Source organism: Streptomyces sp. NBC_01525, from assembly GCF_045040405.1.
Lineage (GTDB): Bacteria > Actinomycetota > Actinomycetes > Streptomycetales > Streptomycetaceae > Streptomyces > Streptomyces benahoarensis.
Genome location: NZ_CP109397.1, coordinates 4083385 through 4197555, shown reverse-complemented (window position 1 = coordinate 4197555; position 114171 = coordinate 4083385). Strand labels below are relative to the sequence as shown.

The 114171-nt window shown below is 72.4% G+C and carries 102 protein-coding genes, 1 tRNA gene, 1 pseudogene and 1 riboswitch (2 of these 105 cut by a window edge); of the genes and pseudogenes, 49 read left to right on the top strand and 55 right to left on the bottom strand.

Annotated elements, in window-relative coordinates; translation table 11 throughout:
- Positions 1-370, top strand: partial view of a DNA repair helicase XPB gene (locus OG422_RS18940; protein ID WP_405743820.1) — the 3' end only. 1283 nt of this gene lie to the left of the window's left edge; only the last 370 of its 1653 coding nucleotides appear in the window; its start codon lies beyond the left edge, outside the window; the stop codon is at positions 368-370.
- 10 nt (positions 371-380) lie between these two features.
- On the opposite strand, the gene OG422_RS18935 is transcribed toward OG422_RS18940, so the two are convergent.
- Together OG422_RS18935 and OG422_RS18930 are read right to left on the bottom strand one after the other, a co-directional pair.
- Positions 381-1718 carry a glycosyltransferase 87 family protein gene (locus OG422_RS18935; RefSeq protein ID WP_405743819.1) on the bottom strand — a complete coding sequence of 446 codons (1338 nt, stop codon included), beginning with the start codon at positions 1716-1718 and terminating at the stop codon, positions 381-383.
- 181 nt (positions 1719-1899) lie between these two features.
- Positions 1900-2136: a hypothetical protein gene (locus tag OG422_RS18930; protein WP_143944215.1), complete on the bottom strand. Its 237-nt coding sequence runs from the start codon at positions 2134-2136 to the stop codon at positions 1900-1902.
- A gap of 556 nt (positions 2137-2692) precedes the next feature.
- Between OG422_RS18930 and OG422_RS18925 the strand changes: the two genes are divergently transcribed.
- The gene (locus OG422_RS18925) at positions 2693-4837 is read left to right on the top strand and encodes a HelD family protein (RefSeq protein WP_405743818.1); all 2145 of its coding nucleotides are present in this window, start codon (positions 2693-2695) and stop codon (positions 4835-4837) included.
- A 48-nt stretch (positions 4838-4885) separates the two neighbouring features.
- On the opposite strand, the gene OG422_RS18920 is transcribed toward OG422_RS18925, so the two are convergent.
- Entirely contained in the window at positions 4886-5623 is a 738-nt protein-coding gene (locus OG422_RS18920) for a copper homeostasis protein CutC (RefSeq protein ID WP_405743817.1), read from the bottom strand.
- A gap of 415 nt (positions 5624-6038) precedes the next feature.
- Between OG422_RS18920 and OG422_RS18915 the strand changes: the two genes are divergently transcribed.
- The 8 genes from OG422_RS18915 to OG422_RS18880 all read left to right on the top strand — a co-directional run bounded on the left by OG422_RS18915 (position 6039) and on the right by OG422_RS18880 (position 14450).
- The gene (locus OG422_RS18915; RefSeq protein WP_143942323.1) at positions 6039-6806 is read left to right on the top strand and encodes an STAS/SEC14 domain-containing protein; all 768 of its coding nucleotides are present in this window, start codon (positions 6039-6041) and stop codon (positions 6804-6806) included.
- Positions 6751-7983, top strand: a complete 1233-nt coding sequence (locus tag OG422_RS18910) for a 1-phosphofructokinase family hexose kinase (protein WP_405743816.1) — start codon at positions 6751-6753, stop codon at positions 7981-7983. The genes OG422_RS18915 and OG422_RS18910 overlap by 56 nt, the downstream gene beginning before the upstream one ends.
- Positions 7984-8125: 142 nt before the next feature.
- On the top strand, positions 8126-8587 hold the full coding sequence (locus OG422_RS18905; protein WP_405743815.1) for a hypothetical protein: 462 nt from the start codon (positions 8126-8128) through the stop codon (positions 8585-8587).
- A gap of 50 nt (positions 8588-8637) precedes the next feature.
- Positions 8638-9588: a hypothetical protein gene (locus OG422_RS18900; protein WP_405743814.1), complete on the top strand. Its 951-nt coding sequence runs from the start codon at positions 8638-8640 to the stop codon at positions 9586-9588.
- 90 nt (positions 9589-9678) lie between these two features.
- Positions 9679-10554, top strand: a complete 876-nt coding sequence (locus OG422_RS18895; protein ID WP_405743813.1) for a transporter substrate-binding domain-containing protein — start codon at positions 9679-9681, stop codon at positions 10552-10554.
- Between the two features lie 45 nt (positions 10555-10599).
- Positions 10600-11268 (top strand): hypothetical protein, encoded by a 669-nt coding sequence (locus tag OG422_RS18890; protein WP_405743812.1) that lies wholly within the window; start codon positions 10600-10602, stop codon positions 11266-11268.
- A gap of 218 nt (positions 11269-11486) precedes the next feature.
- Positions 11487-13073 carry a DUF4157 domain-containing protein gene (locus OG422_RS18885; protein WP_405743811.1) on the top strand — a complete coding sequence of 529 codons (1587 nt, stop codon included), beginning with the start codon at positions 11487-11489 and terminating at the stop codon, positions 13071-13073.
- Between the two features lie 120 nt (positions 13074-13193).
- Complete coding sequence (locus OG422_RS18880) at positions 13194-14450, top strand: Cmx/CmrA family chloramphenicol efflux MFS transporter (protein WP_405747887.1); 1257 nt, start codon at positions 13194-13196, stop codon at positions 14448-14450.
- An 86-nt stretch (positions 14451-14536) separates the two neighbouring features.
- Here OG422_RS18880 and OG422_RS18875 read toward each other — a convergent pair whose 3' ends face one another.
- Together OG422_RS18875 and OG422_RS18870 are read right to left on the bottom strand one after the other, a co-directional pair.
- On the bottom strand, positions 14537-14881 hold the full coding sequence (locus OG422_RS18875) for a DUF4031 domain-containing protein (RefSeq protein WP_405743810.1): 345 nt from the start codon (positions 14879-14881) through the stop codon (positions 14537-14539).
- A gap of 1 nt (position 14882) precedes the next feature.
- Positions 14883-15245 (bottom strand): hypothetical protein, encoded by a 363-nt coding sequence (locus OG422_RS18870; RefSeq protein WP_405743809.1) that lies wholly within the window; start codon positions 15243-15245, stop codon positions 14883-14885.
- Between the two features lie 132 nt (positions 15246-15377).
- Here OG422_RS18870 and OG422_RS18865 point away from each other — a divergent pair, with 132 nt between their 5' ends.
- From OG422_RS18865 to OG422_RS18845, 5 genes are all read left to right on the top strand, one after another.
- Positions 15378-16322 (top strand): MurR/RpiR family transcriptional regulator, encoded by a 945-nt coding sequence (locus OG422_RS18865; protein ID WP_143942333.1) that lies wholly within the window; start codon positions 15378-15380, stop codon positions 16320-16322.
- Positions 16323-16506: 184 nt separating this feature from the next.
- Positions 16507-17445: an N-acetylmuramic acid 6-phosphate etherase gene (gene murQ / locus OG422_RS18860; protein ID WP_405743808.1), complete on the top strand. Its 939-nt coding sequence runs from the start codon at positions 16507-16509 to the stop codon at positions 17443-17445.
- Positions 17446-17592: 147 nt separating this feature from the next.
- Positions 17593-19356 carry a PTS transporter subunit EIIC gene (locus OG422_RS18855; protein ID WP_405743807.1) on the top strand — a complete coding sequence of 588 codons (1764 nt, stop codon included), beginning with the start codon at positions 17593-17595 and terminating at the stop codon, positions 19354-19356.
- Between the two features lie 183 nt (positions 19357-19539).
- A complete protein-coding gene (locus tag OG422_RS18850) occupies positions 19540-20424 on the top strand; it encodes a hypothetical protein (RefSeq protein WP_405743806.1) in 885 nt (294 codons plus the stop codon).
- The gene (locus OG422_RS18845) at positions 20421-21713 is read left to right on the top strand and encodes a hypothetical protein (protein WP_405743805.1); all 1293 of its coding nucleotides are present in this window, start codon (positions 20421-20423) and stop codon (positions 21711-21713) included. Before OG422_RS18850 ends, OG422_RS18845 begins: the two co-directional genes overlap by 4 nt.
- Here the strand turns inward: OG422_RS18845 and OG422_RS18840 are convergent.
- Together OG422_RS18840 and OG422_RS18835 are read right to left on the bottom strand one after the other, a co-directional pair.
- Positions 21692-21955 carry a hypothetical protein gene (locus OG422_RS18840; protein ID WP_143941158.1) on the bottom strand — a complete coding sequence of 88 codons (264 nt, stop codon included), beginning with the start codon at positions 21953-21955 and terminating at the stop codon, positions 21692-21694. The genes OG422_RS18845 and OG422_RS18840 overlap by 22 nt on opposite strands.
- The gene (locus OG422_RS18835) at positions 21952-22182 is read right to left on the bottom strand and encodes a hypothetical protein (RefSeq protein WP_405743804.1); all 231 of its coding nucleotides are present in this window, start codon (positions 22180-22182) and stop codon (positions 21952-21954) included. Before OG422_RS18835 ends, OG422_RS18840 begins: the two co-directional genes overlap by 4 nt.
- A gap of 114 nt (positions 22183-22296) precedes the next feature.
- On the opposite strand from OG422_RS18835, the gene OG422_RS18830 reads away from it, so the two are divergent.
- Entirely contained in the window at positions 22297-23136 is an 840-nt protein-coding gene (locus tag OG422_RS18830) for a helix-turn-helix domain-containing protein (protein ID WP_405743803.1), read from the top strand.
- Complete coding sequence (locus OG422_RS18825) at positions 23120-23419, top strand: DUF397 domain-containing protein (protein ID WP_405743802.1); 300 nt, start codon at positions 23120-23122, stop codon at positions 23417-23419. The genes OG422_RS18830 and OG422_RS18825 overlap by 17 nt, the downstream gene beginning before the upstream one ends.
- Before the next feature lie 107 nt (positions 23420-23526).
- Here OG422_RS18825 and OG422_RS18820 read toward each other — a convergent pair whose 3' ends face one another.
- The 5 genes and pseudogenes from OG422_RS18820 to OG422_RS18800 all read right to left on the bottom strand — a co-directional run.
- Positions 23527-23970 (bottom strand): ester cyclase, encoded by a 444-nt coding sequence (locus OG422_RS18820; protein WP_143941162.1) that lies wholly within the window; start codon positions 23968-23970, stop codon positions 23527-23529.
- Positions 23971-24010: 40 nt separating this feature from the next.
- Positions 24011-25597 carry a long-chain-fatty-acid--CoA ligase gene (locus OG422_RS18815; RefSeq protein ID WP_405743801.1) on the bottom strand — a complete coding sequence of 529 codons (1587 nt, stop codon included), beginning with the start codon at positions 25595-25597 and terminating at the stop codon, positions 24011-24013.
- 3 nt (positions 25598-25600) lie between these two features.
- Positions 25601-27478, bottom strand: a complete 1878-nt coding sequence (locus OG422_RS18810; protein WP_405743800.1) for a type I polyketide synthase — start codon at positions 27476-27478, stop codon at positions 25601-25603.
- A gap of 69 nt (positions 27479-27547) precedes the next feature.
- Positions 27548-33025 carry a type I polyketide synthase gene (locus OG422_RS18805; RefSeq protein WP_405747885.1) on the bottom strand — a complete coding sequence of 1826 codons (5478 nt, stop codon included), beginning with the start codon at positions 33023-33025 and terminating at the stop codon, positions 27548-27550.
- Between the two features lie 80 nt (positions 33026-33105).
- Positions 33106-38931: pseudogene (locus OG422_RS18800) on the bottom strand (type I polyketide synthase); the annotation flags it as partial.
- A 501-nt stretch (positions 38932-39432) separates the two neighbouring features.
- Here OG422_RS18800 and OG422_RS18795 point away from each other — a divergent pair.
- The 6 genes from OG422_RS18795 to OG422_RS18770 all read left to right on the top strand — a co-directional run bounded on the left by OG422_RS18795 (position 39433) and on the right by OG422_RS18770 (position 43657).
- Positions 39433-40521, top strand: coding sequence for a beta-ketoacyl-ACP synthase III (locus tag OG422_RS18795; RefSeq protein ID WP_405743799.1), 1089 nt, complete (start codon positions 39433-39435; stop codon positions 40519-40521).
- Positions 40518-40796, top strand: coding sequence for an acyl carrier protein (locus tag OG422_RS18790; RefSeq protein WP_143941168.1), 279 nt, complete (start codon positions 40518-40520; stop codon positions 40794-40796). Before OG422_RS18795 ends, OG422_RS18790 begins: the two co-directional genes overlap by 4 nt.
- An 80-nt stretch (positions 40797-40876) precedes the next feature.
- Entirely contained in the window at positions 40877-41761 is an 885-nt protein-coding gene (locus OG422_RS18785) for a TauD/TfdA family dioxygenase (RefSeq protein WP_185994030.1), read from the top strand.
- A 2-nt stretch (positions 41762-41763) separates the two neighbouring features.
- On the top strand, positions 41764-42318 hold the full coding sequence (locus OG422_RS18780; RefSeq protein ID WP_251076547.1) for an FcoT family thioesterase: 555 nt from the start codon (positions 41764-41766) through the stop codon (positions 42316-42318).
- Positions 42319-42445: 127 nt separating this feature from the next.
- On the top strand, positions 42446-43279 hold the full coding sequence (locus tag OG422_RS18775; protein ID WP_405743798.1) for a thioesterase II family protein: 834 nt from the start codon (positions 42446-42448) through the stop codon (positions 43277-43279).
- 117 nt (positions 43280-43396) lie between these two features.
- Complete coding sequence (locus OG422_RS18770) at positions 43397-43657, top strand: WXG100 family type VII secretion target (RefSeq protein WP_143941170.1); 261 nt, start codon at positions 43397-43399, stop codon at positions 43655-43657.
- A 27-nt stretch (positions 43658-43684) separates the two neighbouring features.
- On the opposite strand, the gene OG422_RS18765 is transcribed toward OG422_RS18770, so the two are convergent.
- The 4 genes from OG422_RS18765 to OG422_RS18750 all read right to left on the bottom strand — a co-directional run bounded on the left by OG422_RS18765 (position 43685) and on the right by OG422_RS18750 (position 51562).
- Positions 43685-48271: an FtsK/SpoIIIE domain-containing protein gene (locus OG422_RS18765; protein WP_405747882.1), complete on the bottom strand. Its 4587-nt coding sequence runs from the start codon at positions 48269-48271 to the stop codon at positions 43685-43687.
- A 103-nt stretch (positions 48272-48374) separates the two neighbouring features.
- Complete coding sequence (locus OG422_RS18760) at positions 48375-48791, bottom strand: hypothetical protein (protein ID WP_405743797.1); 417 nt, start codon at positions 48789-48791, stop codon at positions 48375-48377.
- A gap of 35 nt (positions 48792-48826) precedes the next feature.
- Positions 48827-50707 carry an alpha/beta hydrolase gene (locus tag OG422_RS18755; protein WP_405743796.1) on the bottom strand — a complete coding sequence of 627 codons (1881 nt, stop codon included), beginning with the start codon at positions 50705-50707 and terminating at the stop codon, positions 48827-48829.
- A 351-nt stretch (positions 50708-51058) separates the two neighbouring features.
- Positions 51059-51562, bottom strand: a complete 504-nt coding sequence (locus OG422_RS18750; RefSeq protein ID WP_405743795.1) for a hypothetical protein — start codon at positions 51560-51562, stop codon at positions 51059-51061.
- A 412-nt stretch (positions 51563-51974) separates the two neighbouring features.
- Between OG422_RS18750 and OG422_RS18745 the strand changes: the two genes are divergently transcribed.
- Positions 51975-52721: a prepilin peptidase gene (locus OG422_RS18745; protein WP_405743794.1), complete on the top strand. Its 747-nt coding sequence runs from the start codon at positions 51975-51977 to the stop codon at positions 52719-52721.
- A gap of 31 nt (positions 52722-52752) precedes the next feature.
- On the opposite strand, the gene OG422_RS18740 is transcribed toward OG422_RS18745, so the two are convergent.
- The 10 genes from OG422_RS18740 to OG422_RS18695 all read right to left on the bottom strand — a co-directional run bounded on the left by OG422_RS18740 (position 52753) and on the right by OG422_RS18695 (position 62104).
- A complete protein-coding gene (locus tag OG422_RS18740; RefSeq protein ID WP_405743793.1) occupies positions 52753-55668 on the bottom strand; it encodes a BTAD domain-containing putative transcriptional regulator in 2916 nt (971 codons plus the stop codon).
- A 44-nt stretch (positions 55669-55712) separates the two neighbouring features.
- Complete coding sequence (locus tag OG422_RS18735; RefSeq protein ID WP_405743792.1) at positions 55713-56165, bottom strand: pilus assembly protein TadG-related protein; 453 nt, start codon at positions 56163-56165, stop codon at positions 55713-55715.
- Complete coding sequence (locus tag OG422_RS18730; RefSeq protein WP_405747880.1) at positions 56162-56539, bottom strand: TadE/TadG family type IV pilus assembly protein; 378 nt, start codon at positions 56537-56539, stop codon at positions 56162-56164. The genes OG422_RS18735 and OG422_RS18730 overlap by 4 nt, the downstream gene beginning before the upstream one ends.
- Before the next feature lie 62 nt (positions 56540-56601).
- Positions 56602-57057: a TadE family protein gene (locus OG422_RS18725; RefSeq protein ID WP_143941190.1), complete on the bottom strand. Its 456-nt coding sequence runs from the start codon at positions 57055-57057 to the stop codon at positions 56602-56604.
- Positions 57058-57068: 11 nt separating this feature from the next.
- The gene (locus OG422_RS18720) at positions 57069-57314 is read right to left on the bottom strand and encodes a hypothetical protein (protein WP_143941189.1); all 246 of its coding nucleotides are present in this window, start codon (positions 57312-57314) and stop codon (positions 57069-57071) included.
- Between the two features lie 37 nt (positions 57315-57351).
- Entirely contained in the window at positions 57352-58269 is a 918-nt protein-coding gene (locus OG422_RS18715; protein ID WP_405743791.1) for a type II secretion system F family protein, read from the bottom strand.
- Positions 58266-59234 (bottom strand): type II secretion system F family protein, encoded by a 969-nt coding sequence (locus OG422_RS18710; protein WP_405743790.1) that lies wholly within the window; start codon positions 59232-59234, stop codon positions 58266-58268. Before OG422_RS18710 ends, OG422_RS18715 begins: the two co-directional genes overlap by 4 nt.
- Positions 59235-59241: 7 nt before the next feature.
- Positions 59242-60549 (bottom strand): CpaF family protein, encoded by a 1308-nt coding sequence (locus OG422_RS18705; protein WP_405743789.1) that lies wholly within the window; start codon positions 60547-60549, stop codon positions 59242-59244.
- Positions 60546-61373, bottom strand: coding sequence for a hypothetical protein (locus OG422_RS18700; protein WP_405743788.1), 828 nt, complete (start codon positions 61371-61373; stop codon positions 60546-60548). The genes OG422_RS18705 and OG422_RS18700 overlap by 4 nt, the downstream gene beginning before the upstream one ends.
- A gap of 11 nt (positions 61374-61384) precedes the next feature.
- Positions 61385-62104 carry a hypothetical protein gene (locus OG422_RS18695; RefSeq protein ID WP_405743787.1) on the bottom strand — a complete coding sequence of 240 codons (720 nt, stop codon included), beginning with the start codon at positions 62102-62104 and terminating at the stop codon, positions 61385-61387.
- 919 nt (positions 62105-63023) lie between these two features.
- Here OG422_RS18695 and OG422_RS18690 point away from each other — a divergent pair.
- A complete protein-coding gene (locus OG422_RS18690) occupies positions 63024-63488 on the top strand; it encodes a hypothetical protein (protein WP_405743786.1) in 465 nt (154 codons plus the stop codon).
- Complete coding sequence (locus tag OG422_RS18685; protein WP_405743785.1) at positions 63485-64543, top strand: hypothetical protein; 1059 nt, start codon at positions 63485-63487, stop codon at positions 64541-64543. The genes OG422_RS18690 and OG422_RS18685 overlap by 4 nt, the downstream gene beginning before the upstream one ends.
- Before the next feature lie 119 nt (positions 64544-64662).
- Here the strand turns inward: OG422_RS18685 and OG422_RS18680 are convergent, their stop codons facing one another.
- Both OG422_RS18680 and OG422_RS18675 read right to left on the bottom strand, forming a co-directional pair.
- Positions 64663-65235 carry a hypothetical protein gene (locus OG422_RS18680; RefSeq protein WP_405743784.1) on the bottom strand — a complete coding sequence of 191 codons (573 nt, stop codon included), beginning with the start codon at positions 65233-65235 and terminating at the stop codon, positions 64663-64665.
- 79 nt (positions 65236-65314) lie between these two features.
- Complete coding sequence (locus OG422_RS18675) at positions 65315-66259, bottom strand: MerR family transcriptional regulator (protein WP_405743783.1); 945 nt, start codon at positions 66257-66259, stop codon at positions 65315-65317.
- A gap of 195 nt (positions 66260-66454) precedes the next feature.
- On the opposite strand from OG422_RS18675, the gene OG422_RS18670 reads away from it, so the two are divergent.
- Positions 66455-68116 (top strand): alpha/beta hydrolase, encoded by a 1662-nt coding sequence (locus tag OG422_RS18670; protein ID WP_405747878.1) that lies wholly within the window; start codon positions 66455-66457, stop codon positions 68114-68116.
- A 53-nt stretch (positions 68117-68169) separates the two neighbouring features.
- Here OG422_RS18670 and OG422_RS18665 read toward each other — a convergent pair whose 3' ends face one another.
- From OG422_RS18665 to thrC, 5 genes are all read right to left on the bottom strand, one after another.
- Positions 68170-68760: a hypothetical protein gene (locus tag OG422_RS18665; RefSeq protein ID WP_405743782.1), complete on the bottom strand. Its 591-nt coding sequence runs from the start codon at positions 68758-68760 to the stop codon at positions 68170-68172.
- A gap of 190 nt (positions 68761-68950) precedes the next feature.
- Positions 68951-70576 (bottom strand): chaperonin GroEL, encoded by a 1626-nt coding sequence (gene groL / locus OG422_RS18660; RefSeq protein ID WP_143941178.1) that lies wholly within the window; start codon positions 70574-70576, stop codon positions 68951-68953.
- A 440-nt stretch (positions 70577-71016) separates the two neighbouring features.
- Positions 71017-71223: a cold-shock protein gene (locus tag OG422_RS18655; RefSeq protein WP_008743607.1), complete on the bottom strand. Its 207-nt coding sequence runs from the start codon at positions 71221-71223 to the stop codon at positions 71017-71019.
- A 490-nt stretch (positions 71224-71713) separates the two neighbouring features.
- Positions 71714-71992 carry a MoaD/ThiS family protein gene (locus OG422_RS18650; RefSeq protein ID WP_405743781.1) on the bottom strand — a complete coding sequence of 93 codons (279 nt, stop codon included), beginning with the start codon at positions 71990-71992 and terminating at the stop codon, positions 71714-71716.
- A 116-nt stretch (positions 71993-72108) separates the two neighbouring features.
- The gene (thrC, locus tag OG422_RS18645) at positions 72109-73401 is read right to left on the bottom strand and encodes a threonine synthase (protein WP_143941176.1); all 1293 of its coding nucleotides are present in this window, start codon (positions 73399-73401) and stop codon (positions 72109-72111) included.
- 17 nt (positions 73402-73418) lie between these two features.
- A riboswitch (SAM riboswitch) is annotated at positions 73419-73567 on the bottom strand.
- A gap of 170 nt (positions 73568-73737) precedes the next feature.
- Here thrC and OG422_RS18640 point away from each other — a divergent pair.
- The 3 genes from OG422_RS18640 (at position 73738) to OG422_RS18630 (ending at position 77056) form a co-directional block, all read left to right on the top strand.
- Positions 73738-74703 carry a glucosyl-3-phosphoglycerate synthase gene (locus OG422_RS18640; RefSeq protein ID WP_143941175.1) on the top strand — a complete coding sequence of 322 codons (966 nt, stop codon included), beginning with the start codon at positions 73738-73740 and terminating at the stop codon, positions 74701-74703.
- A 129-nt stretch (positions 74704-74832) separates the two neighbouring features.
- A complete protein-coding gene (locus tag OG422_RS18635; RefSeq protein ID WP_405743780.1) occupies positions 74833-76362 on the top strand; it encodes a trehalose-6-phosphate synthase in 1530 nt (509 codons plus the stop codon).
- 88 nt (positions 76363-76450) lie between these two features.
- Complete coding sequence (locus OG422_RS18630; RefSeq protein ID WP_405743779.1) at positions 76451-77056, top strand: chloramphenicol phosphotransferase CPT family protein; 606 nt, start codon at positions 76451-76453, stop codon at positions 77054-77056.
- A 47-nt stretch (positions 77057-77103) separates the two neighbouring features.
- On the opposite strand, the gene otsB is transcribed toward OG422_RS18630, so the two are convergent.
- From otsB to OG422_RS18615, 3 genes are all read right to left on the bottom strand, one after another.
- Positions 77104-78084, bottom strand: coding sequence for a trehalose-phosphatase (otsB, locus tag OG422_RS18625; RefSeq protein ID WP_405743778.1), 981 nt, complete (start codon positions 78082-78084; stop codon positions 77104-77106).
- A 138-nt stretch (positions 78085-78222) separates the two neighbouring features.
- Positions 78223-78489 carry a DUF3263 domain-containing protein gene (locus tag OG422_RS18620; RefSeq protein ID WP_405747876.1) on the bottom strand — a complete coding sequence of 89 codons (267 nt, stop codon included), beginning with the start codon at positions 78487-78489 and terminating at the stop codon, positions 78223-78225.
- Between the two features lie 294 nt (positions 78490-78783).
- Complete coding sequence (locus OG422_RS18615) at positions 78784-80049, bottom strand: extracellular solute-binding protein (protein ID WP_405743777.1); 1266 nt, start codon at positions 80047-80049, stop codon at positions 78784-78786.
- Positions 80050-80360: 311 nt separating this feature from the next.
- Here OG422_RS18615 and OG422_RS18610 point away from each other — a divergent pair, with 311 nt between their 5' ends.
- The 3 genes from OG422_RS18610 (at position 80361) to pfkB (ending at position 83629) form a co-directional block, all read left to right on the top strand.
- Positions 80361-81254, top strand: coding sequence for an ROK family protein (locus OG422_RS18610; RefSeq protein ID WP_405747874.1), 894 nt, complete (start codon positions 80361-80363; stop codon positions 81252-81254).
- Entirely contained in the window at positions 81254-82465 is a 1212-nt protein-coding gene (gene nagA / locus OG422_RS18605; RefSeq protein WP_405743776.1) for an N-acetylglucosamine-6-phosphate deacetylase, read from the top strand. The genes OG422_RS18610 and nagA overlap by 1 nt, the downstream gene beginning before the upstream one ends.
- A 222-nt stretch (positions 82466-82687) precedes the next feature.
- Positions 82688-83629, top strand: a complete 942-nt coding sequence (gene pfkB / locus OG422_RS18600) for a 1-phosphofructokinase (RefSeq protein ID WP_143942812.1) — start codon at positions 82688-82690, stop codon at positions 83627-83629.
- Positions 83630-83657: 28 nt separating this feature from the next.
- Here pfkB and OG422_RS18595 read toward each other — a convergent pair whose 3' ends face one another.
- Together OG422_RS18595 and cdgB are read right to left on the bottom strand one after the other, a co-directional pair.
- Complete coding sequence (locus OG422_RS18595) at positions 83658-84557, bottom strand: carbohydrate-binding protein (RefSeq protein WP_405743775.1); 900 nt, start codon at positions 84555-84557, stop codon at positions 83658-83660.
- Positions 84558-84840: 283 nt separating this feature from the next.
- Entirely contained in the window at positions 84841-86520 is a 1680-nt protein-coding gene (gene cdgB / locus OG422_RS18590) for a diguanylate cyclase CdgB (protein WP_143942814.1), read from the bottom strand.
- 311 nt (positions 86521-86831) lie between these two features.
- Here cdgB and OG422_RS18585 point away from each other — a divergent pair, with 311 nt between their 5' ends.
- The gene (locus OG422_RS18585; RefSeq protein WP_405743774.1) at positions 86832-87449 is read left to right on the top strand and encodes a flavin reductase family protein; all 618 of its coding nucleotides are present in this window, start codon (positions 86832-86834) and stop codon (positions 87447-87449) included.
- A 37-nt stretch (positions 87450-87486) separates the two neighbouring features.
- Here the strand turns inward: OG422_RS18585 and arfB are convergent, their stop codons facing one another.
- The gene (gene arfB / locus OG422_RS18580) at positions 87487-87915 is read right to left on the bottom strand and encodes an alternative ribosome rescue aminoacyl-tRNA hydrolase ArfB (protein WP_143942816.1); all 429 of its coding nucleotides are present in this window, start codon (positions 87913-87915) and stop codon (positions 87487-87489) included.
- A gap of 256 nt (positions 87916-88171) precedes the next feature.
- On the opposite strand from arfB, the gene OG422_RS18575 reads away from it, so the two are divergent.
- Both OG422_RS18575 and OG422_RS18570 read left to right on the top strand, forming a co-directional pair.
- Positions 88172-88747 carry a TerD family protein gene (locus OG422_RS18575; RefSeq protein ID WP_405743773.1) on the top strand — a complete coding sequence of 192 codons (576 nt, stop codon included), beginning with the start codon at positions 88172-88174 and terminating at the stop codon, positions 88745-88747.
- Between the two features lie 127 nt (positions 88748-88874).
- Positions 88875-89408, top strand: a complete 534-nt coding sequence (locus tag OG422_RS18570) for a GNAT family N-acetyltransferase (protein ID WP_405743772.1) — start codon at positions 88875-88877, stop codon at positions 89406-89408.
- A gap of 30 nt (positions 89409-89438) precedes the next feature.
- Here the strand turns inward: OG422_RS18570 and OG422_RS18565 are convergent, their stop codons facing one another.
- Positions 89439-89795, bottom strand: coding sequence for a helix-turn-helix domain-containing protein (locus OG422_RS18565; RefSeq protein ID WP_405743771.1), 357 nt, complete (start codon positions 89793-89795; stop codon positions 89439-89441).
- A gap of 260 nt (positions 89796-90055) precedes the next feature.
- Here OG422_RS18565 and map point away from each other — a divergent pair, with 260 nt between their 5' ends.
- Both map and OG422_RS18555 read left to right on the top strand, forming a co-directional pair.
- A complete protein-coding gene (gene map / locus OG422_RS18560) occupies positions 90056-90823 on the top strand; it encodes a type I methionyl aminopeptidase (RefSeq protein WP_405743770.1) in 768 nt (255 codons plus the stop codon).
- Positions 90824-90883: 60 nt separating this feature from the next.
- On the top strand, positions 90884-91381 hold the full coding sequence (locus OG422_RS18555; RefSeq protein ID WP_143942821.1) for a hypothetical protein: 498 nt from the start codon (positions 90884-90886) through the stop codon (positions 91379-91381).
- 272 nt (positions 91382-91653) lie between these two features.
- Here OG422_RS18555 and OG422_RS18550 read toward each other — a convergent pair whose 3' ends face one another.
- The 4 genes from OG422_RS18550 to OG422_RS18535 all read right to left on the bottom strand — a co-directional run bounded on the left by OG422_RS18550 (position 91654) and on the right by OG422_RS18535 (position 94878).
- Positions 91654-92322 (bottom strand): pentapeptide repeat-containing protein, encoded by a 669-nt coding sequence (locus tag OG422_RS18550; protein WP_143945226.1) that lies wholly within the window; start codon positions 92320-92322, stop codon positions 91654-91656.
- Positions 92323-92733: 411 nt separating this feature from the next.
- Positions 92734-93849 (bottom strand): aminopeptidase P family protein, encoded by a 1116-nt coding sequence (locus OG422_RS18545; protein WP_405743769.1) that lies wholly within the window; start codon positions 93847-93849, stop codon positions 92734-92736.
- Positions 93850-94031: 182 nt separating this feature from the next.
- The gene (locus OG422_RS18540) at positions 94032-94442 is read right to left on the bottom strand and encodes a VOC family protein (RefSeq protein ID WP_405743768.1); all 411 of its coding nucleotides are present in this window, start codon (positions 94440-94442) and stop codon (positions 94032-94034) included.
- 97 nt (positions 94443-94539) lie between these two features.
- Positions 94540-94878 (bottom strand): helix-turn-helix domain-containing protein, encoded by a 339-nt coding sequence (locus tag OG422_RS18535; RefSeq protein WP_405747872.1) that lies wholly within the window; start codon positions 94876-94878, stop codon positions 94540-94542.
- Positions 94879-95046: 168 nt separating this feature from the next.
- Here OG422_RS18535 and OG422_RS18530 point away from each other — a divergent pair, with 168 nt between their 5' ends.
- Together OG422_RS18530 and OG422_RS18525 are read left to right on the top strand one after the other, a co-directional pair.
- Positions 95047-95886, top strand: a complete 840-nt coding sequence (locus OG422_RS18530) for a hypothetical protein (RefSeq protein WP_405743767.1) — start codon at positions 95047-95049, stop codon at positions 95884-95886.
- A gap of 129 nt (positions 95887-96015) precedes the next feature.
- Complete coding sequence (locus OG422_RS18525; RefSeq protein ID WP_405743766.1) at positions 96016-96906, top strand: hypothetical protein; 891 nt, start codon at positions 96016-96018, stop codon at positions 96904-96906.
- Between the two features lie 26 nt (positions 96907-96932).
- On the opposite strand, the gene OG422_RS18520 is transcribed toward OG422_RS18525, so the two are convergent.
- The 3 genes from OG422_RS18520 to OG422_RS18510 all read right to left on the bottom strand — a co-directional run bounded on the left by OG422_RS18520 (position 96933) and on the right by OG422_RS18510 (position 99739).
- Positions 96933-98321: an ATP-binding protein gene (locus tag OG422_RS18520; RefSeq protein WP_405743765.1), complete on the bottom strand. Its 1389-nt coding sequence runs from the start codon at positions 98319-98321 to the stop codon at positions 96933-96935.
- Entirely contained in the window at positions 98318-98983 is a 666-nt protein-coding gene (locus OG422_RS18515; protein WP_405743764.1) for a response regulator transcription factor, read from the bottom strand. Before OG422_RS18515 ends, OG422_RS18520 begins: the two co-directional genes overlap by 4 nt.
- A gap of 168 nt (positions 98984-99151) precedes the next feature.
- On the bottom strand, positions 99152-99739 hold the full coding sequence (locus tag OG422_RS18510) for a rhodanese-like domain-containing protein (protein WP_405743763.1): 588 nt from the start codon (positions 99737-99739) through the stop codon (positions 99152-99154).
- 116 nt (positions 99740-99855) lie between these two features.
- Here OG422_RS18510 and OG422_RS18505 point away from each other — a divergent pair, with 116 nt between their 5' ends.
- Positions 99856-100143 carry a metal-sensitive transcriptional regulator gene (locus tag OG422_RS18505; protein ID WP_405743762.1) on the top strand — a complete coding sequence of 96 codons (288 nt, stop codon included), beginning with the start codon at positions 99856-99858 and terminating at the stop codon, positions 100141-100143.
- A 165-nt stretch (positions 100144-100308) separates the two neighbouring features.
- On the opposite strand, the gene OG422_RS18500 is transcribed toward OG422_RS18505, so the two are convergent.
- The 3 genes from OG422_RS18500 to OG422_RS18490 form a co-directional block, all read right to left on the bottom strand.
- Positions 100309-101055, bottom strand: coding sequence for a sulfite exporter TauE/SafE family protein (locus tag OG422_RS18500; RefSeq protein WP_405743761.1), 747 nt, complete (start codon positions 101053-101055; stop codon positions 100309-100311).
- Between the two features lie 227 nt (positions 101056-101282).
- Positions 101283-102647 (bottom strand): rhodanese-like domain-containing protein, encoded by a 1365-nt coding sequence (locus OG422_RS18495; RefSeq protein WP_405743760.1) that lies wholly within the window; start codon positions 102645-102647, stop codon positions 101283-101285.
- Between the two features lie 548 nt (positions 102648-103195).
- Positions 103196-103744, bottom strand: a complete 549-nt coding sequence (locus tag OG422_RS18490) for a GNAT family N-acetyltransferase (RefSeq protein WP_405743759.1) — start codon at positions 103742-103744, stop codon at positions 103196-103198.
- 236 nt (positions 103745-103980) lie between these two features.
- Between OG422_RS18490 and OG422_RS18485 the strand changes: the two genes are divergently transcribed.
- Positions 103981-104598: an AAA family ATPase gene (locus tag OG422_RS18485; RefSeq protein WP_405743758.1), complete on the top strand. Its 618-nt coding sequence runs from the start codon at positions 103981-103983 to the stop codon at positions 104596-104598.
- A gap of 305 nt (positions 104599-104903) precedes the next feature.
- Positions 104904-105797, top strand: a complete 894-nt coding sequence (locus tag OG422_RS18480) for a hypothetical protein (RefSeq protein ID WP_405743757.1) — start codon at positions 104904-104906, stop codon at positions 105795-105797.
- A 46-nt stretch (positions 105798-105843) separates the two neighbouring features.
- Here the strand turns inward: OG422_RS18480 and OG422_RS18475 are convergent, their stop codons facing one another.
- Positions 105844-105972, bottom strand: coding sequence for a hypothetical protein (locus tag OG422_RS18475; protein ID WP_285229378.1), 129 nt, complete (start codon positions 105970-105972; stop codon positions 105844-105846).
- Positions 105973-106089: 117 nt separating this feature from the next.
- On the opposite strand from OG422_RS18475, the gene OG422_RS18470 reads away from it, so the two are divergent.
- Together OG422_RS18470 and OG422_RS18465 are read left to right on the top strand one after the other, a co-directional pair.
- Positions 106090-106224, top strand: coding sequence for a hypothetical protein (locus OG422_RS18470; RefSeq protein WP_285229379.1), 135 nt, complete (start codon positions 106090-106092; stop codon positions 106222-106224).
- Positions 106221-106538, top strand: coding sequence for a hypothetical protein (locus OG422_RS18465; protein WP_143940587.1), 318 nt, complete (start codon positions 106221-106223; stop codon positions 106536-106538). Before OG422_RS18470 ends, OG422_RS18465 begins: the two co-directional genes overlap by 4 nt.
- A gap of 439 nt (positions 106539-106977) precedes the next feature.
- On the opposite strand, the gene OG422_RS18460 is transcribed toward OG422_RS18465, so the two are convergent.
- Positions 106978-107051, bottom strand: a tRNA-Thr gene (locus tag OG422_RS18460).
- 172 nt (positions 107052-107223) lie between these two features.
- On the opposite strand from OG422_RS18460, the gene OG422_RS18455 reads away from it, so the two are divergent.
- The 4 genes from OG422_RS18455 (at position 107224) to OG422_RS18440 (ending at position 110870) form a co-directional block, all read left to right on the top strand.
- On the top strand, positions 107224-108360 hold the full coding sequence (locus tag OG422_RS18455; RefSeq protein ID WP_405743756.1) for an ABC transporter ATP-binding protein: 1137 nt from the start codon (positions 107224-107226) through the stop codon (positions 108358-108360).
- Positions 108361-108614: 254 nt separating this feature from the next.
- The gene (locus OG422_RS18450) at positions 108615-109031 is read left to right on the top strand and encodes a hypothetical protein (protein WP_405743755.1); all 417 of its coding nucleotides are present in this window, start codon (positions 108615-108617) and stop codon (positions 109029-109031) included.
- Between the two features lie 30 nt (positions 109032-109061).
- Positions 109062-109790, top strand: coding sequence for an NDP-sugar synthase (locus OG422_RS18445; RefSeq protein ID WP_405743754.1), 729 nt, complete (start codon positions 109062-109064; stop codon positions 109788-109790).
- A gap of 90 nt (positions 109791-109880) precedes the next feature.
- Positions 109881-110870 carry an alpha/beta fold hydrolase gene (locus OG422_RS18440; RefSeq protein ID WP_405743753.1) on the top strand — a complete coding sequence of 330 codons (990 nt, stop codon included), beginning with the start codon at positions 109881-109883 and terminating at the stop codon, positions 110868-110870.
- 271 nt (positions 110871-111141) lie between these two features.
- Here OG422_RS18440 and OG422_RS18435 read toward each other — a convergent pair whose 3' ends face one another.
- The 3 genes from OG422_RS18435 to cysS all read right to left on the bottom strand — a co-directional run.
- A complete protein-coding gene (locus tag OG422_RS18435) occupies positions 111142-112740 on the bottom strand; it encodes a DoxX family membrane protein (RefSeq protein WP_405743752.1) in 1599 nt (532 codons plus the stop codon).
- Between the two features lie 201 nt (positions 112741-112941).
- On the bottom strand, positions 112942-113898 hold the full coding sequence (rlmB, locus tag OG422_RS18430; RefSeq protein ID WP_143940593.1) for a 23S rRNA (guanosine(2251)-2'-O)-methyltransferase RlmB: 957 nt from the start codon (positions 113896-113898) through the stop codon (positions 112942-112944).
- A 184-nt stretch (positions 113899-114082) separates the two neighbouring features.
- Positions 114083-114171, bottom strand: the 3' end of a protein-coding gene (gene cysS, locus OG422_RS18425; protein WP_143940594.1) for a cysteine--tRNA ligase. It continues 1306 nt past the right edge of the window; 89 of the gene's 1395 nt are visible here — the last part of the coding sequence; its start codon lies off the right edge, out of view; it ends in the stop codon at positions 114083-114085.

Here is a 114171-nt window from a genome sequence, read left to right as displayed (position 1 = left end):
GGACGCTCCGGTGATCAAGGGCGAGACGACGAACGCGCAGCGCGAGAAGCTCTTCGACGCCTTCCGGGAGGGCGAGATCTCGGTGCTGGTCGTCTCGAAGGTGGCGAACTTCTCGATCGACCTGCCGGAGGCGACGGTCGCGATCCAGGTCTCCGGGACGTTCGGCTCCCGCCAGGAGGAGGCCCAGCGGCTGGGCCGGGTGCTGCGTCCGAAGGCGGACGGGCACGAGGCGCGGTTCTACTCCGTCGTCGCCCGCGACACCGTCGACCAGGACTTCGCCGCCCACCGCCAGCGCTTCCTCGCCGAGCAGGGCTACGCGTACCGCATCGTGGACGCGACCGAGCTGCTGTCGGCGGAGGAGGACGCCTGAGCCCTGGGGCTCAGCTCGCGCCCTTCGCCGCTTCCCTGCCGCCGTCCGGTACGGCCGCCGCCGGGGCCGGTATTCGGACCGCCCCGGCGGCGACGGTCCGGGGACGGGGGACGGCGCTGCCGGAGGCCGCGCCCGGCACTTCGGGGGCGGTGCGGGTGTACCGGACCACCGCGGCGAGGAGGGCCAGGCCGAGCAGGGGGTACGGCGAGGTCAGGGGCTGTTCCCACCAGGTGAAGTGCAGATCACGGTCGCCGGCGTGCGGGACGATCCACAGGGTGCGGGCGGTGAACGCGACGGTGACCGCGGCGAGCAGCGCGCGGCGCCAGGGGACGCGGTGGGTGTGCGCGGCGAGCGCGATGAGCAGCGGGACGCACCAGACCCAGTGGTGGGACCAGCTGATCGGCGAGACGAGCAGCGCGGTGACGGCGGTGCACAGCACGCCCCAGAGGTCCGATCCGCGGCGCCGGTGGACGCGGTGGGCGGCCCAGAGCCCGCCGATCGCGGTGAGCAGCGCGGCGCCCGCCCAGACGGCGCCGGGCTCGGGGGTGTGCAGGACGCGGGCCAGCAGGCCCTGAAGTGCTTGGTTGTCGACGATCCAGACCTTGCCGACCCGGTCCGTCTCGAACATCCGCCGGGTCCAGAAGTCGATGCTGGCGTCCGGCAGCACCAGCAGGCCGAGCAGGACCGACCCGGCGAACCCGGCGAGCGCGGTGCAGGCGGCCTTTCCCCGGCCGGTGAGGAGGAGGTAGACCGCGAAGATCGCCGGCGTCAGCTTCACCCCGGCGGCGATGCCGACGCCGAGCCCCTTGAAGCGGGCGCCGTCGGGCCGGGCCAGATCCCAGAGGACGAGGCAGGTGAGGGCGAGGTTGACCTGGCCGAAGATCAGGGTCTGGAAGACCGGCTCCAGCCAGATGCCGAGCGCCGTGGCGCCGAGGACGGTGGGCGCGGTGTAGGCGGAGCGCCGTACCCCGGCGGCCTTGCAGGAGAGCTGGATCAGTGCGGCGAGCAGTCCGGCGTTGGCGACGAAGCAGACGATCTTGAGGGTGGCGAGGGAGACCCAGGTGGTGGGGATGAAGAGCAGGGCCGCGAACGGCGGGTAGGTGGCCGGGAGGTTCCATTTGGTGGTCGTGAAGCCGTAGAGATCACTGCCGGAGGCGGCGGCCTGTCCCTCGGCGCGGTAGACCTCTATGTCGGGCATCGCCAGCGGGTGGACGGTGTACAGCACGCCCAGTCCGATGAGGGATGCCGCGAGCAGTGCTCCGGCGATGACCGTGCGGTGCGGGTGCGCGACGCTCTGCGCCCACGTACGCCGCCATGTCCACGTCCGCGTCCCGTCGGCGGCAGACACTCGTTCCCCTCCCCATCGCCCTGCACGCTCTCAGCGGCGACGCTAGCCGATCCGGGCCGACGGCCCGTAACCGTTTCCGGTCAACCAGATGTCCGGTGGTGGACGCGCCCGGACGCGCGGTGGCAGACGCGGGCGGCTGCCCGGTGCCGGATGCCGGAGGTCCCGTCGGGGACGCGTCCGGTCAGGCGCGTATCCGGTCGGTGGCGCGGGGGCGGGGTACGCGGCGGTCGGCTCTCTCCTCTCCGTACTCGCCGAGGAGGACGACGCTGAAGGCGGCCGTAGCGAAGACCTTCACGGCGCGCAGGGCGCTGCCGACCGGATGGCCGCCGCTGTGGGCGGGGCCGAGGGCCGTGGCGCCCTTCATCGGGTGCAGGGATGCCGGGTGTCCGGCTGCTGGGGTGATCGTTGCGCTGCTCATGACTCCATGATGGTTTTCCCGCGAATGCCGCACATCGGCCCATGGACCCATTCCCGGACCGATGGACCTCTGACTGCGGTATCACCCGTGCCCCCTACCGGAGGTGTACGTACCCCCTACGGGAGAGGGACGACCCGGCCGCGGGCGCAGGTGGGCGGGTGGTACCGCCGCGGCGTGCGACGGCGGCCGCCGACGAGTGGCGTGCGACGGTGGCAGCGGACGGGCCGGGCCACCACCGCGGACGGGCCGCCCTGTCACCGTCCCCGCCCACCACCACGACCGGCCCCGGCCACGTCCCCGCTCGCCCCCTCAAAAAACGCGTTGGCGCCCCGCCCGACCGCTGACTAGAATCGCGCGTCTCCCTGCCTCCCGTCGGGTTCCGTCGAGGAGCGCCGCCGACCGGACGGAAACCGGCCGGTCCTTCGCACCACGCCGATGACCGCCCCACGTCCCACGACGCGCGGGCCCATTCGGCGTCCGCACCGAACGACGGCCCGCCGTGCCCGCCCGCCGTGGCGCGTGCCCGCCGCAGTGAGATCCCCCGGAGGCAACGCCCGTGCCCGCGCACGCCCAGCACCCCGTACCCGACCCGCACGCCCCGGCCGCCGGTGAGGGCGCCGATCCGCTCCGCAACGAGCGGGATCATCTCGCCGCCTCCCGGGCCGCGCTGCGCGCGATGCGCGCCGACGCCGAGGCGCTGAACATCGCCGACGTCACCGCGAACTGGGTCAACGCCAAGGTCCTTCAGGGCGAGATCGACGCCCGGATCAAGGCGCTCGCCGACCTCGCCCACACCCCGCTGTTCTTCGGCCGCCTCGACTACCTGCACGCCCCGGGCCTCGACCCGTCCGAGGGCGGCGCGGGTGCCGACGGCGGCCACGGGGACGAGAACTTCTACATCGGGCGGCGCCATGTCCACGACGCGCACGGCGACCCGATGGTCATCGACTGGCGCGCGCCGGTCTCCCAGCCGTTCTACCGGGCGTCCAAGAAGGACCCGATGGACCTCCGGATGCGCCGCCGGTTCGGCTACACCGGTGGGGAGCTGACCGCGTACGAGGACGAGCATCTGAGCGATCCGGCGGAGCTGGAGCGGACCAGTCAGCTGCTCCAGGCGGAGATCGAGCGGCCGCGCGTCGGCCCGATGCGGGACATCGTCGCGACGATCCAGCCGGAGCAGGACGAGATCGTGCGCGCCGGGATCGGCGGTTCGGTGTGCGTCCAGGGGGCGCCCGGCACGGGGAAGACGGCCGTGGGTCTGCACCGTGTCGCGTATCTGCTGTACGCGCACCGGGAGCGGCTGGCCCGGTCCGGCACCCTCGTCATCGGGCCGAACGACTCGTTCCTGCGCTACATCGAGCAGGTCCTCCCGGCCCTGGGCGAGCTGGAGGTCAAGCAGGCCACCGTCGATTCCCTGGTGGGCCATGTGGAGGTGCGCGCCCGGGACGATGCGGCGGCCGCGTCGGTCAAGGGGGACGCGCGGATGGCGGAGGTGCTGCGGCGGGCGGTGCGGTCGCACATCACGCCGCCCGAGGAGGCGTGCATGGTGGTGCGCGGCTCGCGGCGCTGGCGCGTCCCGGTGTACGAACTCCAGGAGATCGTCGAGGAGTTGCGGGAGCGGGACATCCGCTACGGTGCGGCGCGCGAGGCGCTGCCGCAGCGGATCGCGCACGCCGTGCTGGTGCGGATGGAGCAGGCGGGCGAGGCGCCGGACGACCGGGTGCAGGACGCGGTGGCGCGCAATGCCGCGGTGAAGGCGGCGGTCAAGGCGGTCTGGCCGCCGGTGGATCCGGCGAAGCTGGTGCTGCGGCTGCTGGGCGACGCGGAGTTCCTGGCCGCGCACGCCGAGGGCCTGCTGACGCCCGAGGAGCAGAAGGCAGTCCTGTGGGCGAAGCCGGCGCGGAGCGTGAAGAGCGCCAAGTGGTCGTCGGCGGACGCGGTGCTGATCGACGAGGCGATGGACCTGGTGGCGCGGACGCCGTCGCTGGGCCATGTGGTGCTGGACGAGGCGCAGGACCTGTCGCCGATGCAGTACCGCGCGGTGGGCCGCCGCTGTACGACGGGTTCGGTGACGGTCCTCGGCGACATCGCCCAGGGGACGACGCCGTGGGCGACCGACACCTGGGAGGAGGCGCTGGGGCATATGGGGAAGCCCGGTTCGGTGGTCGAGGAGCTGACGCAGGGGTTCCGGGTGCCGCGCGAGGTCATCGCGTACGCCTCGCGGCTGCTCCCGGCGATCGCGCCGGATCTGCGGGAGGCCACCTCGATCCGTGAGTCGGCGGGCGACTTCGAGATCCGTACGGTGCGCCCGGAGGCGCTGGACGCGTCCGTGCTGGCGGCGTGCCATGACGCCCTGGGCAAGGAGGGGTCGGTCGGCCTGATCGTGGCGGACGCCCGGGTGCCAGGGCTGCGCGCCGCCCTGGAGGAGGACGGGCTGCGCTGCCTCGCACCCGGTGAGGAGACGTCCGCGGAGGCGCGGCTGACGCTGGTCCCGGCGACGCTCGCCAAGGGCCTGGAGTACGACTACGTGGTACTGGACGAGCCCGCCGCGATCGTCGACGGCGAGCCGGACGAACGCACCGGTCTGCGCCGTCTCTACGTCTGCCTGACGCGCCCGGTGTCGGGGCTGACCGTCATTCATGCGGCGGATCTGCCGGAGCAGTTGGCGGGCCAGGGGGACGCGGCGGCGCGGGCCTGCTGAGGTCGCACGCCCGGGGCGCGGGCGGCTGCGGCGCGCGCCCCGGGTCCGTCACTCCTCCGTGGCGTCCAGGGCCGTGCGCCAGCGCCGTACGGCCGCCGCGTCGGCGGGGGCGGACCAGCCGGACGGGCGGGCGGCGCCGCCGATGTGGAAGGCGTCGAGACCGGCCGCGCGCAGGGTGGGCAGATGCTCCAGGGTGAGGCCGCCGCCCACCAGGACGCGCGGGGCGTAACCGGGCGCCCCGGCCCTGGTGCGGGCATGTTCGGCGAGGAGGGTGGGCAGGCCGTCGGCGACACCGGTGGCCGCTCCGGCGGTGAGGAAGGTGTCCGGGCCGCCGGGTAGCGCGGCGAGTTCGGTGCGCAGCGCGTCGCGGTCGGCGGCGTGATCGAGGGCGCGGTGGAAGGTCCAGCGGCAGCCGCCGATCACCTCGGTGAGCGCCCGTAGGGCGGCGAGGTCGGGACGGCCGTCGGGGGTGAGGAAGCCCAGGACGAACTCGTCGGCGCCCGCCGCCCGCAGCGCGGCGGCGTCCGCGCACAGGGCGTCGATGTCACCGGCGGCGAAGCCGTCGCGGTGGCGCAGCATCACCCGGAGGGGAATGTCGACGGCGGCGCGGATCGCGGCGAAGACGGCGCGGGGCGGGGTGAGCCCGTCGGCGGCGATGTCGGTGACGAGTTCGAGGCGGTCGGCCCCGCCGGTCTGCGCCGCGACCGCGTCCTGCGGGTCGAGCGCGATCACCTCCAGCAGTGCGCGGTGACGCCGAGGGTGTGTGCCCCCAAGGTCGTTACTCATGGGACCCCAATCGGTGGTGGCGATGACGGTGTGGCGGGCGGGCGTCGTGCGGGTGGCGACGCCCGGGGAGCCGCCGCGATAGGTCTAGTCCAATCATGGCCCAGCGTAAACGGTGCCCACCGCTCCACGACTTTTTTACGGAACGGACACGGCCGGAAACGTTCCGTGGCGACCCCGGGGGCGCCGGCCGGGTGTCCGTCACCGTGCTCGCATGCGCGGGCGAGTGTCGCGGTGCGGACGGTCAATGGTCTCGGTAACGTCGGACTCAGGCGCGCCGGTCGCGTGTCGGCCCTTCCTCGCCGCAGGCGAGCAGCGTCCGCTCTTCCCCGTTTGCACGCGTGAGGGTTCACCGGTGCACGCCACATCAGCAGGGCAGCACCTCTGGATGGCACCACGGTACAAAGAGAGGAACGGAATGCTGGAGAGACTGACCGACGTGCCTGCCGGCGTTGACGCGGTGAAGGCGGTCGGAACCGTGTCGAAGAACGACTATGAGACGGTGATCGAGCCGCTGGTCGACGACGCGCGCAGCGAAGGTCGCCGCATCCGGATCCTGTGCGAGCTCGGCCCCGAGTTCCACTCGTTCACGCCAGGGGCTGCCTGGGAGGACCTGAAGGTCGGGCTGAGCTCCCTGCGGCTGTTCGAGGGCTGCGCGATCGTCACGGACATCGCTTGGATCCGCGAGTCGACGCGGCTCACGGGGTTTTTCCTGCCGTGTCCGGTGCATGTCTACGGCAACCAGGAGCGCGAAGAGGCCCTTCGCTGGCTGGCCTCGCTTCCTGCGGGTCCCGGGGTTTCCCACCGGCTCCTCCCCGATTCCCACGTACTCGTGGTCGAGGTCGAGCACCCGCTGCGTGCGCAGGACTTCGATGCTCTGGCGCTCACCGTCGACACCTGGCTCGAAACACACGACGAGTTGACCGGCGCCGTGGTCCATGCGCGCGAGTTTCCCGGCTGGGAGAACGTCGGAAGCCTGCTGCGCCACGCGCGTTTCGTGCGTGATCACCACCGGCAGGTCAGGAGGGTCGCGCTGGCGGCTGACAGCAGGCTCGCGGGCCTGGCGCCTCATCTGGCGAACCACTTCGTCCAGGCCGACGTACGGCGCTTCGGATACGACGAACTCGACGATGCCGTCGCGTGGGCGGCAAACCCCGCAGGCCGCCCCCCGGCCGCGACGGGCTGATCGACCGGCCGTCGGCAGCGGCCGCCTCTGCCGTGGTCACGGAGGCTGCGGACGGGCGCCGAGGCGCGCCGGATGCCGGGTGCGCGAGGGCGCGGGTCGGCGTCGAGGTGACCGGCATGCAGGTGACGTCGGACTGTTCCAGCATGGAAGAGACCGGAAGTGTCCCTGTACATGTCCCTGTATACGGAGTGGTGCGATGACTCCTCCCGGGCCATCGGTTCTCACCCTGACGATGAATCCTGCCGTCGATCTCTGCTGGGAGGTCGCAAGCCTGGAGGACGTCGGCAAGAATCGTGCCCGGGTCAGATCGGTGGCCGCCGGAGGCGGAGGGATCAACGTCGCCCGTGATGTGGTGCGGCTCGGGGGCCGGGCCACCGCCGTCCACACCGCCGGAGGCGCGATCGGCCGGCGCCTGAACCGGCTGCTGGACGACGAGGGCATCAACCACATCAGCGTCGGGATCGACGAGGAGACCCGCGAAGCGCTCGTGCTGTACGTGGCCGAGTCGCGCCGCAGCTATCACCTCGTACCGCCTGGACCACGGCTCCACGTCCGCGAGGGTCGGCGCTGCCTGGACGTACTGGCACAGGCCATCGGCGGGTGCCGGTATGTCGTGGCCAGCGGCAGTCTGCCCGACGGTCTCCCCGGGGATTTCTACGCGGCCGTCGCCCGCCGTGTGAAAGAAACCGGGGCCCGGCTGGTTCTGGACACTTCCGGACCGGCGCTGCGCGGAGCGCTCGCGGAGGGGGTGTTTCTGCTCAGGTGCAACCAGAAAGAGGCCGCCGACCTGACCGGCCGGGAGGTCTGCGACTTCGACGACGCCCGCGCCGTCAACGAACACCTCCTCACCACAGGAGCCGCCGAGATCGCCGTCACCGCCCTCGGGGCACTGGGCGCGCTGTGCTCGACCGGACAGGGCCATACCGAGCTGTACGCGCCACCGCTGCCCGGCGAGCCGCTGAGCGACGCCGGGGCGGGGGACAGCATGGTGGCCGCCCTCACCACACGGCTGGCCGACGGAGACGACCCCGTCAGCGCCTGCGCGCTGGGGGTGGCCGCGGCCGCCGCGTCGATGCTCACCCCCAGCACGGAGCCTTTCGACCGGGAGACGGTCCAGTCCCTCCGCCCCGGGGTGAGGGCCAGGTTCCAGGCAGATGCACCACGCCGGAGCTGTTGACCTGCCCCCGAGGCGCCCCCTTCCGTACCCTGCGGACCCGCTTGAGAAGAAGGTGTGAAACCCGGCAGATATGGGTAACACGCCTTCCCGGTAAGGGCATTGCGGCATGGTGCACGCGGCCCGCCGACGGGGGGAGACGCACATGTCAGAACTGGCGACGGTGTCCGCCGAGATCGCTCCGTATCTCGCGATGGCGGCGAGCAGCCTCGGTACGTCCGTGCTCACCGCGGCCCAGCAGCGGATCACGGAGCGCACGGTCGACGCCGGGGAAGGCTTCTTCCGGCGGCTGCTGGGACGCGACGGCGACCGCCTCGGGGGCGGCGCGGCGCCCGTGCTCGACGTGGGCCGCGCCACCTCGCTGGACGCCCGTCTGGCCCGGCTGGACGACACCGAACGGCGGGCGCTGGCGGAGGCCATGGCCGACTGGCTGGCCGGTCCCGTCACCGCGCGGGACGCCGCCGGATTCCTGTCCCATATGGCCCCGCACCTCTCCGGCACCACGATCAACTCCCCCACCACGTACGGGGATCACTCCGCCGCGATCGGCGTGGTGAACGGCACCGTCCATCTGGGCGGCGGCACGGACACCGGGCGCGCCTCATGAGGCGCGGGAGACCGCCGCGTCCCTCGCGGGGTGCGAGACGGCCCGGGGGCGTGGGGGCCGCGAAGCCGCTGCCCGACCGGGGCCGGGACCGGCCCGACGGCAACGACGCAGGTCAACGGCCCACCGGCACCGGAAAGGCGGGGCGCGCCGGGGTCGGACCCGGCGCCGGAAAGCCGCGCACGGCGGAGGCCGCCGCGCCCTCCGCCAAGAGACCGGCGCCCTCCCCGGGAAAGGAACGCCGCACGGCCGACACCGGGCCCGACCCCGCCCCCGAGGTCCACGCCCACCACGTCCAGCACAACAACCCCGTCACCACCGGCCCGCACTCCATCGCCGCCAATGACATCAAGAACGTGATCATCCGCTGGGTGATGCACCCCAGCGCCCGCTGGCTACCGCTGCTGCTGGCCTGCGCCGCCCTGGTGATCGCCCAGACGACCGATCCGCACGGCCCGGCCGGGCAGTACGCGCTGAGCATCACGCTGGCCGTCCTCGCGGTCGCCGCGGGGGCCGTGCGGGTCCTGATACGGAAGACGCCGAGCGTGGCGGCAGTGGGTGCGCTGTCGCTGGTCTCGGTGCTGGCGACGGTCGGCGGCTGGCTCTCGTTCCAGTACGCCGCCGCGCACGCCGATGTCGATGTGACGGGCCAGGTGCGGCGCGCGGGCACCCTGCCGCTGACGGGCCGGGACCACACCGTCACCTTCACCCTCGGGCCCGCCGGGCTCCGCGAGCACCGCGACCGGCTGCGGCTGACCCTGGCCGTGTCGGACTACGATCCGAGTGCCCCGGCCTGCTCCTACCGCACCACGGCGACCGCGTATCTGATGGACGGCGGCGCCCCCGCCCAGGAGGCGCGGGTCCGCTCCGGCCGCCCCCTGGATTTCGTCCTGAACTCCGGCACCACCTCCGTACAGATCCAGGTGACGCTGACGGAGCAGGATCCCGGGCAGAACTGCCGGACGGACATCCGGGCCACCGGAGCCGTGCTGCACGACGCCTGACCCGGGCCGCTCCGGTGGCCGCGCCCGGACCCGCCCACCGCATACGCCCACCGTGTACGCCCTTCACACCACGCACAACGGGGAGATTCCATGACGTCAGCCTTGCCCCGGCGCCGCGCCCTCGTCGGTGCCGCGCTGCTCACCCTGACCGCCCTGACCGCGTCCGCCTGCGCGGACGACCGGCCGCCGACACTCTTCGACCAGCGGTCGGTGTCGGTCGGGGTGAAGAACGACCAGCCGGGCACCGGCGAGGAGGCCACCTACAAGTTCGCCGGGTTCGACATCACCGTGGCCCGGCATCTGCTCGAAGGGGTCGGCGCCAAGCCGCACTTCAACAGTGTGCCGTCGGAGAACCGCGGTCAGGCAATCGTCGACGACCAGGAGGATCTGGTCGCCGCGACGTTCTCGATCACCCCGTCGCGGATGAAGGACGTCGATTTCATCGGCCCGTACGCGACGACGTCGCAGGGCGTCATGATCCGGGACAAGGACGCCGGGCGCATCAAGAAGCTGGAGGATCTCAAGGGCCGGGCCGTCTGCACCTGGAAGGGCACCACCTCGTTCGAGGAGCTCAACAAGAAGGCGTACGGCGACATCAGCGTCTATCAGGTGGCCGACGCCTCCCGCTGCATCGCCGACCTCCGGGCGGGCCGGGCCACGGCGGTCTCCACCGACCAGATGATCCTTTACGGCTTCACCCAGAAGTACACCGGGCTCCAGGTGGTGCCCGGCATCGTCGTCGGCTCCCCCAACGACTACGGCATCGCCATCGCGAAGAAGTACCGCGCGGACTGCCGCAAGCTCAGCGACAAGCTGCGCGACTACCTCAACGGCACCGACTGGGAACGGGACTTCGACCTCTCGCTGCCGTCCATCACCAAGCGCGTGCAGAACTGGCAGACGGAGTTCAAGCCGTCCGCCGACTCGGTGGGCCAGCTGTCGTGCCGGGACGCGCCCGCCTCCTGACCGCCCCCGGGGCCGCCGTCCGGCCCGGCGCGCCACAATGGCGGCATGACTTCCGACTCCCCAGCGGAGCCCGGCGGCCCGGCGGTGGAGCTGCGCCGCCGCTGGGCGGCGACCGTGGCCCGCACCCGAGGCGCGGCGGGCCCCGATCCGGCCCCGTACGCGGAGAACCTGCTGGCCCGTTGGGCGGAGCCGCAGCGCCGCTACCATACGGTCGCGCATCTGGCGGCTGTCCTGGAGCGGGTCGACGAACTCGCCTCGTACGCCGCCGATCCGGGCATCGTCGAGCTGGCGGCGTGGTTCCACGACGCCGTCTACCGCCCGGACCGTTCGGAGAACGAGGAGCGCAGCGCGGCGCTCGCCGAACGCGCCCTGCCGGAGCTGGGCCTCGACGCCGACCGTACGGCGCAGGTCGCGCGGCTGGTCCGGCTCACCGTCACGCATGATCCGGAGCCCGGCGACCGCGACGGCGAGGTGCTGTGCGACGCCGATCTGGCGGTGCTCGCCGGGACGCCGGACGCGTACGCGGCGTATGCGGCGGCCGTCCGCGAGGAGTACGCGTTCGTGCCCGATCCGGACTTCATCGCGGGCCGTGCGGCGGTGCTGCGCCAACTCCTCGGCCTGCCCCGGCTGTTCCGTACCCCGCTCGGGCGGGAGCGCTGGGAGGGCGTCGCCCGGCACAACCTGGCGACGGAGCTGACGCTGCTGAGCGGCTGACCTGCGACGACGGGCCGGTCCGGGCGCCGGACGGCCGGGGTGCCGGGCACTGGGGGCGGCCGGGGTGCCGGGCCGCCCGCGTCCGCCGCCCGGCCGATGTCCGGGCGGCGGCCCCGTACTGCCCTCGGGGACGGCCGACGCTGCCCTTACGCCTCTGCCCCCGGCGCCGCGGAGCCGGTAGGCAGGGACACGTCGCGTTTTCTGCGGGAAGAGGACCCATGCGTGCCCAGGACGAAGCCGGACGACCGGAAGCCGCGAAGAGCCGCCGTGCACCGGCGCCGCGCCCCGCGACCGGACCGGTCGCGGGCACCGGTACGCCGTCGCACCCCCTCCTCGCCCTGCAGAACAGCGCGGGCAACGCCGCCGTCGTCCAACTGCTCCGGCAGGCGGGGCACCCGGGCGAGGAGCACCGGCACGGCGCCGGGTGCGGCCATGGGCAGGGCGGTGGCCCCCAGGTGCAGCGGTCCCTCGTCCCCGAGGTGCTGCGCTCCTCCGGGCGCCCGCTGGACGAGGCGACCCGCGGCGACATGGAGGCGCGGCTCGGCGCCGACTTCTCCGACGTGCACGTCCACGACGACGGCGCGGCCAAGGCGTCGGCGGCGGAGGTCGGCGCCCGCGCCTACACCTCCGGCAGCCATGTCGTCCTGGGGGCGGGCGGCGGCGATCCGCACACCCTCGCCCACGAGTTGACCCATGTGATCCAGCAGCGCCAGGGTCCGGTCGCGGGCACGGACAACGGGGACGGGCTGGCGGTCTCCGATCCGTCCGACCGGTTCGAGCGGGAGGCGGAGGCGAACGCCACGCGGGTGATGCGGGGCCCGGCGCCGGACGGCCCGGTGGCCGCGCAGCGGTCCGTGGCGGCGCCCGCGGAACCGTCCGCGCTCCAGCGGCGGGAGGACAATCCGCACGCCAAATCCGCCGACCACAACGGATGGACCACGACGGCGCACCACATCGTGGCCCACTCCACGCTGAAGGAGTCCCTGGGACGGCTGGACGATGCCGAACAGCTCGATGTGCTCACCGCCGCGATTCCCCGGGACATCACCAAGGAGATGCTGGCCAACCTCAAGGTCGGCATTCCGGAGGACAAGAACACCCCGGAATACCGCAGGACGCTGCGGAAGCGGCTGGCCGATAAATCCGTCCCGAACTCCGAGAATGAATACGGCATTCCCTTCAAGGACATCCGGCATTCCTTCTTCGAATGGCAGGCGGGGAACCAGTTCATCGGCCCCAACACCAGTATCCGCGCGGAGCCGACAGAGAACGGTGACGACATCGACACCGACGGCAAGTACCTCTCCCCGCTGGGCGGCAAGAAATTCAGGAACCTCACCGATCTGGGCGAGAAGCTGAAGCATCCCGGCATCGAGAACGGCGAGACCGTCAAGACGCTCAAGAAGATGCTGGACCTCACCAAGGACGTGAAGGTCGCCGACTTCGACCCCTCACAGTGGAGCGAGATCACCGACTGGAAGGAGGTGGAAAAGCAGGCCGGGGATCTGGGCCGCGCGCATCTGGAGAAGTACACGTATTTCAGGTTCTCCGCCGAAGAGCTCACCACGAACGGGTACCTCAAGCCCGCGGATACCGGCGGCGGTTACGAGTACTACGGCGCCCCGGTGAAGGGCGCCGCCGCCCTGGGCGGATTCGTCTACATCCCGTACACGACGCATATGGTTCCGCCCCCGAAGGAGGGCAGGACGGCCGGTGCGCGCCAGCCGCTCGCCGCATTCTGCAAGGCCAGGGCAACCACCTCCACCTTCCTCCCGAAGGGGCTGCCCAGGGTGAGGAGGCAGTAGGCGCCACACCCCGACCAGGCGATGTATCGGGGCATATCGGACGGCGCAGGCGTGGCGGGAATGCGGCGGGGGTGAGGGCTGTTGGTGGCGGACATGCCTGTCCCCTCCGAACGCTCCCGTATGCCCGCCGCTGTCTACGTTTTGGGCCTGTCTGTATTTGCTCTTGGCACGAGCGAATTCATGTTGTCCGGCATTCTCCAACCGCTCGCCCATGACCTGGGCGTCTCCATTCCGCAAGCGGGCCTGCTGGTCTCCGCGTTCGCGATCGGGATGGTGGTGGGCGCGCCGGTTCTCGCCGCCGCGACGCTGCGACTGCCGCGGCGCACCACGCTGATAGCCCTGCTCGCCGTCTTCGGTCTGGGACAGGTCGCGGGCGCGATGGCGCCGACGTATGGCGTGCTCTTCGTCTCGCGGGTGGTGAGCGCGCTGGCGTGCGCCGGATTCTGGGCGGTCGGCGCCGCCGTCGCGGTGTCGCTGGTGCCGGTCACCGCGCGGGCCAAGGCGATGGCGATCATGGTCGGCGGGCTGAGCATCGCCAATATCGCGGGCGTACCGGCCGGTGCCCTGCTGGGTCAGCACGCGGGCTGGCGCTCGGCGTTCTGGGCCGTGGCCGTGCTGGCGGTGATCGGCCTGGTGGGCGTGGTCATCGCGGTGCCCCGTACGGAGGTGCCGACGGGCGCGGAACGGCCGCGGCTCCGCCGTGAGCTGGCCATCTACAAGGACAAGCAGGTCTGGCTGGCGCTGACCGCCACGGCGCTGAACGCCGCCGCTGTCTTCTCGCTCTTCTCGTACCTCTCGCCGCTGCTCACCAAGACCGCCGGGCTGGCGGAGAGCTGGGTGCCGACGGTGCTCGCGCTGTTCGGCCTCGGCGCGCTGATCGGCACGTTCATCGGCGGCCGGGTCGCCGACGCGCACCTCTTCCCGACGCTGTTCGCCGGGATCTCCGCGTCGACGCTGGTGCTGGCGGCGCTGGCACTGACGGCGCACAGCCCGTTCGCCGCCGTCGCACTCTCGCTGATGCTGGGCGTCACGGCGTTCACCACCGCTCCGGCGCTGAACGCCCGGATGTTCAACGTCGCGAACGCCGCGCCGACCCTGGCCGGGGCGACGACCACCGCGGCGTTCAACATCGGCAACACCCTCGGCCCCTGGCTCGGCGGCCTGGCCATCAGCGCGAAGTGGGGGTACGAGTCCACGGCGTGGCTGGGCGCGGCGCTGGCCGCCGTGGCGGTCGCCGTCACCTTCGTCGCCTTCCGCCTGCACCGGGCGCCGCACCGCTCCCGGGTGGTCGCCGCGTCGGCGCCGGGCGTCGAGCCGGGGGCGGAGCGCAGCGTGGAGCTGGCCAAGGAGGGCGCGGCGACGGCCACGCACCACTGACGCCCGGCCGCACACCGCTGACCTCCGGCCGCGCGCCGCTGACACCTCTCGCACCGCCCGGGCCCCGGCCCCCACGTCTGCCCTACCTACCGGGCCGGACCGGGGCCGGGGCCCGGTCCCGGTCCCGGTCCGGGCCAGGCTTCCGAACCGTCCGCCGGCCAGGTGTCCGGCGGGCGGTGCTTGGGGCGGCGGAGACCGGCGGCGGTCAGGCGGCGCAGCAACTCCTTGCTGCCGACCTCGACCGCCCCGGCGCGCACCGCGTCGTCGTAGCGCTCCCGGGGCAGGTCGTAGTGGTCACGCTCGAACGCCTTCGGGGGGACGCCGATTCCGGAGGCGAAGCGGTGCAGCTCCTCGAACGACACGTCGCTGACGAGGTGCGACCACATGCAGCCGTGCCCGGGCCAGATGGGCGGGTCGATGTAGAGCGTCACCTCAGTGCTCCGCGGGCGCGCCGAGCCTGCCGACACGGGCCACCGCGACCGCGGTCTTGGGGCAGACCCAGTGCGGGTCGGGCCCCAACTCCGGCTCCACGTCGAGCGCGTGCGGGTCGCCGGACTCCGTGCACACCGGGCACAGCGGCCAGCGGCCGTACCGCTCCAGCAGGGCGTCCTGGACGTCCTGGGCTATCAGTCCGGCGACGAACTCCACTCCGGCCGGCCACTGCTCCACCCACCAGCGGCGGTGGGCGACCGCGTCCTCGACGAGGGAGACGATGTCGGCGTCGGCGACGTCGTTCGCCACCAGGTCGGCGAGGACCAGCGCCCGCGCGGCGTGCAATGCCTGTTCCAGCTCCATGTCGTCCATTGTCGCGCGGACCGGTGACAGTCCGCTCCGCCGTCCACAGCACCGCGGCGGGCCCTGCCGCGGTTGTCCACAGGCCGTTGCGGAGGTGTTGACGCGCCCTGGCGTTGAAATTACTTTTCAGTCGTGAGCAGCAGCGTGAAGGAAACTTTCAGCGAGGTGGCCGTCGCGTCCCGACCGGCCCCGACCCCGCCCGCCCCCGCGGCGCTGGCGGCCAAGGTCCGCACTCTCGGTCCGTCGATGACCCGCTCCATGCAGCGGGTCGCCGAGGCCGTCGCGGGCGATCCGGCCGGCTGCGCCGCCCTCACCGTCACCGGCCTGGCCGAGCGCACCCGCACCAGTGAGGCGACGGTCGTGCGGACCTCCCGGCTGCTGGGCTATCCCGGCTACCGCGATCTGCGGCTGGCGCTCGCCGCGCTCGCCGCACAGCAGGCCGCGGGCGGCGCCCCCGCCGTCACCGCCGACATAGCGGTCGACGATTCCCTCATCGACGTCGTCGCGAAGCTGGCGCAGGAGGAGCAGCAGTGTCTGGCCGACACCGCCGCCGGGCTGGACGTCACCCAGTTGGAGGCGGCCGTCTCCGCGCTGGCCTCGGCCCGCCGTATCGATGTGTACGGCATCGGGGCGTCCAGCCTGGTCGGCCAGGATCTGGTGCAGAAGCTGCTGCGGATCGGTCTGATCGCGCACGCCCACGCCGATCCGCATCTCGCGGTGACCAACGCGGTGCAGATGCGGACGGGTGACGTCGCCCTCGCCATCACCCATTCGGGGCGGACGACGGATGTCATAGAGCCGCTGCGGGTCGCCTTCGATCACGGCGCGACGACCATCGCGATCACCGGCCGCCCGGACGGCGAGATCGCCTCCTACGCCGATCACATCCTGACCACCTCCACGGCCCGCGAAAGCGAGCTGCGGCCCGCCGCGATGTCGTCGCGGACCAGTCAACTCCTCGTCGTGGACTGCCTGTTCATAGGCGTGGCGCAGCGCACGTACGACACCGCGGCGCCCGCACTGTCCGCCTCCTACGAAGCGCTCGCCCACCGCCACTCCCCCCGTCCGCACCGCTGATCCCAGCGCCGACCGCGCCGTGCGCCGCCCGCCCGGCGGCGCCCCACCGACCGTCACCGATCCGCCGGCGCCGTCCCGGCACGCCGCACCGCTCCACGCCCCACCCGCCGACCTCACCCGCACCCGAACCCGCACCACAGCACGTCGTACAGATCCGTCCGTACGAGCCGGAAAGAGCCGCCACATGACTTCGACAGCCGACCACGCAGATCTGCGGGCCCAGTTGGACACGCTCACGACCGAGGCGTTCCGCCCCGAGCTGGCCGAGATCGACCGGCGTTCCACCCTGGAGATCGCCCGGACGATGAACGACGAGGACGCGAGGGTCCCCGGCGCGGTCGCCACGCAGCTGCCGCGGGTCGCCGCGGCCATCGACGCGCTCACCGCCCGGATGGCCGAGGGCGGCCGGTTGATCTACGCCGGTGCCGGGACGGCCGGGCGGCTGGGGGTGCTGGACGCCAGTGAGTGCCCGCCGACGTTCAACACCGACCCGTCCGAGGTGCTGGGGCTGATAGCCGGTGGCCCGGCGGCGATGGTCACGGCGGTGGAGGGCGCGGAGGACAGCAAGGCGCTGGCCGCCGAGGACCTGGCGGCGCTGGGGCTGACCGAGCGGGACACCGTCGTCGGGATATCCGCCTCGGGCCGCACCCCGTACGCGGTCGGCGCGGTGGAGCACGCCCGGAGCGTCGGGGCGCTGACCGTCGGGCTGTCCTGCAACGCCGGTTCCGCGCTGGCCGCGGCGGCGGAGCACGGCATCGAGGTCGTCGTCGGTCCGGAGCTGCTGACGGGCTCGACGCGCCTCAAGGCGGGTACGGCGCAGAAGCTGGTGCTCAACATGCTCTCGACGATCACGATGATCCGGCTCGGCAAGACCTACGGGAATCTGATGGTCGACGTCCGGGCGTCCAACGACAAGCTCCAGGCCCGTTCACGGCGGATCGTGGCGCTCGCCACCGGCGCCTCCGACGCGGAGATAGAGACCGCCCTCGCGGCGGCGGACGGTGAGGTGAAGAACGCGATCCTGATCGTGCTCGGCGAGGTCGACGCCCCGTCGGCCGCCCGCCTCCTCGACGCCTCCCGCGGGCATCTGCGCGAGGCCCTGGAAGCGGCCCGCACCGCCTGACCCCGACCCGGCGCCCCGGGCGGTCCCACACCGTCGCGGCTCCGCACCGTCGCGGCTCCGCACCGTCGCGACCTTCGTCCACCCGATTGATCCTGATACGACCCTCTTCTCCCCTCCCCTCGTTGTCCGCACAGCAAGGCTCCGCTCATGCCCGAAGACAAGAACCGCGCCACCGCCGCCGCGATCCTCCCCCTCGTCGGCGGCGCCCGGAACATCACCTCCCTCGCGCACTGCATGACCCGGCTACGGCTGGGGATCCGGGACCGTTCGCTGGTCCGGGACGACGCGCTCAAGGCGCTGCCCGCGGTCATGGGCGTCGTGGAGGACGACACGTACCAGATCGTGCTGGGCCCGGGGGCGGTCGCCCGCGTCACCCCGGAGTTCGAGCGGCTGGTGGACGAGGAACGCGCCGCCGGGCCGGAGGCGACGCCGGTGCCGGTGCCGGAGGCGGCTGCTGACAGTGCCGATGCCTCGGCCGCGTCCGGCGCCCCCGACGCCCCGGCCACGTCCGGCACCGCCGCGCCCCCAAAGGCGGCGGAAACAGCGGGCGCCCCGCCCTCGGCCGCCCCCACCGCCACCGACCTCGCCGCCCAGGGCGCCGCGCTCAAGGCGCGGCAGAAGGCGCGGAACGCCACGCCGGTCAAGCTGTTCCTGCGCCGGGTCGCGAACATCTTCGTGCCGTTGATCCCCGCGCTGATCGGCTGCGGCATCGTCGCCGGGATCAACGGGCTGCTGACCAACCTCGGCTGGCTGCCGTCCGTCGTACCGGCACTGGCGGCGGTCGCCTCCGGCTTCATGTCGTTGATCGCCGTGTTCGTCGGTTACAACACCGCGAAGGAGTTCGGGGGGACGCCGGTCCTGGGCGGGGCGGTGGCCGCGGTCATCGTGTTCCCCGGCATAGCGAACATCACGGCGTTCGGGCAGAAGCTCTCCCCCGGGCAGGGTGGTGTCCTCGGCGCGCTCGCCGCCGCGCTGCTCGCCGTCCAGGTGGAGAAGTGGTGCCGCCGCCGCGTCCCGGAGGCGCTGGACGTTCTCCTCACGCCGACGCTCACGGTGCTGCTCACGGGCCTGGTGACGATCTACGGCCTGATGTTCGTCGCGGGCGAGGTGTCCCACGGCATCGGCACGGTCGCCACCTGGCTGCTGGCGCACGGCGGGGCGCTCGCCGGTTTCGTCCTCGGCGGGCTCTTCCTGCCGCTGGTCATGCTCGGGCTGCACCAGGCGCTCATCCCGATCCACACCACCCTGATCGAGCAGCAGGGGTACACCGTTCTGCTGCCGATCCTCGCGATGGCCGGTGCGGGTCAGGTCGGCGCCGCCCTCGCCGTCTACCTCCGGCTGCCCCGGAACACCTCGGTCCGCCGCACCATCAAGTCCGCTCTCCCGGCCGGTTTCCTGGGCGTGGGCGAGCCGTTGATCTACGGCGTCTCGCTGCCGCTGGGCCGCCCGTTCATCACGGCGTGCGTCGGCGGGGCGTTCGGCGGCGGCTTCATCGGCCTGTGCAACCAGCTCGGTGACGCGGTCGGCTCCACCGCCATCGGCCCGTCCGGCTGGGCCCTGTTCCCGCTGGTCAAGGGCGTCACCGGCATCGGCACGACGCTCGCGATCTACGGCATCGGGCTCGTCGTCGGCTATGTCACCGGCTTCCTGGCCACGTACTTCTTCGGCTTCAGCCGCCAGATGCTCACGGAGCTGAACGCCGCGCCGGAAGCCCCGGAAGGCGCGGAAGCCCTGGAGAGCGGGTCGTCTCCGGAAGCCGCCGGGAGCGGTCCGTCCCCCGATGCCGCGCCGGAAGAGGACCAGGTGGCGACGCTCAACTCATCGGACCGCGATCGACTCCTGTGGAGCCCGTCGACGGTTTGCCCTCCCAGCGGTGGAGGTTCGTGCGCGTCGGCGAGTAGCGACGGCTGACGGCTTCCCGCGCGCGTGTCCGGGCCCGGCGGTTCCGGTTCCGGGCACGCGCCCCCGGCAGCGGACCGCCCACGCAGCGAACCGCCCACACGCCCCGGCCACCCGCGAACCCCCGTGCCGCGCACGCCCCCGACCAGTACCCTTCCCCGCGAAGCATCCTCACAGGACGGGGAGTTGGGGGACATGACGCGCGACACCTTCCGCACACCACCGGACCAGGTCCCCCCGGACCGCCCCACCCCGGAGCCGAACCAGGCCCCGGCCCCAACTCCGGCTCCCACCCCGGACCCGAGCCCATCCCCAAGCCCGACCCCGGACGCACCCCCCGGCCGCCTCCGCCGCCTCCACCGCTGGTTCACCGGGCTCACCACCGACCGGAAGATCGCGGTGGTGGGTCTCGTCCTCGCCGCCGTGCCGCTCGCCACGCCGTTGGTCTCCGCCGGGTACGACGCCGTCTTCAGCGACCCGGCGCTCGTCCTCTCGGCTGCCCAGAACGACGACACCTGTTCCACGGCTTGGCGCGTCGCCCCAGGTCAGGACGGTCTTCGCGCGGCGCTGCCCAACGCCGACGTGCATGCGCTCACCCGCTGGGAGCGCGACCGGAAGATCACCCACCTGGGGACCGTCGAGTCCTCCGTGAGCATCCGTGGCAACCTCGGCAAGGCCGTTCAGCTCCGCGACCTCTCCATCACCGTGCTGAAGCGCGGCGCCGCGCTCCCGGGCACCAACCAGCCCACCGTCGACTGCGGCGGCGACGGACCGCCCGAGCTGTTCTACGTGGATCTCGACACCCTGCCCGTCAACCACCCGGTTTCCGCAAGCTACTTGATGACCAGCCCGCACCAGGCGGCGGCCCGTAAGGCGGCCGCGCAGTACACCCGGAAGCCGATGCGGCTGCCCGTGACCGTTTCCACCTCCAGCGTCTACGACCTGAAGCTCATCGGCCGCAGCCAGTCCCACTACGTCGAGTGGCGGGCCACCCTGACCTGGTGGGACGGCGAGGAGACGCACACCACGACGCTCGACAACGACGGTCAGCCGTTCCGTGTCACCGCGGAACGCCGATGAGCGCCCCGAAGCCCGGCCCTGCGCGGAACAGCCGCCTCCCCCGCTCCCCGTTCGCCTACGCCGCCCTCGCCGTCGCGCTCGTCCACCTCACCGGCGCGCTCCCCTTCCAGATCGACTGGGCGGGCCGCACCGGCGCAGACGCCGCCCCCGAGAGCGCCCTCGACGCGCTCCGCCTCCTCACCGTCTCGCCGGTCCGCCGCTTCAGCACCGCGACGGGCCCGGCCGCCCTCGGCCTGGAAGCGCTCTGGACCGTCTGCTTCCTCTTCCTGCTGACCGCCGCGACCCGCGCCCTCGCCGCCCGTACGACGCTCCCGCCCCGCGACCCGGAATCGGCCGTGACCAGGGCGTACGCGCATATCGCCGCCTGGCCGGTACTCGCCCCGGCCGCGCACCTGCCGGCCCTCGCCCTCACTCGCCTGCCCGAGCTGTCCTTCGACCCGACGCTCCGCGGGAACACGGCGTACACCCTGTTCCTCGATGTCCGCGCCGGGCTCGGGCACACCGTCCTGCTCGGCCTGATCGGCGGTTTCGCCGCCGCGACGGCGCTGCTCGCCTTCGACCCCGACATCGCGGAGAACGCCCCGCCGACGGGCCCGCGCGACCAACTGCGCCGCTTCCGTGGCCCGCTGTCCACTCTCTGGCCCCGCATCGGCGCCACGCTGCTCGCCACCGCCGCCGGGGCGCTGGTCCTGGACCTCGTCGCGAACGGCCTTCCGGGTCACGTCCTGGACCCGGTGGCCCGCTTCTGGTGCGCGCCCTCCGAGATCGCCCAGGTCTGCGGGGACGATCTCGTCCGTCTCTCCGGCCTGGACCTCCCGGAGTTCCCCGGCGGCGAACCGCTCCTCGTCCGCTTCTCCCGGCTCTACGCCTGGCAGGCGTTCGTGCTGCTCTTCGCCGTCACGCACTTCGCCGTCGCGTCGCTCACCCACGCCCTGCCGCGCCCCGCCCGCGCGGCCCTCGCCGCGTGGTGCGGCTACACGGCGGGCGCGATCGGCTTCGGCGCCGTGGCGCGCGCGGTCTCCGCCCTCTGGGAATCGCCCACCCGCAGCCTGACGCTCGACCAGATCCTCGGCCTGCTCCTCCCGCCCACGGGCCTCAACCACGCGCTCTACACCGCCCCGTTCGCCGCCCTCCTCTGCGCCGCCCTCACCCGCGTACGGTTCCGACGACGCAAGGAACCCGAGGCCGCCGACGAAGCCCCGGCCGAAACGGACGCCGCCCGAGAACTCGAAGCCGCCGCGTCCGAAGCCGACGCGGCGGCCCCCGCTCACGGCAACCGGCTCGCCTGATTCAGCTCCGCGACCCGCGCCCACAGCTCCTCCCGCAGCACCGTCTCGCGGAGCTGTTCCGGCGGGCAGTCCCACTCCCGGCCGCCGCCCGGCGGCCTGAGCTGCACATACGGGCCCTCCTGGCCCATGATCCGCCCGAGACGCCCGTCCCGTACGTCGACGGCGTACCCACCGGCCCGCAGCCACAGCGGCTCACCGAGCCGTACCCCGGTCGGCCCCTCCGGCCGTCGCGCGGCGCTCACTTGCCGCACCGGGCCAGCAGGTCCACGAGCTGCCGCGCCGTGGCGAGGTTGCACCGGCCCAGCTCCACGAGCGGCTGCGGGTCGACCCTCGCGCACGACACCGGATCGACGCCCAGCGACGGCAGTTTGATGCCGTGGGCCCGCAGCCCCTCGTCCAGCGCCCGCACGGCGTCGTCCGCCTCCCCGAGCGCGGTGCCCGTCGGCCGCCGCCGTTCACTCATCGCCATCGTTCTCCACCTTCCACACTGTGTATGACGTTCGACACACAGCGTGGCCGGACTCGGCTAGCCTGGAAAAGGGGCGCAGACCCAACAACATCCCCTGTACGACCTGGAGTTCCCATGCCCGGACCCAAGCGTCTCGATCCATCCTCCTCACCCCGCGCAATGCTCGGCGCGGAGCTACGGCACCAACGGGAGAAGGCCGGTCTCTCCCAGGACGAGCTGGGCGCGCTGCTCTTCGTCAGCGGCTCGTTCATCGGCCAACTGGAAGCCGGTACGCGCCGGATGCTGCCGGAGTACGCCCAGAAGATAGACGACATCCTCAACACGGGCGGCTACTTCATGCGGAACTGCGCTGCCGCCATGAAGTCGAAGTACCCGGATCACTTCGCGGAGGCCGCTGAGGCGGAAGCTCAGGCGTCGTCGATCAAGGAGTACTCGCCCCAGCTCATCCCTGGACTGCTCCAGACCGAGGCGTACGCGCGGGCCGTCTTCCGCGCGTACCAGCCGACGGCGCAAGAGTCGGTTATCGACGAACTGGTCGCCGCGCGGCTGGAACGAGCCCGGATTCTCGACGACGCAACAATTCCGCTGTTGTGGGTGGTTCTGGACGAGGCGGTACTGCGCCGGGCCACCGGCGGACGGAAGGTGATGGCCGAGGCGCTGCGCCACATCGCCGCACTCGTCCGCCGCCACCGCATCATCGTGCAGGTGCTTCCGTTCGACGCAGGGGCGCACGCCTCGTTGGAGGGAACGCTGAATCTGATGCGGTTCTCGGATGCCCCGCCGTTGGCGTACTTGCAGGGCCCCGGCACAGGTCAGTTGGTGGACGATCCGGCTAGGGTCGCCCAGTACGAACTGTCCTACGATCTCCTCGCGGCCAGCGCATTGTCACCGGAAAAGTCGTTGGCCCTGATCGAGTCGACGGCGGAGGCTTTCGTCCATGAGGAACCAGAGTGAGTACGACTTGAGCGCCGCGACCTGGCACAAGTCCAGCTACAGCGGCGGGAGCGGGGGCAGCTGCGTGGAGGTCGCACGGGACTTCCCCGGCGCGGCCCGCTGGCGGAAGTCCAGCTACAGCGGCGCCAGCGGCGGCGACTGCCTCGAAGTCGCCGACGGCGTCCCCGGGATCGTCCCCGTACGGGATTCCAAGCGGCCCGAGGGTCCGGCGCTGACGTTCCGGGCCGCGTCGTGGGCGCGGTTCGTGGGCGGGCTCAACGCCGGGTCGTTCGGCGACGCCTGAGCGGTACGCGCGAACGCGTCGGCCCCGGTTCCCCTAGGGAGAGCCGGGGCCGACGTGTGCGTGCGAGGGAAAGGGGCCGACGCTGTGCGCCGGCCCCGTCCCGGGCGTCAGCCGACGTTCTCGTCCGAGGCGGCCGGCTTGAGCTGGTTGACGACGCCGAGCAAGTCGAAGGAGAACCAGATCTCGTCCATGGTCTTCTTCTCCTCATCCCAGTACGCCATCGTCAGGCCCGTGACGAACATCTGCTTCCCGGCCGGTTCGATGCCCATGAACTCCGTGCCGTCATGCGTCGCTTCCTGGTCCCACCGGACGATGGTGCGGTTCCCGGAGACGACGAAGTCCCGCGCCTCCATGGTCTGCTTCGGGAAGATCGCCAGGTACGCCTTGAAGAAGTCCTTGACCGCCGCTCGTCCGTGAACATCGCCGAGCGGCGTGTGCGCCACGATGTTCTCGCCCATCACCTCGTCGATCACGCCGTAGTTCGGGGCATTCTCCGGATACCAGATTTCGTCGACGAACCGACGGTGGTTCACCTCAAGAGGCGATGTCATCTGTTCTTCCAATCTCGAAGGTGATGCGGTGAGAACCGGGTCAGTTGACGGCCCGGTCGTGCTCGGCCCAGAAACGGTCGCGCAGGACACGGCGAAGGATCTTGCCGCTGGGGTTGCGCGGGACCTCGTCAATGAACTCGTACTTGGTGGGGATCTTGAAAGCGGCGAGCCGGTCGCCGAGGAACGCCCTGAGCTGGTGGGGCGCGACGGAGGCGTCCGGGTGCCGTACGACGAAGGCGTGCACCGCCTCGCCCCAGCGGTCGTCCGGGACGCCGATGACGGCCACATCCAGGACCTCCGAGTGAGCGCTGATCGCGTTCTCCACCTCGGCCGGGTAGATGTTCTCCCCGGCCCGGATGATCATTTCCTTGATGCGGTCCTGAATAAACAGGTATCCGGACTCGTCCCTGTACCCGGCGTCGCCGGTGTGGATCCAGCCGTCGACGAGGGTCTTACCGGTGGCCTCCGGCAGGTTCCAGTACTCCAGCATCCGGGCGGGGGTCTTCAGGCACACCTCCCCCACCTCCCCGGGCGGCAGCGGCAGCCCGTCCGCATCGATGATCTTGAGTTCGATGCCAGGGTAGGGCCGCCCGGCCGCCCGCAGCCGGGGGCTTCCCAGCACGTGGTCGGCGGGCGGCAGGCACACCGCGGTGTTCCCGGTCTCGGTCAGACCGTAAATCTGCGCGAGGTCACACTTCATGACCTCCATGCACCGCTGGAGCAGCGTCTCGGAGATCGGCGATCCGCCGTAGATGGTCTTGCGCAGGGTGACGAAGTCGGCACTGGAGGCGCCCGGTTCGGACAGCAGCATCAGCAGCATCGCCGGAACCATGAACGCCGTGGTGATACCGGACGTCCGGATCAGTTCCAGTACGTCCTTGGCGCCGAAGGACCGTACGGCGATGTTGGTGACGCCCGCGTTGAACCCCTGGGTGGCCCACCACAGCCCGCCGATGTGCGAGCCGGAGATCCCGATGAGGCTCTTGTCGTCCGGCCGCCAGTCGATCCAGTCCAGCCCCTGCGCGGCCAGCAGGCCGCGGACCGCGAAGAAACTGCGGTGGGCCAGGACCACGCCCTTGGGGAATCCCGTCGTGCCGCTGGTGTACATCTGGGCCAGCGGGTCGTCGGTGTGGGACTGCGCCGGTACGGCCTCGCCCGCCCCGGCAAGCTGCCACTCCGGGAACGCCGTCCCGTCCGTCCCCGCGCAGTCCAGAAGCACCAATTCCCGCACATCCGTGAGCTGCGAACGCAACTGACGCACCGTCGGAAGGAACTCCTCCTCCACGAAGAGCAGTTCGGCAACCGAGTCGCGCAGGATGTACGCCACTTCCTCGGGCGCGAGCCGCCAGTTCACGGGTACGAGCACCACGCCGGTCATGGCGCAGGCGAAGAGGAGTTCGTAGAACCGCACCGACTCCTTGCCCAGGTAGGCAATCCGGGTCCCTCTGCCCGCACCCGACGCCAGCAGCGCGGCAGCACTCGCGGTGCTCTCCCCGCGCAGCTCCCCGTAACTGAGCTGGGCGCCCTCGCAGCAGATGGCGGCGCGGTCCGGCTGCTGCTCGGCGTGGAAGGCGAGCGTGGCGTCAAGCGTCCGCAGGTCCGGCGGAGGTGCGATGTGAGCGGTCATGGTTCACCCATTCCTCTGGAATCGTGTGGCCCGGAGCCAGTAGCGCCGACGCTGGAAGGCGTACGTGGGCAGGTCCACGAGGCGGGCGCCGGAACCGGAGAAGAGGTCGCCCCAGTCCACGGACTCGCCCTGGCAGTGGGCCTCGACCTGGGCGCGAAGGTCGGCCGTGGCGGATGCGCCGATGACTCCGGGCTCCGCGCGTCCCTCGGCAAGCGCGGCCAGGCCCTCCAGGAAGCCGTCGCGGTCGGCCGCCAGCACCGCAGCGCGGTGCTTGAGACCGGCACGGCTCGCAGCCAGCGAACGGGCCACGTCCCGGTCCTCCAGCTCGGGGTGTTCGGCCAGGTGGGCGTGGAGGCGGGCGGCCTGCGCGCGCAGCGCCGGCACGGACGCGGCGGACAGCAACCACGGCACGGGCGACCGCAGGGCGGGGTCGGTGACCGCAGTCCGGTCGGGAGAGTCCGCAGGCGGCGACTGGTCGAGCGGGCCGGGCGGCGGTGCCTGCTCGATGATGGCGTGGACGTTGGTGCCGCTGACTCCGTAGGAGGAGATGCCCGCGCGGCGCGGACGATCCCGCTCCGGCCACGGCACCGGCTCGGCCAGCAGCCGGACCGTACCCGCGGACCAGTCCACCATCGGCGTCGGCTGCTCGGCGTGCAGCGACCTCGGCAGCAGGCCGTTCCGCATGGCCATCACCAACTTGATGATGCCGCCGATGCCGCCCGCCGCCTGCGTGTGCCCGATGTTCGACTTCAGGGTCCCCAGCCACAGGGGCTGCCCCGCCGGGCGCTCGGCACCGTAGGTGTCCATCAGCGCCTGCACCTCGATCGAGTCACCCAAAGGTGTGCCCGTACCGTGCGCCTCCACCGCGTCGATGTCCGCGGGTCCCAGCCGGGCGGCGTCGAGCGCCTCGCGGATCATCCGCCGGTGCGCCTGCCCGTTGGGCGCGGTGAGCCAATGGGACACACCGTCTTGGACGACGGCGGAACCCCGCACCACCGCGAGGATCGTACGGCCGTTGCGCCGGGCGTCCGACAGCCGTTCCAGGGCGAGCATCCCGGCTCCCTCGGACATCCCCATACCGTCCATTGCGGCGGAGAAGGACTTGCAGCGTCCGTCCGGGGCCAGCGCACGCGACCGGCTGAAGGTCACCAGCGGGCTCGGGGTCGCCATCACCGTGGCCCCGCCCACCAGCGCCAGCGAGGACTCTCCGCTACGCAGCGACTGGATCGCCAGATGCAGCGACACGAGCGCCGAGGAACACGCCGTGTCCACCGTCACGGCCGGTCCATGGAGCCCGAACGCGTACGCGATCCGGCCCGAGGCCACACTCCCCAGGCTGCCTACCGCCAGGTCGCCCTCGAACCCCTCGGGCGGCCGGGGCACGTTTCCGCCGTAATCGTTGTAGATGACGCCGGCGAACACACCGGTCCGGCTCTCCCGCAAGGACGTGGGGTCGATACCCGCCCGCTCCAGCGCCTCCCAGGCCGTCTCCAGAAGCAGCCGCTGCTGCGGATCGACGGCCAGTGCCTCATTCTCGGAGATCCGGAAGGGATCCGGGTCGAAGTCCGCGGCATCGTGCAGGAAGCCGCCCTCCCGGGTGTAACAGGTGCCCGGCCGGTCAGGGTCGGGATCGTAGAGGTCCTCGTCCCAGTCCCGGTCGGACGGGAACTTCGAGATGGCGTCCTCGCCGTTCTCCAGCAGCCGCCACAGGTCCTCCGGGGTCTGCACACCGCCCGGGAACCGGCAGGCCATGCCGACGATGGCCACCGGCTCGCTCTGCCGCTCCGCCGCCTCGGAGAGGTCCGCCAATTCCCTCTTGGCACGACGGAGATCGAGCGTCACACGTTTGAGGTAGTCCCGCAGCTGGGTCTCGTTTGCCATGAGCGAGGGGAGCCTTCCCTTGAGGTCGGTCGAGGTCCGGGTCGGGCGGATCGGCGGATGAGATTCCGCTCACCGGTCGGCGGCGCCGAGTTCTTCGTCGATCAGCTGCAAGAGCTGCTCGTCGGTGGCATCCGCGATGTCGGCATCGTCGACCGCGTCGGCATCGGAGGCGGCTGCGGGCGATGCGGGCGATGCCTCTTCGGACGGGGCAGTCGCCGTCGTGCCGAAGAGCCGGGCGCCGATGTAGCGCGCCAACGCGGCCGGCGTGGGGTGGTCGAAGACGAGCGTGGCGGGCAGCCGCAGGCCGGTGGCCTCGTCGAGGACGTTTCGGAGCTGGGTCGCGGTGAGCGAGTCGAAGCCCAAATCGGCCAGGTAGTGCTCGGGCGGGATGCCGCCGGCCTCGGAGTACCTCAGCACACCGGCGATCCGGGCCCGTACCAGGTCCAGCACCTCAGCCGCCCGCTCCGGCTCCGGCAGCCCGGCCAGCCTCGTCCGCAGACCGTCCGTGTCGGCAGATCCGGTACGCAGCGCACCGTCCTGCGGCCCGGCGGGGACCAAGGCACTCAGGAGCGGCGGCACCGGTGCGCCCGAAGCGCGCAGTGCGGTCATGTCCAGCCGCGCCATCATCAGCACCGGCGCTTCGGTGTTCGCCACCGAGTCGAAGAGGGCGAGGCCCTCTTCGGGATCCAAAGGCAGCACCCCGGTGCGGCGGAGCTGCGCGGCCAGACCGTCCCGGTCCAGCTCGCCAGCCATCCCGCTGTCCGTGTCCCAGTAGCTCCACGCCAGCGCGGTGCCCGGAAGCCCGGCGGCCCCGCGGTGCCATGCCAACGCCTCCAACAGCGCGTTCGCGGCCGCGTAGTTGGCCTGCCCTGGCGCGCCGAGCGTCGCCGCCGCCGAGGAGAAGAGCACGAACCTTTGCAGATTCAGGCCCAGTTCGTCGGCCAGTTCGTGGAGGTGGAGCGCGGCGTCGGCCTTCGGCCGGAACGCCCTGGCGATCCGGTCGGGCCCGAGCGAGCCGATCACCCCGTCGTCGAGCGCGCCGGCCGCGTGCACGACCGCGGTCAGCGGACGTTCCGGCGACACGGTTGCCAGCAACCGCGCCAGCGCACCGCGGTCCCCGGCGTCGCACGCGGTGACGGACACCGTTGCCGCGCCCAGCTCGTACAGCTCGCGCTCCAGGTCCGACGCGCCCGGCGCCTGCGGACCCTGACGGCCTATCAGCAGCAGGTGCCGTACGCCGTGCCCGGTCACCAGGCGGCGGGCGACCAGGCCGCCCAGCGCCCCGGTGCCACCGGTGATCAGCACCGTACCGTCGGGGTCCCCGAAGGTCGCGCGGTCCGGGTCGCCGGGCGTGGCCGGGTCTCCTTCCGGGACATCGGCACGCACCAGGCGCGGCGCCAGGGCCTGTCCCGCCCGCACCGCCAGCTGGGGCTCGCGGGTGGCCACCGCGCCGGGAATCGCGCGGAGTGACGCACTGTCATCGTCGGTGTCCAGCAGCACGAACCGGTCCGGGTTCTCGCTCTGCGCCGAGCGCACCAGCCCCCACGACGCGGCGTGCGCCAGATCCGGCACACGCTCGTCCGCGCCCACGGCGACCGCGCCCCGCGTCACCAGCACCAGTCGGCTCTGGACCAGCCGCTCCTGCCCCTGCCATTCCTGCAGAAGCGCCAACGCTCGGCAGGTCGCCTCGCGGGCCCGGTCGGCGAGCGCGCCCTCGCGTGTGTCCTGGGCCTCCGCCGCGAAGTGGGGTACGAGCAGCACATCCGGTGCGGAGGCGCCCCCGTCCAACGCCGCCAGCAGCGCGGAGAGATCGTCGTAACGCTCGGCACCGGGCACGTTCAGGCCGTCCCCGAGCACCGCCCACGATCCGCCGGCACCGGCCGGCGGCACCGGCTGCCACTCGGTGCGGAAAGGCGCGTCGCGGCGGCTGTCCCTGGCCGCGGTGATCTGTTCCAGATCCACCGCAAGAAGCGTGAGCGCCTCCACCGCAGCCACCGGCCGGCCGTCGGTACCGCTCACCGTCAACGACACGGAATCGGGGCCGCCGGGCACCAGGTGGACCCGCAGTTCGGATACGCCCGCGGCCTCCCGGGTCACCTTCCGCCAGGCGGAGGGCAGCCGCAGCTCGGTCGCGTCCAGACCGAGCGGGTGCAGGGCCGCGTCGAGCAGCGCGGGGTGCACGAGGAACGCACCGGGCTTCCAGGTCGACGCCGACGGGCCGTCCATGGGGAGCTGCGGCAGGCGCACCTCGGCGAACAGTTCCTCGCCGCGCCGCCACACCGCGTTCAGTCCCCGGAACGCCGGTCCGCACTCCGCGCCGAGGGACGTGAGCCGCCCGTACAGCCCCTCGACGGGCACCGGCTCGGCTCCCGGCGGCGGCCAGACGCCGGGGCCCTCGGGCGCCCGGACGTCGCCGATGGCGAGCGCCCCCCTGGCATGGCAGGTCCAGGGCTGTCCCGGTGGCGTGTCCTCCGTACGGGAGTACACGGACACCGGCCGGTGACCGGAGTCGTCCGGCTCGCCGACCGTCACCTGCACGCGGACATTGCCCTGTTCCGGCAGCACGAGCGGGGCCTCCAGCACCAACTCGGCCAGCTCAGCACACCCCACCTCCTCACCGGCGCGCAGCGCCATCTCCACGAACGCCGTGCCCGGCAGCAGCACCGACCCCGCCACGGCGTAATCGGCCAGCCAGGAATGCGACTCCAGGGACAGGCGTCCCGTCAGCAGTACCTCGCCGGTCTCCGCCGACTCCACCGCCGCGCCCAGCAGCGGATGACCGGCAGCCGCCAGCCCGAGCCCCGCCGCATCACCGGCGGCGGGCGCCACGGATGCGGGCCAGAACCGCTCCTGCTGGAACGCGTACGTCGGCAGTGCCACTCCGGCCGGGCCGGTCCCAAGAACCGCTTCCCAGTCCAGCCCGACCCCCCGCACATACGCCTGTCCCAGCGCGGTGACGAACTGCTCCAGCTCCCCCTGGTCCCGACGCAGCGACCCCAGCGCCGCCCCCTCGTGCGGCGATGCCTCCAGCACCTGCTCCACCGCGGCCGTCAGCACCGGATGCGCACTGGCCTCCACGAACACCCGGTGGCCCGCGGTCAGCAGCGCCTCCACACCCCGCTGGAACTCCACCGGCTCCCGCAGGTTCCGATACCAGTACCCGGCATCCAGGCCAGCGGTGTCGATCACCTCACCCGCCAGCGTGGAGCAGAAGACGACATCGGATACCGACCGCGGCTCGATGTCCGCCAGCAGTTCCCTCAGACGCTCCTCGACCACCTCGACATGCGCCGAATGGGACGCGTAGTCGACCGGGACGCGGCGGGCCCAGATGCCCTCGGCTGCCAGGCCGTCCAGCAGCTGGTCCATCGAGTCGGCATCACCCGACACCACCGTGGACGCGGGCGAGTTGACCACAGCGACGGACAACCTGCCGTCCCAGGCGGCCAGGCGCTCCTCGACCGCGGCCCGGCCCAGCATGACCGAGGCCATGCCGCCCTTCCCGGCCAGCTCCTTCAGCAGCTGGCTGCGCAGCGCCACGATCCGCGCGGCGTCCTCCAACGACAACGCACCGGCCACATAGGCCGCCGCGATCTCGCCCTGGGAGTGGCCCACCACCGCCGCCGGCGTCACGCCGTAGTGACGCCACAGCTCGGCCAGTCCCGTCATCACGGTGAACAGGGCGGGCTGCACGACCTCGGCGACCTGATCCAGCGCGTCCGTGCCCTCCTCACCTCGCAACACCGCACGCAACGACCAGTCCAGATACGGCGCGAAGACCCGCTCGCACCGGTCCACCCACTCCGCGAACACCGGGGACGAATCCAGGAGCGCCCGGCCCATGCCCACCCACTGCGACCCCTGACCGGGGAAGACCAGCACCACTCCCGGGCCTTCCGTGTCCCGGCCCGTGGCCACGTCCGGGACGGACACCCCGGCCGCCAGCGCTTCCAGCCCGGCGATCGCCGCCGTGCGGTCCTGCGCAACGACCGCGCCGCGATGCTCGAAGGCCGTACGGTGCCGGGCCAGTGCCACCGCCATCCCGGCGTCCGCGACCTCGGGTTCCGTCGTCGTACGCAGGAAGTCCGCCAGCCGTCCCGCCTGCTCCCGCAGCGCCGCCTCCGACCGGCCGGAAACCGGCCACAGCACCCCTCCCGCGGCCGAGCCCGGCGCGACAGCTTCCGCCTGCGATTCCTCCTGCTCCTGAGGCGCCTCCTCCAAGATGAGGTGGGCGTTGGTCCCGCTGATGCCGAACGAGGAGATCCCGGCCCTGCGAGCCCGACCGGTCTCGGGCCACGGCACCTGCTCCGTCACCAACTCCACCGCACCGGACGACCAGTCCACGTGCGGCGAGGGCGCATCCACATGCAGCGTCGCCGGCACCACACCGTGCTGCAGCGCCAGCACCGACTTGATCACACCCGCGACACCCGCCGCCGCCTGCGTATGGCCGACGTTCGACTTCATCGACCCCAGCAACAGCGGAGCGGCCTTCGCATCGCGCTGACCGTACGTCGCCAGCAACGCCTGCGCCTCGATCGGATCGCCCAGCGACGTCCCCGTCCCGTGCGCCTCCACCACATCCACATCGCCCACCGACAGATCCGCCGCGGCCAACGCCTGCCGGATCACCCGCTGCTGCGACGGACCATTCGGAGCCGTCAGACCATTCGACGCACCGTCCTGGTTCACCGCACTGCCGCGCACCACCGCCAGCACCCGGTGCCCGTTGCGGCGCGCATCCGACAGCCGCTCCAGCACCACCATCCCCACACCCTCGCTCATAGCGGTGCCGTCGGCGGCCGCGGCGAAGGGCTTGCAGCGGCCCTCGGGCGACAGCGCCCGCTGCCGGCAGAACTCGATGTAGACGGTGGGCGTGGGAATCGCCGTCACACCGCCCGCCAGCGCCATCGAGCACTCGCCCTGGCGCAGCGCCTGCGCCGCCAGGTGCATCGTCACCAGCGACGACGAGCACGCCGTGTCGACCGCGACCGCGGGGCCTTCGGCGCCCAGCACGTACGCCACCCGGCCCGCGGCGACACTGGTCGTGGTGCCCAGGTCGAAGTACCCCTCGACCTGGTCGAAGATCGGCTGGAGGAGCAGCGAGTAGTTCGACGGGAAGGCCCCGGTGAACACACCCGTGCGGCTGCCCCTGACCGAGGACGGGTCGATGCCGGCCTGCTCCAGCGCCTCCCACGACGTCTCCAGCAGCAGCCGCTGCTGCGGATCCATCGCCAGCGCCTCCCGCGGCGAGATACCGAAGAACGCCGCGTCGAACTCCACGGTCTGCCTGAGGAATCCGCCGTCCCGTACGTAACTCGTCCCCTGTCCCTCGGGGTCCGGGTCGTACAGCGCCTCAAGATCCCAGCCCCGGTCGTCAGGGAACGGGCCGAGCCCCTCCCCGCCGGAGGACAGCATCTCCCACAGGTCCTCGGGGGACTCCACACCGCCGGGGAAGCGACACGCCATCCCCACGATCGCGATCGGCTCCGATGCCGTGTCGCGCAGCTTCTGATTCTCCGCCCGCAGCTGCTGGACCTCGGTCAGCGATGCCCGCAGGGCGCTGACGACCTTCTCGTTGGGTGCGTCCATCTCGAACTCGAACCTCGCTCTTCGGTGCTTTGTGGTCAGGAGTTGTGATCGTCAAGCGCCAGCCGGACCAGTTCGTCCACGTCCATCGCGGCGATGGCATCCGCCTCGGCGGTACGAGACGGCTCCTCGTTCCCGGGTCCGGCCGTCGCGGCCGTTTCGGGGAGCAGCCGCTCACGCAGGTAGCGGGCGAGCTCGGCGGGGGTGGGATAGTCGAACACCAGCGTGGCGGGCAGCCGCTGCCCGGTTGCCCGGGAAAGTCGGTTGCGCAGCTCGACGGTGGTGAGCGAGTCGAATCCGAGGTCGATGAAGCGGTGTTCCGGCCGCACGCCTTCGGGGCTCACGGAACCGAGTACCGCGGCCACCTCGGCCTGTACGAGGCCGCGCAGCATCCGGTCCTGCTCGGTCTCCGTGTCGGCGGCCAGCAGACTCTGGACGAGTCCGGAGGCTGCGGTCTCCGGTCCGCTCGCCGCCGCACGGCGACGCCGGGGCATGCGGACCAGCCCCCGCAGCAGCGGCGTCTCGGTGGCCGCGCCGGACCGCAGTGCGGCGGTGTCAAGACGGGTGGTCACCAGGACGGGTTCCGCGGTGACCGTCCCCCTGGCCGTCGCGGTGTCGAAGAGGGTGAGGCCCTGTTCGGTCTCCAGCGGCAGCACACCGATCCGGCGGAGCCGTGCTACCAGGCTGTTCCGGTCGAGGTGCTGAGTCAACCCGGTGGCCTGGTCCCAGTAACCCCAGGCCAGTGAGGTGGCGGCAAGGCCCTGTGCCCTGCGGTGTGTGGCCAGGCCGTCCAGGAAGGCGTTCGCCGCGGCGTAGTTCGCCTGCCCGGCGGTGCCGAGAATGCCGGCGACGGAGGAGAACAGCGCGAACATGGACAGGTCGTGGCCGCGGGTGAGTTCATGAAGGTTCCAGGCCGCCTGTACCTTCGGGGCCATGACGCGGGCGAGCTGCTCGGTGGTCAGCGAGGGTATGACGCCGTCGTCCAGGATGCCCGCCGCGTGGACCACAGCCGTCAGCGGATGGTCGCCGGGAATGGCGTCCAGGAGTCCGGTCAGTGCCGCTCGGTCGGCGGCGTCGCACGCCGCGATGGTCACCTTGGTGCCCAGCGCCGCCAGCTCCGCTTCCAGTTCCGCCGTACCGGGGGCCTGCCGGCCGCTGCGGCTGGTCAGCACCACGTGCGCGAAGCGGTGCGTACGGACCAGGTGCCGCGCGACCAGGCCGCCCAGGGTGCCGGTGCCGCCGGTCACGAGCAGGGTGCCGGGCCGGTCCGGTACGTCCGGTACGAGCGCGGGCGTGTCCTGGCCGTGGGGCGCCAGCCGGGGCACGAGCGCCCGCCCGCCGCGCAGCGCGATCTGAGACTCTTCAGCCGCGATCGCCGCCGTGAGTGCGGCGGGCAACGCCGCCCAGGACGACGGGTCGTCATCCATGTCCACGAGCAGGAACCGGCCGGGGTTCTCCGTCTCCGCCGAGCGCACCAGCCCCCATACCGGGGCGCAGGCCAGGCCGGTGACATCCGCGCCGGGCTCGGTAGCCACCGCGCTGCTGGTGAGCACAGCCAGCCGAGAGCCGGCCCAGCGGTCGTCGGCGAGCCATTGCTGTACGAGCCCCAGCACGTCCGCCGTGACCGCCTCCGCCGACTGCGGCACGTCCACACCGGCGGCCACGCCCGAATACGGCGCCAGTACCACGCCGGGCGTGCGGTCTCGGAGGGCAGTCAGGTCCGGATAGATCTCGGCTCGCACGGCCGTTCCGGCACGGGCGGCGACGTCCCGCGCGCCCAGGTCCGCACCGGCATCGATGACCGCGTAGGTGTCCGTGGCCGCGACAGCCTTCGCCTCGGGCAGCGGCTGCCAGGCCAGACGGAAGAGCGCCTGCCCTGCGCCGTCACGGGCCTGGCGCAACTGCTCGGCCGAGACCGGCCGGGTCACCAGCTCACGCGCCGACGCCACCGGCCGGCCCGTAAGATCGGCCAGCTCGACGGCCACTGTGCCGGTGCCCCGGGGCAGCAACCGGACCCGCAGCCCATCGGCGCCCGTGGCGTGCAGCCGGACGGCGTTCCAGGAGAACGGGAGCCAAGGCCCCTCGCCGGAGTCGTCGAGACCGCCGTTGAGCAGCATCGGGTGGAGAGCGGTGTCCAGCAGGGCAGGGTGCAGGCCGAATGCACCAGCAGCCGGACCGCCCCCGCGCGGTGCGCCGGTGGAGGTCTGCGGCAGGCGCACCTCGGCGAACAGTTCCTCGCCGCGCCGCCACACCGCGCGCAGTCCCCGGAACACCGGGCCGTAGTCGTAACCGCGCCGCGCCGTCCGTGCGTAGAAGTCCTCGACCGCCACCGGCTGTGCGCCGGCCGGCGGCCACGACGCGTCGGCATCCCGTACATCATCCGAAACCGCATCGCCGGAACCGGGCGTCACGGCCTCGGCGACCAGACCGCCCGCATGCCGGGTCCACGGGTCTCCAGGGCCCGCCGACTCGTCCCGGGAGTACACGGACACCGGCCGGTGACCGGAGTCGTCCGGCTCGCCGACGGTCACCTGCACGCGGATGTTGCCCTGTTCCGGCAGCACGAGCGGAGCCTCCAGCACCAGCTCGGCCAGCTCGTCGCACCCCACCTCCTCACCGGCACGCAGCGCCATCTCCACGAACGCCGTGCCCGGCAGCAGCACCGACCCGGCCACCGCATGATCGGCCAGCCAGGAATGCGACTCCAGGGACAGACGCCCCGTCAGCAGTACCTCGCCGGTCTCCGCCGACTCCACCGCCGCGCCCAGCAGCGGATGACCGGCCGCCGCCAGCCCGAGCCCCGCCACATCACCGGCGGCGGGCGCCACGGATGTGGACCAGAACCGCTCCCGCTGGAACGCGTACGTCGGCAGTGCCACTCCAGCCGGGCCGGTACCCAAAACCGCTTCCCAGTCCAGCCCGACCCCCCGCACATGCGCCTGTCCCAGCGCGGTGACGAACTGCTCCAGCTCCCCCTGGTCCCGTCGCAGCGACTCCAGCGCCGCGCCCTCGTACGGCGACGCCTCCAGCACCTGCTCCACCGCGGCCGTCAGCACCGGATGCGCACTGGCCTCCACAAACACCCGGTGACCGGCCGCCAGCAGCGCCTCCACCGCCCGCTGGAACTCCACCGGCTCCCGCAGATTCCGATACCAGTACCCCGCGTCCAGACCAACGGTGTCGATCACTTCGCCGGTCACCGTGGAGCAGAAAACGGCATCGGATGCCGACCGCGGCTCGATGTCCGCCAGCAGTTCCCTCAGGCGCTCCTCGACCACCTCGACGTGCGCCGAGTGGGACGCGTAGTCGATGGGGACGCGGCGGGCCCAGATGCCCTCGGCTGCCAGGCGCTCCAGCAGCTCGTCGATCGCGTCGGCATCACCCGACACCACCGTGGACGCGGGCGAGTTGGCCACAGCGACCAACAACCTGCCGTCCCAGGCGGCCAGGCGCTCCTCGACCGCGGCCCGGCCCAGCATGACCGAGGCCAGCCCGCCCTTCCCGGCCAGCTCCTTCAGCAACTGGCTGCGCAGTGCCACGATCCGTGCGGCGTCCTCCAACGACAACGCACCTGCCACATAGGCCGCCGCGATCTCACCCTGGGAGTGGCCCACCACCGCCGCCGGCGTCACGCCGTAGTGACGCCACAACTCGGCCAGTCCCGTCATCACGGTGAACAGGGCGGGCTGCACGACCTCGTCGCCCTGATCCAGCGAGGCCGTGCCTTCCTCTCCTCGCAACACCGCGCGCAACGACCAGTCCAGGTACGGGGCGAAGGCCCGCTCGCACCGGTCGACCCACTCCGCGAACACCGAAGAGGCATCCAGGAGCGCCCGGCCCATGCCCACCCACTGCGACCCCTGGCCAGGGAAAACCAGCACCACTCCCTGGCCCGACGGCACCACGCGATCGGTCACCACCCCGGCGGACTCCGTCCCGCCCGCGAGTGCTTCCAAGCCCGCCACGGCCTCGGACCGGTCCCGTGCCACCACCACGCCGCGATACTCGAAGGCCGTACGGTGCCGGGCCAACGCCACCGCGATGCCCGCGTCCGTCACTTCGGGGCCCGCGTCGTCGGATCCCACGCCGCTCGGTCCCGTACGCAGGAAGTCCGCCAGCCGTCCCGCCTGCTCCCGCAGCGCCGCCTCCGACCGGCCGGAAACCGGCCACAACACGCCTCCTGCGGCCAGGCCCGCCTCGCCCGGCGTGACCACTTCCGCCTGCGACTCTTCCTGCTCCTGCGGCGCCTGCTCCAAGATGACGTGGGCGTTGGTCCCGCTGATGCCGAACGAGGAGATCCCGGCCCTGCGAGCCCGACCGGTCTCGGGCCACGGCACCGACTCCGTCGCCAACTCCACCGCGCCCGCCGACCAGTCCACGTGCGGCGAGGGCGCATCCACGTGCAGCGTCGCGGGCACCACACCGTGCTGCAGTGCCAGCACCGACTTGATCACACCCGCAACACCCGCCGCCGCCTGCGTATGGCCGATGTTCGACTTCATCGACCCCAGCAACAGCGGAGCGGCCTTCGGATCGCGCTGACCGTACGTCGCCAGCAACGCCTGCGCCTCGATCGGATCACCCAGCGCCGTCCCCGTGCCGTGCGCCTCCACCACATCCACATCGCCCACCGACAAGTCCGCCGCGGCCAACGCCTGCCGGATCACCCGCTGCTGCGACGGACCATTCGGAGCCGTCAGGCCGTTGCTCGCACCGTCCTGGTTCACCGCACTGCCGCGCACCACCGCCAGCACCCGGTGCCCGTTGCGGCGCGCGTCCGACAGCCGCTCCAGCACCACCATCCCCACACCCTCGGCAGGTCCGAAGCCGTCCGCACTCGCGGCGAAGGAGCGGCAGCGCCCGTCGGGCGACAGCGCGCGCTGCCGGCAGAAGCCCAGGTAGACGCTGGGGCCGGAGAGCACGGTCGCCCCGCCGGCCAGTGCCAGGGAGCACTCGCCCTGGCGCAGCGCCTGCGCCGCCAGGTGGATCGTCACCAGCGACGACGAGCACGCCGTGTCGACGGTCAGCGCGGCACCTTCCAGGCCCAGGGCGTAGGCCACCCGGCCGGAGGCCACGCTGCTGTGGGTGCCGGTCGTGTAGTACATGTCGCTCTCGGGCACGGACTTGGCGATCAGCGGGTAGTCGAAGTTGGCCACACCTGCGTACACCGCGGTCTGTGATCCCCTCAGTGACGCGGGGTCGATGCCGACCTGCTCCAGCGCCTCCCACGACGTCTCCAGCAGCAGCCGCTGCTGCGGATCCATCGCCAGCGCCTCCCGCGGCGAGATACCGAAGAACGCCGCGTCGAACTCCAGGGCATGGTCGAGGAATCCGCCCTCGCGCACGTAACTCGTCCCCTGCCGATCGGGGTCCGGGTCGTACAGCGCCTCAAGATCCCAGCCCCGATCGTCAGGGAACGGGCCGTGTCCCTCCGCGCCGGAGGAGACCAGCTCCCACAGGTCCTCCGGGGACTCCACACCGCCCGGGAAGCGGCAGGCCATCGCGACGATCGCGATCGGCTCATCGCTCACCCTCGTGGCCGTCGGCTCGGGTTCCGCAGACGCCACCGGCTCGGATTCGCCGGCGAGTTGAGTGTCGAGGAACTCGGCCAGCAGCGTCGGCGTCGGGTGGTCGAAGACCATGGTGGACGGCAGGCTCGCGCCACTGAGACCGTCGAGCCGGTCGCGCAGTTCGACCGCGATGAGCGAGTCCACGCCCAGGTCCAGGAACGTCACATCGGCCGCTATGTCCTCCGGGCCGGGGTATCCCAACAACTCGGCCACCTGGCCGCGTACCACCTGGAGCAGGACATGAGTCCGTTCGCCGCCCGAGAGGCCGACGAGTCGCTGGGCGAGCACCGAAGCAGAATTCATGAGATCGCACCTTCAAAATTCGCGCAAGGGAGCGCCCACGCCACTGGGCGGCGGGGAGAACCAACGAATCACAGGGAAATCCGGGCGGAATTTCCGTTGCCAACCAACAATGCTGGCCCGCAGGCCGGGGTTGATACTCGTCGCGCACCGTCCCGGCCACAAGCCTCACACGTTCTCACGAAGCCTGCCGAACCGCCCCTCCGCAGCCGGTACGGCACCGCCGGAACCGCGGTTCCGAGCACATAACCGCAGCTCACAGACGCTTCCCAAAGAGAAGTCCGGCGAAGTCGCCACCCGGACACAAAGCCGCAGCCGACTTTAGAACAGCCTTAGACCCACTTCAGGGATCCCGTCCATTATTGACATCGCGGTCTTTGTGCCTTTTCGTTGAAGGCGCCTCTACCGCTGACAGCGCATGGACAAGATGCTGTATGCGTGTCCTGCGGATGGCATTCCCCCTCAAGCGCTTTCCCTGTCTCCAGAGGTGTCGCCATGAGCGATTTCGGAAGACCACCCGATTCCCCCGATTTCGAGCCGTCCATACCCGCCGATCCGTTCGGCGCGCCAGCCGGGCGGGCCGCGGTGCTGTGCGGTGTCGGTGGCTGGGTCCCGCCGCGGGTCGTCACCAACGAAGAGCTCGCGAGCCGCCTGGACACCACAGACGAGTGGATCACCACCCGGACGGGAATCAAGCGGCGTCATGCCGTCGAGCCCGGGCAGGCCACCTCCGATCTCGCCGTGGAAGCCGGCCGCCGGGCGCTGCGCTCGGCCGGCGGCCCGGCCCCGGACACCGTCCTGCTCGCCACCACGACACCCGACCGCCCGTGCCCGGCCACCGCTCCCCTGATCGCCACCCGGCTCGGGCTGCAGGAGGCCGCCGCCTTCGACGTCTCGGCGGTCTGCACGGGGCTCATCTACGCCTTGGCGACCGCGGCCGGTCTGATCGCCACCGGGGTCTCCCGGCGGGTCCTGGTGATCGGCGCCGATGTGTACTCCTCCATCGTCGACCCGGACGACCGCACCAACGCCATCATCTTCGGCGATGGTGCGGGCGCCGTGGTCCTGCGCGCCGGAAACCCGGACGAACCAGGCGCACTTGACCACTTCGACCTGGGCAGCGACGGCGCGTCGGAAGAGCTGATCATGGTGGCGGCCGGGGGCTCCCGGCAGTGGGCCGAATCCCGCCCACCGACCCGCGGCGAACAGCACTTCGCGATGCGCGGCAAAGAGGTGTACCGGCACGCCGTCACGCGCATAGCGGCCTCGGCCCGGGCCACGCTCGCCGCCGCGGGCTGGAAGCCGGGCGACGTGGACTACTTCGTCCCGCACCAGGCCAATGTGCGCATCCTGCACTCCGTGGCCGACGACCTCGGGATCGAACGGTCCCGCTGCGCCAGCCATCTCGTCGACGTGGGCAACACCGGTGCCGCGTCGATTCCGCTGGCGCTGGCCCACGCCCACACCGAGGGCGCGCTCAAGCCCGGCCATCGGGTAGTGCTCACCGGCTTCGGCGGGGGCCTGACCTGGGGCTCCTGCGTACTGCGATGGCCCGACATCGGCCAAGGAGAGGACCCACGATGAGTAACCCCACGCACGAGCAGTTGTACGACCGACTGGTCGCTGTCCTGCAATATCTGCACGACGCACCAGCCGAGCAGCTGACGCCGGACGCGACGTACGCCGGCCTCGGTGTCGACTCGCTCACGATGGTCGAGATATCGCTTCGGCTGGAACGCGAGTTGGGCGTCGAGGTCACCGACACCGAGCTGTCCCAGGATCTCTCCCTCGCGGAGACCGTGCGGCTGATCGAGTCCAAGCTCTCCGCCGACGGGCCGCTGCACCAGACCACCGCGTAACACCATCAACCGGCAAACCGACCAAAAGATCCGGCCGGTGAATCGTCCGGGACATCCGACCGGGAAAGAGGACTGACACGATGCAGATCACACCGCAGACCGACGGGCACATGGGCGTGGCGGTGGCGGACTTCGACCACACCGCCGCGTCGGACGCGGACATCGAAGCGCTCAAGCAGGCCGTCTACAAGCACAAGATCGCGGTACTGAAGGACCAGGACCTCACGCCGACGGCCTTCCACGACCTCGGGAAGCGGCTGGGACGCCCCGAGGGGTACTACGAGCCGATGTACCGCCACCCGGACCACCCCGAGGTCTTCGTCTCCTCCAACGTCCCGGAGAACGGCAAGCAGATCGGCGTACCGAAGACCGGCAAGTTCTGGCACGCGGACTACCAGTTCATGCCGGACCCGTTCGGGATCACCCTGATCTACCCGCAGGTCATCCCCGAGCGGAATCGCGGGACGTGCTTCATCGACATGGGCGAGGCATACCGCAAGCTGCCCGAGGAGCTGAAGGAGGCGGTGGCGGGGACGTCCTGCCGGCACAGCGTCCGCAAGTACTTCAAGATCCGTCCGCAGGACGTCTACCGGCCGATCTCGGAGATCCTCAAGGAGGTCGAGACGAAGACGCCGCCGGTGGTCCACCCCACGGTCTTCGTCCACCCGATGACCGGCGAGAAGGTGCTGTACATCAGTGAGGGGTTCACCGTCGGCATCGAGGATGCCGACGGCAACGCGCTGGACGAGGAGCTGCTCAAGCGCCTCTTCGAGGCCACCGGCCAGCTCGACGAGGACCAGACCCACGAGAACATCCATCTGCAGGAGTTCGAGAAGGGTGACCTGCTCGTCTGGGACAACCGCAGCCTGATCCACCGGGCCCGGCACACCACCACGCCCGAGCCCACCGTCTCCTACCGGGTCACCGTGCACGACACCCGGAAGCTGTACGAGACCGGGGCGTAGCCGTGACAGGCGCACACGCCACGGGCGCGCACAGCATCCACGAGCACGCCACTGACGAGCAGCTCCTGGCGCGCGTACTCCAGCCGTACAAGGAGCACTGCAAGTATCTGAAGTCGGCACGAGTCACCGCAGAGGGCACCGGAGGCACGGGCGTCACCGCGCACTGCACGTTCGAGATCCCCGAGTCGTGCTACATCGACGACACCGGACATCTCAACGCGGTCGAAATCACCATCTGTTACAACCAGATGATGTACTACACCGTCGCCGCTTCGGTCCAGTGGGGAATCCTGGAAGCGTTTGCAGACTGGACGATGGACGACTTCTGGAAGCGTCAGCTCCCGGACATCCTCATCGCCCGGTTCGACAGCAAGTTCCGGCGGCCTGTCACTCCTCGCTCCTTCTCCGGCGCCATCGAGTTCCGGTCGGTGCAGCACAGATCGCCAGGCGGCGCCGCGCCCCTGCTGATCGCCGACACGGCGTACCGCTATCACGATGCCGAGGGCGGCCGGTGCGACGGTGCGGCGACACTCGCCTTCACCGGCCTGCCAGGATGACCCGGCCGCGTGCGTCGGCTCCGGTTCCGCTTTCGTGCGGAGCCGGAGCCGGCGCATGCGGCGACCGCCCCGCCGACGGCAGGAAGGAACCCAGCATGTGCATCGCCCAGGCATGCGAGAAACCCCGATGACCGCACACCCGAACGCGTCTTCCGATGTGAGCAACCCATGGATCCGGCGGTTCGCGCCGTACGGCGATCCGTCGCCGAGTCGGGCGCGGCTGGTGTGTTTTCCACACGCCGGAGGGGCCGCGAGCTACTACTTCCCGCTGTCCCGGCAGCTCGCGCCCACGGTGGAGACCTGGGCCATCCAGTATCCGGGGCGTCAGGACCGGCGCAAGGAGCCGTTGCTCACCAGCCTTTCCGACATGGCGGACGCCGCCTTCGAGGCGCTGCGGCCCCACATGAGGCCCCCGTACTCCTTCTTCGGGCACAGCATGGGCGCCCTTCTGGCGTTCGAGGTGGCCCACCGGTTCGAACGTCTCGGCCAGGACGGTCCGGTCCAGGTCTTCGTCTCCGGCCGCCGCGCGCCCTCAGCCGGCGGCCGCGAGCGCGTGCCTCCGCGGACCGACGCCGAAGTGCTGGCGAACATCAAGAAGTTGGGCGGCACCGCGCCGAGCGCGCTGGACGACGAGGGGCTGCGCGCCCTGATCCTCCCCGTCATCCGGGCGGACTACCGGGCTGTCGAGACGTACGTGTGCGAGGCGGGGCGAACGCTGCGCTGCCCGCTGACCGTGCTCGTCGGCGACAACGATCCGATGGTGACGGTCGCCGAGGCGGCTCAGTGGCGAGACCACTCGACGGGCGCCTTCGCCCTGTCGGTGTACCCCGGTAGCCACTTCTACCTGGCCGACCAACTCACCGATGTGGCCCGGGGCATCAGCGCCTCTCTCGCCGCCGCGGTCCCTGCGAGGAGTTCGGCACGGGCCGCCGAGGCCGCCCCGCCGCCGGCCGCCTCCTGACGCGCGCGGTGGGTGGCCCGCGATGTTCCGGCCCTCTGTCGGGCGGATGGGGCCTGCGATAGCGTCCGAAACACAGACGGGGCGCCCGTTTGTCTCTGCCGCACGGGGAGGAGCGTCATGGAACGCGGTGCAGATCTGGAGAAGCTCAGGGACCTCTCGAAGGAGTTCCACAAGAAGTCCGCCGAGCTGCACGCGCTCGTGAAGTACCTGGACGCCAGGACCAAGTCCAGCGAGAGCTTCTGGAAGGGCCCGAAAGCCAACCAGTTCCGGCAGGAATGGGACTCGGTCCGGCCCACGTTCGACACGTTCGCCGAGACGCTGGAGAGCGCGAGCAGGTCCGCGCGGACCAACGCGGACAACATCGAACGCGCCACCTGAGCACGGCGCGCACGGCGGCCGGCCCCCTCAGCTCGGCGGGGTGCCGGCCGCCGCCTCGTCCGGGTCCGGTCCGTCCACGACGCACTGGACGGGCCGGAAGGCCCCGCCGGAGACGTACAGCCCGCTGCCGACCGGGCCCGCACCGGCGTTCGCCGGGAGCCGCACATGGAACAGTTCGCCGTCCTGCGCGCTGCGCGGGGCGAGCAGCAGTCCCTGCTGAGCGGAGCGGGCGCTCACCACGAACCCGCGGTACTGCGAGGACAGCCCGTCCGTCGCACCGGCGGCGACGAGCCCGTGCCCGCCGTCCATGCCGCTGCGGACGAGCTGCTCCAACGCCTCGTCCAGCAAGGACTCGTGGAGGAGTTCCGCGTCATCGACCAGGGCGACGTAAGGACGCCCGTCCGCCTTCTCCACCAGCTCCGTCAGCTCATCCTCCGTGGCGTCGGTGCCCCGCAGCAGCCCCAGCACACCCGGCGCGCCCGCCAGCGCGCGCAGCGGTGACCGGCGCGGCGTGACCAGCACGACCGGGGTCTTGGCCCGCAGCAGGGAACGCGCCGCGGTCACCAGCGCGGTGGACCGGCCGGACTTCGGGGGGCCCGCGATGACAAAGCCCGGCCCGTCCGCCTCCAGATCGACACCGACGGGCCGGAGTTCGTCCCCGCCGACGGCCAGCAGGGCCCACAACGGCGACGGCGGGACGAAGCCGGGGACGAGGGCGTCGCACTCCCGCGCCGTGATGCGGCGGGGCAGGGCGTCCACCCGCAGGGGGCGCAGCCGGGCGGGCGGCTGCCGGGGGTGCGCCCGGCGGGCGGCGTCGGCCAGCTCCCGCAGGGCGCGCACCTGGGCCTGGCCGGACGGGTCCGGGGCCAGCAGGGCGAGCTGGGTCTCCTCGGCGCCGCCGTCGGTCAGCCGCAGCGCGCGGCCGTTCGGCATCTCCTTCGGGACGTCCCGCGCACCGAACCCGGCGGTGGCGTAGTCGCCCGGATCCGTCATCCGCAACACCAGGCGCTCCGCGAAGAGGGACGCCACCTGGCCGCTCAGCCCGCTGCGGTCGGCCGTCATGACGACCTTCAGGCCCACCGCCGGGCCCTCGCGGAAGATCCGCTGCGCCGCGTCGACCAACTGCCCGTAGTTGTAGTCCTCGAACGCCTGGGTGAAGCCCTCCCAGCCGTCCAGCAGCAGCACCAGCCACGGCAGCCGCTCCTCCCCCGCCGCCCCGGCGCGCTGCTCGGCCGCGCCCGCGGCGCCCCCGGTGGCCAGGATCTGCTGGCGCCTGGCGATCTCGGCGAGCAGACGGTCGAGCAGCCGCCGCACCCGGTCGGGCTGATCGCGGGTGACCACGGCCCCGGCGTGCGGCAGGGCGGCGAGCGGCGCCAGGACGTTGGAGCCGCAGTCGATGCCGTGGACGTGGACGTCGTACGGGGCCGCCGTGCGGGCCAGGGAGCCCGCGAGGGTCCGCAGGGCGGTGGAGCGGCCGGAGCGGGCGCCCCCGACGATCAGGACGTGCTCGCCCCGCACCAGGTCCAGGACGAACGGCGCGCGGCGCTGCTGGGACGGGAGGTCGGTGACGCCGAACGGGACCGGCGGTACGTCCTCGTCCGCCGCAGCGTCCGGCCGGGGCGCCTCGTCAAGGGTGAGGCGGTCGGGCAGCGGGGGCAGCCAGGGGCTGCGGGGCGGGGGCGCTCCCGTGCGGGCCGCCGCGTCACGGACCGCGTCGACGAGGACGGCCAGGTCGGTGACCATGGTGCCGTCGTCCTCGGCGTCCGCCACGCGGGGCAGGGGGCGGCCGTAGGCGGGGCCGTCGAGCGGGACCAGGCGGGCCCGGGGGCCCGTGGCGCCGGTGCGGGGGCGCCGCCCGCCGATCCGGGCCGACTGCACCGCCACGAGGGACTGGGCGCCGGAGCGCACATAGGCGCGGCCCGGCGTGGAGCGGGCGATGGCACCGGCGTCCGGGGCGTCGAGGACGTCCGCCGACTCCGCGCCGTCGGTGACGCGGAGCGCGATGCGCAGGTTGGTGTTGGCGCGGATGTCGGCGCTGACCACTCCGGCCGGGCGCTGGGTCGCCAGCACCAGATGGACACCGAGGGAACGGCCCCGGCGGGCGATGTCCACCAACCCGTCGATGAAGTCGGGGAGTTCGGCGACGAGCGAGGCGAACTCGTCGATGATCAGCACGAGTCGCGGCAGCGGCGGCAGCTCCGGGCGGAGTGCGCGGGTGTCGACGTAGTCCTCCAGGTCCTTCGCCCCGGCGGCGAGAAGGATCTCCTCCCGGCGTCTGAGTTCGGCGGCGAGCGAGGCCAGGGCGCGTTCGGTGAGGTGCGCGTCGAGGTCGCTGACCATGCCGACGGTGTGCGGCAGCCGCGCGCAGTCCATGAAGGCGCTGCCGCCCTTGTAGTCGATCAGGACGAAGTTCAGGGCGTCCGGCCGGTTGGCGACCGCGAGGGAGGCGATGAGGGTCTGGAGCAGTTCGGACTTGCCGGATCCGGTGGTACCGGCGATCAGGGCGTGGGGGCCGTCCCGGCGGATGTCGAGGAGGAACGGGCCGTCCGCCGCGACGCCCACGGCGGCCTCGGTGGTGGCACCGCCGGACCGCCACCGGTGGGCGATGTCCACCCCCGTGGGGTCCGGCAGCTCCAGCAGGGACAGCAGCCGCGCCTCCCCGGGCAGGGCGCCGTCGGCGTCGTCGCGGCTGACGTCCCGTACGGGCGCGAGCGAGCGGGCGATCAGCTCGCACCACTCCGCGCCGACCTGGTCGGCCACCACCTCGCCGACGCGCTCCAGGCCCGCGCCGCGGACCACCAGGCGCGTCGCGGCGCCGAGCGGCCAGCGGACCGCGGCCCGGCACTCCTCCGGCAGCAGCCGCTCGTCCTCGTCGAGGCAGAGGGCGAAGATCCCGTGCTCGGGGCCGTCCTGGAGCAGCTCGGGCATCCCCGCCACGCGGCGCAGCAGCCGGGCGCCGTCCAGGACGAGGAGGACATGCGGGTCGGGGCGGAGCGTGCCCGACGCCCGGTGGCTCTCGCGGGCGGCCTTCCGCCGGTGCAGTTCGGTGAGGAGTTCATGGACGCGCCGCCCGACGGCCTCGGCGTCCGAGCCGACCAGCGCCGCACAGTCCTGCCCCCGCTGCGGCCGGGTGTGCGGCAACCAGTGCGCCCAGCCCCAGTCGTCGCCCGCCCGCCGGGTGGCGGCAAGCACGACGACGGAGAGGTCACGCGGGCTGTGCAGCACGGCGGACTGCACGGCCAGCCAACGGGCGGTGGCCAGCGCCCGGTGCCGGTCACCGGCGACCCCGACGACGCCGAGGCGCGGGAAGGACACGGTGGCGGGGACGTCGGGCAGCGAGGGCGGGTGCGGCGCCTGGTCGTCGTGCGGGGCGCCGCGGTCGGCGACGAGTTCGATGTCGGCGGGCAGCGCGGCGACCCCGAGGCGCAGGCGCAGGGTGTCGGGGTCGGTGAGGCGGCGCTCCCACAGCCGCCGCCGGGGGCCGGTGGCGAACAGCAGCACCTCGGCGGGGTCGGGGTGATCCCGCCGCCGCAGCCGCTGCTCCTCCTTGCCGAGCCTGGCCACCTCGGCCTCGTGTGCGGCGAGTTCCTTCTTGTACCGGCGCAGCGAGGTCTTGTTCCGCTTCTTGCCCTCACGGTGGTCGCTGAGCCACTGGCCGACCATCATCACCGGGCTCATCAGGCAGAACAGCAGCATGTACGCCTGGCCGGTGACGCCGTACATGACCAGGCCGAAGAGCACCGGCAGGAAGGCCGCGATCAACTGGAAGCGCGCCCGGTCGGCCCGCCCGGGCGGGGCCGGGACGACGAGCCGGGGGCGGGGCCGTACGGGGGTCAGGCGCGGCGGCCGGTGGTAGGCGAGCCCGCCCTCGTGCATCGGGGTGAGGTGGGCGTCGGCGTCGGCGGGCACGTCCAGTACGAAGAGGGAGTCGCCCGCGCGCAGGACCGCGCCGGGCGGCCAGTCGCGGTCCGCGTCCACGGGTGCGTCGCCGAGGGAGCAGTCGGCGCCCGGGGCCGCGGCGAGGGTGAGGCCGCCGTGGATGTCCACCGTTACGCGGGCCGCCAGCGGCGGCAGTTCGGGGTCGGCGACGCGCAGGGTGCAGGCGGGCCCGGAGCCGAGGGTGGTGACGCCCGCGCCCAGCCGGAGGACGCGGCCGGAGCCCGGCCCTCCGGCCACCCGTAACTCGAAGCGGCCGGTGGGTTCGCCCTCGCGGAGGAAGGGCCCGATGGTGTCGTCGAGGGTGAGGCGCGCGCCGTCGGTGAGGACCGCGGCGGCCGGGGCCCGGGGGTCGCACCGACGGCCGTCGACCCAGAGATGGCCGTCGGACGGGCCGGGGCCGGAGGGATCAGGGCGGGACGGGCCGGGGCCGGATGCGCCGGGGCGGGACGAGCCGGGTGGGCCGGTGCGGGAAGAGTGGGGGCCGGACGGGCCGGGGCGGGGGCCCGTCAGTGGTACGACCACGGAGCGCGGGGCTCCGGGCTCCGCGGGCCGCCGCGACGGGACGGCGGAGGCCAGCGCCCCTGCCACGTCGGCGACTTCGGCGCCCTCCTCCGCCAGCACCAGGACGTCCTGCGGTGCGCTGCCTTCCCGTACGACGGTCACCAGGACCCGCATCGTGTGCCCCTCCCCCTGCGCCATGACGGGCGGCGCCGCTCCGGCACGGCGCCGCCCCGGCGGACCGGCACGTACGGTGTGTTCCCCTCGACGACGGCCCAACTCACCGTGTTGATGTATCAGTTCGCTCAAACGGCGGGGTGGGCCGGTCGCCGCGATTCTGCCCTCGAACCGGAATTCCGTGAAAGGTGACCGCGGGCGCCTCGACCCCGAACACGCCGCCGCCCACGTCCCGTCGCGCCGCGTACAGTCCGGTGTTCCGCGCATCGGCGGAACCGTCGGCCACGGCCCAGCCACATCCCCGCAGCTGACGCGCGAGGTCACCGATAATCTCTACGGTCGTCCTGCCCTCCGCCTCGTCGTACGCCGTGAGGGCGACGGATTCGCGGGATATGCCGGAGGGTACGTCCAGCACAGTGCCACCGGGAAAGAGAGAGCGGAGGACCGCCCGCACTTCCCCGGACAGTTCATGCGAGGGCTCCCCTTCCACCGGTTTTCCGTCTGTCGCTGCTCCTGCCATCTTCCGCTCCTTCCGTAAGGAACCGACCATCCCGGCTAATTGAGGAGGTCGAAGGCGGCACCGACCGTCCGGACGCCGTCTGCCAGCAGCGAATCTCCGGAGAAAAGGTCACCGACGTCGTTCATCAAACGCTCCAGCTCCATTCCCTTGGCCACCAGATGGGACGCCGGATCGAGAAGCTTCGTGGCGGCCAGCATCGCGCTGCCACCCGCCGCTCTGGCAACCCACGCGGGCGCCCCTTTTCCCTCAACCGCCTTGCAGGTCTGCTTGTACGTGAGGGAACCCGACAGGGCGACCAGCTCCTTCTGCAGCTCCTGCGGCGTCACCCGATCCAACATGTGATATTTGTCCAGCACGCCCTGGATCGGGCCGATGAGGTCCGTCATTCCGGCCCGTCCGCTGATTTTGTTCTGCAGAATGGGATCAAGGTCGCGCCCCATCTTGTTGGCAACATCCGGCGGCACCTTGGCGCGGAGAAAAGCAACGAGCATCCGCAGCTCCTGTGCACCCATCATCTCCTCATCGAGCGTGGCGTGCTCGAAGGTGAGCGCCTCCGTATCTCCGAAGAGAATGCGCTGGAGGTTGTTCATGGACTCACTGTCTTCCTTGTAGTACTCGGAGTGGCGGTGAGAGCGATCGGTGGCCAGCCTGGTGATCCCCTTGAAGTCTGCGGGATCTTTTCCGTGCCCCTCGGTGTAGGAGACGAAGTCCTCCGGCGCCCGCATGGCGTAGAACTTCGTCCCAGGCATATGGAGATCGGCGACGGAGTTGATGCCGGGACCGAGCCCAGGACTCCCCATGAAGACAATGTTGTCGACGTTCTTCAACCCACTCTGTATCGCCTTGGCGGTCACCAACGTGCCATAGCTGTGGGCAAAGATGTCGACCCGGGCATCTTTGCGCAGATTCACGGAGATGCCGCTGCGGAATTCCGCCAGATCCTTCCCTCCGGCAACGGCCTTCTCCGGGTCGAGCGAGTCACCGTACTCAGGGGCGTCATAACCCTGCCAGCTGATGACCGCCGTATCAGGGTCCTCGACCTTTCCGTATCCCGCCCGCACAAGGTCGTAGCCACCCTGGGCGAACTCGTCGAAACCATCCAGCCGGCTGGTGACCCCGGGGACACGGAGCAGCACCTTCTTGGCGTTCTCCAGGTCACCTACGACTTCCGCCACCCGGCCATCCGCGAAGGAAGCGGACTTGGGATCGCCCACCGTGCCGTAGTGCGCATCGAAAACGAGGAACTGACGCGGGACCTCCACCGTGACCCTCCTGCCACCGGGGTCCTTTTTCTCCATCACGCGGGGGCTCATGAACCTCCGGAGCGTATCCACGCGCTTCTTTGTGCGCAGATACCTGGGGTCGTCCTTCGCGAGATCCTTCAGATACGCAGACTCCTCGTTGAACGCCTCTTGGATCTCCATACGGTTCGCCGCGAACCGGATCTCGGACGGGACACCGTCGAGGTTCCCCACGAGCTCGGGATCGGCTGCCGCGAGCGCCGCCTGCTCCGCCCGGGAGAGGCCGGAGAAGTACTTCTTGACCGCCTGCGCGCGACGCTCCGCAACATCAACACCGCGGTGCGCGCCGGGGCCGTCCTTGTGTGCGTCGAGGATCTTCTTCAGCTCTGCCGCCGGCCCGCGTCCCTTTCCCTGCCGCGCCAGGGTGTCGGGGAGATCGAAAGCACCCAGGGAATCAAAGCGGGACTCGGAAGGGGAACGGAGCGTTCTCGCCCGGGAGCGCAGCTCCCGGGCCGTGACACCGAGCCAGGCCGCCAGCGCCGTGAGACCGGAAACCTCCCCGCCGGCCTGCAAGGTGTTTGCGCGGGCCTTCAGGCGGGGTATCTCCCCGGCCTTCCTGTCCATCGACTTCGCCAGCCGGTCGAGCATTTCCGGATCCGCCAGAACCATCACCATGGCCAAGTACCGTAGCGGTCCTGGACGGCCCGGGGCAGACGACCTCAACTACATTGACGAAATAGGTGGTTCGCCATGACGAGCGAGGCTGAAAGTCTGCGCGCGCTCGCGACGGATGTCCGGCACCTGCTTGACGAAACGATCAAGATCGCCACCCGCACCAGGTCGGAATCATCCTCCCGGTGGCGAGGGCCTTATGCGGAGGAGGTACGCGGAGAACTCTCCGTACACACAAGGAAGTTGTCCGTCATGGCCGACGGGCTGAACGCAGAAGCCGGAAGGCGTAAAAAGGACGACGCGTAAGAGCCGTACAGTGGCCCGCCCCGGGCCACCGGAGCCGGTTTGCGGAACTCAGCCCTCCCAATGTGGATTGTGCAGACACTCCGTCATCACAAGAACGTTGAGAATGGGAACGTCCTTGCCCGACTTGAGCGTGAAACGCGTTGCGCCGACATTGGCCTTCCCCTCCGTGCCCCGCCTGGAGAGCGTCTTGCCCACGTCGTCCGCACCCCGTTTGCTGGGCTCAACCTTCCAGCCCTTGCGCTCAAGGCGCCTGACGGTCTCGCCGACCAGGTCACCGGGAGAGCGCCGGTCGGAGGCATCGCCGACGACTTCGTAGGTGATGCGGGAGCGCACCCTGCTGGCGTCCCGACTGTCCACTAGGTCCGACCCACCACAATTGATGTCGGAATCCCCTAATTCATCGACCTCCACCCCCGGCATCACCGCCTTCAGCGCACCGACGGTGTCAGGGCGCGCCGCAGCGAGCGCCTGCTCGGGAGTGGCGCCACCTCCCTCCTTCGCACCGCGCGCAGTCGAGCAGCCGCCCAGCACGGCGATGACGGCCAGCGTCATGACCAGCCGGCGCCTCCCCCGCGGGACGTCCCGGCGCAGGTGTGCAGCGACTACGCACCGCATGATGCGGTTCGGCGCCGAGTGGGTGTCACATCCGAGCCCTTCACGCAACGTGATCACAGAGTCCGACTCCCGACAGATTCCGACCCCCGGTCATGGGTAGCACCCCACCGGCAACGGTAGGAGATCTACCCGCGTACGCGGCGGTAACACGCGCGACAATCCGGGGTGTTGGAGGTCCCTTCTGCAAAGTCGGCGCGGCCTTCCTGTCATGCGCCACCCTCCCCGCCAGTGACGGACGGTAGTTATTCTGGGCAGAGGGGAGATGCGTCCCACCCGGAAAGCCGGCGCGGCGCAGGTCACCCTCCCTGTTCCGCGTCCACGGCAGCAGCCCCTCCGTTACGGTGCCGACGTGGAGCTGACGCTGACTCTTCTCGGGGCCGTCTTCGGCGGCGCGGCCGGAGCGCTCGTGCCGCGTGCCGCCTACCGGTTCGCGGTCGACGCGGCGGAGCCCTGGCGTGCGCGGTGTCCTCGGGGGCATGCGATCGCGGGGCCGTGGGGCGGCTGGGTCGGGTTCGCCCGGTGCCCTTCGGACGCGCGCCCGGAGGGCGGGGGCGCGTGCCGGTACGGGCCGGGGAGGGGCGTGGCCCCGGCCGTCTCGGCGCTGGTGTGCGGGCTGTTGGCCGCCGTGGTGGGCGCCCGTCCGGAGCTGGCGGTGCTGCTGGTCGTCACGCCGTTCGCAGTGCTGCTGTCGGCGGTGGACGGGGCCGTGCACCGGCTGCCGGACGTGGTGACGCTACCGCTGGCCGCCGCGACCGTCGCGCTCCTGGGGGCGGCCGCACTGCTGCCCGGACACGGCGGGAGCTGGGTGACGGCGGTGGCGGGAAGTCTGGCGCTCGCCGCGCTCTACGGCACGCTCTTCCTCGTCAATCCGGCGGGCATGGGGCTCGGTGACGTGAAGCTGGCGCTCTCCGTGGGCGCGCTCCTGGGATGGTACGGCTGGCCCACCCTCTTCCTGGGGACCTTCGCCGCCTTCGGGGCGGGCGCGCTGTTCGGGGTGGCGCTGATGGTGCTACGGCGCGCGCACCGGCGGACGGCGATGGCGTTCGGCCCGTTCATGCTGGCGGGTGCACTGGTCGGGGTGGTCGGGGCGGGTTAGGTCCGGTCGCTGAACTCCCGCCTTCCACAGGTCAGTTCGCGGTCCGCGCGTGCCACGTCGGGGCGAGTTCGTCGAGGAGGGCCCGGGTCTGGGGCGGCAGGCCGCGGGGCGGGGCGTGGTGGTCGAGCAGGCGCCGGACCACGGCTTCGAGGCGTTCGGTGTCACCCGTGGCGTGTGCGGTGCGGAGGAGTTCGTGCCAGAGGCGTTCGTCGCCGGGCGCGGCGGCGAGGGCCGCTTCGAGGGCCGTGGCGGCGGACTGCGGACGGTCGTGCGCGCGGTGGTGGGCGGCGAGGTCGAGGGCGGACTCGATGAGCAGGAAGCGCAGTTGGGCCTCGGCGATCTCGTGGGCAAGCCAGGCGTAGCGGCCCTCGGGGCGGTCGACCAGCAGCGGACCGCGGGCGAGGGCCAGCGCGTCGGTGAGGAAGCGCTCCCGTACCGCGGGGTCGTGGGCGCCGCGCCCCGTGGTGGCCTGGTGGTGCAGGTTCTGCAGGACGTCCCAGTCGGAGACGACGGAGGGCGCCAGGACGAGCCGCCCCGTGGCATCGGTGGTGAGGCGCGGGCCGCCGTCGGGGTCGCTGCCGAGCCAGGCCCGCAGGCGCGTGACCAGGGCATCGTGGACGTCGGGGGTCACGCCCCGGGGCCACAGGGCCGCGGCCAGGACACGGGGATGGACGCCCTCGCGGTGCAGCAGGAGCAGGGCCAGCGCCTCGCGCAGCAGGGCGCCACGTTCGGCTACCGGGGCGCCGAGGCCGGTGATCTTGTACGGGCCGATGATGCGGGCGTAGACGGCGGGCGGGGTGGGGCCGGTGAGGTCGACGGCGAGGGCCGGTGCCGTGGGGCCGGGGCCGTCGTCGGTGGGGGCGGCGGAGGCGAAGAGCGCGACGACGGCGGCGTGTTGCGCGTCGGGAAGCTGTTGCGCGGCCAGGTCCAGGCCGAGGAGCGGGGCGATCAGCCGGCCCTCGGGGGTGATCTCCAGCTGCCAGGTGGCGCCGGGCACGTCCGCCGTGGCGGTGGCCAGGAGGTAGCCGATGCCCAGGCGGCCGGAGTCGGCGGCGAGCGCGGCCAGGCGCCGGGCCTCGTCGGGCGAGGGCTCGGCGGCGAGGAGCACGAGGTGCGGCGCCGACTGGGCGTGCCGGGCCCGGCCGGTGCGTCCCGTGAGGACCGAGTCGTGTCCGGCGGCCGCGAGGGCGCGGCGGCGGTGCCCGGTCTCCGCCTCCAGCGATTCCAGCAGCGCGGCCGTGTCGGGCAGGTGCCGCAGCCGGGTGGGGGCGAGCGCCGGGAGACCGGCGCCGAAGCCGACGAGGGTGACGGTCATACGGTCGGACCAGCCGTTGGTCGCGAGTTCGGCGGCGAGGGAGGAGAGGACGGCGATCCGCGCCGCGGGGGCGCCCGTCAGCGTGACGAGACCGGGCACGGCTTCGAGGTTGAGCAGCAGGCGGGCGCCGTCCAGGGTGCCGAGGCTCACCAGGCCGGGGTAGGGCGCCGCGGTCTCCTCGTCCTGGCGCAGCCGGGGTACGGCGGCGCGTTCCAGGCGCCAGAACATCTGGTCCTGGCCCGGCTCCCAGGGCTCCGGCGGCGGTCCGGCTTCGTCGGCCAGCTGGAGATGGAGTGCGTCCGGGGTGAGCCAGGCGGCGTAGACGGCGGGCAGGGTGCGGCCGGCCACGGTCAGCGTGCGGGTCAGGCCGCGCAGGGCCCGGTCGAGGTCGCGTACGGCCTCGGGGTCGGCGCCCGCCAGAAGGGCGTCGTGGGCGTCGGTGGCGGGCCCTTCGGGGACGGGCATCCGGTGGCGGACCGGGCGTACGGCGCGGGCCGCCGCGTCCCACAGCGCGGCGCGGCGACGGCGGCCCAGCGCGGCGAGGAGACCGGCGGCGAGCAGCGGGGCGGCGAGCAGGGCCTCGGGCAGACCGGCGGCCGGGGCGCCGTGGACCTCGACGGCGTGCTCACCGATGGGCGGGGACGGTGACGCGGGCGAGGCGGCGTGGTCCGCGGGCGGCCGGGGCGCCTCGCGCCGGGCACCGGGGCCGTCATCCGCGGTGGGGTGTACGGCACCCGTCTCCGCGTACGCGGCGATCTGCTTCCGGACGCCGGGGGCGGTGCCCGGTGCCTCGCCGGGCATCTCCACAACGTCGCCGCCGTGCGCGTCGGCGGGCATCTCCACGATCCAGCCGGGCCGGATCAGACTGGCGAGGGAGAGACGGGAGCCGTCCGGCTGGGGACGGTCCTTGTTCAGCTCGTAGATCTCCTGGTACCGCCGCCCGTCGCCGAGATGGCGCCGGGCGATCTCCCAGAGGGAGTCGTGATGGCGACCCTCGGGGGGCTGGACGCGGTAGAACTTCGTCGCCCGGACGCCCGGACGCGGCGCCGCGGCGGCCGCGCCCCGCGGGTCCCCGGGCCGGGACTCCGTACCGCGCTGCCGGTCCGCCTCGGGGGACGGGCCGGGCTGCTTCCGTTGGGCGGCCGGGTCCTGCGGTGCGGTCGCCGTCAGCGGGGCGCGCCGCGGTGCGGCGTCGCCGGGGGCGAGGGAGGACAGGCTCGGTGCCAGGCTCGCGGCGGACGCGCCGAGCAGCAGGACGGCGGCGATGAGCTGACGGGCCATGAGCTGGCTGGGCCCGGCCCCGGGCACCCGGGCGGGCAGCCCGACGCCGGACACCGCCGCCTTGACCTCCACCAGGACGCAGGCGGTGAACTGCGCCCAGGCGAGCCAGACGACGACGGCGAGGACATCGACGAAGGTCGCCGGGGTGATCGGCTGCCGGAGGGTGGACAGGGACGGCAGGGAGTCGGGCAGCGGCCAGCCGACGAAGTGGACGAGGGCGACGGGCAGCGCGATCAGCAACGCCGCCAGGGCGAGGGCCGCGAGCAGGGCCCGCAGGACGTCGCCCGCACCACGGGGCCCGCGAGGCGGCGGCGTGGGCGGAGGCGCGGTGTACGGGATCTGTCGGGCCATGGCGCTCGCTCCCGGATCGTGGATCGGTGTGGACGGCGGGTGACTCAACCCGTGCGGGATTCGGCCGTGGAGGTTCCGCGCACGGTGATCGCTCCGTCGTAGAAGAGCCCGGTCAGCACGGGCCGGTAGGTGAGCTGGACCTCCACCTCGACCCGTTCGGTGTCGGCACTGCGGCAGTGGGAGGCGGCGGCATCCGGCCCGGAGAGACCGGCCTCGCGGACGTACGCGGCCACCCGCCTGCCGCAGTTGCGGTAGTTGAGGGGGGCGTCGTCGCGGCCCTCGCGGATGGCCTCCACGTCGAGGTCCTGCGCGGCGTAGCGGGCGGCCTGTTCGGCGATGTCGGCGGCGCGTTCGCGCTGGGCGAGGGAGAGCCCGCCGTCGATGACGAAGGCGGCCAGGGCCAGGAACAGCACCGCGAAGAGGAGCACGGCGGCGCTGCCGGACCCGCGGTCGCCCCGGGCCCGCCGTCCGACCCGGCGGCCGGGGCGCGCGCTCACCGGGCCCGCCGGAACGGGTCGAGGGGCGAGGTGGCGCGGCCGGTGAGGCGGGTGGGGATGTCGAGGCCCAGCACGGCCAGCCCCCGGATCTCGCAGCCGACCTCCACGGTGAAGAGCCCGCCGGGCGTGAAGCCGACGGTGGTCCGGCGCACCGTGACCGGCCCGGCGCAGATGTCCGCGAGGTCGGCCTCGGCGGCCTTGTGCGCCTCGCTCATGGCGACGGGGGCGTCCCGCTGGATCGAGCCCGCGCGGGCGGCGTCGCGGGCCGCGCCGTCGAGAGCCCCGCGCCCGTCGACGAGCTGCCCGAAGGCCACCATGACCAGGACGAACAGGATGAGGACCGGTGCCAGGACCACCACCTCGACGGAGGACATCCCCCGGTCCGCACCGGACACGTCCGGCCGGTCGCCGGCCCCCGGGGTCGTGTGCACGTCCGTCACCTCCCTTCCGGTACGAAGCGTTCGACGGGCCCCTGCGACCGGGCGTGGACGGTGAAGTGGAGGCCGGGGAAGACGTTCGGTACCCGGGCCGTGATCTCCACGCCGACCGTGTCCGGCTCCGGCCGGACGGCGCGGACCCGGGGCGCGACGAGCAGCCGCGGCCCCAGCTGCTCGATGTAGCTGTCCGCCTTGGAGGTGGCCCGGCCCCGCCAGCCACCGGGGTTGTCGTCCGCCTGAGCACGGGCGTCGCGCGCACCGGCACGGGCCGCCGCCTGCGCCACGTGGTCGGCGAAGAAGTACAGGGCGAACTGCACCGTCGCGAAGATCATGAAGAACAGGACCGGGGTCAGCACCACGAACTCGATCGCGGACATGCCCGCGTCGCGCCGCGCGGCGCCCGCCCGCCCGCTGCGGCGTACGTCCCCTCGCCCGCCCTGCCGGACCCGGCTCATCGCGCGGCGCTTCAGCAGGTCTTGCTCGCGGAGGCACCCTTGATGCAGTCGCCGACCTTCGTCGCACCGCTCCTGAGCGCGTTGTTGATGATGAAGGCGACCACCCCGACGATGGCGACCACCACCGCGGAGATGATCACCCACTCGACCGCGGAGACCCCGCGGTCCGCCTCGCCGGAGCGCGCACGCGCCAGCCGCGCCCGCAGCAGGACGATCAAGAAGTCGACGGCCGGGTGCCGGAAGCGCAGAGTACTCATCTCAGGGTTCCCCCTTGAAGCTGATGGTGGGTACGGGTCACATCTGGAACACGCGGATCGCGGCCGGAAAGACGAGGAAGACCAGGAACGCCGCACAGAGCAGGAGTTGGGCCACGAGCATCGACTGCGATTTCTCGCCCGCGCCGCCCTCGATCTCCGCCAGCTCGCGTTGGCGCATGGTCTCCGCCCGTGAGGCGAGTGATTCGCGGACCTTCGCCCCGTCGTCCGCGACCAGGCCCAACGAGGCCGCGAGGTCGCGCAGTTCGTCGACGCCCAGCTCCTCGCCGAGCCGCCCCAGCGCGTCCCACTGGCTCGTGCCGGTGATCCGCGCATCGGCGAGACAGTCGCGGACCCGCCGCAGCGCCCACCCGTCGCCCACCTCGGCCGCCGCCGTCAGCGCCTCCGGCAGGCCACGGCCGCCGGCGAGGTTCATGGCCACCAGGTCGAGATAGGCGCCGATCACCCGGCGCAGGTTCCGGCGGCGTACGACCGCGTCCCGCCGCACCTCCAGGTCGGGCAGGACGAAGAAGACCGCGGCGAACAGCAGGGCCAGCCAGAGCGGTACGGCCGGACCGCTGCCGAAGCCCGCCGCCCACAGGACGGCGAAGACCAGCGGCCCGAAGAACAGCCCGCACGCGGCCAGCAGCACCTTGGTGGCCAAGAAGGGCTCCCAGCCGCGATCGAGCACCGCCAGATCCGCCCGCAGCGACCGCGCTTCCCACCCCTGCCGCCGGTAGCAGGCGGCCACCCGCGAGCCCACCCGGGCGCGCAGCGGTGCCAGCCGGCCCGTCACCGGTGCGGCGGCCCGCGCCGGTCCCGGCACGGCGACACGGGCGCGCAGCGCGTCCACCCGGGCCACCGTCGCCACCGCGCCCCGGCGGGACGGCAGCAACGCGCGGACGAGGAGGTACACGCCGAGCCCGAAGACCGCACCGCTCAGCACCATCGCCGTCATCGCGGGACCGCCCCCTCCCCCGGCCGTCCCCCGCCGGGCCCCGGCGACGCCCAGGGCGTCCGTGGGCGGTCGGGGTGTGCCGCCGGCTCGTTCCGGATCAGGAACCGCTCCGGCGTCTCGACGCGCGACAGCTTCCGCAGCCAGCCGAAGCCCAGCGCGAACAGCCCGCACACCCCCGCCAGCACGACCTGCCCGAGCGGTGTTCCGTACGGTGCGACGAAGCCGCGGTTGAAGACCGACAGGCCCAGGACGAACGCCACCGAGACGCCCACGACGATCTGCACGCTCCGCCGGGTGCTGGCGCGCTGGGCCATGACCCGCTGCCGCATGCCGACCTCCTCCCGCGCCGCCCTGGCCAGCGCGCCCAGGACCTGGCGCAGGCCCGGGCCGCGCAGCCGGGAGTTGAGGATGAGCGCCGCGATGACGAGGTCCGCGGACGCGTCGTCGATCTCGTCGGCGAGCTGCTGCAACGCGGCGGGCAGCGGGGTGCGGGCGCGCACCCGGTCCACCAGGGCGTCCAGGTGGGGGCGGAGCGCGGGCGCCGCGGCCCGCGCCGACGCCGGGATCGCCTGCTCCAGCCCGACCGCACCGGCGACGGTGTCCCGCATCGACTCCGTCCACGCCGCCAGCGCCTCCACCCGCCGCATCGCCGCCCGCTCCTCGGCCGCCCCGCCGAAGAAGCGGTGCCAGACGAGGACGAGCGCGCCGGCGGCGACGGCGAGAACGATCCACCGGGTCAGCAGCAGCATCAGCAGCCCGACCCCGATCGCCAGGGAGCCCCGGCGGCCGGCGAACCGGGCGAGGTCCCGCCCCCGCTCGCCCGCGCGCGTGCGCCCGGACCCGGCGGGCAGACCGCGCACCGCGACGATCAGGAGCAGCAGACCGCCGCCGGTCCCCGCGCCGCACAGCAGCGCGGCGAGCACCGGCAGCGAGAACAGGCCGCCCGACGCCCCGAATCCGCTCATCCCCGCCTCACCCCCACGACCGGCCGGTGCGGTAGCCGAAGGCGGCCAGCTCCTCCGCGCAGGACAGGGGGGCGTGGGGCACGGTCCGCCCGTCGGCGGTCTCGGCGAACACCTCACTCGACAGCACCCGCCCGTCCATGCCGTTGACCTCCCGGACGGAGGTGACCGTGCGGGTGAGCCGTCCCCCGGTGGCGTAGGCGTTGCGCCGCTCGACGAAGACGACGAAGTTGACCGACCCGGCGATCAGCATGTGGGTGGCCTCGATCGGCAGCCGCTCCCGCGCCTGGAGCGCGTAGGTCGCGATGCGGCTGAAGACCTCGGCGCTGCCGTTGGCGTGGATCGTCGACAGCGACCCGTCGTTCCCCTGCGACATGGCGTTGAGCATCGTGACGATCTCGTCGCCCAGCACCTCGCCGACGATGACCCGCGAGGGGTTCATCCGCAGGGACCGCCGTACCAGCTCCGCCATCGTGAGGGCGCCCTGGCCCTCGGAGTTGGGCAGACGCTCCTCGAACGCCACGACGTTCGGGTGGAGTTCGGGAAACTGCTCCAGCCCCAGCTCCAGCGCGCGCTCGACCGTGATGAGCCGCTCCGCGGACGGGATCTCGTTGGCCAGCGCCCGCAACAGCGTGGTCTTCCCGGCGTTCGTCGCGCCCGCGATCATGACGTTCTTCCGCGCCCGCACCGCGGCCGACAGGAACGCCCCGACCTCCGGCGTCAGCGTGCCGTTGCCCACCAGGTCGGCGACGAACACCTTGCCCAGGCGGGCCCGCCGGATCGACAGCGCGGGCCTGCGGGTCACCTCCCTCACGGCCGACAGCCGCGAACCGTCCGGCAGCCGCAGATCGAGCTGCGGATTCGCGGTGTCGAAGGGCCGCGACGACAGCCCGGAGTAGGCACCCAGCACCTGGATCAGCTCGACGAGTTCCTCGTCCGACTCGGCCACCGGATCGGTGACCACCTCGCGCCCGTCGGCGTACCCGACGAAGACCCGGTCGCAGCCGTTGATGTCAATGTTCTCGACCTCCGGGTCGTCCAGCAGCGGCTGCAGACGCCCCACGCCGAACAGGGCAGCGTGCACCCCGGCCGCGTACGCCTCCTCGGTCTCCGCGTCCGGCGGCGTCCGCCCCAGAGCGATCTCCGCCCGCGCGTGCTCCTCCAGGATCTGGGCGATGACCGACCGCGCGTACTGCCGCTCGTCCTCGCCCGTCATCGGGGCGAGCCCGGACGCCTGGTCGATGCGCCGCTGCTCGGCGATGCGGTCGCCGGCCTCCTGCCGGAACCGCTTGATCAACTGGTGGTCGACGGCGTTCATCGGCCGGCCTCGGGGCCCGGCCCGCGCAGCCAGGCCGCGCCGTACCGCCGGTAGAGGTCCCGTACGACCTGACGCGCCGACCTGATGAGCAACGTCCTGTCCACCCGTCCCCCTCTGCGTCCCGCCAGCCGGGCGGCCCCGACCGGATCCCGGGCGATCGTGCCGATGACCTGGGCCCGCGCCTGGGCGCGGCGCAGCATGGCGTCGACCTCGCCGGCCAGCCGCGCCGCCCGGGACGGCTCGGCGACCAGCAGCACCCCGACCGACGGCACACCGGGGACGGCGGCCCGCGGCCCGCCGGGCGGCTGCGCCGACAGCGCCGCGGCCCGGTCGCGGACCCGGGCGAGCTGCTCCGGCTCCGGCCCCGACACCAGCAGCAGCACGGACGCGTCCGCCAGCAGTTCAGCCGCCGGGGAGTCCGTCCCGAGCCGTCCGCAGTCGGCGATGACGTCCGCCGCGCCCCGCGGGGACTCCCCCAGCTCCACGAACGCCCGCCCCAGGGTGGCCCACAGCCCCGAGACACCGGCGGCCTGTTCGGACGTCCCGAGCCCCACGAGGACATCGAGCCCGCCGGACATCGGCTGGACGTGGTCCCACACCTGCTCGGCGACCAGACCGCGCCGCGCGGTGGCGGCCAGCGACAGCAGTCCGAGGTTCGGGTCCAGCGCGCCGCCGTGAGCGGCGACGTTGCGGTACACCAGGTCGCCGCCGGCCGGATCGACCTCTGCCAGGAGCGCGCGGCGTGGCCAGACGGCGGACAGTGCGAGGGCCGTGGTCGTGACCCCGGGGGCTCCCTTGTCGGCGGCGAGGGCGATGAGCGTCATCCCGTGCCCCGTCAGCCGCGGTGCGCGGGCACGAGCACCAGCGTGACCTCGCCCGCCGCGGCGGCCTGCGTCAGCCGCGGCGCGGAGGTCTGCTCGACGACCAGGGAAACCGGCAGGTCGCCCCCACCGGCGCCGTCACCGTCGCTCCCGGCCCCGGCCCCGGCCCCGGCCCGCTGCACCTTGGCGCGGTCGACGAGGAGGGGATCGCCGTCTCCCGCCCCGCCGTCGTCGGCGCCGGACCCGCCGGAGGAGGACCGCGCTCCGTCCGTCCCGGCGCGGTAGGCCGCGACCGTGTCCCCGGCCCGGAGCCCGTCCGGGTACTGCCCGCTCTTCAACGACAGCCCCACGACGACCTGATGCGCCTTCGGGCCCTGCTGTTCGGTGAGCATCGGGCCCACCAGCACGGAGTCCTCGACGAGATCGGTCGCCGCACGGTATGTGCCCAGCAGACCCCGCTGGGACCACTCGACGTAGGGCACGTCGGAGTCCTTCGCCACCATGACGGAGGCGATGGCCGACTCCGGAACCGGCTCACCGGCCGGGACGCGCTGCGTCACCTTGATGGCCTCGACGCGTTCCCCGGCCCGCAGGACGAGAAGCGTCGACCCGAGCGCCCCGGCCAGGATCAGCAGCACGGCCAGCGCGGCGAGCGCCGGTTTCCGCTCCCGTGGCGTGACCGGCAGCCGCTCACCGGCGGACGTGCCCCCCGGACCGCCGCTTCGAGGCCCCACCGGCGCACGCTGCTGAGTCTTCAAGAGATCCCCCCGGATGTCTCCCGAGTGCCGCCGCGCAGCCCATCGGAACGGGTCGGAATTTCACTGCGACAAACGGTCAACCATCAAGCCCGGGAACCGTATCAGCCGCTCACCAGCCCCTCAAGAGAGAACAACTTCCCCGTAACTCCGGCCGGTAACTCCGGCCGGAATCCAACGCTCCGCACCCGCTTTTCTCCGCCGTACCCAGAAAACTCTTTCCGGTGAAAGTCCGTGGTGGACGATTCGGGTGCAGCTCCTCGCCGCGATCCGACCCCGGCGTCCGGTTTTTCGCGACCGACGTCAACCGGCCAGTCGCCATGGACGGCGCCCGCCCGGACGCGGCGCGGCCCCGGCGTCGACGTCGGCGTCGGCGTCGGCGTCGGCGTCGGGACCGGCCGACGCGACAGCGACAAGGCCGCACGCCTACCGCTCGATCCGTCCGAAACGCCACCCGTCCGAAACTCCCGAAGAAGTGTTCTCAGGCATGACGAACACACCGTCAACGCCGGTACCACACCTCATCTGTTGCACGGAAATACCAGCGTGAGCACTTCTTCACCGGAACTGGTGCTTCAGGACATCGGGAGGGGTACCGAGAGACATAGCAGCAACAGAACAGTCATGCCCGAAGCCATGACGGACCTCACCCGGATCACCACCGCCATGGCGCCAACCAGCGCGCATACCCATGGAGTTGCCTGTGTTCCGCCGCCCTCTGATGCTGGCCGCCACTCTCACCGCGGGCGCGTCCCTGCTCCTGACCGGTTGCGGAGGCAGCACCCAAGACCCCAAGCCTTCGGGAGAGATCACGGGAGCAGGCGGTGGCGAAAAGAAGCCGAGCCCTTCGACTACGGGGGAGCCTTCCGGGGGGACGCGTTCCGAGGGGCGGCCCGTCTTGAAGACCGACAAGAATTTCAGGGAGGAGTTCGAGAACTGGTCCTCCAAAGACCAGAAGACCAATGCCGTACTCCTGGACGGGAAGCTACAGGCACTCGCCACGAACTCGGCCATCTTCACATCGGACCCCGACGCCCCCGAAGTGGCCTTCTACAACGACGGACCGGCACTGCGCTCCGTTCATGAATGGGTCGGCCAGTTCAAGAACAAGGGTCACACTTTGACCGGGTATCTTCGCTACTACAAACCCCGCGTTAAATTCCTCGCCGAGAACTACGTAAGCCTCAGCTATTGCACGGATGAGACCAAAGCCTTCTCGAAAGAGATGAAGAGCGGGAAGGTCCACACCACAGAAGCGTCCGCGAAAAGCTACGTGCTCTACATCCTGGGCATGAAAAAGGGAGCGAACGGCGTCTGGAAGACCGACGCGATGAGCGGCGAAAGGGGACGATGCACGGCATGAAACGCAGGCTCCGGGCAATATCCGCACTGACCGTGGCACTAGTCTTTTCCGCCTGGCATTCCACCGCTCGCGCCGATGTCGGGGACGGCGGTGACGTACTCTCCGGCATCCACGCATCCCACCTGACCGCCGAAGCGACGCAGACAAAAGTCAAGATCAGCCGCTCCGGCGGCTCACCGGGCACCGGCCGCCTCACCCCGGCGAATCCCGACTGGACGCCGCCCCCGTGCTGGTACGAGCCCATGGCCACGCCGAAACAGTTCAAAGAGAACGTGCAGGAACTCAAGAAGACCGGAGGGCTCGGCCTCGTCAACACCTCCATCAGGTGGGACGCCAAGCTCTTCGAGAGCAGTTACAAGAAGAGGAACGCGTCCGGTCTTCTGGGGCAGGAGTTCAGCAAGTACGGCAACTACAACATCTCCCAGCAAGGCAAGGGGATGTGGTACCGGGCCGTTCTGAACCCGAACGTCGAGACGGGGCGCGACGACGACCTCATCTGTACGGAACTCATCCACTGGATCCCCAACGGCAGCCCCCCGCCCTACCCGGAGAGCATCTCCCCGAAAATTCTCGCGGGGTACGCCTACAGCTCCGTGCGGATTCCGGGAACCGTCGTCTCCCTCAATCCGGACGGCAGGCAGACCGTGAATCTCCCGACCTGGATATGGCTGGACGGCGCCAAGTTCACACCGGTGAGCGTCACGGCCAGCCTGCCCGGCTCGGGATTGTGGGCGACCACCACCGCCACTCCCGTCGGCCTCCACCTCGATCCGGGCACGAAAGACGCCGACCTCTCACCGAGCTCCGGCACCTGCCCGATGCACGACGGCCAGATCGGACAGCCTTACACCAAAGGCTCGGGCCTCAAACCCCCGCCCTGTGGGGTGACCTACCGCCACTCCACCGCCCACACGGGTCCCTACCGCCTGAAGGCGACGCTCACCTGGCGGGTCTCCTGGAAGGGTTCGGGCGGCGCGGGCGGGACGCTTCCCGAGGGCACCTTCGGCACCGGTATCCCTCTCCACGTCCAAGAGGCGCAGGCCGTCAACCGCTGACGCCCGTGGCGCACCCCGGAATCGGGACCCCACCGGCGGCGGGAGGACACCACGCGCCTCGGCGCCACGTACAACGCCGCCTGCCGCGCCCGAGCTTCAGGCCCGGGAACGACCTCGCGTCACCGCAGCGTCAGCCCCAACCCCTTCTCCAGCGCCGTCGCCTGCTCCGGCGTGACGAGGGCGACGATCGTGTCGTAGACGCCGTGCTTCTCGCGCGGGAAGTCGACGTAGCGGAAGGTCCGGGGATCGTCGCCGCCCGGATTCAGCGCGTCGATCGCCTCCGTTGCCGCCAGGTGGTCGTAGTACTCGTCCGAGAAGTGCTCGGCGGGGACGGCGACCGCGATGCCGTTGCGCTCGAACTCCAGGGTGTCGTCCCGGGAGGTGCCGTCCGGCGAGCGGTCGCCCTCCACGAGGCGGACCTTGGTGACGGTGACGGCGCCACCGATCAGCTCCGCGGCGCGCTCCAGCAGGTACTCGTAACCGGGCTCCAGATAGTCGATGTCGTCGGCGTGGATCGACAGCGCGATCCCGAAGGACTCCAGCGCGCAGGCGACCTCGTACGGACGCAGCGAGTCCTGCGCCCACTGCGTGTACTCCGCGAGCACCTGCCGGACCTTCTCCGGCGCCACCACACCGGCCTTCTCAAGGACCGCTCCGACCCGCGCGTACGTCATCGTCTGCATGTTCGACATACAGGCATCCTGCCAGAGGGGTACGACACCATGTGGCCTCACAGTGCAGGTAGTTGGGAAGGCCGGGCCGGTCCGGGGCTCAGGCGGCGCGGGCGGCCACCTCGTCCGTCAGAGCGGCCAGCAGCCAGTCGTGCGTGGTGCCCGGGGTCGGCACGGGACGGCCGTCGCGCGGGCCCAGGACCTCGGCGGTGAGCGCCCAGTACGGGTCGAGACGCGGGTCCGCGGCGAGGTGGGCGGCGAGCTGACGGCGGAAATCGGGGGTGTCCCGGGCGCCACCGGAGGCGGCGTACGCGGCGACGAAACAGTCCAGCGCCTCCCCCGGGTGCGGCGCCCGGTCCCGCCGCAGCCGCGCCGCCGCCAGCTCGTACGCCTCGCCCAGCCCGTCGTAGAGGACCTCCGGGCGGAAACCGGGGCCGGAGCGGTGCGCGGCGGGCCGGGGGCGGGCAGAGCCGTCGCACGGGCGGGTCACCAGGGCGTGCAGCCGGGCGAAGGCCAGCACCTGCGCGGGCGTCGGATCGTCCGGCGGCGCGGGCACCGCCTGCTCCAGGAAGGCGGCGACCGCGCGGCCGGACATCCGCGGCGGCAGCCAGGCGCGCCAGAACCGGGCGAGCGGCGCGGTACTGGGCGGCGCCGTCACCGCCCCGATGAGCCGCAGCCGATCGGCGCGCTCTTGGGGCGGGCACTCCTGCACCAGCCGCAACCCGGCCTCCCGCCACCGCAGCGCCGCCATCCGGTCCCCGAGCTGCCGCAACTGCCCGGCGACGGCATCCTCCAGGGCGCCGCCCGCCCCCGCCTCGTCGTCAACGATCCGCCGCACCTCCGGGACGGGCAGATCCAGGGCCCGTAGCGAACGGATCAGCCGCAGCCGGTCGAGGGCGTCGGGCCCGTACCGGCGATGTCCGCCCGCACTCCGCACCCGCTCCGGAAGCAGCCCCCGGTCCGAGTAGAACCGCACGGTCTTGACGGTGACACCGCCGCGTTCCGCCAGCTCACCGATGCTCCACAGCCCGTCGGATGCCGTCACTTGAACCTCCCTCAGGGGGAGTTCCTACGGTACCGGCGGGCACGGTGCGTACGGGCCGGTCGGGGGACGGCCCGTACGCCGCCCGCCCGGCTGGGGGGGCGCACCGTCGTGTGCGGGGCGCCCCTCCCCGTACGGGGGCGATCCCACGCGTACAGGGGAGCGCCCCCGATGGACGAGACGAGCGAGGAGCGAACGATGAACGATGCGGAGCGGATCGGGGCCCACGACGGGCACACCAGGACCCACTTCCTCCTGGTGCCGGGGGCCTTCACCGGCGGGTGGGTGTGGCAGGAGACGGCGGCGCGGCTCAGGGCTGCGGGAGCGGGGGCGCACACGGTGACGCTCGTCGGGCCCGAGGGGGCGCGCGGGGGCGGGGCTGCGCCGGACCTGGAGGCGTATATCGGGGAGGTGGTGCGGGTGATCGATGCGGTGGGGAGAGGCGGCCCGGCCGATTCCGAAGCGGCGGACCTCGGGGGCCCGGCCGGGCCCGGCGACGAGGCCGGTTCCGCCGATGCGGACGCCGCCGCCCGGGACATCGTCCTCGTCGGCCACGGCTACGGCCTGCACCCGGCCCTGGGCGCCGCGGACCGGCGCCCCGGCCGCGTGGCGCGGCTCGTCGCCCTGGACACAGCCCCGCCCCAGGACGGACACCCGGCGTGGGCCACCGTGCCTGACCAGGGAGTACGGGAGGAACTGGCCGCACGGGCGGGGTCCGCCGAACCCGACGGCGGGCCGCTCCCGCCCCCGGACTCGGCTGCCGCCTGGCGCCGCTGGGGCAGCACCGACGGCCTCCCCGGACCGGCCCTGGAGCGCCTGATCCGGGACGCCGTCCCGCAGCCGCTCCACACCCTCCTCCAGCCACTGCACCTGACCGGCGCCGCCACCGACGTCCCCACCACCGGCGTCCTCTGCACCGCCAACGGCGCGAGCATCGACCTGGTCCAGATGCGGGTCAGCCTCGGCGATCCGGCGTTCCAGCCGCTCACGTCACCCGGTGTGCGCTTCCTCGAACTGCCCACCGGGCACTGGCCGATGCTCTCCTGCCCGGACGGACTCGCCGACGTCCTGCTGCGCGCGGCGGCGGGCGAGGGCCGCCGCCTCACCCCGGCGGGCAGCCAACCGCCGCCGCATCTGCGGCCGTTCGTCCTCGACGTACCAGAGGTGCCGTGCGAGCGGAACGAGACCATCGATCTGCACCTCCCCGGGGGCGACAGGCCGCATCCAGCGGTGATCGTCGTCCACGGCGGGCCGATCCCCGAGGGCATCCGGCCGACGCCGCGCGAGTGGCCGACGCTCACCGGGTACGCCCGCCTCGCCGCGGCCCACGGCGCGGTCGGCGTGACCTTCGACCACCGGCTGTACGACATCGACGGCTACCCGCGCGCGGCGGAGGACGTCGCGGCGGCGGTGGCGCGGGTCCGCGAAGATCCGCGGGTGGACGGCGACCGGATCGCGCTGTGGTTCTTCTCCGGCGGCGGACTGCTCGCCGCCGACTGGCTGAGCGCCCCGCCGCCGTGGCTGCGCTGCATCGCCGCGAGCTACCCGATCCTCGCGCCCCTGCCCAACTGGGGCCTGGACGGCGACCGGTTCCGGCCGGCGGCGGCGCTCCGCGGCGCGGGCGACCTGCCGCTCGTCGTGGTCCGGGCCGGTCGCGAACTGCCCGAAATCGCCGCCACGGTCACGGAGTTCCTGACGGCGGCCGAGGCACACGGGGCCACCCTGGAGGTGATCGACGTACCCGACGGCCACCACGGCTTCGAGACCGCGGACCACCACTCCGACGCCGACCCCGCGGCGCTCCGTACGGCCGTCCGATCGGCGCTCCGGACCGTCCTGGGACGACTGACGGAACGGTAGGAGTCACCGGCGCCACGGGCGCCTTGGACGTCACGGCCCGTAGGGGGCGGGCCCTACAGGCCGTGGCACGGGTCCTCGAAGGTCAGCCCGAGGTGGTGGCCGAGGGCCGCGCGCTGTTCGGCCGTGGCGAGGACCATGATGGCGTCCCACCCCTGGTACGGGCCCTCGGGACCGTAGTCGACGCAGCGGAAGTCGCGCGGATCGTCCACGGGGCTCAGCGCCTCGATGGCCGCCTGCGCCGCGCCGATGTCGAAGTAGTCGTTGGACTCCTGCTCCACACCGAAGGAGTGCCGCTGCCCCTGGGCCGTGAAGTACATGACGCCCCGGCCGTCCTCCGGGTCGTCCTCGTCCGCCTTCTCGAAGCGGTACTCCGTCACCTCGACCGCGCCGCCGGTGAGGGCCGCGGCGTCCGCCAGCAACTCGCCGTACGCGACATCGGCGAAGTCGACGTCCTCGGCGTGGATGCTGACGGCCGCGCCGAAGTCCTCCAGGGCGTAGGAGACATGGTGGAGCGGTGTGATCTCCTCGTGCGCGACGTCCCGGAACTCCTCGACGACGCCGCGGCCCTTCTCCTGCGTGATCATGCCGAGCGCGGTGAGCACCTCGGCGATCCGGACGTAAGTGATCAGCTCTGCCTGTGACATGAGCACACCCTCTCAAGGGCGGGCAGGCCGCGAGGGTGGTTCCGTCAGGCTCCCTCGGGCGGGCCGCCCCAGGTCACCCGGCCCCGGAAACGCCGCCGGGGCGGCACCCCTCCGAAGAAGGGTGCCGCCCCGGCGAACCAGCGGACGGTGATCCGCCCGTCCCGCCGCGTGCGACGGAACGGGGCAGGGATCAGAAGTCCATGTCACCGCCGGGCATGCCGCCCGGAGCGCCCGCCGCGCCGGCCTTCTCCGGCTTGTCGGCGATGACGGCCTCGGTGGTGAGGAACAGCGCGGCGATGGAGGCGGCGTTCTGCAGCGCGGAACGGGTCACCTTCGCCGGGTCGATGATGCCCTCGGCGATCATGTCGACGTACTCGCCGGTGGCGGCGTTCAGACCGTGGCCGACGGCCAGGTTGCGCACCTTCTCCACGACAACGCCGCCCTCAAGGCCGCCGTTGACGGAGATCTGCTTCAGCGGGGCCTCCAGGGCCAGCTTCACAGCGGCGGCACCGGTGGCCTCGTCGCCCTCCAGCTCCAGCTTCTCGAAGACGCTGGAAGCCTGGAGCAGGGCGACGCCACCGCCGGCGACGATGCCCTCCTCGACGGCCGCCTTCGCGTTGCGCACGGCGTCCTCGATGCGGTGCTTGCGCTCCTTGAGCTCGACCTCGGTCGCGGCACCGGCCTTGATGACCGCAACACCGCCGGCGAGCTTCGCCAGGCGCTCCTGCAGCTTCTCGCGGTCGTAGTCGCTGTCCGAGTTCTCGATCTCGGCGCGGATCTGGTTGACGCGGCCCTGGACCTGGTCGCTGTCGCCGGCACCGTCGACGATGGTGGTCTCGTCCTTGGTGATGACGACCTTGCGGGCGCGGCCCAGCAGGTCGAGACCGGCGTTCTCCAGCTTGAGGCCGACCTCCTCGGAGATGACGGTGCCACCGGTGAGGATGGCGATGTCGCCGAGCATGGCCTTGCGGCGGTCACCGAAGCCCGGGGCCTTGACGGCGACGGACTTGAAGGTGCCACGGATCTTGTTGACGACCAGGGTCGACAGGGCCTCGCCCTCGACGTCCTCGGCGATGATCAGCAGCGGCTTGCCGGACTGCATGACCTTCTCCAGGAGCGGCAGCAGGTCCTTCACGTTGCCGATCTTGGAGTTGACGATCAGGATGTACGGGTCGTCGAGCGACGCCTCCATACGCTCCATGTCGGTGGCGAAGTACGCCGAGATGTAGCCCTTGTCGAAGCGCATACCCTCGGTGAGCTCCAGCTCCAGACCGAAGGTCTGGGACTCCTCGACGGTGATGACGCCTTCCTTGCCGACCTTGTCCATGGCCTCGGCGATCAGCTCGCCGATCTGGGTGTCGGCGGCGGAGATGGAGGCGGTCGAAGCGATCTGCTCCTTGGTCTCCACGTCCTTGGCCTGCTCCAGCAGGGCGGCGGAGACGGCCTCGACGGCGGTCTCGATGCCCCGCTTGAGGGCCATCGGGTTGGCGCCGGCGGCGACGTTGCGCAGGCCCTCCTTGACGAGCGCCTGGGCCAGGACGGTCGCGGTCGTCGTGCCGTCACCGGCGACGTCGTCCGTCTTCTTCGCGACCTCCTTGACCAGCTCGGCGCCGATCTTCTCGAACGGGTCCTCCAGCTCGATCTCCTTGGCGATGGACACACCATCGTTGGTGATCGTGGGGGCGCCCCACTTCTTCTCAAGGACGACGTTGCGGCCCTTGGGACCGAGGGTCACCTTGACGGCATCGGCGAGCTGGTTCATACCGCGCTCAAGGCCGCGCCGCGCCTCCTCGTCGAACGCGATGATCTTGGCCATGTGAAGTGGTCCTCCCAGGACGAAGGGGGCACCTCCCGCGCCTTAGGCGTGGAGGCTCTTTCCTCCGGACCGCGCTGGCGCCCGCGACGGACGGCCCACCGTTGGAGCGGTTCCTTCCCGCCCCGCCTGCGGACCTCACCGACGGTCCAAAACTGTCACTCTCACTCGGAGAGTGCTAACGCAATGATTAGCACTCGACCCCATCGAGTGCAAGCGCCCTTCGGGGATGGGCTCCATGAGGGGCGGCGGTCGGGCGACGGGTGGACGCAAGGCGCCCTCCGCAGGAGGGCTCATTGAGGGGCGGCGGTCGGGCGACGGGCGGGCGCAAGCGCCGCCCTGCGGCAGTCATCCCTGAATCCGCAGGCCCCACCCCCAACACAGCAGGAGACCCGCACCCCCAACAGGGCGCGGGTCTCCTGGATGCTGCAGTCGGTCGGCGCTCAGCCGGCCGCCAACTTGACCATGTCAGCCTGCGGCCCCTTCTGGCCCTGCGAGATCTCGAACTCGACCCGCTGACCCTCCTCAAGGGTGCGGTAGCCGTCCATCTGAATCGCGCTGTAGTGGACGAAAACATCCGCACCACCGTCGACCGCGATGAAGCCGTACCCCTTCTCCGCGTTGAACCACTTGACGGTGCCCTGAGCCATGCCTAACTCCCCTATTACTGGCCCTTGCGCAGGACCGCACTCCGCGGACCCGGGTCAGACCTCACCCCGCGAATGGCCCGTGGGGTGTGCGCCGGAACGCGTCGACCGCCGCCGAATGTATCCGCACCGGCGCCCAGCGCAACAGGTCAATCGGACGAGAATTCTGACGATGCGAGAAGTAGCGATATGCGCAGAACTGGCCATATTCCCGGGCAACTCGGGCCGGACATAAGGAACTTGGGGCGCAAACACCGCACACACTTTGCACACAACTCATCGCAATCCCGGGGCGTTCAGAAGGCCGCCACACCGCGCTCGACGAGCAGAAGAAGGGGATCGGCGAAATGGTATCGCGTTTTGCAGGACTGTTTCACAACGCGGAATCGCCCCGTCCGCATATACGGACGGGGCGATTATCAGTCAGGGAGAGAAAGGAATGGCGAGAACCATTCGCCACCCGGGTGGCGGCTCCCCGACCCCGGTGCGGGCGTCAGCAGCCGCCGGCCACCGCCGGAATGATCGAGACGCCCGCACCGTCCGGCGTCGGCGTCTCCAGACCCTGCTCGAAGCGGACGTCGTCGTCATTCACGTAGACGTTCACGAAGCGCCGCAGCTTGCCCGCGTCGTCCAGCACCCGGGCGGCGATGCCCTGATGGTTCTTCTCCAGGTCGGTGATGACCTCGGACAGCGTCCCGCCCTCGGCGGTGACCTCGGAATCGCCGCCGGTGTACGTACGGAGGATGGTGGGGATGCGGACCTTGACGCTCATGGGTTCTGCCTTCCAACGACTGCGGATACGTCTGCGGAACCGGCCGCCGCGCCCCGGGCGGGACGGCGGCGGACGGACCGGGTCGGCCGACTGCCGGCCGGGGGAGCGACCGGGAATCAGCTGGCCAGACCGGCCGAGCGGAACGCGTCCAGGCTCGGGCGGATGGTGGCCGTGGGGCCGGTGGTCGGAGCGACGGCGTCAAGCGTCTTGAGGCCGTCGCCGGTGTTGAGGATGACGGTGGACAGGGTCGGGTCGAGCAGGCCCTCTTCGAGGAGTTTCTTGGTGACGCCGACGGTCACACCGCCCGCGGTCTCCGCGAAGATCCCCTCCGTCCGCGCCAGCAGCTTGATCGCGTCCACGACCTGCTCGTCGTTGACATCCTCCACCGCGCCACCCGTACGTCGCGCGATGTCGAGGACGTACGGCCCGTCGGCCGGGTTGCCGATCGCCAGGGACTTGGCGATGGTGTCCGGCTTCTGCGGGCGGACCACGTCGTGCCCGGCCTTGAACGCCGTCGACACCGGGGAGCAGCCCTCGGCCTGGGCGCCGTAGATCCTGTAGGGCTTCTCCTCGACGAGGCCGAGGGCGATCAGCTCCTTCAGCCCCTTGTCGATCTTGGTGAGCTGGGAGCCGGAGGCGACCGGGATGACGATCTGGTCCGGCAGCTCCCAGCCGAGCTGTTCGCAGATCTCGTACGCCAGCGTCTTGGAGCCCTCGCCGTAGTAGGGGCGGAGGTTGACGTTGACGAAGCCCCAGCCCTCACCGAGCGGGTCGCCGATCAGCTCGGAGCAGAAGCGGTTGACGTCGTCGTAGTTGCCCTCGATGCCGACGAGGTCGCCGCCGTAGACCGCGGCCATGACGACCTTTCCGGCCTCCAGGTCGTGCGGGATGAAGACGCAGGAGCGGAACCCGGCGCGGCGGGCGGCGGCGCCGACGGCACCGGCGAGGTTGCCGGTCGAGGAGCAGGAGAGGGTGGTGAAGCCGAAGGCGCGCGCCGCCTCGACGGCGATGGCGACGACCCGGTCCTTGAAGGAGTGCGTCGGGTTGCCGGAGTCGTCCTTGACGTAGAGGCCGCCGGTGACGCCCAGCTCACGGGCGAGGTTGTCGGCCTTGACGAGCTTGGTGAAGCCGGGGTTGAGGTTCGGCTTCTCGGCCACGTCCGCGGGGACGGGCAGCAGCGGTGCGTACCGCCAGATGTTGTGGGGACCGGCCTCGATCTGCTTCCTCAGCTGCTCCGGGTCGCCGTCCGGCAGCTCGTACGCCACCTCAAGCGGCCCGAAACAGGACGCGCAGGCGAAGATCGGGCCGAGCGGGAAACGCTCACCGCATTCGCGGCAGGACAGGCCGACGGCGGGACCCAGAGTGACGGAGGAAGCGTTTTCGGTAACTTCAACAGCTTGCGCAGCCATGGAGGCGAGGCCCTTTCTCCTCATCTTCCTCGCGGCGCATCTCGCCACGAGACGGATTTGGCACCTTCCCTAGCCGGGAGCCTCGCGCCGCGTGATGCGGTCGAGACCGGCTGGAGGGTTGCCGGGGCTTCAACGGGCCGTGTCCCTCTGCCCCTCTGGATGAGCGGTATGGCGCTGGGAAATCCCAGGCGTTTGTGGTGCGGTGACCCCGGCATGCGGCGGTCATCCGCGTTGTTCAAGACTGTAACCGACGGCACTGACAGTAGAGATAGTCGTCCGAACCGCGAGATGGATCACATGCGCCGCCGAGACGGCGCGCACCGAGGAGTCGAAGACGTGCTGGAAGAGGTGGAGCGCTGGCTGGGGCGTCGCTCCTGGTCCGCTGCCGACCGACCGCTGCCGCAGCTGCTGGGGGCCAAACGGCTCAGCGGCCGTACGGTCAGCGTCGTACTGCCCGCGCTCGACGAGGAGGCGACGGTCGGCACGATCGTCGCGGCCATCCGTGCCGCCCTGATGACCGAGGAGGTGCCACTCGTCGACGAACTGGTGGTGCTGGACTCCGGGTCCACGGACCGGACGGCCGAGGTCGCGGCGGCCGCCGGGGCGCGGGTGGTGGCGCGGGACAGCATCCTGCCGCGGCTGCCGGCGGTGCCCGGCAAGGGCGAGGTGTTGTGGCGGTCACTGCTGGTCACCCGCGGCGACATCGTCTGCTTCGTCGACGCGGACCTGCGGGAGTTCTCGCCGGCGTTCGTCTCCGGGATCGTCGGGCCGCTGCTGACCGACCCGGACGTGCAGTTCGTCAAGGCGATGTACGACCGGCCGCTGGAGACCGGCGGCGCGCCCGGGGGCGGCCCCGGCCAGGGCGGCCGGGTCACCGAACTGGTCGCCCGTCCGCTGCTCAACCTCCACTGGCCGCAGCTGGCCGGTTTCGTGCAGCCCCTGGGCGGGGAGTACGCGGCCCGCCGCTCGCTGCTGGAGCGGCTGCCGTTCCCCGTCGGGTACGGCGTCGAGCTGGGGCTGCTGGTCGACGCGTTGCACACGGTCGGTCTGGATGCGCTCGCCCAGGTGGACGTCGGCGTCCGCAAGCACCGCCACCAGGACGGTCAGGCGCTGGGCCGGATGGCCGCCGCGATCTACCGCACCGCCCAACTCCGGCTGGCACGCGGGCATTTGGTGCGGCCGCGGCTGACGCAGTTCGTCCGCGGCGAGAGCGGTTTCGTCCCCCGGACCAGCGAGGTCGACACGGAGGAGCGGCCGCCGATGGCCGAGGTCCCGGAGTACGCGGAGAGCCGGGCGGCCTGAGCCGCCCCGGCGGGCTCACCCGGTGGGGCGACGGGCCGCACCGGGCGTCCCTCCCTTGGCCTCATCAGCGTCCCTCCCTTGGCCTCATTCGTACGTGTGCGCCGATCCGGTGCGGGCTAGGGTCGCGGCATGGCCTCCGAACACAGCGGTACCACCCCTGCCCGGACGCCCGCCGCGGGGCGCGGCGCCGAGGTGCTCGTCGCGTCCAACCGCGGCCCGGTCTCGTACGCCGTCGGCGCGGACGGCGCGCTGGCCGCCGAGCGGGGCGGCGGGGGGCTGGTCTCGGGACTGTCGGCGATCGGGCCGGAGACGGACGCGGTGTGGGTCTGCGCGGCGCTCGGCGACGGCGACCGGGAGGCCGCGCGGCGCGCGGACGGTGAGCTTCCGGCGGCCGACACCGGTGGACAGCGCGTCCGGATGCTGGATATCCCGGCGGAGGTGCACGCCGCCGCCTACAACGGCATCGCCAATTCGGTGCTCTGGTTCGTCCACCACATGCTCTACCAGACGCCGCTGGAGCCCTCGTTCGACACGGAGTTCCGGAAGCGATGGGCGGCGTACGAGGCGTACAACGCGGCGTTCGCGGGGGCGCTGGACCAAGCGGCGGCGCCGGGCGCGGCGGTGCTGATCCAGGACTACCACCTGGCGCTGGCCCCGGGGATGCTCCGCGAGCGCCGCCCCGACCTGCGGATCGGCCACTTCTCGCACACCCCGTGGGCGCCGCCGGAGTACTTCGCGCTGCTGCCCGACGACATCCGGGAGCGGCTGATCCGGGGCATGCTCGGCGCGGACCGGACGGGCTTTCTGACCGAGCGGTGGGCGGCGGCGTTCGTGGCGTGCACCCGCGCCACCCTGGAGACACGGTGCGCCGTCCACCATTCGGACGGCGAGGCGCCGCATGTGGTCACCGCGCCCCCGGGCCGTACGCCGCACACCACCCGCATCGGGGTGCACGGTCTGGGCGTCGACGCGGAGTTCCTGCGGGAGCGGGCGCACCGCCCGGACGTCGACGAACGGCTGGCGGCGCTGCGCGCGCAGATCGGCGGCGGGGACGGGCCGGAGCGGCGCCGCACGATCGTCCGGGTCGACCGCACCGAACTGTCGAAGAACATCGTCCGCGGGCTGCACGCCTACCGCCGTCTGCTGGCGGACCGCCCGGAGTGGCGCGAGCGCGTCGTCCACCTCGCGTTCGCCTATCCCTCCCGTCAGGATCTGGCCGTCTACCGCGACTACACCGCCGAGGTGCAGCGCGCCGCCGAGGAGATCAACTCCACGTACGGCACGCCTGGTTGGCAGCCGGTGCTGCTGCATGTCAAGGACGATTTCGCGCGTTCGCTGGCCGCGTACCGCCTCGCCGATGTGGCCCTCGTCAACCCCATCCGGGACGGCATGAACCTCGTCGCCAAGGAGGTCCCGGTGGTCTCCGACGCCGGGTGCGCGCTGGTCCTCTCCCGGGAGGCGGGCGCCCACGAGGAGCTGGGCGAGGACGCGTTGAGCATCAATCCGTACGACATCAACGCGACGGCGGACGCGCTGCACGCGGCCCTGTCGATGCCCGAGGAGGAACGCGCGGACCGCTCCGCCCGGCTCGCCGCGGCGGCCACGGCGCTGCCGCCCGCCCAGTGGTTCACGGAGCAGTTGACGGCGCTGCGGGGGTGAGGACCGGCCCCGGAGACCGGTCCTCGGCGTGGGCCGGGGATCATGAGGGGCCGCCGACCGGCGTGCGTCCACCGGTCCGAGGAGTCCGATGTCCGCCGAACGCCCCGCAGCCCCTGCCCCGTTCCTCTCGGACACCGGCGCGCCGCCGCCCCGCCGCGGCCGGATCGTCTTCCTCAACGGGACCTCCAGCTCCGGCAAGTCGAGCATCGCGCGGGAACTGCTGGACATCCTGGACGAGCCCGCGTTCCATCTGCCCGTGGACGCCTTCCACGCCATGCGCTCGCGCCGCGAGGTCGCCCCGGAGACGCTGGGGACGGTGCTGCGGCGCACCTGGATGGGGTTCCACCGGGCCGTCGCGGGCATGGCGGCGGGCGGCAACGACGTGGTCGTCGACCATGTGCTGAGCGAGGAGTGGCGGCTCCGGGACTGCCTGGCGCTGTTCCCCGCCGAGGACGTCGTGCTGGTCGGCGTCCACTGCTCGCTGGAGGAGCTGGAGCGCCGTGAACAGACCCGCGGCGACCGTCCGGCGGGCCTCGCCGCCCGCCAGTTCACCCGTGTCCACGCGCACGGCGTCTACGACCTGACCTGCGATACGACGGCCACCCCGGCGGCGGAGTGCGCCCGGCTGATCAAGGAGTTCCTGCCGGGGCGGCCGACCCCGACGGCGTTCCAGCGGATGGCGGCGGGGGCCTGACGGACTGACGGGCGGGCCGGTGCCCCGCCCGTCAGTCCGTCAGCCGGTCAGCCGGTCAGCCGGTCCGCGAGGGCGTCGAGGAGGGCGATGACGCCGGTGGGGCCGTCGACCACCAGGTCGGCGCGGGCGGCGAGTTCGGGGACCTCGGTGCTGCCGCTGCACACCAGCAGGCCGGTGCGGCGGGGCGCATCGGGGTCGCTGCGGAGGCGGTCGACGGCGTCGAAGGCGGCGAGGTCGCCGAGGTCGTCACCGGCGTAGAGGACGGTACGGGCGCCGGTCTCGCGGAGCCAGGCGGTGAGGGCCACGCCCTTGTCGACGCCGGGCGGGCGGAGCTCCAGGACGTAGCGGCCCGGTTCGACGAGGAGGCCGTGGCGGGTGGCGAGGGCGGTCAGGGGGGCGCGCAGTGCGTCGAGTGCGCCCTGCGGGTCGGGGGCGCGCCGGGTGTGGACGGCGAGCGCGCGGCCGCCCTTGCGCTCGACGGCGGCGGCCGTCCAGGGGCCGTGCCAGACGCCGGACGCGGCGAGGACGTCCGGGAGTTCGGCCTCGGCGGCGGCGACGGCGGGCGGCGGCCCGTCGGCGTGCAGGGCGCCCGTCGCTGCCTCCCAGCGCTCGGCGCCGTAGTGGCCGAGGACGGTGAGGCGGTCCAGGCCCGGGGCGCCGTCGACTCCGGCCAGGCGGACGGCGACGGCGGCCGGACGCCCGGTGATCACGGCGGCGGCGCACAACCGGGGCACCAGCCGCCCCAGCGCCCGCGCGGCCCCGGGGTGCGCCCGCGCCGCCTCCGGGTCGTCGACGATCTCCGCGAGCGTCCCGTCGAAGTCGACCGCGAGCGCGGCGTCCCCCGGCGCGGCCAGCAGCGCGGCCAGCGCGTCGCGGCCCGCTTCGGTACGGGGTACGGGGAGGTCGGGGCGCGGTGGCGGGCCGGTGTCGGGCGTGCGGCCCGTGTCCGGCGTGCGGCCCGTACCGGGCGGAAGGTCGGGGCCCGCGTCCGGGCCCGGCGAGGGTGCGGCGTCCGGGGAACTGCCCATGGGGCGAGCGTACCGGGGTGGGGGCGGGGGGACCCGGTGTACCGCGGAGACAGCGGAAGACCCTCGGCGGCGCGGCGCACCTCCGTCCGGGCCGCCTCCCGCACGGGCCGGGCGCCTACGCCCGGCCCCCGTACCGCCTCAGCGACGGTCCCGCCGAGCCGCTCGCCTGCGGAGCAGCCGGTTGACGGTCACCGCGTCGTGGCGCAGCGCCCGCGGGTCGTCGAGCAGGGCGTTGAGGAGCTGGTAGTAGCGCGTCGGGGAGAGGCTGAGGTGTTCGCGGATGTGGCGCTCCTTTGGGCCGGACGAGGGCCAGGAACGGCGCTCCACGGCGAGCACCGCCACGTCCAGGGCGGAGAGTTCACCGGAAGCGGGCACGTCCGGGCCGTCCTCGGGGGCGGAAGCCAGGGCACCCGTGGGCGCGGAAGCCGGGCCGTCCTCGGGTGCGGAAGCCGGGCCACCCGTGGGCGCGGAAGCCGGGCCGTCCTCAAGCCGGGCGGTCGCCTCCGTGCCGCCGTCCGTCCCCCGGTCCGTGCCGTTCTCGCCGCGCGTCGTCACGTTCCCACGATAATCCCCTGGTCGGACGACCGGGCGGGGCGGGACGACGGGCCGGGGCGGCAGCCGGGCCGGGAAACCGTCACCGGCCGAGCGCCCGAACCGAGCGCCCCGGCCGGGCCCCGGGCCGGGCCCTCACCCAGGGGCTCATCCCCCGGCCGTATCCGCCGCCTCCGCCATGTTCTGGAGGTCGGAGAGGATGCTCGACGGGTCGCCCTTGGGGCCGACCGCCGCGCCCATCTCCGACTTGAGGGCCTTGGCGACCTCCGGCCACGACGTCTTGTTCGCGGGGTAGAACTGCGCGTCGCGCAGCGGGGCGACGAAGTCCTGGAGCGTGCCGAAGCGGTGGTCGCCGGCCATCTTCTGGGCGGCCGAGGTGGTGACCGGCAGCAGGCCGAAGTCGCGGGAGAAATTCAGCACGTTGGTGTCCTGGTAGACGAAGTCGAGGAACTTCCCCACCTGGGTGCGGTGGCCGTTGTGCTGGAACGCCATCATCCAGTCGGAGACGCCCAGGGTCGACACGGCCGGGCCGTCCTTGCCGGGCAGATCGGCGGTGCCGTAGTCGATGCCGTGGGCCTCCGCCTGCTTGATCAGCGCCGGATGGCCGTTGAGCATGCCAACCGTGCCGTCGGCGAACCGGGCGAAGGCGTCCGCACGGTTGAGGGTGGCCGGGTCGCCGCCGGTCAACCCCTTGTCGACGAGTTCGTCCCGCAGCCACTCGAAGGTCTTGACGTTGGCGCGCGAGTCGATCGCGTACTTGCCGATGTCGTCGGTGTAGCCGCCGCCCCTGCCGAGCAGCCAGTTCAGCGATTCGGCCTGGGTCTCCTCCGGGCCGAGCGGCAGCGCGTACGGCGTCTTCACGCCCTGCTTCTTCAGCAGTTCGGCGTCCTCGGCGACGTCGTCCCAGGTCTTCGGCGCCTCGGCGATGCCCGCCTGGGCGAAGAGCTTCTTGTTGTAGAAGAGGCGGCGGGTGCTGGCGGCGAAGGGGATGCCGTACTGCACCCGGCCCACCTCGCCCGCCTCCGCGAGCGTCGGCTGGAGGTCGGCCTGGACGGGGATGGAGAGCAGTTCGTCGGCGCTGTACAGCTGGCCCCGGGCGGCGTAATCGGCGTACGAACCGGTCTGCGCCAGGTCGGGGGCGTGCCCCTTCCGGACCAGATCGGCGACCTTCTTGTCGACGTCCTTCCAGTTGTAGACGTCAACGTCGACCTTGATGCCGGGGTGCTCCTTCTCGAAGGCGCGGGTCAGCCGGTCCCAGTACTGCCGCGAGCCGGGTCCCGTGCCGTCGCCGTAGTCCGCGGCAACCAGCTTGAGGGTGACGCGGTCGCCCTGGCCCCCGCCGCAGCCGCTCAGGGTGAGGGTCAGGGCGGTGGCGATTCCCGCCGCCGCCAGGCTCGTGTACCGCCGCTGCACTGCTGTTACCGCCCTTTGTCCGGATTGATCGTGGTACCGGGTCCGCGTACGGCATCGGGGATCGCCCTCCGCCGTCGCGGCGGCGCGCGCCCGGGGCGACGCACCGCACATGAGGTCTGCACCACAGTCCCCACCGCTGCGCAGGCACCACGGAACTCCGCAGGTCACTGCGGCCTGACGGCGAACGAACCATGGGGTGGCACCAAGGATACGGGCAGGCCGCGCCGCGAGTGGACTAGACCTTTAGGACCGGCTCGCGCGAAACTGTCCCCGTGAGACACGTCATCGCCCTCGATGTGGGCGGCACCGGAATGAAGGCCGCCCTCGCGGGGGCGGACGGGACCCTGCTCTACGAGGCGCGCCGCCCCACCGGCCGCGAGCGCGGCACCGACGCCGTGGTCGAGGCCGTCCTCGGCTTCGCCGCGGAGCTGCGCGACATCGGCCGGGCCCGCTTCGGCACCCTCGCGGCCGCCGCGGGCGTCGCGGTCCCCGGCATCGTCGACGAACGGACCGGCGTCGCCGCCTACTCCGCCAACCTCGGCTGGCGCGATCTGCCGCTGCGCGACCTCCTCTCCCAGCGGCTGGGCGGCATCCCCGTCGCCCTCGGCCACGACGTCCGCACCGGCGGGCTCGCCGAGGGCCGCATCGGCGCCGGACGCGACGCCGGACGGTTCCTCTTCGTCCCGCTGGGCACCGGCATCGCGGGCGCCATCGGCATCGAGGGCCGCATCGAGACGGGCGCGCACGGCAGCGCCGGGGAGATCGGCCACATCGTCGTACGCCCCGGCGGGCGGCTCTGCGGCTGCGGGCAGCACGGCTGTCTGGAGACGGTGGCGTCCGCCGCCGCCGTCGGCCGCGCCTGGGCCGCGGCGTGCGGCGATCCGTCGGCGGGCGCGGCGGACGCGGCGAAGGCCGTGGAGTCCGGCGATCCGCGCGCCGCCGCGGTGTGGCAGGACGCGGTGGACGGCCTCGCCGACGGCCTGGTCACCGGCCTCACCCTGCTCGACCCGCAAACGCTGATCATCGGCGGCGGGCTCGCGGAGGCGGGCGACACGCTCTTCGTGCCGCTGCGCGAGGCGGTCCGCGCGCGGGTGACGTTCCAGCGCCTGCCCTCGATCGTCCCGGCGGCTCTGGGGGACGCCGCCGGCTGCCTGGGCGCGGGTCTCCTCGCCTGGGATCTACTCTCCACGGAGGTATCCGCCTGATGGCACAGCAACAATCCGCGGGCCGTGCCGGTGACCGGCGCACCGTCCTCGCCGGGGCCCGTGTCGCGACCCCGTCCGGCGTCGTCGAGGACGGCCGGATCACAGTCGCGGACGGCCGCATCGCCGAGGTGTCCGGCGGCCCCGCCCCGGACGGCCCCGGCACTGCCACGGCGGGCCACACCGATCTGACGGGCCATCTCGTCGTGCCCGGCTTCATCGACATGCACCTGCACGGCGGAGGCGGCGGTTCCTTCTCGTCCGCGGACCCCGAGGAGTGCCTGCGGGTCGTCGATGCGCACCGCCGCCACGGCACCACCTCGATGATCGGCTCCACCGTCACCGGCGACCTCGACGACCTGGCCCGGCAGGCGGCGGTCCTCGCCGAACTCACCGAACAGGGCGACCTCGTCGGCATCCACTTCGAGGGCCCGTTCATCTCCCCGCACCGCTGCGGCGCCCACCAGCCCGAGCTGCTGCGCGACCCCGATCCGGCGGACGTCCGCAAGCTCGTCGCCGCCGGCCGCGGCCGCACGAAGATGATGACCATCGCCCCCGAACTCCCCGGCGGCCTGGAGTCCGTACGGCTGCTCGCCGACGCGGGGCTCCTCGCCGCCGTCGGCCACACCGACTCGACGTACGACGCGACCCGCGACGCCATCGACGCCGGGGCGAGAGTCGCCACCCACCTCTTCAACGCGATGCCCGCGCTGGCCCACCGCGCGCCGGGGCCGGTCCTGGCGCTGCTGGAGGACGAGCGGGTCACCGTCGAGATGATCAACGACGGCACCCATCTGCACCCGGCCGTCCTCCAGATGGCCTTCCGGGACGCGGGCGCCGGGCGGGTCGCGTTCATCACCGACGCGATGGGCGCGGCGGGCATGTCCGACGGGATGTACCACCTCGGCCCGATGGGCGTGGCGGTCACCGACGGCGTCGCCCGGATCGCCGAGGGCCCCACCGCCGGGTCCATCGCCGGGTCCACCCTCACCCTCGACCGCGCGTTCCGCCGCGCCGTCACCGTCGACGGCCTGACGGTCGACCAGGCCGTACAGGCCCTTTCGGCCAATCCGGCGCGGCTGCTGGGTATCGACGACCGGACCGGTTCGCTGGCCGTCGGCAAGGACGCCGATCTGGTCGTTCTGGACGCCGCGTACGAGGTCGTGGGCGTCATGCGGCACGGCGCGTGGGTGGTCCGCCCGTCCGGCGTCTGACCCACCGCGGGGCCGGGGCGCCGCCGTACACCGAAGGCCCGGCGGCGGCCCGGCGGCGGCCCCGGGTCTGGGCCAACCGCCGCGGTCGATGGCATGATCGCTCGCGCACTTGTCCGTACGCGGCCGCCCGGGGGCGGTTGCCGACCCGGTGGCCGCCGCGGTGGCCACCCGGCCCACCACCGCCCGGCCACCGGCCGACCGGGCCCGGCGCGGGAGGGAAACATGATCCTCACGGTCACGCTCAACGCCGCCCTCGACCTGACCTACCGGGTGCCGCGCCTGACCCCGCACGCCACCCACCGCGTCACCGACGTGGCCGAACGCCCCGGCGGCAAAGGGCTGAACGTCGCGCGGGTACTGGCCGCGCTCGGCCACCGCACCGTCGCCACCGGGTTCGCCGGGGGCGGCACCGGGGACGCGCTGCGCGCCCTGCTCACCCAGGAGAGCGACGTCACCGACGCGCTGGTCCCGGTGGGCGGCGCCACCCGCCGCACCGTCGCCGTCGTCGACGCGGCCACCGGCGACACCACCCAGCTCAACGAACCGGGCCCGGTCGTCTCCCCCGCCGAGTGGCGCACCTTCCTCGGCACCTACCGCGAGCTGCTGGCCGACGCCCAAGCGGTGGCGCTCTGCGGCAGCCTGCCGCCGGGCGTCCCGGTCGACGTCTACGCCCGCCTGACCCGCGCCGCGCGCAGCGCCGGGGTGCCGGTCGTGCTGGACACCAGCGGCGAACCGCTCCGCCGCGGCCTCGCCGCCCGCCCCGACCTCGCCAAGCCCAACGCCGACGAACTCGCCGCGCTCACCGGCACCACCGAACCGCTGCGCGCCGCCCGCGAGGCCCGCCGCCGCGGCGCGCACGCCGTCGCCGCGTCCCTGGGCCCGGACGGCATGCTCGCGGTCACCGCCGACGGCGCCTGGCAGGCCGCCCCGCCACGCCGGATCGCCGGGAACCCGACGGGCGCCGGTGACTCCGCGGTCGCGGGCCTGCTCTCCGGCCTCGTCGAGGGATTGTCATGGCCCGAACGGCTGTCCCGCGCGGTCGCCCTGTCCGCGGCGACGGTACGGGCCGAGGCCGCCGGGGAGTTCGACGCGGCGACCTACGCGGAGCTGCTGCCGGAGGTGGCGGTGGCGGCACTTCCCGTCCCGTCGGCACCCGGGCGCTGACCGGCTCAGCCCCTGGGGAAAGCGCCGGTCAGGCGATCTTCTTCTCCAGCCACAGCTGGTCGATGTTGACGTCGCACTTGTTGCCGTCCTCGCAGGAGAGCGTGACGGTGTTGGTGCCCTTGTTGAGGGGCACCCGCTGCCAGGTACTCGTCCACTTGTCCCAGGCGCCTTCTTCGGCGTTCGCGAAGTTGCCCATGTTGAGCGGCCGGGGGTCCCGCTTGTCGTTGACCGTCAGCGTGAGGTTCTGGTCCTTGCCCGGCACGCCGTAGCCGACCCACATCTTGTACGCACCGGGCTCCTCGACGTTCAGCGTCCACGTCGCCGACGCGCCGGGGGTGTTCATCCCGCCCACGTAGACGCCGCCGGCCGACCGCGCCCCGGGGATGTCCTTGGAGGTGGCGGCGGTGCCCCCGAGCTTCAGGCTGCCCGCATCGTCCTTGGGCAGCGGCGTCTTGCTGGGCTTCTCGGTGGGCTTGTGCTCCGGCTCCTCGGACGTGGTCACCGTCTCGCTCGGCTGCGCCTTGTTGTCGGCGCCCTTCCCGGAGTTGTTCAGCATCGCGATGCCGATCGCTATGCACACCACGCCCACCACGGCGACCGCGCCGATCAACAGGCCCTTGTGGTTGCGCTGCGGCGGCGCGGGCGGCCCGGCCTGCGGCGGGCGGGCCCGCTCACCGCCGGGCAGCGTCTCCGGCGCCGCGTAGGAGGCGTTCTGCCGACCCTGGCCGGACTGCTGGGACGCACCGCCGTACTGCCGCTCACCGACCGCGCGGACCTGGTTGTACGAGGTCCGCGGCACGCCCTGCTGCCGTGTCGCGCCGTCGCCGCCCGCGCCGCCCTCGCCGCCCTCGCCGCCTTCCGAGCGGTAGAGGTACCCGAACGGGTCGTCGTTCCCCGGCGTGTCCGAGCCCGTGTTGCCGGCCGTCATTGCGTGTCACTCCCCAGCGATCTGTCTCGCGTCCGGATGCCCGCGCGGTCCTCCGCGTGCATCTGCACTTTCCGAGCCCCCGGCGGCGCCGCGCCGCATCGGCGCAGCCTACCCCGTCCGTGCCGTACCACGCCGGGCCCGTTCAGGGCACAAGATCGCTACGGATCGGTGAACGGCAGGTGTGCCCGTCCGGGGCCCGGCAGCGGCGGCACCGGGGCGCCCGGAGGGCACGCCGCACGCTGCCCGGAAGGGCCGCGCGAGGCGGCCCGGGGTGCCCCGGCGGTCACCCGGCCCGGCGGTTCGCCTTCGCCCGGGACCGCTTCTCGACGTACATCCGCTGGTCGGCGGATTGCAGCACCTCTTCGGCGGTCATCCCGCACCCGGCCCAGCTGATGCCGAAGCTGGCGCCGACCCGTACCGCGCGGCCGTCCACCCGGATCGGCGGGATGATCGCGTTCCGCAGCCGTACGGCCAGATCCTGGGCGTCGGCGGTGCCCAGACCGTCGGCGAGGACCACGAACTCGTCGCCACCGAGCCGGGCCACCGTGTCGCCGTCCCGGACGCCGCTGGTCAGCCGCCGGGCGACCTCGATGAGCACCGCGTCGCCCGTGTGGTGGCCGAACCGGTCGTTGATCGACTTGAAGCCGTCGAGGTCGCAGAAGAGGACCGCGAGCCCCTTGGAGCCGTCGTCCGCCGGGCCGTCCGAGGGCGCGACGGTGTGCACATGGTGGTCGTACGGCAGCGCCCCGCCGACGCGCTGCTCCATGCCCTCCAGCCCCTCGTACGCCTCGGCGCCCTCCGCCGGGTAGGCGGCCGGATCACCGGCACCGGCGAAGACGGCGGCGGAGACCGCGTACGCGTCGGCGGGATTGCCCGGCGCCCGTCCGCACAGCCGGGCGCCGAGGCGGGCCCGCAGCTCGGCACTGTTGGGCAGGCCGGTCAGCGCGTCGTGGCTGGCGCGGTGGGCGAGCTGGAGCTCGTGCCGCTTGCGCTCCTCGATGTCCTCGACGTGGGTGAGCAGGAACCGCGGCCCGTCGGCGGTGTCGGCGACGACGGAGTTGCGCAGCGAGACCCAGATGTACGTGCCGTCCCGCCGGGCCAGCCGCAGCTCCGCGCGGCCCCCCTCGGCGGAGGTGCGCAGCAGGGTGCCGATGTCCTCGGGGTGGACGAGGTCGGAGAAGGAGTAGCGGCGCATCGCGGACGCCGGGCGGCCCAGCAGACGGCAGAGCGCGTCGTTGGTGCGCAGCAGCCGTCCGTGCTGGTCACCGCCCATTTCGGCGACGGCCATCCCGCTCGGCGCGTACTCGAACGCCTGCCGGAAGGACTCCTCGCTGGCGCGCAGCGCCTGCTGCTCGCGCTCCAGCCGGACCAGCGCCCGCTGCATGTTGGCCCGCAGCCGGGAGTTGCTGATCGCTATGGCGGACTGGAACGCGTACACCTGGAGCGCCTCACGGCTCCAGGCATTGGGGCGGCGGCTGTTGCGCGGCCGGTCCACGGAGATCACGCCGAGCAGTTCGCCGCTGCCGTCGGGCGAGGTGTGCATGGGCGCGAAGAGGCGGTCCCGGGGGTGCCACTCGCCGTTGAAGCTGGGGTCGGGCCCGGCGGTGTGCCACTGCGGGACGTCGTCGTCGTCCAGCACCCAGCCCTCGGTGTACGGCACGAAGCACAGCGTGCCCCAGCGCTCCCCCATGGACAGCCGCCGCTCCCAGGAGTCACGCGACCCGACCCGCCCGGCCATCAGCGCCTCGGCGCCCGCGCTCCCGGCGACCGCGGCCACCACCAGATCACCGTCCGGCCGTACGAGATTGACCGCCGCCAGCTCGAACCCGAGCCCGGTGGTCACCCCGTCCGCGACGGTCTGCAAGGTGTCCGCCAGGCTACGAGCGGTATTCAGCTCGGCGACCACCTTGTGCAGCTGCCGCAAAGTCGCCAGGCGGACGTACGGCTCCGACTCGGCCTCCATCGCTCGCTCTCCCTGAGACCTCGACAGCAACTCCACACTTCTTTATCGTCCGTTTCCACGGCCACTGAATCACAGTGAGCTGCCCACTCGGTACACAGGGTCAACAATTACCGTGTGCTGTGACTCAAGTCACAAGCCGTGACGTGTAGTTGAGGGGCGCCGAGGGAAATGGGGAATCGCCTCTTCCACGCTTTCTGAACGCAAATTCCGTGAACCCCTTTCGAACGCGCCTCCTCCGTCGCCGGACCTAGGCCGCGGGTGGTCCCAGGGCCCGATGCGCGACCGTACGGCCCGGCGCTAGCGTTCATGGCGTGTTCACGAAAAGCCCCACCACCACAGCCGCCGGCCTCCCCGTCCCCACCGCTCCCGCCACCACCGTCAGCCTCGCATCCGTGCCGGAGGGCGGTCCCGTCCCGCATTCTGGTGGGGTGAGCCACGACGAGTTCCGCGCCGCCCTGTCCCGCCTCGCCGCCGGCGTGGTGCTCATCACCGCGCACGATCCGGACGGCGGGCCGCAGGGCGAGGCCGTCGGCATGACCGCCACCGCGTTCGTCTCGGTGTCCCTGGATCCGCCGCTGGTGATGGTGAGCGTTCGCAACGACTCCCGGATGGACGACCTGTTGGCGCAACAGCCCCTCTGGGCCGTTTCGGTCCTGTCGGAGGGTCAGCGCCACATTGCGGGACGGTTCGCCATGAAGGGCCGCATCAGCGACCGACTGCTCTTCGCGGACATTCCACACGTAACCGGCGAAGCGACCGGCGCCCCGCTCATCGGCGGCGCCCTCGCGAACCTGGAGTGCCGCACCGAGCAGCGCGTCGTGGCGGGCGACCACACCCTCGTCATCGGCCGCGTCCTGACGGCCGTCGCCCCCAGCGAGGACTACGGCCCGCTGACGTACTTCCGCGGGAAGTACCGGCACCTGGGCTGAGCCGCCCTCCGGCGCGGGCCGCGTCGCGCCCGGCCGGTCAGTCCCAGCCGCGCCCGGAGCGTCCCTTCTTGACGTCGCCGCGCTGCTTCTTCTCCCGCAGCCGCCGTTCGTTGACGCCGCGGGGGACGCGCGCCTTCCGCCGCGCCTTGGGCGGCGGCGCGGTCGCCTCCGCGAGCAGCGAGGCGAGCCGTACGGCCGCGGTCTCGCGGTTGCGCCACTGGGAGCGGTGGTCGGAGGCGCGCACGGAGAGCACCCCGTCGGTCAGCCGGTGCGCCAGCCGCTCCAGGGCGCGTTCCTTCCAGACTTCGGGCAGCGCCTCCGTCCGGCCGAGGTCGAAGCGCAACTCGACCTGACTGTCGCTGGTGTTGACGTGCTGGCCGCCCGGACCCGAGGACCGCGAGAAACGCCAGACGAGTTCGGCCTCGGGAAGAACGACCGCACCGCGGATGACATGGGGCCCGGACATACCCCTATGGTCCCGCGTTCCGCGGCCTTGGTCACCCGCATTTCGCCGTGGGCCGTTCCGGAAGCCCCCGCGCGCCACGCCCGGAGCCCGCGCGCACCGGCCCGTCCGGCCGCACCCCGCCCACCACCGGAAACCCATCGCAAAGAAAGCAAAGGGAGCTGGAACCTCGCGGCCCCCCGCTCGCGTTGAGTGAGGAAACGGTAGCTTCGTCCGCAGTACGGAGCCCGATGCACTCCACGAGGGAAAGGGACATCCCATGGCTGTAAGCCTGTCCAAGGGCGGCAACGTCTCGCTGACCAAGGAGGCACCCGGTCTCACCGCCGTCACGGTCGGCCTCGGCTGGGACATCCGCACCACCACCGGCACCGACTTCGACCTCGACGCCAGCGCCATCGCGGTCAACCCGAGCGGCAAGGTCTACTCGGACGCCCACTTCGTCTTCTTCAACAACAAGGCGACGCCGGACCAGTCCATCGTCCACACCGGCGACAACACCACCGGCCAGGGCGAGGGCGACGACGAGTCCATCAACGTCAACCTCGCCGCGCTGCCCGCCGATGTCGACAAGATCGTCTTCCCGGTCTCGATCTACGACGCGGAGAGCCGCAGCCAGAACTTCGGCCAGGTGCGGAACGCCTTCATCCGCGTCATCAACCAGGCCGGTGGCGCCGAGGTCGCCCGCTACGACCTGAGCGAGGACGCGGCCACCGAGACCGCCATGGTCTTCGGCGAGCTGTACCGCAACGGCGCCGAGTGGAAGTTCCGTGCCGTGGGCCAGGGTTACGCCTCCGGCCTCGCGGGCATCGCCCAGGACTTCGGCGTCAACGTCTGACATGCCTGACGGCGGCGGGCCGGCCCCACTCGGCTCCGGCCTGCCGCCGCGCCCGACGCCTGCACGCCGCGCGCCCGTTCATCCCCTCGGGCCGGGCCGCCCCGAGGATGCCCCGGCGCTCGCCCGGATGCAGTTCGCGGCCTGGCTGGAGACCTATCCGGGCGCAGCGCCCGGAATCGATGAGCGAGGGATCCGGGAGCAACGCGGCGACCTGCTGACGGACGAGGGAGCCGCCGGGTGGCGCACCTTCCTCGACAAGGCGTCACACCATCCGCACCTCGCCTTCTGTCACGTCGCCCGCGCGCCCGATGGCGCCTTGGCCGCCGTCCTGTGCGGTCTACGCGAAGACGCTGCCGCCCCTGAGGCGGCGGCGAACCCTGCCCCGCCCGGCCCGTCGTCGGAGAGCGTCACTCTCGGGCCGATGTACGTACTGCGCCGTGCGCAGGGCCTGGGGATCGGCGGCCGTCTGATGGACGCCTTCCTCACCTGGGCCGGTGACGCGCCGATGCGCCTCCGGGTGACGTCCTCCAACGACCGCGCCATCCGCTTCTACCGCCGCCACGGCTTCGCCCCCACCGGCGAACACCACCTCTGGCGCGACCGCCTGCCCAACATCCGGATGGCCCGGGGCGGCGGGCCCGGAGACCCGTCGGCCGGATAAGGCCCGCCTCCCCCCTGCTTTCCCTCTCCCCTATGCGGCTGCGGGCCCGTGATGGGCGACCCTCCGCGACAGGGGCGAAGAGGCCGACGAAGAAGCCAGGGGATCCGAGGGCGGCGCCGATGTCGCCTCGCCGTCCCGGGCACCCTCGGGCACGGCCGCGCGGGCGACGGCTTCCATCGACAGGCCGAGCGTGTCGGCCAGCGCGGCGATCGTGAAGAACGCAGGCGTCGGCACCCGCCCGGTCTCGATCTTGCGCAGCGTCTCGGCCGACAGCCCGGCCACCGCCGCGACCTCGACCATGCTGCGATCACCGCGCGCCGCACGCAGCAACGCGCCGAGCCGCGCGCCGCGCTCGCGTTCCCAGGGAGTCAGTGGAGTCCGGACCATGGACGTGATACTAATACCGGTAAAGAAATACCGGTAAAGAAATACCGCTCCGGTATCGCTCGGCTGCGTATCGCCGCGCCTGGGGCTTCCGACTCAGGGCTCCCCGTCCCGTGCGTGGGATCTCGGGCTTCGGGTCTCCGGCTTCGGGTCTCCGGCTTCGGATCCCGTGCGTCGGACCTCGTGCTCCGGCCCCTGGGAACGCATCCGGTACGCGGCGTCGGCGGTTCCGGCGCGCGAATCACCACGAAAGGCGTCACACCATGGTCGAGATCAAAACCGATGCGGCACTGGACGCGATGCGCGTGGCCGGGCGGGTCGTCGCCGACGCGCTGGCCGCCGCCCGCGCGGCCGCCGCCCCCGGCGTACGGGTACGGGAACTGGACGAAGCCGCCCGCACCGTCCTGCACGACGCCGGGGCCACCTCCCCCTTCCTCGGCTACCGGCCCTCCTTCGCCCCGACCCCGTTCCCGGCCGTGATCTGCGCATCCGTCAACGACGCGATCGTGCACGGCATCCCGGACGACACCCGGCTGCGCGACGGCGACGTGGTCGGTGTCGACTGCGGCGCCCTCGTCGACGGCTGGGCGGGCGACGCCGCCGTCACCTTCACCGTCGGCACGCCCCGCCCCGAGGACCAGCACCTGCTCGACACCACCCGCCGGGCCCTTGAGGCGGGCATCGCCGCGGCGGTGCCCGGCGGGCGGATCGGCGATATCGCGCACGCCATCGGCAGCGTTGGCCGGGCGGCCGGTTACGGCATCCTGGACGGCTTCGGCGGCCACGGCATCGGCCGCCGTATGCACGAGGACCCGCCCGTCCCCAACGAGGGCCGCCCCGGCCGCGGCTTCCCCCTCCGCCACGGCCTGGTCCTCGCCATCGAGCCGATGTTCATCGCCGGAGGCAGCGACACCTACGTCACCGACCCCGATGGCTGGACCCTCCGCACCAAGGACGGCAGCCGCGCCGCCCACTTCGAGCACACCGTGGCCATCACGGAGGACGGGCCGCGCATCCTGACGTTGCCGTAGCGGTGCCCGCCCCGGCCTCCCCGCCGTCGGCTGCCCTCCGGCCATGACACCATCGGCACCGTGATCGACCTCGGCTACTCGCTCTCCCGCCGCTTTCCGGACCCGCCCCAGACCGACTACCGGACGGCGGATGTCCACACCCTGCGGCACGACCTCTTCTGCGGTGACGTCTACCTCGCCGACACCCGGGAGGACCGTGAGGTGTCCACGGCCTGGGGCTGGGTGCCGGTACTCGACTTCGCGTGGGCGCTGTGCGACATCGTCGAGAAGCTGGACACCGATCCGCGGGGCAACAGGTCGGCCCGGCCGGTCCGCGCCGAGCTGGACTTCACGGAGTCCGCGGACCGGATGCTCTTCGAGCGGCGTTTCGGCTGGGTGGAGGTCACCGCCGACTGGATGACGACGGACGAACCGCCGCTCGTCCTCAACCACGGCGCCCTGCGCCGCGAGGCCCGCGACTTCCTGCACGACCTGATCGCCGACCTCGGCGACATGCACGACGGCCTCGCCGACAACCCCGCCATCTGGGCCCTTCAGGCCCGTTTTCCCCGGGCCTGACCGGCCCGCGGCGCCCGCACGGCCCGCCCGTACGGGCACCCGCGCCCGGTCCGTACGGCCGGACCGCCGCCGGATCCGGCCCGCGGACCACGGGTGCGGCCCATACGGCCCTCACCTCGTAAGGCACGCGGCCCATGGGTGAATGCGGCGGCCACCTCGGCGGGCGAGGCGGGATCCCAGTCGTTCACGTCGCCGGGGTCGTGGGGCGCTTCGTCTTTGATGTCTCTCCCTCTCCCCCCTGAGCCCACCCCGCCCCTCTCCCCCGCCCCTCCTCACTCCACCCGTACCCCCAACTGGGCCGCGAACGACGGTGCCAGGTCGAGGAGCTGGGCGGGGCTGATCACGGCGCCCGCGAGGCTGTCGATGCCGCGGGTGACGTCGAGGGCGGCCGCGCCCCGCAGGTCGACGTCCTTCATGCGTGCGCCGGTGAAGTCCGCGCGGGCGACCGTGCAGTCCTCGAAGGTGACGCGTTCCAGCTCCGCGCCGGAGAAGTCCGGCTCGACCAGGACGCAGCCCTCGAACACCACGTCCCGCAGCTTCGCGGTGCGCAGATTCGGGAAGTCGATCTTTCCGCCGCGCACCACGACCCGTTCCAGCACCGCGCCGTGCAGCTGCGTACCGCCCAGCCGGGCGTCGGTCACCTCCACATCGCGCAGCGACGCCTGCGACAGGTCCGTGCCGACGCCCCGTATGCCGGTCAGTACGGTGTCGATGAACCGCGCGCGGTTCAGCTCCGTCTCGTCGAGGGCGCAGCGGCGGAGCGCGCAGTCCATGAACCGGGCGCCGCGCGCCGACTGGCCCGCCGCGTCGACGTCCGTGAACTCCAGCCCGTCGTAGTCCCCTTCGGGCTCCAGCTCACCGCCGTCGTACGCCGCCAGCTCGGGCAATCTCACCTCCGCCCGGCGCACCGCCCGGACCGTCCCCGTACGCCGCCCTGCCACGCTCCACCGCCTTCCGTCCGCCGCCACCGCGCCCGCGGCCCGCCGCCGGGCGCGGCGACACCCCCGTGCCCGCCGCGGCCGGACGACCGGCCGCGCGCACCGTGCGTGCGCCAACCGTCATCTGCACACCCATCGTGAACCACACCACTGACAATGCCCGCCGACTACCGCTCCCCGCAGCGCCGTTCGCCCGCTCCCACCGGCCTCGGCACCCACTCCGACCTGCGAAGAAGCCGCGCGAAAAGTCATTTCGGGCCTCCCCGGGGGCCGCGGTGCCGCCTTCCGGGCCCGGCCGCCCGGCCGCCCGCCCCGTTCGAGGGAACGCCGGGCCCCGCCGCGCACCCCGTGCCCGCAGCGCCGGAGGGCCACCGCGCACCCGCGACGGCCCCGCGCCCCTACCGCCGACGGGCCCTACCGCACCAGCGCCATCCCGTGCTCCGTGGTGTTGAGGCGGCGGCCGCCCGTCTCCGTGCACGTGACGATGTCCTCGATGCGTACGCCGAAGCGGCCCGGCAGGTAGATGCCGGGCTCGATCGAGAAGCACATGCCGGGGACGAGGGGCAGATGTTCGCCCTCCACCAGGTACGGCGGTTCGTGGGTGGTGACGCCGATGCCGTGGCCGGTGCGGTGGATGAAGTACTCGCCGTATCCGGCGGCCTTGATCACCTGGCGGGCGACGCGGTCGATCTCCTGGCACGCCACCCCGGGGCGCACCGCCTCGAACGCCGCCTGCTGCGCCTCGCGGACGATGTCGTGCACCTTTCGTTCCTCGGCGGTCGGCTCGCCGACGTGGACGGTGCGGGTGGTGTCGGAGCCGTAGCCGTCCTTGAGGCCGCCGAAGTCGAGCACGATCATGTCGCCGTCCTGGATCAGCCGGTCGCCCGCCTCGTGGTGCGGGTTGGCGCCGTTGGGGCCGGAGCCGACGATGGTGAAGTCGACCTGGCTGTGGCCGTGCCGGACCAGCAACCTGCTGAGGTCGGCGGCCACCTCGCGCTCGCGGCGGCCGGCGAACGGCAGGCCCAGGATGTCGTCGTACGTCGCATCGGCCGCGGCGCCCGCCGCCGCCAGCCGCTCCACCTCGTACGCGTCCTTCACGGCCCGCAGCATCGGCAGCACCTCGGAGAGCGCGCCGTAGCCGCTGTCCGGCAGGGTCCGCTGGAGCCCGAGGAGGTGCAGCGCCCAGGTGGCGTCCGAGACGCCGTAACGGCCCTTCGGGTCGAGCCACTTCGCGAGCTCCCCGTAGGGGTCGGTGCCGTCGCGCCACCCGGTGACGTCCAGGGCACCGGCGCCCGGGGCGGCCTCGGCGTCCGGCCGCTCCAGGGCGGGCACCAGCAGTCGCGGCCGGGCGCCGGCGGCGAGGACAAGGGCGGTCAGCCGCTCCGTGACCGCCGTGACGTGGTAGCCGCACAGCCAGCCCAGGTCCGGGCCCGGCGTCACGATCAGGCCGTCGAGCCCCTCCGCGGCGGCCGCGGCGGCGGCCCGTTCCATCCGTCGCTCGTACGCGTCACGGGTCAGGGAAGTCACCATGGCCGCAATGTACGCCCGCCGCTCCGGCGCCCGCACCCGCTCCGGACGGACTGCCTCCGGGGGCGCCACCCACCGGCCACCGGCACGAACGCCCCGCCCGCGCGCCCGGCGCACCCGCCGGGCAATGCGCCCCCGGCGCGGGCCCCGGCACCCCGCCACGGCCCGCGCCCGCGGGTATCTCCCTACGCCTTCGGCTGGGTGAAGCGGAGGTTGTTGCCGAAGGGGTCGCGCAGCCCGCAGTCCGTCCCGTACGGGCGCTCCGTCGGCTCCTGGGTGAACTCGACGCCCCGCTCCCGGAGCGTCTCGTAGGTCTGGCGGCAGTCGTCGGTGGTGAGGATGAGCCAGCCGCCCATCGCCCCCTTGGTGACCAGGTCCCGGACCTGCGCGGCCGTCTCCTCGGACATCGCCGGGGCGCCCGGCTTCTCCAGGAGGATCTGCCGCTCCGGGTGGCCGGGAACGGCGACGGTCAGCCACCGCATGAATCCCATGTCGATGTCGGCGGTGACCTCCAGGCCGAGGGTGCCGACGTAGAAGTCGAGGGCTTCGTCCTGGTCGAGGACGTAGAGCTGCGAGTGCGTGATGGCGTGGAACATGTCCCTCAACCTATGTGCGGGACCGGCCGAAAACTTCTCCGAAACTGCTCTCTTACGGACGCCGCGCACCGCTTCCCCGGGGGCGGGCGGGCGCCCCTCACCCGCTGGGCCGCGTCCACGCCATGGTGAAACACGTCGGCACACCCGCCGCCACCGCTTCCTTGCGGTACGTCCGCGGCGACCGTCCGACGATCTCGCGGAACGTCCGGCTGAACGTGCCGAGGCTGCCGAACCCGACCTCGTAGCAGACGTCCGTGACGCTGCGGTCGGTCTCCCGGAGCAGGAACATCGCCCGCTCGACCCGGCGTCGCTGCAGGTAGCGGTGGGGTGTCTCGCCGAAGGTGGCCCGGAAGGTCCGGGCGAAGTGCGCCGGCGACACGTGCGCGATCCGCGCCAGCGCCGGTACGTCCAACGGCCGCGCGTACGCACGGTCCATCGCGTCCCGCGCCCGCAAGATGCGCCGATTGCGCTCCTCCACCGCTTCGTTCACGCCGCCATCAGACCACGGGGCGCTCCCCCGGGTGCGGGCCCGGGGAGCGGCCCCCCGGGGCAGCGGAGAGGTGTTCAGGATGTGTTCAGGACACGGGTGGCACGGTCGGGCACCATGACTGCTGAAATCCCCGGAGCCGTCGAGGCCCCCGAGCCGACCGGCGCAGCCCCCGTACGCCCCCGCCCTCGTCCGCACCGGAACAAGGTCCCCGAAGTCACCCCGTACTTCTGGGTGATCAAGGTCCTGTGCACCACGGTCGGCGAGACGGCCGCGGACCTTCTGAACGAGAAGCTGGGGCTCGGGCTGACCGGAGTGTCGCTGCTGATGAGCGCGGTGCTCGTCGGGATGCTCGTGGCACAGTTCCGCACCGCCGCCTACCGGCCCGGCGTCTACTGGTCGGCCGTGGCGATGATCAGCGTCGTCGGCACTCTGCTCAGCGACAACCTCACCGACAACCTCGGCGTCCCCCTGGAAACCTCCACCGTCGCCTTCGCGCTCGTGCTCGGAGCGGTGTTCGCCGTCTGGTTCCGCAGCGAGCGGACGCTGTCCATCCACCACATCGACAGCACCCGCCGCGAGTCCTTCTACTGGCTCGCGGTGCTGTTCACCTTCGCCCTGGGCACCGCCGCGGGTGACCTGGTCGCCGAACACCTGGACCTGGGGTACTCGCTCTCCGCCGTGCTGTTCGCCGCCGCCCTCGCCGTGGTGGCGGCGGCGCGCTCCCTCGGCCTGGGCGCGGTGGGGGGCTTCTGGACCGCCTACATCCTGACCCGGCCGCTGGGCGCGTCCCTCGGGGACTACCTCTCGCAGCCGACCGCCGACGGCGGGCTCGGCATGGGTACCGTGATCACGAGTGTGCTGTTCCTGGCGGTCATTCTGGGCCTGGTGGTGTTCTTGACCGTGACCCGGCGGGATGTCTCCGGGCCGGGGCGCGGCACTCCGCAGGAAGGCTGAGGACGGGCCTGCGGCGGCGTTCAGGATGTGTTCAGGAAGCGGCTGGGAGGGTCCGGGCGGCGTGTGCCGTCACCGCCGCGGATGACGGCGCGGACGCCCCCTGCCGCCATTCCCCCGGAGAGTTCGAAAGTGGAAAACCCTCAAGCCCTGACCGGTCCGGACGCCGTCGTCACCGTCCCGCCGCCGACGTCCGCGGCGCCCGCCGCCGCTCCCGCGACGAAGAAACTGCCGGAGGTCACCCCGGCCTTCTGGATCATGAAGATCGCCGCGACGACCCTCGGCGAAACGGCCGGTGACCTCTTCGCCCAGACCCTCAAGCTGGGCTACTTCCTCACCACCGTCGTCCTGTTCCTGATCTTCGTGGTCACGCTTGCCGTACAGCTCAGGTCCCGGCGCTACAACCCGTTCTTCTACTGGACCGTCATCCTGTCCACCAGCACGGCCGGCACGACGATGTCCGACTTCATGAACCGGGACGCGAGCGCCAAGTACCTCTCCGGTGGGGCCACTTCGCTCGGCTGGGGGCCGCAGGGGCTCGGCCTGGGGTACCCGGCCGGAGCCGCGATCCTGATCACGCTTCTCCTCGCCGTCTTCGCCGTCTGGAAGAGCACCGGGCTGACGTTCTCCCTCCGCGACATCGTCACCTTCCGCGCGGAGGCGCTGTTCTGGGCGGCGATCCTGGTGTCGAACACGCTCGGCACCTCGATGGGCGACTTCCTGTCCGACAGCTCCGGGCTCGGCTACGCGGGCGGCGCCCTCCTCGTCACCGGTGCGCTCGCCGTGCTCGTGGCCCTGATGCGGGTGCCCGCCGTGCCGAACGTGCTGTTGTTCTGGATCGCCTTCGTCCTCACCCGGCCTCTCGGAGCGACCGCCGGCGACTTCCTCACCAAGCCGCTCGCCAAGGGCGGGCTGGACCTCGGCACGGCGGGTTCGTCGGCCGTGCTCCTCGCCGCCCTGATCGGCTTCACCGTCCACGCACAGCTGCGTGAGCGGCGCGGCGCCGTCTCCCTGGAACAGTGACGGCGCCCGGGGGCGGGCCGTCCCGGTCAGCCCCCGGGCAGGGTGACCACGAACCGCGCCCCGGACGGGCACCCGGCGTCGTGGGCCACCTCGCCGCCCGCGGCGCGGGCGAGGCGCCGCGCGAGCGCCAGGCCCAGTCCCGCGCCGCTGTGTCCGTCCGCCGGATCGGCCCGGCTGCCCGGCCGGAACAGCTCGGCGACGAAGGCGGGCGGGACCCCGGGGCCGTCGTCGCCGACCTCCACGCGGGTGACGCCGTCCGCCCGTCCGACCCGGATGCCGACCTGGGTGCGCGCGTACCGCAGGGCGTTGTCGGCCAGCGGGCCGACGATGCGTTCCAGCAACGGGGCGGGCACCCCGGCCACCGCCGCGTCCGGGCCGGTGACCGTGACGGCGGGCCCGTCCGGGAGGGTGAGCCGGTCCGCGAGCCGCCGCAGCGTGGCCACGGCGTCGGCGGTCCCGGGGGCGGCGCGGGCGGTGGCGCGCGCGTCGTCGAGGAGGGTGTCGCAGATGGACCGCATGGAGTCGGCCGCGTCGGCGAGGACCGCGTGCGTCGCCGAGGTCTCGGCGGCGGAGCGCGGACGCGCCCCCCACCAGTCGAGTTCGGCGGTGATCCGCGCGAGGGGGGTGCGCAGTTCGTGGGACAGCTCCCTGGTGAGCTGCTGTTCATGGCGGAGTACAGCGCGGATACGGTCCAGCAGCTCGTCCAGGGAGGCACCGAGCCGCGCCAGCTCGGCGGGGCGGCCGGTACCGGCCAGGCGGTGCGGGGAGGCGACCGCGCTCCGCCGGGTGGCCTGGTCGGTCATCACCGTCACGGGGCGCAGCGCCCGCCCCACGGCCAGCCAGGTCAGGACGTACGCGCCCGCCAGCACGGCGCCGTCCAGGGCGAGGGAGGCCCACAGCAGGGTGGCGGCCGAGGCGCGGTAGGGGGCGAGGTCCAGCGCGGCCACCACGGCGGCGGCGGGCCGGCCCGCCGCGCCGGTGTCGCCCACCGGGGCCGCGCACAGGCGTATCGGGGCCCCGGCGTCGAGCGCCGCGCACCGCTTGTCGCCGTGGGCGGCGAGGCGTACCGCGGCCCGGCTGAGCGGGGCACCGGCCGGGGCGGACGCGGGGTGCTCCAGGAGCCGGGGGCCCGCGTAGATCCACACGTTGGTGTCGAGCAGCGCGTCATCCGACGTCTCCAGGACGCGTACCGGGGTGTGGCGGGTGTCGACGGTGGCGGCCACCGCGGCGACCCGGGTGTGCAGTTCGTCGTCCGCCTGCTGTTGGAGGTGGTGGCGGACGACCACGTTGCACACGATGGTGAGCAGCACCATGACCGACGCGGCGCAGGCCAGCGCCGCCAGGGACAGTCGTCCCCGCAGGGTGCGGGGGCCGCGGCGGGAGCCCGCCGAGGCGGTCGAGGAGCGGCGGGTCATGACAGGCGGTGCCCGATACCGCGGGCGGTGCCGATCGTCTGGGCGCTGCCGGCGTCCCGGAGCTTGCGCCGCAGACGGCTCAGGTACTGGTCAAGGGTGTTGTCGCTGACCTGCGCGCCGGGCGGCCAGCCGGCACGGACCAGCTCCCGTCGGCGCACCACCGCCCCCGGTTCGGCCATCAGCGCGGCCAGCAGCCGGAACTCGGTGGGTGTCAGCGCCATCTCTACGCCCTGCACGGACAGGCCGTGGCGCACCGGGTCGAGGGCGAGATCACCGGCGGCGAGGCCGGCCGCGGCGCCGGACCGCCGGAGGGCGGCCCGCAACCGCGCGGTGAGTTCGGCGAGATGGAACGGCTTGGGCAGATAGTCGTCGCCGCCCGAGGAGAACCCGCTCAGGCGGTCCGCGAGCCCGCCGTGCGCGGTGAGGAAGACGACCGGCCGGAGAAACCCGCGCGCCCGCATCGCCTGGCACACGTCCCGTCCGTCCGCGTCCGGGAGCCCGATGTCCAGCACCACCGCGTCGACGCCTTCCCCGACGAGCCGCAGCGCACCGGCCCCGTCCCGGGCGGCGGCCGTCCCGAACCCCTCCTCCCGCAGCCCGCGCACCAGCACGTCACGCAGGGCGTGATCGTCCTCGACGACCAGGATCGTGGCGGTATGCAACAGCGGTCACCTCACGGGCTCGGGCTCTGCCGCACCCCGCGGCACCGGAACGGCGGCGCCGCACACGGGCGGAACGGCCACGGACGACCGGGGACGGGCAGAATCTCCACAGCAATGTCTACAGAACTGTAGACGACTGCCCGGACCTTCCGCCCGCCCCGCTCCCCCTCAGCGCTCCCGCAGCGCGGCGAGCGTCGCGTCGAGGTCGGCACCCCGGGGACGGTTGTGCGGCAGCTTGGCGAGTACGGCGGCCATGCCGCAGGTGTCGGTGAGGGCGGAGAAGACCAGGCCGCCCGCCACGCCGGCGGAGAGCAGCTGGAAGGCGGGGTGCACGAGCAGGCCGAGGACCAGCCCCAGCAGGACGAGCGTGCCCGCCGCGCAGCGCACCTGCCGCTCCATGCTCCAGCCCGCCCGGATCTCGCAGGCGGCGGTCCGCTCCAGGTCGTGGCCCGCGGCGGCCCACGCCGTGGTGCCGCCGTCGAGGGTGGCCGCCGGAACGCCCTGTTCGGCGAGGAGCGCGCAGGCGCGCGCCGAGCGGGCACCGGAGGCGCAGACGACCAGGAGGTCACGGCGCCCGGCCGCGTCCCGTATCCCGGGCAGCGCCCGGCCGAGGTGGTCGAGCGGAATGTTCAGGGCCCCTGGCAGATGACCGGCGGCGTACTCGCCGGGCGTCCGGACGTCGACGACGGTCAGCTCGGACAGCCGGGCCCGGGCCCGGGCGGTGTCGAGGGTGATGGGGGTGGTGGGGCTGGTCATGGCGGGTGGTCCTCCAATGGTCGCCACCGTCCCGAACCGGGACGTACAGTACCCCTAGGGGTATTGCAGGAAAGCGGTCGGGAACGGGGGCCTGGTCATGGAACGGGAGCTTGGTCGTGGAACTGGAGCTTGAGGGTGCCTCGTTGAAGGCGGTACTGAACCGGCTGCGACGGGCGCAGGGCCAGATCTCCGGGGTGATCCGGATGATCGAGGAGGGCCGGGACTGCGAGGACGTCGTCACGCAGCTGGCCGCCGCCTCCCGGGCGCTGGACCGGGCCGGTTTCGCGATCATCGCGACAGGTCTACAGCAGTGCGTGGCGGACATCGAGTCCGGCGCGAAGAGCGGCGAGGACACCGTGCAGATGCGGGCGCGGCTGGAGAAGCTCTTCCTGTCGCTGGCCTAGGGGGAGCTACCCGGAGCCCGGCGGCCGAGCTTCCGGTGGCCGTCGGGTCCCCTGTGGCCACCAGGTCTCCCGTGGCCGCCGGGTCACCGATGGCCGCCGGGTCGCCGCCGTCCGGTCGCTCAGCGGCGCCGTCCGGCCGATCAGCAGCGTCCATCCGATCGAGCCTCATACGACCGCATCCACCAGCATGAACGCCGCCACCGCGAACAACACGACGGCGAAGACGCGCTGCAGGGCCGGGCCGGGCATCTTCGCCGCGAGGCGTTTGCCGTCCCAGGCGCCGAGGACCGCCGCTCCGGCGAACGGTCCGATGACGGCCCAGTTCAGGCCGGTCGCCGTCCCGGCGCGCAGCCCCAGGGCGGCGACCGAGTTGACGGTGATGACCAGCAGGCTGGTGCCCACCGCCGCCCGCATCCGCATACCGAGCACGTTGACCAGCGCCGGAACGGCGAGGAACCCGCCGCCGACGCCGAGGACCCCGGTGACCGCCCCGAGCCCGGCACCGACGGCTACCGCCCGGCCGGGCCGTATCTGTACGGAACCCTCCACAATGGGGCGGCGCCGGAGCATACGGAACGCCGCGGTGGCCGCGAGCGCCGCGAAGGCCACGGTGAGCAGAGCGGTCGGCAGGCGCCCCGCGAGCGCGCCGCCCAGCATGGCCGGACCGATCCCCGCCGCCGCGAACAGCAGCCCCGTACGCCATCGCACCTGCCCGTCCCGGGCGTGCGCGAGCAGCGCGGTGGCGGAGGTGACGGCGACGGTGATCAGGCTCGCGGTGGTGGCCGCGACCGGGGTGAAACCGAGCAGATAGATCAACGCGGGAACGGCCAGCACACTGCCGCCACCGCCGAGCGCCCCCAGCGCGACACCGATGACCCCACCGGCGACCAGGGCGAATATCACCGCGCTCATGCGGGCCACCCGCCGGTGGTACACAGGTCCGCGGCGGAGGCGCGCGCCGCCCGCCGGTGGTGCGGTACGGGGGCGGGGCACCCGGGGGCGGTACCCGTACGGGTACGCATGCGGGTACGGGTACGGGTACAGGCGGCGGCCCACGGCACGGCCCCGCGCACGGGGGCGGCGGGACCGCGTCTACAGGAACTCATACTCAGCGTGCTCCCTCTCGGTTCGCGACCGGTTCAGGCGGGGCGGACGGTGAGTCCGGCCCGCTCGGCCGCGTCGAAGGAGTCGTCGACGGCCACGACGTCGCGGCCCGCCCCGTCGAGCAGCGAGGCGGCGATGGCCGCGCGCATTCCGCCCGCGCAGTGCACCCACACCTGACCTGCGGGAACCTCGTGAATACGCCGGTGCAGCGTGTGCAGCGGGAGGTGAACCGAGCCCTCGACGAAGCCGTTCGCCCGCTCGCCGTCCCGGCGGACGTCGAGGACCACGGCACCGTCCTTGGCCCGCTCCGCGAGATCGGCGAAGGTGGCCCGGGGGAAGGAGGCGAGCGCTTCGCCGTCGCGGACCCAGTTCGCCGGGTCCCCGGTGGCCGCAGCGGCCGGGCGGTCGATACCGACCCGCACCAACTCCCGCTGTGCGTCGACCAGTTGACCGGCCGACTCCGCGAGCAGCATCACCGGCTTCCCCCACGGGATCAGCCAGGCCAGGTACGTGGCGAGCTGCCCTTCGCCCTCGAAGTTGAACGCGCCGGACACATGCCCGTCGGCGAAGGCGACGCGGTGGCGCAGGTCGACCACCCACTCCCCGGCGGCCAGCCGGTCGGCGATCTCCTGGGCGTCGGCGACGGCGGGCGGGGTGAGGTCGACGGGCGCGGGCCCGGCGGCGTTGGCCGGCCCCATGTGCGCGTAATAGGCAGGGATGTCGTCAAGTCCGGCCAGCAGGTCGGCGACGAACGCACCCACCTCCCGGGTCAGCGCCTCATTGGACGCCTTCTCCGCACCGATCGTGGTGGGCTCCCCCGTCGTCCCCCCTGCCGCGCAGAAGCTCCCGAAGCCGTGCGTGGGCAGCACCGCCGTCTCGTCCGGCAACTCGGCGGCCAGCCGGTGCGCGGAGGCGTGCTGGGCCCGGGCGAGCTCCGCGGTCAGCCGCGGTTCGACCAGGTCAGGCCGTCCGACGGTCCCGATCAGCAGCGACCCGCCGGTGAACACGGCGACATCCTTACCGTTCTCCTCCAGGACGTACGAGGTGTGGTGCGGGGTGTGCCCCGGGGTGGCCAGCGCGCGCAGCGCGAGCCCGGCGGCGGCGTCGATCTCCGCGCGGTCCCCGTCCCGCACCGGCGTCCGCGCGAATTCCACCGCGGCCCCGGCGGGCACGAGATAGGCGGCACCGGTGATCCTCGCGAGTTCGAGCCCACCGGTGACGTAGTCGTTGTGGAGATGGGTCTCGACGACGTGGGATATCCGCACTCCCCGCCGGGCCGCCGCCGCGAGCACCTGCTCGACGTCGCGCGGCGGGTCCACCGCCACGGCGGTCCGCCCGCCGCCGGCCAGGTAGCTGCGGTTGCCCAGACCGGCGATCTCAAGGGTGTCGACGAAGAACACGGGGCACTTCCTTCCGTACACGATTACCCCCCGGGGTATGTTGACGTTAACACGGGTACCCCTAGGGGTATTTTCGAGTGTGTTCTCGGATGCCCCGGGGCGCGCTCTCGGGGGGGGCGCTCTCGGGGCGCGGAGCCGGTACGGGGAAGAGCCACGCGGCCGTACGCGGGAAGAGCCACAGGGCAAGACGGACGGGGAACGGCCAGAGGCGGTAAGGGGCTCCCAGTCGGGAGGTGCCCAGGGGCGGCAAGAGGTCGCGGCCGGGGCGTGACCGAGGGGCCGAGGCCGCGGAGGCAGGCACCCCGGCCCACCAGGCCGAAGGCGGCGACCGGCCCCCACCGGACGCACCGAGCGAAAGCGCACCCGGCCTCACCGGGTCACCAAGTCGAAGGCGGGCGCGCCCCGGCCATCGAGCTGACAGCGGGGCGCCCCACCTCACCGCGCTCACCGGCCCGAGGCGAACCCCAGAGGTCAGGCGCGACCGCGAGAGATCGGGCACAGTCGCAGAGGTCAGGCGTACTCGCAGAGGTCAGACGCACGCACAGAGATCAGGCCCGCCCACGCTCCAACCCCCACGTCTGCAGCACATACGCCCGCCCCTTCTCCTCCCCCGTGATCAGCGGCACGTCGAGCAGCCGGAAACCCGCCTTGGTGGCCACGGCCACGCTCGCCGCGTTCTCCGCCTCCAGCTCCAGAATCACCTGCTCCGCGCCCAGCTCCTCGAAGGCGTACGCGGCCATCACCCGCACCGCCCGCGCCGCCAGCCCCTGCCCACGGTGCGCCGGGCCGATGGCGTACCCCAGCTCCGTGCCCTCGGGGGCGCGCCGCAGCATCACCTCGCCGAGCGGCGCGCCGCCGTCAACAGTGACGGCCAGCATGATGACCTTCCCCTCGGCCCGCAGCCGCCGGGCCCGGTCCAGCCGATCATCGGCGGCCGCTTCGTCGAAGGGCGAGACGATCGGCGTCCAGTACGCGATATCGGGGTGATCGAACAGCTCCGGCATCGCGTCGCGATCCCCCTCCGCCCAGTCACGAAGGACGAGCCCCTCCCCCGACAGCTCCATCCGCTCGGGAAAAGACGACGTACTGCTGCTCATGGCAACGAACCTCCTGGCCGGTACAGAACGAGGCAGGGTAACCGGAGGCGCACCACCCCACCGAAATCCCGCACACAGTGCTGTGCAGCCCACACACCACGTAGGCGAACGGACCCGACCGACGGGCCCGAGCCGAGGCCGAGAGCCAAGAGCCGGTACCCGCCCTCCGACGACAAACCGACCCGCCCGGGACGGACCGGACGGAGGAGCGACGACGGGCACCGCCGGATCGGATCATGGACAGCACAGTCAAGATCCGGCAGCATCGGCGGATGCTGAGGCGCGAACGACCTGTGGTGGTCGCCGTATGCGGTTCCCCAGGGGCCGGAAAGACCACCGTTGCCCGCGCGACGGCGCTCCGTCTCGGTGTGCCGTTCCTGACCCGGGACGAGATCAAGGTCGGTCTCGCGCTCTCCTCAGCTTCCGTCGTCAAGGACGGCGGCGTGCATCTCAACCCGGAATTCCACATCGCCGGCGGCCCTTTGAGCCACCGCGCCGAGGCCGTCATGGTGGACACGGCCCGGCTGCTCGCCTCCTCAGGGGTGAGCTTCGTCGTGGAGTCCTCCGTGTTGTCGCGCACGCTGATGGACGGGCTACTCGCATGTGACGCCCGGATACTCGCTGTTCACGTCGTCGCCCGCGCATCGGTCATCGACGAGCGCCTCCGCGCCCGGGCAGCCCAAGGCGGGGCAACCGACCGGCAGCTCTTGTCTCAGTTCCGGCGGGGTGAGATGAAGCGGTCGATCTTCGATGCCCCGGGTGAAGTCGACGCCATCGTCGAAGTCGATACTTCAGGCGAGGATGAACCGGGCATCGAACCCATCGTGGCAGCAGTCATCGCCCTGATTCGCTGACCGAACACGCGCAACGGCACCTGGCCCCGCCGCCCTGCACAGGCACCACACCTTCGCCGAACGCAGCCCCGAATTCGGCTCTTCCAAACGGCATTGCTGACGGAGCACGTCAGTGTGCCGCCGGGGGCCGACCGGTCTGCCCCCCCCATGGCAGGTCGATTCCGCACGCGAAGTCCGAGCAACGACATCCAAGGCGTAAACCAACAGGCCGGTGGAGAGTGGGGGCTACCGTCAAGTGGCTGCGATGACAAGGCAGTTCACCCTAGTATCCGTCGCACACGATCCACCCTGGGGGAGGGCCATGCATGTCCGACATCTGGGACAACGTACGGTCGCAGTGGGAGAGCATCCGCCACGCCGTCGAAGGTGACAGTCCTCGCACCGGCGCCGGCGCGGCCTTCTCTCGCGGAGGCATCGGTCTCTCGGTCAATCCCGTGGCGATCACGGGCGAGCCCGGCGCCGGTAAGACCGTGCTGTACGACGCTCTGATTCAAGCGATCCGCAGCGGGGACGGTGACAGCAGCCGCAGCCCGAGCGTTGAGAAGCACACCACCGTCCTACGCTCCGGTGGCCGTCGCACCCGCTCGGTCGTCACCGTGATCCCTGGGCAGGTGTCCGCGCAGCGGGAGCAGGCCCTGACCGACACCATGCGCGGTGCCGCGTCGCCACATGGGATCGTGCACGTCACCTGCTGGGGGCATAACAGGATCTGGCAGCGTGGCACGCAGCGTGATGTCCGGGAAGTCCTCGGCACTCAGGGGCAGACCGTGGACCGGGAAGCGGTGCGCGCCTGGCACCTGCACAAGGAGGTGGTGGACTTCCGCAACCTGGTCGACCAGATCATCGATCGGCAGCTGGCCAAGCGCCTGCGATGGATGATCGTCGCTGTGTCCAAAAGTGACCTTTACTGGGATCGACTCGACGAGGCACGTGACTACTACATACCGGACACGGGCTCTGCTGGAACCGAGTCGCCCTTCGGCATCCTGCTGCGCGATTTGGAGAACGAGACCGCGCTACGACTCTCCGTGCTGCCCATGGCCTCGCGCCTGATCCGCCACAAGTTTCTCCATGGATTGCCAGAGCAGACCTCGCAACTGGACGACTCGCAGATCGGTACCCTGCGGACCCATTTCAGCCAACAGCTCCAAGAGTTCATGGTGTCCGAACGACTCGGAGGGCGGCATGGCAGCCCTTGACCACGGCCCCGCATTCCTCCGAGCCCTGGATCAGGCCGAGGAGCGCCTAGCCGCTGTCCGCAGCGTCCATGCCCGCCTCCGGCATTTCCGTCGCCTCCAGGCTGCGGCAGCTGTCGTAGCCCTGCTCGCCCCCACGGTTCCGCTGTGGGGCGTAACCAAGGTGGGAGGCAGCCACGGCACCTGGATCCTCGTCTCACTGCTCACGGCGGTGGCCGCCCTGGCAGCTCTCCTCACGGTCCGGGTTGCGTGTGCACGCCCTTCGCGCCTGCGGATGACAGAAGAAGAGAGGGCGATGCTTGAGGACGTCAACCGATTGCGGGAGCTGTTCGCCCATGTCGCCGAGCGGGAGCAGTGGGACGGGTCCCTGACCCGGTCGGTCCGACAGCGGCTGTCCCGCTTCCCCATCGAAGGAGGATCATTCCGATGATCAGGCGCGTAGCCGTCGCATTCGGCCTCGTGGCGTTTCCCTCGGCGTTACTCACCACCGTGGGATACGTGCTGGCCACGCGCACTCCGGGGCGCTACCAGCGCCTCTTCGAGGGCCAGTGGGACGCCATCGCAGGCGGCTTCACGATCGCTACGTTCGGTTTGCTGGTGCTGTCGTACGGGACGCGGCGTTGTTTCAGTGTCCTGGGCGGCTTCCAGCCCGACAACGTGCGACGTGGCGTGCTGGCGATGCTCGGCGGCATCCTGACATTCGCCATGGGCGGGCTTATGCTCTGGCACTTGTTGATCCCCTGACCCGTGTCCTTCTGCGGTGCTCGCGGTCTCCGCTGCCACGGGGAGACCGCGCAAAGCAAGCGCCGGTTGCTGACGCCGTGAGTCCTGCAAGAGTTGATCCGAGTGAGGGCCCCGACCGGAAGGCTTTGGGACCACTCCTCGCTCGACGTCACGGCGAGCGCATTGACAAGCCTGCCAACGGAGACCGAGCGGGCGATCGCCGAGGCCGCCGCCCACCCCTCCCCGACCACACCCGACGATGCCAGCGGTCGAGCCTGAGGCCGACGTCGAAGCGGATGGGGAGGCCCGGGCCGAAGCCGTAGCAAACAGTTCCGGGGAGTCCACAGCCGAGCCCTGCCGGCGCCCCATCCGCTCACGCAAAAGGCCCCGGACAAGAAGTCCGAGGCCGATCACAGCACCCCCGCGCAACAAAACCGCAGGTCATAACGCCCAAGCTGAGAGCCCCCTGTCGGATTCGAACCGACGACCTTCGCTTTACAAGAGCGGTGCTCTGGCCAGCTGAGCTAAGGAGGCGTGCGGGAGCAGTGTACCCAGGCGGGTCGGATGCCGGTCGCCATTTCGTGACCCCTGGGGTGCTGACACCCGGGATCGCCGCAGGTAGCGTCGCGCCCGGCCCGCGGTTGTGGGCCGCGCCACTCCTTTACTCGGATCGTCCGGCACGTTCCTGCCGGTGAAGGGACACATCATGGCTACGGTCACGTACGACCAGGCAACCCGGATCTACCCGGGTTCCGACAAGCCCGCCGTCGACAAGCTCGACATCGCCATCGAGGACGGCGAGTTCCTCGTCCTGGTCGGCCCGTCCGGCTGCGGGAAATCCACCTCGTTGCGGATGCTGGCGGGGCTGGAGGACGTCGACGGCGGCGCGATCCGCATCGGCGACCGTGACGTCACGCATCTGCCGCCCAAGGACCGGGACATCGCCATGGTGTTCCAGAACTACGCGCTGTACCCGCACATGACCGTCGCCGACAACATGGGCTTCGCGCTCAAGATCGCCGGGGTGCCGAAGGCGGAGATCCGGCAGAAGGTCGAGGACGCGGCGAAGATCCTGGACCTCACGGAGTACCTGGGGCGCAAGCCGAAGGCGCTCTCCGGTGGCCAGCGGCAGCGCGTCGCGATGGGCCGGGCGATCGTCCGGGAGCCGCAGGTCTTCCTGATGGACGAGCCGCTGTCCAACCTCGACGCCAAGCTCCGCGTGCAGACCCGTACGCAGATCGCCGGGCTCCAGCGCCGCCTGGGCATCACGACGGTGTACGTCACCCACGACCAGGTCGAGGCGATGACGATGGGCGACCGGGTCGCGGTCCTCAAGGACGGGCTGCTCCAGCAGATCGACTCGCCGCGGAACATGTACGACCGGCCGGCGAACCTCTTCGTCGCCGGGTTCATCGGCTCGCCGGCGATGAACCTCATCGAGGTGCCGATCGCCGACGGCGGCGTGAAGTTCGGCAACAGCGTGGTGCCGGTCGGCCGGGACGCGCTGGCCACGGCGGCAGACAAGGGCGATACGACGGTCACCGTCGGCGTCCGGCCCGAGCACTTCGAGATCGTCGAGCAGAACGGCGCCGCCGCGGCCGCACTGTCGAAGACGGCGTCGGACGCCCCCGCCGGCCTGGCCGTCACGGTGAACGTCGTGGAGGAGCTGGGCGCCGACGCGTACGTCTACGGCACCGTCGAGGTCGGCGGCGCACCCAAGGACCTGGTCGTCCGGGTCAACGGCCGCCAGGTGCCGGAGAAGGGCGCCACCCTGCACGTCGTCCCGCAGCCGGGCGAGACGCATGTCTTCTCCACCTCGTCGGGCGAGCGCCTCGCAGACTGACCCGACAGGCTCAACTCCCGTATGGAGAAGGTGAATTGGCCGGTCGTGGCACTCATCCACCGCGACCGGCCATCCCGGGCCCGGCACGCCCGACCGCTACGGGAGCGAGCGCGGGCAGCACGGCGGCGCGGGGGCGTAAAGGAACGCGCTCGCGCCCCCTTCGTCAACATCGCGCCCTCCCCAACAACCCGTCTCGTCCCTCGATAAGGTGACGCACTGTCGCCATATCATCACCGCTCGCTACCATCGCGACCGTGAACTCCGCAGCCCGCCGTATCGGCAGAACTCTCGCCCTTGTCCTCCCCGTCGTCCTCGTGCTCTCCGGGACGCTCGCGGTCACCAGCGTGCCGTGGGCCTCGAAGTCCACGGACACGCAGATGCTGACCGCGTCCAGCGGGAAGACCGTCACCACGACCGCCCCCAAGGCCCCGCAGGACGCCCTCCGCGACCGCCTGCTGATCGAACTCCAGGAGAGGGACCCGGGGGTGGCGCTGACCCACCTCCAGCGGGCCACCACGGAGCGGCCGTCGCTCGCCAAGCACTGCACGTCCATCGCGCGGGCGCTGGGCCGGGCAGCCGTCGCCAAGTACGGCGCCGGGCACCGCGCGCAGGCGTTCTCCCGCCCGGTCTGCGACACCTCCTTCGCCTCCGGCGTCGCCACCGCCCCGTGACCCACCCTCGCACCGCATAGGGTGCGAACCATGACAGTCGCCCCGTATCCCTATCCGACACAGGCCGTTGTCCTGGCCGGTGGCCAGGGCTCGCGCCTGCGGCCGTTCACCGATGACCGGCCCAAGCCGATGGTCGAGATTCCCGGCACGGGAACCCCGATCATCGGCCATCAGCTCACCTGGCTCGCCTCCGAGGGCGTCACCGACGCGGTGATCTCCTGCGGCCACCTCGCCCACGTCCTGGAGGAGTGGCTGGCCGGGGCCGAACTCCCGTTGAACGTCACGACCGTCGTCGAGACCGAACCCCTCGGCCGCGGCGGCGGCCTCAAGTACGCGGCGGCGGCCCTGCCCCGCCCGGACGAGCCCTGGTACGCCACCAACGGCGACATCTGGACCCGTTTCCCGCTCACCGAGATGGCCGCCTTCCACCTCGAACGCGGCGCCGAGGCCACCTTGGCGCTGGCCCGGCCGCGGATCCCCTGGGGCGTCGTGGAGACCGACGAGTTCGGTCATGTCCTCGACTTCATCGAGGCGCCGCCGTCGCCGTACCTCATCAACGCCGGCGTGTACGTCTTCTCCGCCGCCTTCACCGCGCTGTTGCCGGACCGCGGCGACCATGAACGCACCACCTTCCCCCGGCTCGCCCGCGAGCGGCGGCTCGCCGGTTACCCCCTCCCGCACGGCTCCTACTGGCGCGCCATCGACACCACCAAGGACCTCGCCGAGGCCGCCAAGGAGCTGGGTGCCACGAAGAGTTGAGCGCGGCCGGTTTGCCGGAACGGCAAATCCGTGTACGGGCCGCCGGGCGGGTGCCGCATCCTGGCGCGACCGACGCCCCCGGGAGGACCGATGCCGCAGCCCGCACCGTCACCGCAGTGGACCCACCACCTGGTGGACACCCCCGGCGGCCGTCTCCATCTTGTCGAGCAGGGTGACGGCCCGCTCGTCCTCCTCCTGCACGGCTTCCCGGAGTCCTGGTACTCCTGGCGTCACCAACTCCCGGCGCTCGCCGCGGCGGGCTACCGCGCCGCCGCCCTCGACCTGCGCGGCTACGGCCGCTCCGTCCGGCCCGCCGCCGTCGAGGCGTACGACATGGCGGCGCACGTCGCCGACAACGCCGCCGTGATCCGCGCCCTCGGCGCCCGCGACGCGGTCCTCGTCGGCCACGACTGGGGCTCCCCGATCGCCGCGCACACCGCGCTGCTGCGGCCCGATGTCTGCTCCGCCGTGGCCCTGCTGAGCGTCCCGTACGCGCCGCGCGGGCCCGTCCGGCCGTCCGACGCCTTCGCGGCGCTCGGCGGCGACGAGGAGTTCTACGTCCGCCATTTCCAGAAACCGGGCCGCGCCGAGGCGGAGATCGAGCCGGACGTCCGCTCCTGGCTCGCCGGTTTCTACGCCTCACTCTCCGGCGACACCATGCCGCCGACCGGCTCCACCGGCCACTTCTTCGTCCCCGAGGGCGGCCGCCTCAGCGACCGCTTCGTCCGCGACCGCACCCCGGCCTGGCTGGACGAGGCCGCCCTCGACTTCTACGCCGCGGAGTTCACGCGTACGGGACTGACCGGCGCGCTGAACCGCTACCGCAACGCCGACCGCGACTGGACGGCCACCGCCGGCCTGGACGGCGCACCGATCCCCCAGCCGTCGCTCTTCATCGGCGGCACCCGCGACGCCTCCACGACCTGGCTCGCCGACGCCATCGCCGCGTTCCCCACCACGCTGCCGGGCCTCGCCGCCGCACACCTCCTGGACGGCTGCGGCCACTGGGTCCAGCAGGAGCGTCCGGACGAGGTCAACCGCCTCCTCATCGACTGGCTACGGGGGCTGCCCGACGTCTGACGGGGCCTGCGCGCCACCGGACCGGCGGCAGGGCCCGCAGCCCCACGGGCCTGCCGCCGGGAGGTACCGGCCCGCCACCGGAGGGCCCGGCCCGCCACCCGACGGTTCCGCTCGTCTCCCGACGGTTCCGCTCGTCTCCCGACGGTTCCGCTCGTCTCCCGACGGTTCCGCTCGTCTCCCGATACGGAACGGCCCCCGCGGACGGAAACGTTCCGTACGCGGGGGCCGTTCGTACGCTGCCCGGCGGGTCGCCGGTCGGGCCCTACGGGGATCAGCCCAGAAGGCCGCCCAGGGTCCCGGTGTGGTCCTTCGGCTTGCCGTCGGACGAGCCGGAGCCGTCGTCGCCCGAGCCGGTGGTCCCGCCGCCCGTGCCGCCGGACGTCTGCGCCGGGGTCGGCGCCGGAGCCCGGGTCGAGGCGGACTGCTGCGGAGCGCCGGTCGTGGCGGCCGCGCCGGGCTGGCGGCCGGTGCCGCTGGTCGCCCCGGCCGTCGGGGAGCTGCTGCCCGCGGGCGAGGACGGCGCACCCGTCGGACCCGCGGTGTGCGCGGCGCCCGGGGTCGGCGTGCCGGGCCGCTGCGGGGCGGCGGTCCGGGTCTGCTGCGGGCGGGTCGCCTGCCGGTGCGGGCTGGGCAGCGGCCGACCGGGCAGGTTGTTGATCGCCGGCTCGCCGGGCCGCGGCACGGACGTCACCGTCGCCGACCGTACGGCGCCGCCGAGCACCGAGCCGATCAGCAACGTCAGCCCGGCGATCACCGCGGTCATCGCGGCGCCGCGGCGCAGCACCCGCCGCCGCAGGTCGATGACGTCGACGCGGGGGCCGAGCCGCCGCCACGCCTCGCCGGCCAGCCGGGCGTCGAGGGAGTACACCGGGGCACCCGCGATGACCAGCGGGCTCCAGGCGGCCAGGTAGATGATGTCGGGCGCGTCGTACGCCGGGATGCTGTGCCAGGTGACGGTCATCAGCAGCACCGCGGAGAGCAGCGCGCCGACCGACGCGGCGAGCCGCTGCCACAGCCCGCAGATGGTCAGCACACCGACGACGACCTGGAGGAACGCGACGGTGAGCCCGGAGCCCACCGGGTGCGCCAGCGCGAAGTCGCGCAGCGGGACGGCCAGCGCCCACGGCTCCAGCGACGACAGCCACTTCACCATCGAACCGCGCTCGCCGCCGTCGAAGTAGACGGGGTCGCAGAGCTTTCCCATGCCCGCGTAGATCGAGATCAGGCCGAGGAAGATGCGCAGCGGCAGCAGGACGACGCCGAGGTTCATCCGGCGGCCCGGGTAGTACGCGTGGCGGACGCTGTCGCCGCCCCGGCGCCGCCCGGAGGCGTCGTAGCTCTCCCGCGCCTCGAAGCGGTCCACGTCGCCGTCGCCCGCGTACGCGTCGTCGTACGCGGCATCGCGCCCGCTCCTGAACGCCTCCCGGTCGGCGCCGTACGGGTCGTACGGGCCGGGCCGCACCGGGCGCAGCAGCGCGGTGTCGGCGTCGGTGGGGCCGCGCTGGCCGATGACGGTGGGGCCGGTGTCGGCGGCCACCCGCGGCAGGATCTGCGTCGCCGCGACGTCGTCGCCCTCGTCGGTGTCCAGGCCGATGCCGGAGGTGCGGACGGCGCGCAGGAGCTGGGTGGTGGCGCCGGACGAGCCGCCCGGATCGGTGCGGCCGCTCCACACCACGGGCGCCCGGCGGCCGCCCCGCGCGCCGAGGACGGGAGCGCGGGCCGCGGCCCTGACCCGGCCCACCACGGGGGCAGCGAGCTGTACGCGGAAACTGGCGTGGTTGACGATGACCTGCGCGGGATCGCACGGCACCTTGACCGAGCTCAGCGGCGGCTCGTCATCGAAGCCCGGCGAGCGTCCCCCCGTAGGCATGCGGGGTGTTCTGGTGTCCACGCTCATCTAACCGAGTGACGAGCGGTTAAGACACTGCCTTGACCTGGCCGATCTGTCCGAGACCCGTCAAAAAATCACAGGATCGCCGGAAGTCGCACGGAGCGTCACGCCCTGCCCTGCGGCTCCGTGCGGCCGGACCGTCGGGCACCGGACTGTGGCCCGGCGCCCGACGGTGCGCGCTCAGCCGCGGCGGCGGGCCGCCTCCCACAGGACGACGCCGGCGGCGACACCGGCGTTCAGCGACTCCGCGCCGCCCGGCATCGGGATCCGCACCCGCACGTCGCAGGTCTCGCCGACCAGCCGCGACAGGCCCTTGCCCTCGCTGCCGACGACGATCACGACCGGGCCGTCCAGCGCCTCGACGTCCTGGAGCTCCATCTCGCCGTCGGCGGCCAGCCCGACGACCATGAGACCGGCCTTCTGGTACTGCTCCAGCGTCCGGGTCAGGTTGGTGGCGCGGGCGACCGGCGTACGGGCCGCGGTGCCCGCCGAGGTCTTCCACGCACCGGCGGTCATCCCGGCCGCGCGGCGCTCCGGCACGACCACGCCGTGACCGCCGAACGCGCAGACGGAGCGGACGACCGCGCCGAGGTTGCGCGGGTCGGTGACGCCGTCGAGCGCCACGATCAGCGGCTCCTCGCCGTCGTCGAACGCGGCGGCCGCCAGGTCCTCGGGGTGCGCGTAGTCGTACGGCGGCACCTGCAGGACCAGGCCCTGGTGGTTGAGGCCGTTGGTCATCCGGTCCAGCTCGGGGCGGGGCGCCTCCATCAGGTTGATGTCGCCGCGCTGCGTGGCGAGCTGCAACGCCTCGCGGACCCGCTCGTCGGAGTCGATGAACTGCTGGATGTAGAGGGTGGTCGCGGGGACGCCGTCGCGCAGCGCCTCGAAGACCGGGTTACGGCCGACGACCAGCTCGGCCGTGCCCTTCGCGCCGCCGCGCCGCGGGGCGGGACGGCGCGCGGCCACCTGCTTCGCCTTGGCGTTGGCGACTCGGTTCTTGACATGTCCCTTGCGGGCGGAGGCGGGCGGGGTCGGTCCCTTGCCTTCGAGGCCCCGGCGCCGCTGGCCGCCGCTGCCGACCTGCGCGCCCTTCTTGTTGGACGTGCGGCGGTTCCTGCGCTGGCTGTTGCCGGCCATGGGTCACCCGTTTCTTCACTGCTCTCGACGTCTCGCGACGTGGAGTGGATACGTACGTATGGATTGAGTGTCGCCTGCGGCCGCCGGGGAGGGCGAATCCGGACGGCGGCCGGACCACGGCGACGGTGCCGCCGTGGCGCGCGACGAGGTCAGGGCAGCGCGGCGGTGCGGTGCCCGGGGGCGGTCACGACAGCGACCAGCGCGGACCCGACGGGGTGTCCTCGATGGCGAGACCGGACTGCTGGAGCTGGTCGCGAATGGCGTCGGCGGTGG

Coding starts and splice junctions, on each gene's coding strand:
- OG422_RS18510 (WP_405743763.1), bottom strand. CDS start 99,739: ATGACCAGCCCCACCACCCCCATCACCCTCGACACCGCCCGGGCCCGG.
- OG422_RS18725 (WP_143941190.1), bottom strand. CDS start 57,057: ATGAGCCGGGTCCGGCAGGGCGGGCGAGGGGACGTACGCCGCAGCGGG.
- OG422_RS18520 (WP_405743765.1), bottom strand. CDS start 98,321: ATGACCCGCCGCTCCTCGACCGCCTCGGCGGGCTCCCGCCGCGGCCCC.
- OG422_RS18910 (WP_405743816.1), top strand. CDS start 6,751: ATGCCGTCGCGTGGGCGGCAAACCCCGCAGGCCGCCCCCCGGCCGCGA.
- murQ (WP_405743808.1), top strand. CDS start 16,507: ATGACTTCGACAGCCGACCACGCAGATCTGCGGGCCCAGTTGGACACG.
- OG422_RS18750 (WP_405743795.1), bottom strand. CDS start 51,562: ATGACGCTGGCCGTCATCGCCGTGCTGGGCGGCTGCTCGACTGCGCGC.
- groL (WP_143941178.1), bottom strand. CDS start 70,576: ATGGCCAAGATCATCGCGTTCGACGAGGAGGCGCGGCGCGGCCTTGAG.
- OG422_RS18880 (WP_405747887.1), top strand. CDS start 13,194: ATGCCCGCCGCTGTCTACGTTTTGGGCCTGTCTGTATTTGCTCTTGGC.
- OG422_RS18610 (WP_405747874.1), top strand. CDS start 80,361: ATGAAGGCCGCCCTCGCGGGGGCGGACGGGACCCTGCTCTACGAGGCG.
- OG422_RS18920 (WP_405743817.1), bottom strand. CDS start 5,623: ATGAGTAACGACCTTGGGGGCACACACCCTCGGCGTCACCGCGCACTG.
- OG422_RS18870 (WP_405743809.1), bottom strand. CDS start 15,245: ATGGAGCTGGAACAGGCATTGCACGCCGCGCGGGCGCTGGTCCTCGCC.
- OG422_RS18485 (WP_405743758.1), top strand. CDS start 103,981: ATGGACAGCACAGTCAAGATCCGGCAGCATCGGCGGATGCTGAGGCGC.
- OG422_RS18850 (WP_405743806.1), top strand. CDS start 19,540: ATGACGCGCGACACCTTCCGCACACCACCGGACCAGGTCCCCCCGGAC.
- OG422_RS18565 (WP_405743771.1), bottom strand. CDS start 89,795: ATGGTCCGGACTCCACTGACTCCCTGGGAACGCGAGCGCGGCGCGCGG.
- OG422_RS18680 (WP_405743784.1), bottom strand. CDS start 65,235: ATGTCGAACATGCAGACGATGACGTACGCGCGGGTCGGAGCGGTCCTT.
- OG422_RS18455 (WP_405743756.1), top strand. CDS start 107,224: ATGGCTACGGTCACGTACGACCAGGCAACCCGGATCTACCCGGGTTCC.
- OG422_RS18825 (WP_405743802.1), top strand. CDS start 23,120: ATGAGGAACCAGAGTGAGTACGACTTGAGCGCCGCGACCTGGCACAAG.
- map (WP_405743770.1), top strand. CDS start 90,056: ATGGTCGAGATCAAAACCGATGCGGCACTGGACGCGATGCGCGTGGCC.
- OG422_RS18445 (WP_405743754.1), top strand. CDS start 109,062: ATGACAGTCGCCCCGTATCCCTATCCGACACAGGCCGTTGTCCTGGCC.
- OG422_RS18490 (WP_405743759.1), bottom strand. CDS start 103,744: ATGAGCAGCAGTACGTCGTCTTTTCCCGAGCGGATGGAGCTGTCGGGG.
- OG422_RS18635 (WP_405743780.1), top strand. CDS start 74,833: ATGGCCTCCGAACACAGCGGTACCACCCCTGCCCGGACGCCCGCCGCG.
- rlmB (WP_143940593.1), bottom strand. CDS start 113,898: ATGGCCGGCAACAGCCAGCGCAGGAACCGCCGCACGTCCAACAAGAAG.
- OG422_RS18720 (WP_143941189.1), bottom strand. CDS start 57,314: ATGAGTACTCTGCGCTTCCGGCACCCGGCCGTCGACTTCTTGATCGTC.
- otsB (WP_405743778.1), bottom strand. CDS start 78,084: ATGGGCAGTTCCCCGGACGCCGCACCCTCGCCGGGCCCGGACGCGGGC.
- OG422_RS18540 (WP_405743768.1), bottom strand. CDS start 94,442: ATGTTCCACGCCATCACGCACTCGCAGCTCTACGTCCTCGACCAGGAC.
- OG422_RS18895 (WP_405743813.1), top strand. CDS start 9,679: ATGACGTCAGCCTTGCCCCGGCGCCGCGCCCTCGTCGGTGCCGCGCTG.
- OG422_RS18570 (WP_405743772.1), top strand. CDS start 88,875: ATGCAGTTCGCGGCCTGGCTGGAGACCTATCCGGGCGCAGCGCCCGGA.
- OG422_RS18470 (WP_285229379.1), top strand. CDS start 106,090: ATGCTTGAGGACGTCAACCGATTGCGGGAGCTGTTCGCCCATGTCGCC.
- OG422_RS18575 (WP_405743773.1), top strand. CDS start 88,172: ATGGCTGTAAGCCTGTCCAAGGGCGGCAACGTCTCGCTGACCAAGGAG.
- OG422_RS18835 (WP_405743804.1), bottom strand. CDS start 22,182: ATGGCGATGAGTGAACGGCGGCGGCCGACGGGCACCGCGCTCGGGGAG.
- OG422_RS18775 (WP_405743798.1), top strand. CDS start 42,446: ATGACCGCACACCCGAACGCGTCTTCCGATGTGAGCAACCCATGGATC.
- nagA (WP_405743776.1), top strand. CDS start 81,254: ATGGCACAGCAACAATCCGCGGGCCGTGCCGGTGACCGGCGCACCGTC.
- OG422_RS18930 (WP_143944215.1), bottom strand. CDS start 2,136: ATGAGCAGCGCAACGATCACCCCAGCAGCCGGACACCCGGCATCCCTG.
- OG422_RS18810 (WP_405743800.1), bottom strand. CDS start 27,478: ATGGCAAACGAGACCCAGCTGCGGGACTACCTCAAACGTGTGACGCTC.
- OG422_RS18630 (WP_405743779.1), top strand. CDS start 76,451: ATGTCCGCCGAACGCCCCGCAGCCCCTGCCCCGTTCCTCTCGGACACC.
- OG422_RS18655 (WP_008743607.1), bottom strand. CDS start 71,223: ATGGCTCAGGGCACCGTCAAGTGGTTCAACGCGGAGAAGGGGTACGGC.
- arfB (WP_143942816.1), bottom strand. CDS start 87,915: ATGTCCGGGCCCCATGTCATCCGCGGTGCGGTCGTTCTTCCCGAGGCC.
- OG422_RS18650 (WP_405743781.1), bottom strand. CDS start 71,992: ATGAGCGTCAAGGTCCGCATCCCCACCATCCTCCGTACGTACACCGGC.
- OG422_RS18465 (WP_143940587.1), top strand. CDS start 106,221: ATGATCAGGCGCGTAGCCGTCGCATTCGGCCTCGTGGCGTTTCCCTCG.
- OG422_RS18700 (WP_405743788.1), bottom strand. CDS start 61,373: ATGACGCTCATCGCCCTCGCCGCCGACAAGGGAGCCCCCGGGGTCACG.
- OG422_RS18760 (WP_405743797.1), bottom strand. CDS start 48,791: ATGGCAGGAGCAGCGACAGACGGAAAACCGGTGGAAGGGGAGCCCTCG.
- OG422_RS18545 (WP_405743769.1), bottom strand. CDS start 93,849: ATGGTGACTTCCCTGACCCGTGACGCGTACGAGCGACGGATGGAACGG.
- OG422_RS18435 (WP_405743752.1), bottom strand. CDS start 112,740: ATGCCTACGGGGGGACGCTCGCCGGGCTTCGATGACGAGCCGCCGCTG.
- OG422_RS18890 (WP_405743812.1), top strand. CDS start 10,600: ATGACTTCCGACTCCCCAGCGGAGCCCGGCGGCCCGGCGGTGGAGCTG.
- OG422_RS18830 (WP_405743803.1), top strand. CDS start 22,297: ATGCCCGGACCCAAGCGTCTCGATCCATCCTCCTCACCCCGCGCAATG.
- OG422_RS18535 (WP_405747872.1), bottom strand. CDS start 94,878: ATGGACCGTGCGTACGCGCGGCCGTTGGACGTACCGGCGCTGGCGCGG.
- OG422_RS18710 (WP_405743790.1), bottom strand. CDS start 59,234: ATGAGCGGATTCGGGGCGTCGGGCGGCCTGTTCTCGCTGCCGGTGCTC.
- OG422_RS18905 (WP_405743815.1), top strand. CDS start 8,126: ATGTCAGAACTGGCGACGGTGTCCGCCGAGATCGCTCCGTATCTCGCG.
- thrC (WP_143941176.1), bottom strand. CDS start 73,401: ATGGCTGCGCAAGCTGTTGAAGTTACCGAAAACGCTTCCTCCGTCACT.
- OG422_RS18740 (WP_405743793.1), bottom strand. CDS start 55,668: ATGGCCCGACAGATCCCGTACACCGCGCCTCCGCCCACGCCGCCGCCT.
- OG422_RS18595 (WP_405743775.1), bottom strand. CDS start 84,557: ATGACGGCCGGCAACACGGGCTCGGACACGCCGGGGAACGACGACCCG.
- OG422_RS18530 (WP_405743767.1), top strand. CDS start 95,047: ATGACTGCTGAAATCCCCGGAGCCGTCGAGGCCCCCGAGCCGACCGGC.
- OG422_RS18685 (WP_405743785.1), top strand. CDS start 63,485: ATGAAACGCAGGCTCCGGGCAATATCCGCACTGACCGTGGCACTAGTC.
- OG422_RS18855 (WP_405743807.1), top strand. CDS start 17,593: ATGCCCGAAGACAAGAACCGCGCCACCGCCGCCGCGATCCTCCCCCTC.
- OG422_RS18730 (WP_405747880.1), bottom strand. CDS start 56,539: ATGTCCTCCGTCGAGGTGGTGGTCCTGGCACCGGTCCTCATCCTGTTC.
- OG422_RS18755 (WP_405743796.1), bottom strand. CDS start 50,707: ATGGTGATGGTTCTGGCGGATCCGGAAATGCTCGACCGGCTGGCGAAG.
- OG422_RS18670 (WP_405747878.1), top strand. CDS start 66,455: ATGAACGATGCGGAGCGGATCGGGGCCCACGACGGGCACACCAGGACC.
- OG422_RS18500 (WP_405743761.1), bottom strand. CDS start 101,055: ATGAGCGCGGTGATATTCGCCCTGGTCGCCGGTGGGGTCATCGGTGTC.
- OG422_RS18915 (WP_143942323.1), top strand. CDS start 6,039: ATGCTGGAGAGACTGACCGACGTGCCTGCCGGCGTTGACGCGGTGAAG.
- OG422_RS18480 (WP_405743757.1), top strand. CDS start 104,904: ATGTCCGACATCTGGGACAACGTACGGTCGCAGTGGGAGAGCATCCGC.
- OG422_RS18765 (WP_405747882.1), bottom strand. CDS start 48,271: ATGCGGGTCCTGGTGACCGTCGTACGGGAAGGCAGCGCACCGCAGGAC.
- OG422_RS18785 (WP_185994030.1), top strand. CDS start 40,877: ATGCAGATCACACCGCAGACCGACGGGCACATGGGCGTGGCGGTGGCG.
- OG422_RS18770 (WP_143941170.1), top strand. CDS start 43,397: ATGGAACGCGGTGCAGATCTGGAGAAGCTCAGGGACCTCTCGAAGGAG.
- OG422_RS18790 (WP_143941168.1), top strand. CDS start 40,518: ATGAGTAACCCCACGCACGAGCAGTTGTACGACCGACTGGTCGCTGTC.
- OG422_RS18815 (WP_405743801.1), bottom strand. CDS start 25,597: ATGACCGCTCACATCGCACCTCCGCCGGACCTGCGGACGCTTGACGCC.
- pfkB (WP_143942812.1), top strand. CDS start 82,688: ATGATCCTCACGGTCACGCTCAACGCCGCCCTCGACCTGACCTACCGG.
- OG422_RS18885 (WP_405743811.1), top strand. CDS start 11,487: ATGCGTGCCCAGGACGAAGCCGGACGACCGGAAGCCGCGAAGAGCCGC.
- cdgB (WP_143942814.1), bottom strand. CDS start 86,520: ATGGAGGCCGAGTCGGAGCCGTACGTCCGCCTGGCGACTTTGCGGCAG.
- OG422_RS18440 (WP_405743753.1), top strand. CDS start 109,881: ATGCCGCAGCCCGCACCGTCACCGCAGTGGACCCACCACCTGGTGGAC.
- OG422_RS18820 (WP_143941162.1), bottom strand. CDS start 23,970: ATGACATCGCCTCTTGAGGTGAACCACCGTCGGTTCGTCGACGAAATC.
- OG422_RS18715 (WP_405743791.1), bottom strand. CDS start 58,269: ATGACGGCGATGGTGCTGAGCGGTGCGGTCTTCGGGCTCGGCGTGTAC.
- OG422_RS18665 (WP_405743782.1), bottom strand. CDS start 68,760: ATGTCACAGGCAGAGCTGATCACTTACGTCCGGATCGCCGAGGTGCTC.
- OG422_RS18705 (WP_405743789.1), bottom strand. CDS start 60,549: ATGAACGCCGTCGACCACCAGTTGATCAAGCGGTTCCGGCAGGAGGCC.
- OG422_RS18795 (WP_405743799.1), top strand. CDS start 39,433: ATGAGCGATTTCGGAAGACCACCCGATTCCCCCGATTTCGAGCCGTCC.
- OG422_RS18845 (WP_405743805.1), top strand. CDS start 20,421: ATGAGCGCCCCGAAGCCCGGCCCTGCGCGGAACAGCCGCCTCCCCCGC.